Below are 115,343 nucleotides of genomic sequence, written 5' to 3' on the forward strand. Positions count from 1 at the left end.
CAGTTAGTGCTTGTGGCGCTGCGCTTAAATAGCGTAAAACACAAAAGCCGCCAAAACTTTGGCCTAAAATACTCCATGGCTGATTATTTGCTAATTGAGCTCTAATTACTTCAGCATCTCGAACAATGTTATCGGCTCTAAAGTGGCACACATAATCGGCTTGTTCTTGCGCGGTTAAATGCGCCAGTGTGGCGCTATTTAGTAAGCTTGAAAGACCGGTGCCGCGCTGATCAAGCAACAGCACTCGATATTCTTTTAGGGCGCGTTTTATCCAGCCACTATTCTCAACAGGGCGCACTGCACCAAAGCCCGGTCCACCTTGAAAATACACTAAATAGGGTAAGGATAAATCTTGGTTTTCTGTACTGACGATTTCCCGAACAAAAATTGATAATTGCTCACCTTCGGGCTGCTGATAATCTAATGGAACGCTAAAAAAGTGTTTTGTGGAAACGATCCCAGAAAGAATACTGTCAATTTGCATGGTGTGCCTGTGAAAATAGGATTCAGAAAGGTAGTATTGTATGAAGGTTAGTCCTTGGTCACAATGAAAATATGATGCTAATTAAATGAAGTGGTGATGTTAAATTATTCATTTGTTTGGGCAGCGATGCAAGCTCAGTAAAAATGCTTGTGTTCAAACCAACTAATTGGTTTTATTTTTTGATTCTTATAGATAGATCAAACATTTTATTAAGCTTTAACGCATAATAACTTGGTCGCGATAATTTTCTCAATTTGAGGATAGAAGTAATGAAGTACCAAATCATTCCAGTCACCCCGTTTCAACAAAATTGTAGTGTTATTTGGTGTGAAAAAACCAAACTGGCAGCCGTTGTCGATCCCGGTGGTGACATTGAACGTATTATTACTGAAGTTAATAAGTTAGGTCTGAGCTTAGAAAAAATCTTATTAACCCATGGTCATATTGATCATGTTGGCGGCGCGAAAACACTGGCTAATCAGCTTAATATTCCTATCATTGGCCCACATATCGCTGACCAATTTTGGCTACAAGGGCTAGCAAAGCAAAGCCAGAACTTTGGTTTTGCGCATGTTGACTCGTTTGAGCCTAGCCAATATTTAAATGAAGGCGATGAAGTGACCATTGGCGAAGAGCGTTTATCGGTGGTGCATTGTCCCGGTCATACTCCAGGACATGTGGTGTTTCACTCTAATAAATCAAACCTTGCATGGGTTGGTGATGTGCTATTTAGAAGCTCCATTGGCCGCACTGATTTTCCGCAATCGGACCATCAACAACTTATCCATTCTATTACTCAAAAATTATGGCCTCTAGGGGAAAAAGTCAGCTTCATTCCAGGTCATGGCCCTATGTCGACTTTTGAAGAAGAGCGTCAGCATAATCCATTTGTTGCTGATCAATTATTGGGCTAGGCTCAAGCGTATTCATTTAGCTGCTGGGAATATTGCCCGGTGGCTTACGCAGCAAGCTAGCAGTGTAAAGTAAAATACACTGCTAGCTAAATTGGCATAAACCGTTACATTTTATCTTGCACCAGCTTCACATCCCTTAAACCAGCGGCTAGCCTGACTTGCTGGTTCAAACATAGTTATTCCTGCCCTTAAATTAATACAGTTAATACTTTGTTAAGTGCCATAAGGCTTTGCATTGTTTAGCGGCTTTGCTAGCTTATAGTCACTTAAAGCACTTATGCTGCTTTGATTAATTACTGCTGAGCGGTGTTTTCATATCAATCAGCATGCTGGCAGGGACTCATGGCACATCATTTATTATCATTGTTAGACACTTGGGCTGAAAAACCGCAACAAGACTGGACTTTAGCAGTCATCACTTCTGTTGAAGGTTCTTCATACCGCAAACCTGGCGCCATTATGTTGTTTGACTCTTTGGGGAAAACCTTAGGCATGTTAAGTGGTGGCTGCTTGGAAGCAGACTTACGTCGTCACGCACAAAAGTCCATACAAACCCAGCAAGTTCAGCAATTAACCTATGACGCCACTGATGAAAATGACACCAGTTACCAACTAGGTTGTGGTGGTTTGGTCAACATTATGATGGTGCCGCTATTAGGTGATAATCATTACCTCGGCTTAGCCGAGTTACATCACCAGCTGACGCTAGGTAAAAAAGGCTCGTACCAATTATCGATAGTTGAGCATCATAGCCATGCTGGCCAAGTCGTAGGTAAGTTCGTTGCTGATGACATAGCTTACAAGCAAACTGCAGCAGACATTATTACTGGTATTGTTACTGACGTGAGTTCTGACAATAACCTCAACTTGTTACGTATCCCAGTCAGAAGCCCATTTCATTTAGGGGTGTTTGGTGGCGGGTTGGATGCACAGCCTTTGGTGGCTATGGCGCAGCAGCTTGACTGGCAAGTCAGCGTATTTGATAGTCGCTCTGCGTATGCAAGAGGCTATGATTTTCCAGATGCTAAGATTTGTAAAAAACCACTAACGCAGATAGATTTGTTAGAAATACAACACCTTGATGCGGCCGTAGTTATGAATCATAACTTGGATATGGACGCTGCAGCATTAAGCCTATTGCAAGGAACAAACCTCGCTTATATCGCGCTTTTAGGGCCAACTCATCGAAGAGATAAGGTGTTGCAAAAATGTCAGCTTTCAACTGATGATTTTAGTGGTTTTTTCTCAGCCCCTGCAGGGCTGGCATTAGGCGGAGAGCTACCAAGTTCTGTGGCCTTAAGTATCTTGTCTCAATGCCACGGGGTATTACATCACGGACTTAAGCGGCAAGGTGAGTTAAGTAATCTTGATAAGGTCATGCTTTGATGAATTTATTTTCTACTCCCCCTAATGTGGTCTCCGTGATGTTAGCCGCAGGGGGTAGTACTCGCTTTAATGGGGCAAAACTTGCCGCAACGTTAAGCGCTGATAATAACGCGCAAAGCCTAATTCAACAGAGTTATGCAATATTGAGTAAGGCGACAACCGAGTTAGATCTATCGCCACCAGTTTTGGTACTTGGCGGCCATAAAGACCTACTTAGTCCATTACTCGCCAATGACATTGAGATATTAACCAATCAAAACTGGCAATCAGGTTTGGCAAGTTCAGTGGCTATGGCGGCAAGTTATGCCCAATCACAACAGGCTGATGTATTACTACTGACATTAGCAGATCAAGTTGCCATCTCTCATTCAGATTATTTAAGCTTGTATGGGCTTTTTTGCCAATTTGGTAAAACCACTGCGGCTTATTACCAGCAAAGCCCCGGTGTACCAGCCATCTTTCTCGCCAGTGACTTTGAAGCATTACAGCAACTTGAAGGCGACAGTGGTGCGAAAAAAATATTAACACGACATTTAGAACAGCAACAATTGACTGTTTTGCCATTAGCGCAAGCGGCAATTGATATTGATACTCAAACCGATCTCAAGCAGTGGTTGGTCAACAAGGAGTAAGTTATGACACAACAAACACAAACGTTGCAGGTAAATGGCAAAAATTTTAGCCTTGATGCCGACCCGAATATGCCCATTTTATGGGCGCTGCGCGATATCTTAGGCTTAACTGGGACTAAGTTTGGTTGCGGCGCTGGCTTATGCGGCGCTTGCACTGTTCACCTTGATGGCAAACCGGTTAGAGGCTGCCTGACCAGTATTAAGCAAGCAGCAGGTAAGCAAATTACCACCATTGAAGGCCTTGAAGCTGACAAGTTAAAAGCGGCTTGGGTTGAACATAACGTACCGCAATGCGGTTATTGCCAAGCAGGGCAGTTAATGTCTGCAGCGGCATTATTAACCACGACAGCCAATCCAACAGAAGCACAAATTGATCAAGCGATGACCGGTAATATTTGTCGTTGCGGCACCTATCCACGTATTAAGGCAGCTATTTTTACTGCCGCTAACAGCAAAGCGGAGGCGTAATTATGACTACCTTTACCGCCGTAGAAAATATGAGTCGCCGTGGGGTGTTGAAGTTATTTGGCGCCGTAGGAGGTGGTTTAGCCCTTGGAGCATCTGGGCTTGCTTGGAGCCCAATGGCCATGGCAGAAGGCAAACAAGCGCAGCTAAACTTGTTTATTGCCATTAGTGAAGACAATAAAGTGTATTTGACCTGTCACCGCTCTGAAATGGGCCAAGGGATCAGAACGGGTATTCCTCAAGTATTAGCAGATGAGTTAGAAGCTGACTGGGAACAAATCGTCGTCGTGCAAGGCCTCGCTAACGAAGAGTTTGGCAGTCAAAATACCGATGGCAGTCGCAGTATTCGTAAGCATTATCAGCGAATGCGTCAAATGGGCGCTACTGCCCGAGTCATGCTTGAGCAAGCTGCTGCGAATGAGTGGAAAGTAGCGCCATCGCAAGTGTATGCCAAGGCGGGTAAAGTCCATGATAAGTCCTCCTCAAAGTCGTTAAGCTTTGGCGATTTAGCGCTAGCAGCAAGTGTATTAACTATGCCAGCACTTGATAGTGTGCCTTTAAAGCCTGCGTCAAAATTTACCCACATTGGTAAATCTCCCGCAATTGTTGATATGGACGACATGATCAGCGGTAAAGCGGTGTTTGGTTATGATATTAAGGTTGAAGGCATGGTTTACGCCTCAATCACTCGCCCGCCAGTTTTAGGCAGCGATGTTGCCTCAATTGATGACAGTGCAGCAAGGGCGGTTGCAGGAGTGCTAGATGTTATTCAAATTCCTATTGCTAAAGGCGCGCCGTTATTTCAAGCCCTTGGCGGGGTAGCTGTTATTGCGAGTAACACCTGGAGCGCAATTCAAGGTCGAAAAGCATTAAAAGTAACTTGGACCGAATCAGCTAATAGCCGTTATGACTCTGATGCAGATTTAGCTCAGCTAGTGACTCGGGTTGGCCAACCTGGACAAGTTATTCGCCAATTGGGTGACAGTGTTACTGATTGGAATAAAGATAATAGCTTATCAGCGGTGTACACAGTGCCGTATCTCACCCATGCGATGATGGAGCCACCTGTAGCGGTCGCTTCAGTTACCAAAGAAGGTTGCGAGCTGTGGGCATCAACTCAAACGCCCCAAAGCACTCAGAAAAATGTTGCCGGCACTTTAGGGCTTAAAGACGAGCAAGTTAAAGTCAATGTCACCCTACTTGGTGGTGGTTTTGGACGTAAATCTAAGCCCGACTTTAGTGTAGAAGCGGCGATATTATCTAAGCAACTGAATAAACCAGTAAAAGTCAGCTGGAGCCGTGAAGATGAAATTCAAAATGGCTATTACCATGCAATTAGCGCTCAGTATTATCAAGCTAAGTTAGATAGCAACAAAGTGCCGCAGGCGTTACTGGCTCGCAGTGGTTTCCCGTCTATTAGTTCAACCTTTGCTGAAGGCGTTGATATGCCATCGGCTGGCGAATTGGACCTGGGCTTTTCCGATATGCCGTTTAATTTACCTCAAATTCAATTAGAGTCAGTGAAAGCCACGGCTCACTCTCGTATCGGTTGGATGCGCTCTGTGTGTAATATTCAACACGGTTTTGGGATCGGTAGCTTTGTCGATGAACTGGCGGTCAATGCTGGTAAACCTTGCATTGCAATGTGGCGTGAGCTGCTCGGTACGCCACGCTATGAAAAGCTTGAGAACCAAATCGTCAAATACGGTAACTATGGTGAAACCTTAGATGATTTTCCCATCGATATTGGTCGTTTTCTTGGTGTTATCGACGCGGTAGAAAAAGCGATGGCGAAACACCCTAAAGTCAAAGACGGTCAAGGCTGGGGTTTTGCAGTGCATCGTAGTTTTGTCAGCTACGTGGCGGTTGCGACATTAGTTGAAGTTAACGGCGATAACCTCAAGGTCTTAAAGAGTATCGCCGCCATTGATGCGGGTACAGTGGTTAACCCTGATAGAGCGCACTCTCAAACAGAAGGTGCGGTTATATTTGGTTTAAGCCTCGCGATGATGGGCGAGATTAGCTACAAAGACGGTAAAGTGGAGCAATCAAACTTCCATAACTATCGGTTATTACGAATGGGGCAATCACCTGAAATTGAAACCATTGTCGTGGCATCAAGCGAAAAACCCGCTGGTGTGGGTGAGCCCGGTGTGCCGCCTGTGGCGCCAAGTTTAACCAATGCGATTTTTGCTGCTACCGGTAAGCGCTATCGTGATTTACCACTGAATAAAGTGTTAAAAATGTAACTTTAGCCAGCAAGTTTAAACGCCCAAATTGGTGATAGAATTTGGGCGTTTTTTTGTAAGTATTTTTAATAATAAAGTATAAATAACACTGAAATTTGCAAGACCAGCACAGGCTTTATTGAAGTGAGCACATATTCGATTTAGAAGGTCAACAGTGACGCTTTTTGTAAAAAGGGGCCATGCTAATGTTTTGGCTAAGAGTTAATTAAAACAAGTAAGGTAATTTTATTTAATATAAGCTAAAGCTAAATTATCGATTTTAAAAGTAAATCTCAACAGCACAGGACTGCGACACATGACAGCAACACATCCATTGGCCTTACCTCTCATCAATATTTATGCAAAAGGCGGTTACACAGTAAAGTTACATATTGGCAGTCAACAAACGGAAGTGAACTTAATTGTTGATTCTGGTAGTAGCACATTAGTTGTCGGTCAAGTCGCTTATCACCCCGAAGATGATACAGATTTAACGGCCACCAGTTTTGCTCAGGAAGTGACTTACGGTATCGGTGGTTGGGACGGACCTGTCATAAATACGAATGTCACCATAGGCAATGATACATTTTCATTTACTTTGAATCCGTGTCCTGTAGCAGTGGTGTCTTCGCTGGCACAACGCAAAACATTTGGCGAAGCCAATGGTATTTTAGGCCTAGCTTACTATCAACTGAATTCAAGCTATGACCTGCATGATTATTTAGTTGAACGTAATGTTTCCCCGCCAGTTACCTATCCTTGGCCATTTTCAGAAGAGGATTCGGTTTGCCCAAATGATACTCATCACCACACTGATGAACATCAGCACTTTAGTAGCAATGATTTAACCCGCTTTAAGGCTTTTTTAAAAACTCAGCCAGAGCAGGATATTTTGCCGTATTTTACCCAGTTAGAAACTCAAGGATTATGTGCAAACAAGTTCGCTTTTTACTCTCAGCGATCCAGTGTGCATGTGGCAAGTGCAACGCCATCAAAAGCATCACTTGCTGCAGATCCTTTAAATCAGGGCTGGTTAATTCTTGGTGGTGGCAAAGAGCAAACACACTTATATCAAGGTCAATTCAAGCACATAAAGGTTGAACATAACGTACACTACAATGTCACCTTAGTTGGGATTAAAGTGGGTGACTTTGCGCAAATTAATGCCGCCGATCTTAAACCTGAATTTGCCTACTACTTAACCAATGCAATTATCGATACCGGCACTAGCGGTATCATGTTAACCGATGTGTTATTCGAGGGGTTAAAGCAGAACTTACACACACTGACTCAAACTGTAGCGGCGTCCAAACCAAACAAACACACTGGCATTCCACAGGATTTTTTAAGCTTAATTGCGCCTTTTACTGACCTTGCAGCACAAGAAGTGGGGATCGATGCCGAATTACTGGATTTAACGCAGTGGCCAGATATTGAGTTTATTTTTGCGGGTCATTCTGAGTGTGATGGTCATGGCGGTGCGCCAGCTTCTCATACTCACTCTCAAACTCAAACTCATACTCAAACCAATAGTCACCAACCAGAACCCATCACATTAACTTGCAAGCCCCATGATTACTGGCAACTTAATAGTCCTTTACAAGGTAAAGCGTGTTTCAAAATTATTGGCAAGTTACCTCAGTGGGGTAATCAGTCATTAATTGGCTTACCGCTACTCAACAATTACTACGTTATTTTTGATCGGGAGGAGCATAAAACTGGAGTGATTCGTTTTGCAGAGCAAGTACCCTTTGAATCAAAACTGGTGCAAGGGGCAGCCAAACATCAGCTATCAGTATCAACGGGTGCGGTTAAATGAATTACAGCTTTAACACTCAACGTCTGTCGATGCGATTAATACAGCAAGGTGATTTTGACATATTTGTGCAGCTTTATTCCGACCCTAAGACAATGCGAAAAATATGCGCCCCTTTTGAGCCGAAGCAAATCAAACAATTTTTCGAAACTGCCATTCAAAATAACCTTACCCCAACAAAAAAATACTGGGTTTGGGTCATCGAACACAATAACCAAGCAATCGGTTTACAAAGTTTATTTGCACAACAAAATCAATCGAACCGCGCAGATATAGGCATTATGTTACTAAGACAATATAACGGTAAGTTACTTGCTGAAGAGGCGACTATCGGCTTAATTAGTTTTGGTTTTAGTCAGCTTAAATTCGAACGAATTTACGCTCAATATGACAGCACCAATTATGCAACCCATAGGATTACCCAAAAGTTGGGGTTTATTAACGAACAGCCAGAAGCTGATATCACTGGTAAAAAAAGCACTAAAGGTAAACCTGAACACATCAGTAGTTATGTCACCGGGGAAACTTGGCAAAAATCACTGCCAAATCATATTAATACCTGTTAAATTGTTACCATCAAGGTAACATTGAAGCAACATTAGCTGTAATTATTAAGGCGTGAGAATACACTCCAATGAATGGATCTTTAGTTTGCGTAGGGTTAGGAATGACGCTAGGGGCGCATATTTGTCCTATTAGCAAGAGCCATATTGATAAAGCCGACGTGGTATTTTCTGGTGTCTCTAACGGTATTGTCGAGTTATGGCTTAAAGAAATGCACCCCGATGTCCGAAGCCTGCAAGTCTTCTACGATAAAGGAAAGTCTCGCCACATTACCTATAAACAAATGGTTGATGCCATGCTCGAACAAGTCAGAGCGGGTAAAAAAGTCGTTGGCGCTTTTTACGGCCACCCAGGCGTATTCGCTCAAGCTCCCCATGTCGCTATCGAACAGGCAAAACAAGAGGGGTTTGCTGCCAAGATGATCCCCGGTATTTCTGCTGAAGACTGTTTATACGCTGATTTAGGCATCGACCCTGGTCGCGTTGGTTGCCAACATTTTGAAGCAAGTCAATTTATGTTCTATCAACGCAAAATTGATGCATCTGCTTACCTCGTATTATGGCAGGTGGGCGTTGCTGGGGATAAGTCATTAGAGCGACTTGAGACAGGGCAAGCCCATAAGCAACTGCTAGTTGAGCTGTTACTTGAAACATACCCTGCAGACCATTCGGTCATATTGTATGAAGCGGCAGTGTTACCGATTGATAAGGTTCGCCAACAGCATATCCCAGTTAACGAACTAGCCCAAGTTGCTATCCATCAACATACCACATTGGTGATCCCACCTTCAGAAAGTATGAAAGTTAATACCAAATTACAAACTCGACTGCTTGAGCTTGAAGCTCAATTAAGTCACCACCAAGCAAGTTAATTTGTAAATATAAGCTGGATTTACAAGACATCATTTTAAGGAGAAAACATGTCAAACATTATTCAATTACTCGAGCGTATGGGCCAAGATGCGGACTTACAAAATCCACTTTCATTAGCGGATGCGATTTCAACATCCAATTTAACTCCTGAGTTAAAACAGGCATTATCAAGTAATGACATCACTAGCTTAGAAAAGCAGCTTGATATTTGCCCTGATATTGTTTGCATGATGCTTCCTGCAGAAGGTGAAAAACCAGCAGAGGATGACAAACCTGCTGATGAAAGCCAGCCTGAAGATAAAGATAACGACCCCTCAAATACTTAACTATTTACATAGATAACTGGCGAAAATAAAAATGGATCTAAAGTTGATGAAAAAGTTTGTTTTTATTTTCGCACTATTTATTTCAACATCGCTAAACGCAAATTACATCGATGATTTGTTAGTTAAGGCTGATAATCTTCGTAGTAGCCACCCAGAAACGTTTCAGACAATATTATCAGAACTAGAACAAGCACAGCTGTCTCAGCAACAACAAGGGCATTACCACTACCTGCTGGCTTATCAAAAATCATTTAAAGGTGACTTTAAAGGCGCGATAGCGCTCTATACCGATATTGTTGATAACGATCAAACATCCACGTCGATTAGATTTCGGGCAACGATATCACTGGTTAACATCTATGCTATATCGAAAGATTGGAATCAAGGCCTAAAGCATCTGCTCATTAGCCAAAGCTTATTGCCCGATATTGTAGATAACGAAAATAAACAACGTGGATTACTCATCAATGCCATTTTTTATAATCAAATTGGTCAATATGAGCTAGGTGAAGAATATGCCAGTAAGCTATCTGATTACGTCACAAAAGGCCGTAATCACTGCATGGCGGCGCAGCTTTCATTAGAAGCCAAGTCTAAGCTCAATTTACTTGACTACGACAGTCCACTTTTTAATGATGCTATTGAGTCTTGCGAGCAGGCCCAAGAGCCTGTAGTGCTGAGTGGGATTTATACCTCTAAGGCTTCATTATTAATTAAGCAAAATTATCATCAGAAAGCGTTAGTGCTATTGCTAAAACACCAATCGATGATTGAGCAAACCCAATACACCCCAATATTATCCTATTACCATGGATTGCTTGCTCAAGCCTATTTCGACTTAGGTGAAAACCAGCAGGCTAAAGAAATGGCTTTAAAGACATTAACTTATACTGAAACTTTAGGCAGTTCAGAACCAGAAGTGATTGCTAATAAAATATTGTATAGCCTTGCTGAACAAGCGAATAACCCCATTGAGGCGCTTAAATATTATCAACAATTTGCCGAAGCGGATAAGGCTTACTTGAATGATATAAAAGCCAAACACTTAGCTTATCAACTCGCAAAACATCGAGCTGCTGAGCAACAAAATAATATTGAGTTTTTACGCCAACAAAACAATTTATTATTGCTAAAACAAAAGATTGATACCGTTGAATCAGAAAATAACCGTCTATTTATCGCACTGCTCATTTTGTGTGTCACCGTATTACTAGGGATGATTTTCAGAACCAAATCGACGCAAAAGAAACTGCGTCATCTAGCGCAAAATGATGCTCTAACCGGATTGTTTAATCGTCGCTATTTCACTCAACGTGCCACTATTGCGATTGCCAGATGTAATAACCTCAAGCAGTCAGGCAGCTGTATATTGTTTGACTTAGACAGGTTCAAAAACATCAATGACAGTTATGGCCATAAAACAGGGGACTGGGTATTAAAAATGGTCGCTTCAGAGTGCAAAGAAATAGTCCGTAATAAAGATATTTTTGCCCGTGTTGGCGGTGAAGAGTTTTGTTTGTTTTTGCCCAACTGCAGCATAAGCGATGCATTAGTCATAGCTGAAACCTACCGAGCCAAACTTAATGCAATCATCACTGATGAAACAGGGTTTAATTTTGAGATAAGTGGCAGCTTTGGGGTGAGTGACTTCAGCACTTCTGGTACATCATTAGATAAACTGATTGCTGATGCTGACCATGCCATGTATCAAGCTAAGAAATCTGGCCGAAACAAAGTTTGTGCATCAACTGAAACTTATGCCGATTAATCTAGGCATCAATAAAGCCACCTTGGTCATTTAAAGCGAGGCAGTTATCAAAAAGCCTAACTACTATATACTCAAGGTGTAGTTAGGCTTTTTAGGACAAGACATAGGAATGCCAACCTTAAGGTTTTACATTCGCATCAGAAAACTAGTCTGAAAAAGTACTCCAAATCGGGGCGTGATCTGATGGTTTTTCAATAGCGCGTAAATCGTAATCTACGTCTGATTCAGTCAGCCTTGGCAACATAGATTTGGTCACCATCACCACATCAATACGTAAACCGCGGTTATCCACAAAGCCCTTACTGCGATAATCAAACCAAGAATAACGCTCAGTGCGATCTGGGTGTAATTCACGGAAACTATCAACAAAGCCCCAGTCTTTTAATGTCGCTAACCATTCACGTTCTTCAGGTTGAAAACTGCACTTACCGCTTTTAAGCCAACGCTTGGCGTTCACTTCACCAATACCAATATCTAAATCAATCGGTGAAATATTAATATCACCAATAATCGCGATATCTTCATCTGGGGTGTGGTTATCGGCAAGGTGTTGCATTAAGTCTTGGTAGAATTTGCGTTTAGCAGGGTATTTAGTCTCATGGCTGATGTTCTCCCCTTGTGGGAAATAGCCATTTATCACAGTTAGAATACGGCCATTAGCTTGAGTAAACTTACCCATGATCATCCGGCGTTGGGCATCTTCTGCATCGCTACTAAAACCTTTAATGACTTCAACAGGTTCAGCTTTTGACAGCATAGCCACACCGTAATGGGCTTTACCACCGTGATAATGTACGTGATAACCCATTGCTTCAACGTCAGCGACTGGAAATGCTTCATCGTGGACTTTGGTTTCTTGCAGGCCAATAACATCAGGCTGGTGGCTGTCGATTAACGCTTGCAGCTGATGCAAACGTGCTCGAATACCATTAATGTTAAATGAGACTATTTTCATTAAACCAGTACTCTTTTAAATGGCTTAACGATAACTTTTTCATAAACGCCCGCTGCAATATACGGGTCTTCATCTGCCCAAGCTTGTGCAGCGACTAATGACTCAAAATCAGCAACTACTAACGAACCGGTAAAGCCTGCTTCACCAGGATTTTCGTTATCAATAGCAGGATGAGGGCCTGCAACAAGCAAACGACCTTCGCCAGCCAATGCTTCTAGGCGCGCTAAATGAGCAGGGCGGACAGCCATGCGCTTTTCTAAACTGTTTTCAACATCTTGTGACGAAATCATGTACCACATAAGTAAGTTTCCTTAAGTTTATTTTGCTTGTTCAGACTCATCATGTTCCATATGTTTATACAGATACACAACGGTAATAACAGTATTGACCAGTGTTAATGCACTTAAGCCAAAGACTTTAAAGTTGACCCAGGTTTCTAGCGGCAAACTGAAGGCAACATAGATATTAGCCAAACCACAGGCAACAAAGAAGGTAACCCAATACCAAGTGACGTTGGCCCAAATGTTATCAGCACACTTCATTTCTTTGCCAAGCATGCTTTTTAAAATTGGCTTGCCAATTAACTGGCTGACAAGTAATGCGATGGCGAAGAAGGCATAGACTATGGTGACTTTCCATTTAATGAATGCGTCATCATGGAACACTAAGGTTAAGGTGCCGAAAAAGGTCACCATGGCAAAGGTGATTAAATGCATTTTTTCGACTTGTTTATAGAGCAAATAAGTCACGATAAGCTGCACGGCTGTGGCAGCAATTAGCGCACCTGTTGCAGTATAAATATCATAAAATTTATAGACGGTAAAAAAGATAACCAATGGCAGAAAATCAAGCAGTTGTTTCATTAGATGCAATAACCTAAAAGTAAGTGTTAGCAGTCCGTTTGCTAAAGGAAAATAATGGCTCAAAGTGTAGCAGTTACCGCAGCTGATCTGAAGTTGATTCGCCGTCGTTCGGCTGAACTTGGGGAAATTTTGATAAGTTTTTATTGATCGTTGAGGATCGGTATTGGCGCTGTGTATGTTTGGCCCCATTAATATAAAAAAATGCCGCAATCCTATTGGATTACGGCATATTTAGTTTCAATGTTTTGCTTTAATTAACGTCAGCTTATGTCCGTTGACTTGTAAGCTTACTCAATTAGCCCTTATGCGTCGCCGCTTTCATATTACGGGTAAATTCAGCTAACTGTTGTAGCAATGCCGCTTCATCGTGCTGGTTTCGCTCAATGATTTTCACTACAGCAGAACCTGAAATTGCGCCAGCAGCGCCAGCGTTAATAGCTTCACTGACTTGGCTTGGCTCAGCAATACCAAAACCTAATAATGGTGGCGGTGCATTATATTCAGCCAGTTTAGCGAGTATTTGATCAATGGGCTGGCCAGCTTTTGACTCTGTTCCTGTTACCCCTGCACGAGATAACAAATAGGTATAGCCTTGACCTTCAACGCTGACCATTTTTAAGGTGTCGCTATCAGCATTAGGCGGGGCGATAAAAATTGGCGAGATCCCGTGTTTTTTAGCAGCTTCACTAAAGGGAGCTGACTCTTCAACGGGCACGTCCGCAATTAGCACAGAATCAACACCGGCTTGTTGCACTTTGCTATAAAACGCATCAATGCCATTAGTAAACACAAGGTTTGCGTATAACAATAAGCCAATAGGCATATCTGGGTATAACTCACGCACTTGGGTGAGCAGCGCAAAGCAATCAGCCACTGTGGTGCCAGAGTCTAGGGCACGTAAGTTTGCGCCTTGGATCACAGGGCCATCTGCTAATGGATCTGAAAACGGAAAGCCTAACTCTAATGCGTCAGCGCCGTTATCCACTAGGGTTTTAATGATGTTAAGTGATACTTCAACCGATGGATCGCCTAAGGTCACAAAAGGCACAAAAGCGCCTTGTTTTTTAGCGGCTAATTCAGCGAAAGCAGCTTGATAACGATTGGTATTATTTACAGACATGTTGATTTCCTTATTTCGCAGCATCAGCTGAAGCACGTTGTTCTAGAATGTCAGAGACGGTGAAAATATCTTTATCACCACGGCCCGAAAGGTTAACCACTAAAATGGTTTCTTTGGTTGCCTCTTTTGCTAATCGTACGGCATAAGCGATCGCGTGAGCTGACTCTAATGCTGGGATAATCCCTTCAGTGCGAGCCAATAACTGGAAACACTCTAAGGCTTCATCATCGGTTGCTGACTCATATCGAGCGCGGCCAATTGAATTTAAATAAGCATGCTGTGGACCAACAGATGGGAAATCAAGACCTGCTGACACTGAGTATGATTCTTCAATTTGGCCATCGCTATTTTGCATTAGCGGCGCTTTCATCCCAAAGAAAATACCAGTTTTACCGTGCTTTAACGGCGCGCCGTGCATTGGGGTATCAATGCCTTTACCTGCCGGCTCAACGCCAATAAGCTCAACGTCTTTTTCATCAATAAAGTCAGCGAACATGCCAATGGCGTTTGAACCTCCACCGACACAGGCAATCACGGCATCTGGTAAACGGCCTTCTTTTTTAAGAATTTGCTGTTTAGTTTCTTCACCAATCATGCGCTGAAATTCACGTACAATTGTCGGAAATGGATGCGGCCCAGCAGCTGTGCCTAATAAGTAATGTGCTTTGTCATAACTTGCAGACCAGTCACGCATGGCTTCATTACAAGCATCTTTAAGGGTACCTGAGCCTGAGGTGACAGGGATAACTTCTGCGCCCATTAACTTCATTCTAAATACGTTAGGTGATTGACGCTCAACGTCTTTAGCGCCCATGTAAACTTTACATTTAAGCCCTAATAACGCACAGGCTAATGCCGATGCAACGCCATGTTGGCCTGCTCCGGTTTCTGCAATAATTTCTTTTTTACCCATACGTTTTGCCAGTAATGCCTGACCTAATACTTGGTTAGTTTTATGGGCGCCGCCGTGGAGTAAGTCTTCACGCTTTAGGTAAATTTTTACCATTGGGTTAGGGCTTAAATTACGGGTTAATGTCAGCGCAGTTGGGCGGCCAGCATAGTTTTTCAGTAAATCAGTAAACTCTTTTTGAAACTCAGGATCTTCTTGAGCATCAACAAAGGCAGTTTCTAGTTGCTTAAGAGCAGGGACTAGAATTTGTGGCACATACATGCCGCCATATTCACCAAAATAAGGGTCTAACTTAAGCTTTGTCATGGGTATTCCTTAATGATTCTGTTTAATTTTGTTGTTTAGCAGGCGCTTTGCCATTCAGTCTTGCCTAATGGCACTAATTATTTCTAATGGCGTTAAAGGCTAAATTAATTTTGTGTGCATCTTTAATTCCGGGCGCAGATTCAACCCCTGAATTAACATCTAAGCCATAAAAGCCTTGCTGGTTGGCTTCAAATATATTTTCGGGTGTCAGCCCACCTGCAAGCATGGCGTTATCTCGTTCAGTCGCTGTTATAACTGATGAATCGAGTAACCCTTGCCAGTTAAATGTCTCGCCGGTGCCGCCAAATCCAGCACTATTTTTACTATCGAATAAGTATCGGCCACAGCCTTGTGCTTTATCGCCAACGGTATTGGTGCTGCTGTCTACGCTCACCGCTTTCCAAATTTGGCAATCAAGCTTGGCGCTTGCGAGTAATTGTTTTAGCTCGCTTATGTCGGCGCTGGTTTCATTACCGTGTAATTGCACTACCTTTAAACCAACAGCCTTGACGGTTGCAACGATTTCAGCATTGGCTTGATTGACAAATACGCCGACAAAATGAAGTCCAATGCCTGCTTGCTGGCTTTGGTTAACAAGGTCTGCCGCGTGTTCAACGCTGACATGACGTGGCGATTTTGAATGAAAGATTAATCCGCCAAATACCGCGCCCGCTTGAGCTACCACGCTAATGTCTTCAAAACGGGTTAAACCACACACCTTATTATTGCCAAAAATGAGCTGACGACAGGCTAAATCAATATCATCTTGGGCCATAATTGAACTGCCAACAAGGTAGCCATCAACCAGTGGATTTAATCGCTTAACTTGTTGGTTGGTGTAAATGCCAGACTCACTAATAATAACTCGGTCAGCTGGAATTTGCGGCGCTAAGGCTTCTGTCATGGCAAGGTCGGTACTTAAGTCACGCAAGTTACGGTTATTAATACCGATAATAGCGGCATTAAGTTCAATTGCTCGGTCTAACTCTTGTTGATTACTGACTTCAGTTAAGGCATCTAAATTGTATTTTGCGGCTTCAGCGGCTAAAAGCTTGTATTGCTCATCATCAAGTACTGACAACATTAATAGCACTGCATCGGCGCCTTGGTGAGCCGCAAGCTTGATTTGGTATGGGTCAACAAAGAAGTCTTTGCATAAAATAGGTTGGCTAACGCGAGCGCGTACTAACGGAATATAGTCTATATCGCCTTGGAAAAACTGCTCATCGGTTAATACTGAAATACCGGCGGCATATTTGACGTAAATGTCGGCAATGGCTTCAACATCAAACACAGGGCGAATGAGGCCTTTAGAAGGGCTGGCTTTTTTACATTCAAAAATATAACCGGCATTGGGTGCCTTAAGCGCATCAAACAAACTACGGTCTGAAATTTTTGGCTGTAAGCTGGCTTCAGGGTAGCGCAATTTTAATGAGGCAATATGCGCTACTTTGGTATCAACAATCTTGGTTAATACGTTTGATTCTTTATCCGCTGTATTAGCGCCAGAGTTAGTGGTAGTCATTATTTCGCATCCTCTTGTTGGCTTGCTGCAGCGAGTTGGGTTAATACTTCATAAGCTTTACCACTGTTGATGGTTTCAAGTGCTAACGCTGTGCCTTGCTGTACCGTGTCACACACACCGCTGACATAAAGCGCACAGCCGGCATTAATGGCGACAGCGTCACGATGAGCAGGTTGGCCTTCACCTTTTAAAATTGCTTGGGTGATAAGGGCATTGTCACTTGGCTCACCACCTTCTAGTGCTTTAATTTCTGCAGGCTCAACACCTAAGTCTTGTGGGGTTAATTTATAAAAACGAATTTTGCCATCATTAAGCTCAGCTACTTGGGTTTCGCCATGTAACGCAACTTCATCTAAACCGCTGCCATACACCACCATTGCACGTTTCACGCCTAAGGCATTAAGCACATTGACAATCGGCGCGATTAGTTTCGGTGAATACACCCCAAGTAACATGGCTTCAGGTTTTGCTGGATTAATCAGCGGGCCTAGAATATTAAAAATGGTGCGAGTTTTAAGGGCTTGCCTTACAGGCACAGCATGTCTTACACCGGCATGGTAATGGGGCGCAAACAAGAAACATAAACCAAAATCATCAACACATTTACTGGCAGATTCAGGGCTCATGGTTAAGGCTATGCCGCAGTGCGATAGCACATCAGATGCGCCCGATTTACTCGATACGCCGCGATTACCATGTTTAGTGACTTTTGCTCCTGCAGCTGCAGCAACAAAAGACGCGGTAGTAGAGATATTAATGGTGTTATGGCCATCGCCACCTGTGCCAACAATATCGACTACGCCTTGGCTTAACGACGATGCGCTTCGTGGGAAAGGTTTAGCCGCTCGACGCAGCGCATCTGCAGCACCTGTTATTTCATCAATGGTTTCGCCGCGCATTTTTAGCGCCACTAACATGCCCGCCATGGCGACGGGATCCATTTCGCCAGCAACAATAGCACTAAATAATTGCGCACTTTGGTCGCGAGTAAGGGCATTACCTTGGTATAGCGAGTCTAAAAGTGGTTGTAGCTCAGCCATTACAGGGCTCCTTTAACTGGTGAATCAACACTAGCTGACGTATCAACATCTGCAGATGTTTGAGTTAGGTAGGTAAGCGTTTGCGTTAATAAGGTGCTGCCTAAAGTGGTTAATATTGATTCTGGGTGAAATTGAAAACCCACCACTTTATCTTGAGGATGCAAAATTGCCATTGGCATATCATCTGTACTGGCAATGACCTCTAAACATGCCGGCACTTGAGTGGCGACTAAGCTGTGATAACGGGCAACGGGCAGAGGTGAAGGCAGGTTAGCAAATACACCTTCGCCATTATGAATGGTTGGACTGGCTTTACCATGAACGACAAAAGGAGCGCGTTCGACTTTACCGCCGTAATGCTCAACCATGGCTTGATGACCCAGACAAATTCCCAGCATAGGGACTTTACCCGCCACTTTTGCAATAAGCTCCATCATGCAGCCTGCTTCGTGAGGCGCACCGGGGCCGGGAGATAATACTAATGCGGCTTTACCGTTTTCGCTTATTAGCTTTTCTGCTAAATAATCAGCACTGACATCATTACGATAAATCATCACTTCAAAGCCTAAGCAGCGGAATTGATCCACTAAGTTGTAGGTAAATGAGTCGAAGTTATCGAGTAAATATAATTTCATATTATTGTCTTGCGTGGCAGTTGTGTTTAAAAGAGTGCTCATAGTCCGCCTCCCATTTTAATTGCTGAAATAACGGCTTGTGCTTTTTGACGGGTTTCGTTGGCTTCAGCTTGGGGATCGGAGTCAAACACCACACCCGCACCAGCTTGAATATGGGCAACATCATGTTTAACAAAGGCTGAGCGGATCACAATACAGGTATCCATATCACCTAAACCATTAAGGTAACCGACAGCGCCGCCATAACTGCCACGACGAGCTTGTTCAGCTTGTCTAACTAACTGTGAAGCACGAACTTTAGGCGCGCCAACTAAGGTGCCCATATTCATACTTGCTTGGTAGGCATGTAGCGCGTCTAAATCTTCGCGTAATTGACCTGTCACCCGACTCACCAAATGCATCACGTGAGAGTAGCGGTCAACTTTTAATAACTCGGCCACTTTACGACTGCCGCTTTGACTAATACGAGCAATATCGTTACGGGCCAAATCCACTAACATTAAGTGCTCAGAGAGCTCTTTTTTATCAAGGCGCAGTTCAAGTTCAATACGGCTATCTAAATCAAAATCAATCTGGCCATCGGCAGTTTTACCCCGTTGGCGGGTACCCGCAATAGGGTAGATTTCTACTTGATTGGTGGCGGCTTCATATTTAAGGGCGCTTTCAGGTGATGCGCCAAATAAAGTGAAATCAGGACCACGAAAGTAAAACATGTATGGACTTGGGTTAGTCAGTCTTAATGCGCGGTATGCACCTAGAGTATTAGGGCAAGGCAAGCTAAAGCTACGTGAGGGGACAACCTGGAAAATATCGCCAGCAACAATGTGCTCTTTTAAATCAACCACGGTTTGTTTAAAGGCGTCATCGCTGATATTGACTTGAGTCGGGGCATCAATACTGACCAATGGCGCTACTGCTGCCAATGTTTGGCAATTGGCTTTAAGCTGAGTAACTCGCTCAAGCAGTGACGAGGCTTGAGCTGCACTGTCGAAAAATTGATGAGTAATAATGTCGGCTTGCTGGGTTTGGTGGTCAACCAAGATTAAGGTTTCAGCTAAATAAAATAAGTAATCAGGGCAATCGTTGTCGGCATTAGGAACATCAGGTAGCGGCTCTACCGTATCAATCAAGTCATAGGCCAACACACCGCCTAAAAATAAGTCCTCAAAAGCATCACTTTGATCAGTTTGTATGTGCTGGACAAACATTCTTAAACCATCAAGGGGTGAGGTGGACTTTAAGCGGGCATCTTCATCTTGTAGCTCTTTGGCTTTAGCAAGATGAATGGTAATAACATTATCTTGGCGTTGTTGCTCACTGGATTGGAAAAAGTTACTGATTGGCGTAAGTAAGCTGGCGCCGTTATCAGTTAATGCAGTAAAGGTGAGCTGGTAACCATCACAGCGGACCATCATGGCTGCATGGGTCAATACAATACTTTTAAGATGATCTTTGCTTTCTATTTCTGCTGACTCTAACAACATAGTATGCGGCGCATTAGCAGTAATATGCTGATAAAGACTAAGCGGGTCAGCGTGATATGCTAAGGTCTGCTTTTGGGTTACCACATGGGCAAATTGATGTTCCATAATGCTTATTGCGCCTCGCTTATAGTGTGCTTTTTCATACTCTGTTCTCTTCATTTTAGCTTGGATTGCGTTAGTTTTATTGGAGAGTGCAAGCCGTAAATAGCAAAAAAGCCCACATCTCTGCGGGCTTTTTAGTAAAATCTTGTGTTATTTAAATAACCACAACGCTTCACACCACCCGTTAATTTGGGAAGTGCCACCACCAACTGATGTTTAACGCGTTAAAGTTTGTCATTTAAAAAGGTTCTCTTTATGTCATTTGCAGGTCATTTCACTGCGAAGTCATTTATAATGGGTTTTATATTCTGTAACTAGCTATAGAAGACCTTAGCTGGCTTATAAAGTCAATTGAATATTTCTCAAATTTATTATTTTTTTACAACTAGCGACTAAAGCAGTAGCAATTTGATGTATATGTAGCAAATAAACGCTAGATGGCTAAGCATTCTAACAAAGTTTAAAGTACAATAACCTAATGATAACAGACTCCCTATTGGCCGATCTTCACAGCCACACGACCGCATCTGACGGCGTACTCACTCCTGCTGAACTTGTTGAACGTGCCATTGATAAAGGCGTGCAAATGTTCGCTATTACTGATCATGACACCGTTGCTGGATTGGCTGAAGCGCATCAATACAATAACCAACATTCCACGCCATTAAAACTGATTAATGGCGTTGAAATTTCAACTCGTTGGAATAACTTTGATATTCATATTGTCGGTTTAAATTTGGATATTACCGATGCTGCGCTACATGCGTTTTTAACAAACCAACGTGAATTACGTGAGCAACGGGCTAAAGACATTGGTATTCGTTTAGCTAAGGCGGGTATTGAAGGTGCGTATGAAGGCGCACAAAAATTTGCAGCAGGCGCAGCTATCAGTCGAGGCCATTATGCGCGCTGGTTAGCTGAAAAAGGCTATGCCAAAGATATGCCGAGTGTTTTTAAACGGTATTTAGCCCGCAATAAAACCGGTTATGTTCCCAATAATTGGGGCGATATGGCCAGCGCGATTAATATTATTCACCGTAGTGGTGGCGTTGCGGTATTAGCTCACCCAAGCGGGTATAAGCTATCTGCTAAATGGCTTAAAAAATTAGTCCGTGAATATAAAGAAGCGGGCGGTGATGCGATGGAAGTCGTATTAGGACAACAAAGTATTGATGATAGAGCCAACTTGGTCGCATTAAGTCATTTGAATAACCTAATGGGGTCAATTGGCAGTGATTTTCATTTTCCAAGTAATTGGATTGAGTTGGGTAAAAATTTATTCCAACCTGCTGGAATACAGTGGGTGTGGCAAGCAGAATCTTGGACGGAGCGAACATGAGCCAATTTTTTTATATACATGATGAAAACCCGCAGGCGAGATTAATTAGCCAAGCGGTTAATATTTTAAAACAAGGTGGGGTGATTGTTTATCCTACCGATTCAGGTTATGCACTGGGCTGCATGATCGGTGAAAAAGATGCCATGACCCGTATGGCGCGCATTCGTAAGATTGATAACGACAATAATTTTTCGTTAATGTGTCGCGATTTATCAGAATTAGCCAATTTCGCTCGAGTGGATAATCAAGCTTACCGCTTATTGAAAAGCTGCACTCCTGGGCCTTATACCTTCATCTTTAAAGCCAGTAAAGAAGTGCCGCGTCGACTACAATGTGACAAGAAAAAGACCATTGGTATTCGTGTGCCAAACAATTTAATTGCACTGGCATTATTGGAAGCGTTAGAAGCGCCAATTATGTCTACCAGTTTAGTGATGCCAGATGCAGAATTTGCTGAGTCTGATCCTGAGCATATTCGAGATATTTTAGAGCACAATGTCGATGCTATTATTCATGGTGGTTACCTTGCTGAAAATCAAACCACGGTTATAGATATGTCTGAAGGCGATATCGATATAATTCGTCAAGGCGCCGGCGATACCAGTATTTTTGAATAACCCTTGCAACGGTTGAATGCACAAGTTTGATTGATAGTGGTTTCAACCACAGTCAATAGTGCGTATAATCGCGCGTTTGGTAATTTCTCGCTAAAATTAGATGCAGATATTTTCTGAATACTTAGTTGATATAAGTTTAATCTTTGTGAAATACAACAGATATAGCCAAACAGTAGTAATGTAGTTTAATAAGTTATTTAACTTAGAAAGCTGATTTTAATCATTAAATTAAGGGACGACAATGCAAGGTATCCAGAAAAGTTTACCTTTAGCGGTTGTTCGAGGCGAAGCGTTTGACGCAATGCCTAATGATTTATTCATTCCTCCTGAAGCCCTTGAGGTGTTTTTAGAAACATTCGAAGGCCCGCTAGATTTATTGTTGTACTTAATTCGTAAGCAAAAACTCGACGTTGTTGACTTACCAATAGAAAAAATCACCAGCCAATATTTAGCTTATATTGAAATTTTAACCGAAGCGCGAATAGAGCTTGCCGCTGATTATTTAGTCATGGCAGCCACATTAGCCGAGATAAAATCACGACTACTGTTGCCTAAAATGGCAACCGAAGAAGACGATGATGAAGATCCTCGGGTAGTGTTGATTCGTCAATTGAAAGCTTATGAAGTTATCAAACAGGCATCAGCTGATTTAGATGAACTTCCGAGGCTAGAGCGAGATGTATTTTTAGCGAAAGCGACACTCTCGCCCAATGTAAAACCAATGGTGATGCCACCTGAAGTGTCTTTAGTTGATATTGCTCAAGCATTTTCAGAGGTACTCAAAAGAATTGATGCCAACGAACATCACCATGTAAAACGCGAGCTATTATCGACCCGTGAACGCATGAGTCAGATATTAGCTTTACTATCGACCGAGCATTATGTGCCATTTACTGATTTATTTGACATTAGTGAAGGCCGAGCTGGCGTGGTAGTGAGCTTTTTAGCTTTAATGGAACTGGTTAAAGAGCTATTGGTTGATTTGGTTCAAAACGAGCCGTTAACCCCCATTTATGTCAAAGCGTTTTAAGCTGCATTGCACAAGATACGATAAAGGATGACCATGCAAGTAAACATGATTCAATTAAAACAATTAATCGAAGCCAGTTTATTTGTGTTGGGTAAACCACTAACCGTAAAAGCATTAAAAGACACAGTATTAGTGAAATTTGATGTCTCTCGAGCACGCATTAAAGAATGCCTCGATGAATTACAACAAGATTATCAAGAGCGTGGGGTACAACTGGTCGAAGTGGCTGGTGGTTATCGCTTTCAAACCCAAGAGCTGTTAAGTGAATTCTTACAACCATTGTGGCAAGAGAAATCCCCTAAATATTCACGTGCGACCTTAGAAACCTTAGCAGTAATTGCATACAGGCAACCAGTTACTCGCGGTGATATTGAATATGTAAGAGGTGTGGCCGTCAGCAGCCACATAATAAAGAGTTTAGCTGATAGACACTGGGTAAAAACAGTGGGTCATAAAGAAGTGCCTGGGCGACCGGCACTCTATGCCACCACCAGTGAATTTTTATCATATTTTGGCTTGAAAACCCTAGCAGACTTACCGTCGCTATCGGATGAAGAGTCATTGCAGGCGTTATTTGAGAAAGTCTCAATGGCGTCACAACAAACAGAAGAGTCGAACTAGATGAGCGAAAAATTGCAGAAAGTCTTGGCCCGTGCAGGCCATGGCTCCCGTCGTGAGATGGAGGCATGGATTGCTGCAGGCCGTGTTAGTGTAGACGGAGAAATTGCCAACTTAGGTGATCGCGTTGAAGCAGAAGCTAAAATCCGTATCGATGGCCGTGCTATAACCATCAAAACCGAAGATGACATTATTTGTCGTGTGTTGGCATACCATAAGCCAGAAGGTGAAATTTGTAGTCGTAAAGATCCTGAAGGCAGAACAACGGTTTTCGAACGTTTACCGACAATACGTGACTCACGTTGGGTAGCGGTAGGGCGTTTGGATATCAATACTTCAGGTTTACTGTTATTTACCTCTGATGGTGAACTAGCTAACCGTTTAATGCATCCATCAAATGAAGTTGACCGTGAATATGCGGTGCGCACATTTGGTGATGTACCTGAAGCGGCAGTTCAACGTCTTCGTAAAGGCGTGACATTAGAAGATGGTCCTGCCAACTTTGATACCATCAAAGCTGCTGGTGGTGAAGGCCTTAATAAATGGTGGCATGTGACCCTAAAAGAAGGGCGTAACCGCGAAGTTCGCCGCTTATGGGAATCACAAGAAGTGCAAGTTAGCCGTCTTATCCGTATTCGTTACGGCATGGTTGAGCTACCTAAGTCACTACCTCGTGGCGGTTGGGTTGAACTGGATATGGAGCAAGTAAACTACTTGCGCCAAGTTGCAGGTCTAGAGCCTGAAACTCGCACCATGTTAGGTACTGATAAACACAGTGTCGCTCGTGCTAAAGTGAAAGGCGCTAAGATCCGCCGAGCCGTGCGTAAGCACAAAACCACGGCTGCACGCCCTAAATCAAACCGTCAGCGTACTTAATAGGTTTAAAGCCCGCGCTTGTTTGATACTAAAAGGCCACATTACGTGGCCTTTTAAATACCTAAAAAACGACACTACTTCTGCCTGCTTATTAAAAAGCCCTTAAAACCCATTGTTAATTCATCCGTTTGTAGTGTTCTGCTATTAATCTCATCATTTCCTGTCACTTACTTGAAACTGTGTCATCTGCTAACTATATTTAACGTTGATGGTTTTTTCATCAATAACGTACGCTTACACTTAAGGGAGTATTAAATGAAAAAGTTAATCGGTGCCATCTTTGTGTGTCTTATCTATGGCTGTGCTTCATCGCCAGCAACCTGGAAAGGAATGTCAGAAAGAGATATTGCAGATTGGAAAGCGATAGGCTTTGATGCAGCTAAAGCTCAAAAATGGAGTAAGAGCGGCTTTAATGCTGAACAATCACAGCAATGGAGCGAAGCGAGCTTTAATGTTGAGTCAGCAGCTGAATGGTCAAAAGAGAAATTTAATCCAGAAGAAGCGGGTACATGGAAGCAGTCAGGGTTTGAATTAGAAGATGCCATAGAAGATCGAGCTAAAGGCCTAACCCCAGTAAAAATGGATAACTAGTATCAGATCGCAAATAGTGAGTACGAAATGGCAGCACAAACCACAAAATTGCTGCCGAAATAGTCAAACAGAAAGATAATGACAATTTATGCTTTACACCAGACAGTGAGATAGCTATTATCTCGCTCGTTCGGAGAGATGGCAGAGTGGTCGAATGCACCGGTCTTGAAAACCGGCATGGGTTTGTAGCCCATCTAGGGTTCAAATCCCTATCTCTCCGCCATATTCAAGACGAAAGGCTCATCAGAAATGATGAGCCTTTTTTCGTTTAACTTACTAAAAATATTGAAGATTAATACTATCAATTCAAAACTACTTTATTGTCTAGTGTTTGAAGTGCCTGTTTTATAGTCACTTATCTTCCTTGAGAGGATTGACTCAGTCAATATCCCTGCTTTTCGCATCAGCAGAGCTCCTATTAACGTGTACTTCACTCGTATCTGTTTAGCTGTAGTAGCTCAGACTTGATCTGACAGTTACCCATTTTTTATGGTGTCTGTCAGCTTAGATTTGAGCTAGATTTTTATCTGCCCAAATCTGTTTCCCATCCAATAATGTTTCAAGTGGCGTTCGACCACAGCACATTTTGCCTTGATGAGTTCGATCATTGTTGTAGTAATTTATCCATGCGTCTAGTTCTTTTTGCAACATTTCTAAATTATCGTATAGCTTTTTTCGGAAAGTAACCTGATAAAATTCATTCAAAATTGTCTTATGGAACCGTTCACAAATACCATTCGTTTGCGGTGACATTGCCTTAGTTTTTGTATGATCGATATCATTTATTGCTAGGTATAACTGGTAGTCATGCTGCTCAACTCGCCCGCAGTATTCTGTTCCCCTATCAGTCAATATTCGTAGCATAGGAAGCTCGTGTTGTTCGAAATAAGGCAGAACTTTATCGTTGAGCATATCTGCTGCGGTGATTGGTGTTTTTGTCGTATAGAGCTTGGCAAACGCTACCTTGCTATAAGTATCGACGAAAGTCTGTTGGTAGATCCTACCCACACCTTTTAGGTTACCGACATAGAACGTATCTTGTGAGCCGAGGTAGCCTGGATGATGAGTTTCTATCTCGCCACATGCTTCATCATCATGTTTTTTCTTTTCAAGAGCAGCAACTTGGGCATCGGTTAGTATAATTCCGTCATTGGCGACCTTGTCCTCTAATGCTTTAAGCCGTTTCTTAAAGTTTTCTAGGTTATGGCGAAGCCAAATAGAGCGAACACCACTACCTGACACAAATATCCCCAGCTTACGCAGTTCATTACTGGTTCTATGTTGGCCATGAGCCGGAAAGTCGATAGCATAGTTAATTACTGACTGTTCAGTCGCTTCGTCAACTCGATTCTTCAGATTAGGTGTTCTGCGTGTCTTTTCAATTAAGGCTTCAATACCACCATCTTCAACAAGTTCTTGATAGCGATAAAATGTATCTCTAGAGACACCCATTACTTTACATGCTCGAGATACGTTACCCAGCTCTTCAGCTAAATTGAGTAAACCTGCTTTGTGTTTAATGATTGGATTGTTAGTATGCAACATGAGAGTTACCTTTGGTTTTGATTAAAAGATTCGACACCTTTATCAAAACGGGTAACTCTCACTTTTTCAAGTTGAATGTCAGATCAAGTCGAAACTAATACAAATAGTGCGGTTTAACTCAATGTAATTACAGTTTTTAGTTTTGTAAATTCACTATGTGTCAATGCCTCGTGCATGTGTCCAAAATTAAATGTGATTGGCTCACTAATTTCAACATCACTTTTAGTAATTCGTTCAAGTAACGCTTCACCATTTTGCATTAATGCATGCCAATCTTGTTTATCACCAAAATCATGTAACGCGCCAAGGGCTATTTCGTGGTAAGAAATAGTGCGAGTAAATGGCGGGTCAATGGGTTTAGCAATACGATCTTGAATGCAGACAATATGTCCATTCGCTCTTAACAGTGGCACTAAATGGGCGGCATTTTCGCCACTCACGGCATCAAAAATGGCGAAGTATTTCATGTCGATTTGAGATTGCTCTCGATAAACTTGGCGAATACCTAGCTTTTGGGCTCGATCTTCGCTCAGACTCGCTGAGACAACATCAACGATATAACCCGCATCGAGAAGGAACTGGGATAATAAATTATTCACCGCGCCAAAACCAACGACAAGCACTTCTCTTTGTCGGGTTAATGGAATTTTTTCAAATGCTTGCCATGCGGTAAGCATCGGGCAAGGTAGCGCTGCTGCAAGTTCAAATGATAGGCTCTCAGGCAGCGTCATCACTCGCTCAGCATTCAAAACGGTATATTCAGCATAGCTACCATGGCGATTTAGTGAGCCATGATACGCCACTCGACGCCCAATGAGACTGGTGTCAACTTTAGAGCCTACGTGTACGATGACGCCTGCACCATCAACACCAGGAACATGACCATTCGGCCAATTTAGAGGATTGGCTTTAATAAATTTCCAATCGACAGGGTTTATACCAATCGCTTTGTTTTGTACTAAGATTTCATTGTCATCTAAAGCTGGTATTTCAGCCTTACCTAAAATAACACTGTGTGTCTCTGTTTGATATTGCCAAATTTGATAGGGTTCCATCGCATTCTCGTTTGCTTAAAGAAAGGAGAAGGCACCAAGGAGTGGTTAGTCCTTGATGCCTAGTTTTGCTATGCCTGATAAGTAGGATAATCGATGTAGCCTTCGGCTCCGCCACCATACAAGGTGAGTCTTGCGTCAGCATCAAACTCGGCCAGTGGGTTATCATTGGCCAAACGGGCGACTAAATCTGGGTTCGTTACAAAAGGGGTACCAAAGGCAACGAAATCAGCATACTGCTTGTCGAGTAACTGTTTCGCTGATTGCTTGGTCAGCTTTCCAGCAACCATGATTGGGTTTGAGTATATTCGGCGAACTTGTTGGCGAAACTCTTCAGGTACCTCTACATAGCGTGATATGTTTTCTGAAAAATGCACATACGCAAGGTTCATCGGTTGTAGTTTTTCCAGCAATGCTAACGTTAGCGGAACAATTTCAACATCATCCCCAGCAAAACCCTCTCCGATATGAGGAGACAGACGAACCGCAACTCTTTCCCCACCAATTTCGTCAGTAAGTGCTTGTAAGGTATCAACCAGAAAGCGCATACGATTCTCTTGGCTGCCACCATATTGATCACTTCTTTGGTTGCTTTCTAAGCGTAAAAAGGTATCAAACAAGTAACCATGCGCAGCATGAATTTCCACGCCATCAAAACCAGCTTCAATGGCGTTTTTGCCCGCTTGTACAAAATCCGCAATCGTGCTCTTAATGTCTTGCAGTGTCATCTCCCGTGGCGTTTCAGTTTCAATCATCCCAAAGCCACCTTCAGCTAGTGGGCCAAATACTTGATCTGGGATTTTAATCGCTGATGGGGCTAACGGCTTAGTACCTGAAATATCAGAATGACTGCGTCGCCCCACATGCCAAAGTTGAGTAAATATTTTCCCGCCTTCTTGATGCACAGCTTGGGTGGTTTTTTTCCAGCCTTCGGTGTGCTCTGGGGTATAAATGCCCGGAGTCATCGAATAACCTCGTGCAGCCGCTGAGATCGGGGTGCCCTCTGATACAATGAGTCCAGCACTGGCACGCTGACGGTAGTAGGTTGCCATCATCTCGTTTGGTACATCACCAGGTTGAGACGTGCGTGAACGAGTCATCGGCGCCATCGCGATACGGTTTCTAGTCTCAAGTCCGTGACCTTTAAATACCTTAAACATACTTACCCCCTTAAGCTTTATACGTTGGATAATCAATCAGACCTTTCTCACCACCACCAAACAAGGTGTTTGGATCATGCTCTGCCAATGGGTAGCCGTGAAGTAGACGTTCAGGAAGATCGGGATTCGCCACAAAAGGTCGACCAAAGCCGATCATATCTGCCAATCCATCATGAATAGCGTGCTCTGCTTTGTCTGCGTTATAGCGACCTGCGTAGATCAGCACGCCTTGAAAAGCATTGCGCATAGCACGTTTGAATGAGACGGGTGTATCTGGTGCATCATCCCAATCGACTTCAGCAATATGTAGGTACACGATATGATGTTTATTGAGTAACGCTGCGGCAGCGGTATAAGTCTCAATAGGGTTTGCATCAACAGTACCATTGAGGGTTGTTAAAGGTGCCAAGCGCACACCAACGCGATCAGCGCCAATGGCATCGACCATTGCAGTAACAACTTCATCAAGAAAACGAAGACGGTTTTCAAGACATCCACCGTACTCATCAGTGCGATCATTCGCCTCTGAATCAATAAATTGGTTAATTAAATAACCATTAGCGGCATGCAGTTCAATGCCATCAAAGCCTGCCTCAATGGCATTCAATGCGGCTTGACGGTAATCTTCGATCACTTGCTGAATATCGGCTGTTGTCATTGCTCTAGGCTGAACGACGTCAACAAAACCAGGTTCATCACTGCCATTATCAACGAATACTTTGACGTTTTCCGCTTTTAATGCGGAGGAAGAAATCGGTTGCTTACCACCGATGTTATCTGGGTGAGTGACTCTTCCCACATGCCAAAGCTGCGCGAAAATAGCGCCTTGTTTGGCATGCACAGCGTCTGTCACTTTACGCCAACCAGCAATCTGCTCAGGTGTGTAAATACCTGGGGTCCATGCATAGCCTTTTGCCGTCGCTGAAATTTGCGTACCTTCAGACACAATCAATCCTGCACTGGCACGCTGAGCGTAATAGGTTGCCATCATGTCATTTGCGACATCACCAGGCTGACTGGCTCTTGAACGCGTCATCGGTGGCATGACAATGCGGTTTTTGAGTGTGAGTCCACCCAATGTGAATGGTTTAAATAGTGATAGTGACATAGTTGAGCCCTCTTCATTTGATAGGGGCATACTAGCAAATGAGTCACCAATCATTTATAGCAATAAAGGCAAATGATATTTGTAGAAATTGCAATAATCAGCTTGTTTAAGCGGGTTACAGGGTTAGCTTTGGCTTAATAAAATCAATAAAAGCGGAGATCCGCTTGGCCACAGAAGAAGTCTTATAATACACAGCGTTGACTTGTTCTCTTCTTGGATGACTGATTTTTTCGCTCTCCAACAGCGAGATTAAACGTCCTTCGGCAATATCTTTATTCACCATAAACCCTGATAGACATGCAATGCCATTTCCTGCCAACACAATTTGTCGAATGGTTTCGCCATTACTTGATGACATCAAAGCGTCTAGTTGGGTAAAACCTTTTAAAGGCCAGTCATTCAAAATTTTGGGGGCGACAAATCCAATGAGATTATGCTGAGCAAGATCGCTGCTTTTAGTGGGGAGCCCGCGTTTTGAGATATATTCTGGTGAAGCCACAATATACAAGGGGCTTCGACCCAGCGACCGAGCATGTAGCGTTGAATCGCTCAAGGTACCAATCCGAATTGCTAAATCGGTTTTCTTTTCTAGTAAATCCACAATGCCTTCATTGGAGGTTATTTCTAGCTCAATATCGGGATAGGCTTGATTAAATGACTGCACCAATGGCACCAGTTGATGAAACACAAACGGACTAGCCGCGTCGACACGTAAACGGCCTTTGGGCAATTCCCCACGGGAAATAATATCTTCTTCCGCCTGCTGTAATTGCATTAACCCCACCCGCACAGAGTCAATGAACTGGCGTCCTTCATCGGTTAATTCAATACGTCTAGTGGTTCGGTTTAGAATAGTGACCCCAAGTTGACTCTCCACTTTACTGACCGCTCTGGATACTCGCGCGACTTGGATATCTAGGCTCTCTGCTGCCGCTGAAAAACCTCCGGTATCGACTACAGCGAGTAAAATGGCTAAATCATCAGATTTTGTTCGCATGCTATTTCCCTCAACTTTATCCAATCGCTCATCAGCTTTATTGCATTTATAACAAATATCATTTGTAAAAACCTCTGTTTTTCACAAAACATCTTTAATGCAAAATGCCCCCCATCAATTAACAACGCGACGGCATAGCGACCAATACATCGGCTATTGCTGGTCATTTTCAAACAACAGAGAGTAAATATTATGCCTTTAGCACTTCTTGCATTGACGCTCAGCGCCTTTGCTATTGGAACAACGGAGTTTGTGATCGTGGGGCTACTCCCGACCATGGCCTCCGACCTAAATATATCACTGCCTTCAGCAGGCTTGCTGGTTAGCCTTTATGCACTTGGTGTTGCCATTGGCGCCCCGGTTTTAACGGCTTTAACAGGAAAGTGGAATCGTAAACACGTATTGATTACCGTCATGTCACTGTTTGTTGTCGGTAACTTAGTTGCATGGCAAGCACCTGGATATAACACCCTGATTATCGCTCGTATTTTGACAGGTTTAGCCCATGGTGTATTTTTCTCCATTGGTTCAACCATTGCTACCGGTCTGGTACCAAAAGAAAAAGCCGCCAGCGCCATTGCGATTATGTTCACTGGTTTAACCGTGGCGTTAGTCACAGGCGTGCCGCTTGGGACATATATAGGTCAAACCTTTGGCTGGCAATCAACCTTCTTAGTTGTTGCGCTATTAGGTTTAATCGCATTAATTGGTAGTGCTTTCTTAGTACCAAATAACTTAAAACAACCTGCTGCAGCTAAGCTTTCATCGCAGCTTAAGGTATTAACTCAACCTAGATTATTACTGGTTTATGCGATTACTGCACTGGGTTATGGCGGCACTTTTACAGCATTCACTTTCCTTGCTCCTATTTTGCAGCAAGAAACTGGCTTTAGTGCGAATGCAATTAGTTTAATTATGTTGGTTTATGGAGTCTCAGTTGCGATTGGTAATATTTGGGGCGGAAAAATGGCCGATAAAATGGGCCCAATAAAAGCCCTTAGCATTATTTTTACTGGTCTTGCAGCTGTGCTTATCGTGTTCAATTTTACCGCCGTTAACCCTATTGCCGCGGTAGCCACGATTTTAGTTTGGGGGGCATTTGCATTCGGTAATGTTCCAGGTTTACAAGTATATGTAGTGAAACTTGCTGAAAAATATACACCAGATGCAGTGGATGTTGCTTCCGGTTTAAACATTGCCGCCTTTAACGTTGGTATTGCACTTGGTTCATGGGGCGGAGGGATGGTTGTCGCTGAAGCAGGCTTAATGCATACACCTTGGGTAGGTGCAGTAGTTGTACTGATAGCGCTTGCTTTGACCCGCTTTAGTGGCCGTCTTGATAAGCGTGCAGAAAGTTAATGGTAAAAATGTATTAATGAAATAAACACGACTCTTACCCTTAGAGCTGGTCAATGCAGCAGCATTGGCCAGCTTTTCGCAACTTATATTGATTGGTATTAGACAAGATTGAAACTGATAAGAGGCACTCAATGAAAACCGTTTTTATTACTGGAGCTAATCGTGGCTTAGGATTAGAGCTTGCAAAGCAATATGCACAGCGACATTACAAGGTCATCGCTTGCTGTCGCGATATTGATTCAGCGCATGAGTTAACCCTGTTAGCACAACAGTATTCAACCATTCGCCCTTATGCTCTAGATGTTAGTCATGAAACAGATATTCTCGCTTTAACTGAGGTGTTTAAAGAGCAACCTATTGATGTACTTATTCATAATGCTGGGGTGAGTGGTGAAGGATGTGACAACTTAGGCAATATGGATCAGCAAAGATGGCTAGAGGTGTTAAAGGTCAATACCATCGCACCCATGTTAATCACGCAGGCCTTGCTCAATAATATTCTAGCCGGCCAAGATAAAACCATAATCGGGATGACCTCAATACTGGCCAGTATTGATGATAACCGCTCAGGGGGACGATACAGCTATCGAGCATCAAAAGCGGCCCTCAACCAAATAATTAAATCTCTAGCCTGTGAATTATCCGAAGCGGGAGTGAAGACCATGGCAATTCATCCAGGTTGGGTAAAAACCGATATGGGTGGCAAGGAAGGCAAGGTAACAGTAGAAGAGAGTGTTAAAGGCATGCTTAATGTCATCGACAATTTAAAACTTAAACATTCAGGTTCATTTTTTGTCTACGATGGCACTCAATTGCCATGGTAAGCCCTGTAGTTACGTCACATGAAAGCTCTAAGGGGATGATATGCTTTTTACCTTTATAATCCTTTGTATTATCGCTTTGCTCGGATGGTATTTATACAAAGTCTCCCGTGATATTTCCCAAATTGACTGGGATTGGAATGGCGATGAGATCCTATAAATTGATATCGCCTGCATCTATGGCTGGTCACATTATATTCTAATGAAAAACTGTGAGCTTGCTCTGGTGCTGAGTAAATACTTTAACGCGAAATGGGGCGTGCGACGTGAAGTCGTATGAAGCGCTGTTCACCGCTTAATGTGTGAACCATCTGTATCACCAGATGAACCTATGAGCCTGAATAAAGTAGCGGCTCTGACAATGTAACGAAGAATGGTCATGGACTATTCGGGATCTAAATCGCGAGAGGACGATCCTCCTGATAACCACAAATCGGGTGAGTGCTAGGTAGTCAGTAAGATGAACATAAGTGAATCCGCGTAAGGTGCGTTATACGTTGAAGCAGCGGAAGTTGTAACCCTCCCTTATATCGATCATATTTTAAGAGAGTTTTCTTTATTTAACCGCTCATATAGCTTGGGCGGTAGCAAAGAATGTCGTAGCAAGAAAGGGGATTAGATTGGATGTATTCCACAAAGGGTTCACCGTTAAACACTTATAGGCCTTGAAAGGATTGACTCAGACAATGTACCTGCTTTGTACATGAGCAGAACCGCCCAAACGTGAAGTTCACACCTATTTGTTTAGCAAACTCCTTATGCAATAAAGGTTTTCATTTCTTATCTGTGGCTGAACAAATACCCGTGGATCAGTCTAAAATAATCGACAACAGCGTGATTTTGTACCTCAGAAATGTCTAAATTCAAATTAGCACCGCCAGTCTTTAGACTGGGCTGGCAGTGCTTTTTACGACTCAATATTTAATCAACTAACATTAATCAACTAACATTAATCAACTAACGCCACACCTGATCAAATACTCGGTACATATTACCACCCAAGAATTTGCCACAATCCTCTTGGCTATATCCATTTTGTAGCATTTTATCAATCAGTGCCGCTACAATTTGGTAAGGTGCTGGAGTAGGGAAGCCCTTTGCACCTGCTGCTGCACTATAGCCGCCATCAGGGAAAACAGCAGCGCCCATTGGGGTTTGCATGATTGAGGCAGTAAAATTAATATTGGGAATATAGTCTGAACCAAAACCCACGTGATCAATACCAACTAGGTTCACCATGTAATCGACATGACGGAATAGCGCGTCTGTGGTAACAATATCTGGGTTAGACGTGTCCATAAATGCGCCAACCATATTGATTGAGCATACACCACCACTCTCTGCGATGGCTTTGATTACTTCGTCAGATAAACTACGTTGATAATTGGCCATGGCTTTTGCACCTGAGTGCGAAGAAATAACAGGTTGACTACTGCGCTCTATAGCATCAAGCGAGGTACGTTCGCCTGTATGGCTAACATCTACCACCATGCCGTAACGGTTATAGCTATCAATCAGCTTTTTACCAAAGGCGGTCAAACCGCGATTTTCAGGTTCAAAGCAACCATCTCCTACTTCATTGCGATTGTTGTAAGCTAATAGACAGTAGCCATAACCTAACTCACGCCACAAAGCGACACGGTCCACATCGCCACCAAATATCTGGGTGCCTTGGTGAGTAAAAAATAGCCCAAGCTTGTCCTCTTTTACCGCATCATCAATGTCTTTTGTTGTACGGATAATTTTGTAGCTGTCTGGGCGTTCTCTCATTTTATTAAGATAAAAATCTGTGCCTTTCATGATGCCATCGACAGAGGCGTCTAACGAGTCCGCAGATGGACATGCTGCAAGTACTTTAAAACCAGCAGCCTTACAACGGTCCATTTCATCGTGAAATTCTGGCGCTTCAGGTGAAGACCACTGACTGGGATATAGTGCAGAAAATAGGGTATCAATGGTCATAGAATCACGGACAATATTGACAGCTTTTTCTGATGCGGGATAAAACTGTTTACGCTGTGGGATATTGGAATAATCTTTGATTTCAAATTCAGGTAGCTCAAGGGTTTTGTTATTAGTCATAATTCGATTCCTATAGTGTTTGCGCCTTTCAACATGTTCAATAAACGCTGAACTTGTTTAAGATTTAACTATAGTAGTCTCATTATCGTTGGAGTATTAATCGTTTATGTATGATCAAATCCTCAACTACTAGGATCCTGTTAACATCACCTTAAGGACTGACATGGTTTAGTCATACCACCAGACGCCGCATGGCTACCAATTTAACATGGCCACCCATTCTAATTGGCTAAATATCAAACACTCTACTAGGCTTTAGTTATTGCTTAATAGTCGGTGATTGATGATGGCCAGACCTAGAAAAACACTCGTAAGCTTAGAGGATACGCCTTACTACCACTGTTGTTCGCGTGTGGTACGTAAGGCATTTTTGTGTGGGTTTGATAAGTCGACAGGCGAAAACTTTGAACATCGCCGTGAGTGGGTAGATAGCCGAGTTATTGAATTAGCGACGATTTTTGCGATTGATATTTGTGCTTATGCGGTAATGAGTAATCATTTACATGTTGTGCTTAAAGTCGATGTGGATAGCGCTGAGCATTGGTCTGATATCGAGGTGCTTACCCAATGGCATAAAGGTTTTAAAGGCACCTTGCTGACGAATAAGTTTGTAAAAGGTGAAGCACTCAATGAATTTGAGTTAAAGACAGTTAATGACTGTATAACTCTATATCGCCAACGCTTGACTGATATTAGCTGGTTTATGCGTTCTTTAAGTGAACCCATTGCGCGAATGGCGAATAAAGAAGATAACTGCACGGGTCGTTTTTGGGAAGGGCGCTTTAAATCTCAAGCATTACTTGATGACGCAGCAGTTCTCGCCTGTATGGCCTATGTTGATTTAAATCCAATTCGCGCGCAAATGGCTGCAACACCTGAAACTTCAGATTACACCAGTATTCAACGACGCATAAATTCAGCTATGAAAGGTGAGCAACCGAAAGCGTTACTGGCATTTGTAGGAAATGAACGTTTAGATATGCCTAATGGACTGATGTTTAGCGTTAAAGATTACATCGTGCTGGTTGAAGATACTGGGCGGATTATTCGTGATGATAAGCGCGGCGCCATTAGCTCAAGTAGCCAAGCTATTCTCAACAGACTGAACATTCCTGCTGAAAACTGGTTAAAAATCACCACAGAATTTGGCGCGTTATTCAAAGGTGCAGTAGGGGCTTTACCTGCATTAACTGACTATTGTGAGCATCTAGAGCGGAAACGGCGACAAGGTGCTTCAAACTGTCAACGCTGGTTAAGTGTATGAGTGAAATACTAATATTTTATGTTTAAGGTTAATAAATAAAATCAAATTATAATGTAGTATAACGACAGATTTACTTGACATATATTTGCTCGAGAAATATAGTCAATCTTAGTTGTCAATTGCTTAGCTTATCTACCTATTTAAATGCAAGCAATTGAAACTAAACGACTTATTTTTTATTTAATACGGAAGCCTTGGGTTCAAATCCCTATCTCTCCGCCATATTCAAGACGAAAGGCTCATCAGAAATGATGAGCCTTTTTTCGTATAAGGGGAGTTTGAACCCAAGGGTTCCTATTTCAGCAATACGCTATCTCTCCGCCATATTTAGAAAAGCCCGTTACGAAAGTAACGGGCTTTTTGCTTTCTAGAATTTACTGATGTGAACAACAGGTTTATAGCACCACAATGTAGGGTTCCTATTTCAGAAGTAGGCTATCTCTCCGCCATATTTAGAAAAGCCCGTTACTGAAAAGTAGCGGGCTTTTTGCTTTCTAGAATTTACTGATGTGAACAACAGGTTTAAAGCACCTCAATGTTGGGTTTAAAATCATCCCAGCTGCTGTGTTGCAGTTTTTTAGTGGTGAAAGCTAATGAACTACAGCAGTCACGTTTTTTTTAAACGTACATTAGAATAGAAGCCAATAGTTAAGCTTGATCAAGTCAAAATGTAGCATCTCAATCTAGCGTTCTAATCACCATAATTTCGCCATTTTTAAGACGAAAGGCTCATCAGCAATGATGAGCCTTTCGTTTATCAGTTTTGTTAAAAAGGTCATATCTGAGTCATACTTAAATACCTATCTCATACTTAATTAACTATGTCAGACTCGAGCCTTTCAATAAGTCATTGCTTTATATATTTAATTTAATTGTGTTTATTGTAATATCTTAAAAGTATGAATTAAGCACACTGCAAGTATGAATGATTAATAACAAACTCATTCTTAAATTCATATTTTGTAAATTAACTTTATTGCTATCATCAATGTATTGATTTCATATACACCTGTTTTGGCAAAGCGTGTTTGGGCAATCTATAGGGACATTGATATGAGAGTTAACGGAAAAGGGCTTTATGCAGTGAAAAATACTGCGGCATTCTTCGTATTACATTGTTGCTTCGGGCTTACAGTTAGTCATGCCAACGAATCACTCACTTTGGCACTCTCAGGTGTTATCGAAGATAAATGTGAAATCACTATTCCAAGTAGTTCGCCTTTTGATTTTAGCCAACAGCTAATACACAGTACAACGCTGTCTATTGATTGTAACCAAACGATGTTGGTCGCACTTCGCTCTGAGTACGGTGGGCTTAAATTAAATCAAACTCAGGATGAAAATAGAATTATTGCAGCCTACGACATAGATTTAAAAATTGAATCTATTCAATTTAATATGAGTGCGAATAGTTTTGATATTCAACAAGAGCAACGATTTAATGCTGGCGAAAAAATTCCATTTGCGACGTCGGGTAGTTTAGAGATTAGCCTTCCTGAAGCATTGGTATATGCCGGGAAATACACCGATATTCTGCATGTTGAGGTTTATCCTAATTTTACCATGCAGGGTATTTAATGAAGTTTTCTCCAGATGGAGAAAGTTGCCGACCGATAGGCAAATATCGGTCGGCATAGTAAAAAACCAATCTGAAATTTTAAAAGGAGTTTTACAATGAGAAAGATTACTTTAATTGCGGCATCTTTAACAGCACTATTCGCCAGTACAGCTAACGCTGGTGACGTTCAATTAGTTGGTTTTGTTCCTGCGGTATGTGAGGTGACAGGTCTAAATACTCAATTAAATGATTTTGGTAACTTACAAGGCGCTAATACCGCTTCTAATATTGTTTTTGGTGTTGAATGTAATGATGTCGATGGTGCAAACATTGAAATGATTAGTGCAGAAGGTGGCCTAGAATCAGATGATGCTGAAGATCAATCTATGCCTTATACGGCTACTTTAGCCATAGTTGGTTATAGTTCTGACCTAGTGCTTAATGCGCCTGGTGGTATGGGCACTAATGGTGCAAATGTTAATAAAGATTATTCTGCAGGAGGCTTGCTAGGTGGCGCATCTGCAACATTGTCATTTAGTACACCTGGTGGTGCAAGCTGGTCTGGTGGTTATTCTGATACGTTAACCGTTCAAATTAATGCGGCTAATTAATTTAGCTTAGTCAGTGAAAATATGAGGGGGATATCACTCCCTCATATTTAATTATATTAATATGGAGTGTTTTATGATTAAAAATATGACTACATCATGTCTAGTGGCAATGGTCAGTCTTATAACAGTTTTTAGTTTACCGAATGCTTTTGCTTATAAAGTGCAGCCTATGGTGGCAGAAATGTCACCTGTAGGTAAAAAAGCACAGTTAAATCTGCGTATAGAAAATAATGACAGTGAATCCCTCACTGTTGAGATGATACCACTGCAGTTGGTTATTAATAATTCTGGTAAAATTGAATATATTCCAGCTGAAGATGATTTATTAATTATTCCTGTGACGGCTATTTTAAAACCTGGCCATTCTCAAGCTGTTATGGTGCGCTATTTAGGTGAACCTGATATCGCTGAGTCAAAAGCTTATAGTGTTGGTTTTCGTCAAATACCGATTACCATGGAAAACGGTGATAGTTCACAAGTGAATATGGCGGTTAATTTTAATACCTTGATTAACGTAGTGCCGACCAATACTAAAGCAAATTTGCTAGTTGAAGATTTAAAATTAATAGATGGAGAGTGGAAAATAACGATTAACAATTCTGGTAACCGCTATGTACGTTTAAGTGAAACTCAATGGCAAGTTAGTGATGGTGCAAACTCACTGCAGTTAAATAAAGAGCAACTTTCTGAGTTACTGAATGGCAGTTTATTTTTACCCAACTCTTCTCGAACGTTAACGATGAAGCCTATTGAATCATTCAGTATGGATAAAATTGAGATTAAAATTGAAATTATGAAATAGTGAGTTAGACTTTTTATCAGGCACCTGCTGTGTCAAATTTGTAGTTTCTTTTAGATAACGAACCTTTGAGATAAAAAGGAGGCTTATGTACATCAATTCGATAAACTTACAAACAGTGCTTGGATGGTGCGGTATTTCTTTAATGTCTCTGTTCTTAGGAAAACCAGTGTATGGAATAGAGATCTCTCCCATGGTGACCGCACTCTCTATTGATAGTCGTGCTAATTATCAGCAATTTTTAATTACAAATAATTCTAATTTAACTTTACCTGTAGAAATTGATGTTAATGAAATAGAGTTTAACCCCCTAGCAAGTGGTGCGAGCTATAAGGTTATATCTGAGACTTCCACCGATTTATTAGTATTTCCTCCAGCAACCGTTTTAGCTCCAGGTGCAGTTCACTCCGTTCGTGTTCAATGGCTGGGGCAAGATACCTTAGCCAATTCCCAAAGTTATTTTATTCGTTTTAGCCAGCCTCAATTAGTCGATGATAGTGCAAGTAAAAGTGGGGTTAAAATATTTGTACATTTTAATGCGGCAGTTCACGTATCGTCCAGCAAGCAGCAACCTCAGTTGGTGATTAATACATCCTCTATTCAACATCAGATTATTAATATAGATACTGATTATTCATTACAAAAGAAACAACAAAATACCTCGTCATTGTTAAAGTTTACGGTTGATAATATAGGTAATAAATACGCTACGCTTAATGATTATTATTTGAATATAACAGAAGCCGACGGTAATACATTTACTATCGAAGAGGAGGCGCTTGTAACAGATCAAATTAACACCTTTTTTCCTCCACATTCAAAACGTGAGGTGTCCATTAATCTTGGTCGCGTATTGTCTGAAGGATTTAGTTTAACCATTACCCCTGTGGTGCGGTAAATTTTATGAGCAAATTAATTCAACGATTGCTCCTAATGTGCTTATTACTCTCTTTTTCACTCATGGCTGAGGACGTAATATTAAACACCACTGGACGGGATATTAATCTACAAAGTTTATTTCGATTACAAGACAGTCCAATTGGTGATGTTGAATTAACTATAACAGCAGATCAAAAAATTGAACTGCCAGCCACATCCACTTTGGCGTTATTGGCTGACACCCTTGTACCGGAAACGCTTGAGCTATTATCGACATTTCAGCATGATGATGTATTAAACCAAGCTGATTTTTCTAAGGCTGGGCTTAGTTTGACATTCGACATGTCAACTTTTGAGCTAATAATGCAAGCACCGATTGAGGCGCTTAAAATTAGCGGCCTATCGTTTTCTCCCAGCAAAAATACCCGTCGATATATAGAAGCGTCATCATTGAATGGTTATGTAAATCTCCACTTGTCTGCTACCAATACTTCGAATATTAGTGATGATAGCCAAAATTTTCTCGATTATAACCACCTTCTTGAAACTGGGCTTAATTACCGAAATGCCGTTTTGGAGTATGAGGCGGTTTACAATCATTTAGATGGTCAATCTGGAGAGTACTCTCGCCAAGGTACGCGTCTTAATATTGACTTTCCTAGCCAGGGTACTCGTATGGTTTTGGGGGATTTTTATAGTCGCCCCAGTGGTTTTCAGTCTGGTATTGATTTTCTTGGGTTAGGGATTTCTCGTGACTTTTCACTTATTCCAACCAGAAATGTTAGGCCAACGGCTGCACGTCAATTCACTTTAGAACGAACTTCTGAAGTTGATGTTTTAATCGATGGGGTGGTAGTAAAAAGGCTCAGCCTTGGTGCGGGTTCTTATAATCTTGAGGATATTCCTTTAGCCGAAGGCGTTAGTGATGTTGAGTTATTGATAACCGATCGTAATGGACGTCAAGAACGAATAAATTTTAGTATTGCCACGGGTATGGATCTGCTAAAACCTGGAGAATTTGAATATGCATTTAGTTCAGGAGTGACGAGTGATTTAGTTGAAGACAAGCTTAAATACGACCGCGATGCATTTGTTGTCGATGGTATGTTGGAGTACGGTCTCACGCCATCACTAACATTAGGCGTAAATATGCAGGCGGCACCTAAAATCTACCAACTGGGGCAACGGAGTTTGTTTGCTACAGGATTAGGTGTGTTTGATTTAAACCTTGCTTATAGTAACCAAGATTTAGTTGGCGAAGGAGCGGCTGCCAGTTTAGGGCTTGATGTCAGTTTCGAAGATGGCCCTGATAATTCTCAACTCAGTTTTTTTTATGAATATTTTTCTCAGTCATTTACTCGAGTCGATGATTTGTTTCAAAGATCTGATGATTCGGTTTTTAACCCTATAGATTTACTTTCTTCTTTAAATATTAACAAACATTTTTTCACCAGCCGTTATAGCCGATCAATCACTCAGGCTTTGCGAGTTAGCCTAACCCTTAACTATATTGATGTATATCAAAAGGAAGGTGATTATTGGACTATTAGCCCAGCACTTTCTGGTGATCTATTTGATACCCCAGCCACTTGGAGTGTTCGGTTAACACACAAAGATAATCAGGATGAAAGTAACGAATTTAATGCATTACTTACTCTAAGTTGGCCGTTTGGTTCATCTCGCGTGGTGAGTAGTTATAGCAGTGACTTAGAAGATTTAAAAACGGAATATAGTTATCTTAACGGCATCGGAAAAACAGGTGGGGTCAATATGTTTATCGGTGCACAGCGAACCAGTGATACAGATGCTAACCTAGAAGCGGGTATTGATTACTCTGCTAATCGGTATCAAGCCAACCTTCAACATACTAGCCGGTTTACCGACTTTACGAATAAGCAAAGTAGTCATTTTAGCCGAGCAGAACTTTCATCAGCATTAGTGTTTTCGGGTTCTCAATTTGCTTTAGGTAGACCTGTCGGAGATAGTTTTGCCATTATTCAACCGCACGCTAATTTAGCAAATAATCGTATTGATGTGGATATGTCAGATGAAGGGGCGAGAGTGCATAGTGACGGTGTAGGTGCAATGGTCGTTCCAGATCTTGTCGCATATAATGAGCAATTAATTTCCTATGATGTAACAGATTTACCTCCTGGTTACGATTTAGGTGAAGGGGTGTTCGCGCTCAATCCTGGATATAGACAAGGTTACTCACTAAAGGTGGGCTCTGATGCAATTATCACGGCTATGGGGTCAATTTTTGATAACAAAACGGGTGAACCTGTTAGTTTATTAGCGGGTAAAGCGATATCTCAAACAGATGAAAACTTTGAAGCTTTAGACTTTTTTACTAATCGCAGCGGTCGATTTGCGATTAGCGGCCTAAAACCTGGCACCTATTTACTCAAGCTAAATAGCGAATCAGTAGGTACATACGAGCTTATTATTAGCGATGAAAGTGGTGCATTACTTCGCTTAGGTAAGATTTATGTTGATTAACACGAGATGTATAACACACTCATCTCCTAGGAGGACATATGACTCAGACTAACTCTATCAAGTTGATTAAGACAAAACTTAAGAAGGTTTTCTGTCTGATCGCTATAATTATCGGTTCTAGTTTATTTACTATTAGCGCTTTTGCTGCTTGTGACGCTCGAGTGCAAAGTGTCAATTTAATGAGTTCAGGAGTTCAAAATCAATATGATGTGTTTGCGACAAGTACTTTTGGTTTAGTGCAGTCTTATGAGGTGAAAGTAAATTTTAGTGACCTCAATGAAGATTGCTCCTTGAGTTTAATGATTTCAACTGTCCAGCAAGGGTATGAACTTACAGGTCAAGGTGGCAATTTATTATCATTTACGCCATACCTTCAAACTTCCGGCAGTTTTATTCAAAATAGACACTGGTTTGCAGAGGTATCACCTAACCAATCTACTTTTCGTTTTCAATTACGATTCCCGTCACAACAATTTGGAGCTGCTGGGGATTATTCAAATCAATTAATCGTTCAACTCATCCCAAGCCCAGAACAATCATCGATAGTTCTAGATGAACGTAACCAATTAATTTCATCTCGTATTCCACCTGTTGCAAGCATTAGCTTTTACGGCTTATCTCAAAGGCTTTACCCATTAGACCTTGGGCGATTAACAACAGGTAAAAAGGTAAACATCGATCCTAACTTGTATATTCGTAGTACTACAGGCTATGAAATTAGTTTCCGTTCAGATAATCAAGGTAAGTTAAGACACCAAAGTAAGCATGTACGCTGGGATGTTGACTACGAATTCAGTGTTGCTGGCAGTGTGATTGATTTTTCGGAAGCAGGTAATCAACTAATTGTTAATGCACCGCAAAACCCTAACGGTCAAAGAATTCCTATGACGATTCAAATAGGTGAAACAGAAAATAGGCCTGGTGGTGTGTATGAAGATGAGATTCATATCGATATCAGTGCATTAGGCCTCGGAGGTTTTTAATCTAAAGCTGCTTATTAAATAACATCGCTCTTTGGCGGAGGGGATCAGTAAGTCACTATTTTTTAAATCTGTTTTATCAGCAGCTAAAACAGATTTCAGCTATAGAAAAGAAGATGACTCAATTGAAACAAATAACGCTAAAATTACTCTCTACAATTTTATTTCATTGGAGGATTTTTTATATTGTATGTAGATGAACCTTTGCCCAATTCACCGCTTGGATACGGTTTTTAACCTCAGTTTTCTTGAATACCTTATAAAGATGAGATTTAACCGTGTGTTCACTCACAAATAGTGCGTTAGCAATATCAATGTTGGAGTTGCAGGTGGTGAGTAATTTCAGTACATCACGCTCACGGCGAGTGAGAGAGACGGGTTGTTGTTCTGGAGGGAGTTCATCCTTTCGGTAGTGTTGCAGTAACTCGCTCATCATTGTTCTTGGTAACCAACATTCACCCGCGAGAATTTTTCGCATTCCACGCTCCAATAAATCCAGTGAGCATGATTTGGGGAAAACACCGCAACAATTTGGCCAATCGAGTAAATCTCGCTTTTTGAAGTTTTGAGCAGTATTCAGTAAAACGGTATGCACTTGGTTAATATCTTCATTAAATAAACTATCCCAACAACTTTCATCAATATTCGGTAAGTCAGCGACATCAACAAGTAATAATGGATTTGATGTGTTTTCGAGGTGAGATAGCTCTCTTTCACTGCTAATGAATAGGGTCTCACAACCTAAATTTGTTTTTAGAAAATCAGAAATAGCTCGACTCTGAATAGACAACTTCATGACTAAAAATAGAGTTTGTTTAAACATAATGAATCATTTCCTTTTCATAACCGTGGTGTATTAGAGGATCATATCTAACTCCGAATCTACCATTTAAATTAGCACACATGGTCTATTTCTGCCATATTTTGAAAAATGATGACCTGATATAGATAGGTTGTTAATTTCTACTCTTAAAAACTTTATCAAGTTAAATAATTGTCAATGCTAGTGTATCATTATGATTTTATTGCTTATTATTGAATAATGTTTTGAGAAATTATCGTGTCTTAATTGATAGTGAATGTGTAACTGTTCATTTAGCGTTACAATAAATCACACTTTATTAGTAAGGATATTAATCTTGTTGGTTCGCAGCTTAAAAATAATGATGCTTTTGCTTCTGTCTATGAGTGCATACTCAGTGACGGCGGATGAGCATGAGCAGTCGGTTATTTTTAGTGATTAAACGTTAGCTGATTGTTTTATCATTAAGTTTAATGTTGCTTGGTGCCCAAAGCTGTCAATCATGAGCGCAAGATGTACTCAGCGAGGTGATAGTTTGATAATGTGGAAGTTGTTTATGTTAATTTTGATAGCCATTACACCACAAGAGTCTATTAGTGGATAAAACCTAGAAGGTATATTGAGTTAGATGTTACCGCTATGACCCCAATTGGTATCCTGCGGCACTATGGCTGTAGTGCACGCAGTTAAGTTTTTTGGAGAATAAATAACTTGTATAAATATGCCCACTTAACAATGGGCTTATTTTGAGTATCGAAGAGTTAAACTAGATTAATCAATAAGCTTTAGCTATTGATAATAACTGCGGTAAAAATTCATTATCTAATGTGGCAATCTCGGCTTGCTCACTTAACACATCATGTAAAATTTCATGGGTAGTAAGCGGGTTTGCTAATACCACTCTAAATACCGTGACGATTTCACGGTGGTATTTAGCCGGTTTTATTCTCGTACGTGAGACAAATGATTTACCTTGTTCACGTTGGTGCTTTTGAATAAAGCGGGTTAAGCGGTCAAGCAGGTAATTACAGCGCTCTACAGTATTTATATCATCATTAGCTAATGCTTTATCAATTGTTAGTTGAACAGTCTTAGGCACGTAACGGTAGGTCAAAATACATAATTCAGGCTCTGTGATGAGCTCAAAATTTTCATCTGCAGCAATGTGCGATGCGAAATAACGGGCCATTTCTAGACCGTTGTTGATTAAAATCTCATAACCGTCACCACCGATGATCTGTAAACAAGCATGCACTAGCATTGCCATGCCAGGTCGTGAGCCTTCGAGGGTTTGACTACCTAAATCTTTAGAGCCTACTCGCAAAATATACTCGGCATGATGAGCAATGGCATGTGCAAGCTCTGGGTCTTTAAATAACACCATGCCCGCACCCATAGGCACGTACATTTGTTTATGGGCATCAATAGTGACCGAGTCGGCTAATTCAATGCCATCGAGTAAATAGCGGTATTTGTTCGACAGTAAACTGGCCCCGCCCCAAGCTGCATCAACATGAAAGTGGCATTGGAGTTCAGTGGCGAGTTTTGACAGTTCAACTAGTGGGTCGATATTACCGGTTTCGGTGGTGCCAGCAACACCGACAATGGCCATTACCTTAATATTGTCATCGGCGAGCTTTAATGCGGTTTGACGCATGGCCGCTACATCGACTTTATTGTCCGCAGTGGTGGGGATACTGATGATGTTGTCTCGACCAATACCCAGTAAGTCAGCGGTTTTACCAATTGAGTAATGGCCGCGCTCAGACACTAAGATGGCTAAATCGTCATATCCATAGTGTTTCAGTGCTTTAGGTAATCCTTCACGGTTAATGCCTTTAAAATTATCATCAGCTTTTAGTAACTGGTTTCGTGCTATCCATAATGCGGTGATATTGGCCACCGTGCCACCAGAGCAAAATGCGCCAAGGGAGTAGTTAGCGCTGTGCATCCATTGCTCATAAAAGTCAGTGTCTTGGCTGTAAATTAAGTGGTGCATCATCCCCAGCACTTGGCGCTCTAATGGAGTGAATGCTTTAGATGTTTCGATTTTGACTAAGTTCTGATTCAAGCCCACCATCATTTTAGATAAGGGTAAAACAAAGTAGGGCAGCGCTGATGTCATATGACCGATGAAGCTCGGCGCCGAGGTATGCACCGAGTGTGCTACCAGATTTTGCATTATTTCGTCAGTATAATCAGATACGAAACGAGGCGAATCAGGAATTTGAAACGCTTTAAAGTCAGTTTCAATAAGTGATAATGGCTTTTCTAATGCAGCAATACTCTTACCTAAAAAGCCCGCTAAGTCTTCAGAAAGTTTCTGCTCGATAATGCTTAAGGTTGAGTCGGCGTCTTCAGGTACGGTAAAAATACGCAGAAGACTTGCCTCTGATGCTTGTGCTATGCGGTCGTGTTTGGTCATTAACTGGTGCCATCATTTTTATTCTTGGGCCAATAATGTGCTAAATATATTGATATAAGCGCTTTCATGGCCATTATGAGGGCTAACTTTACTGCAAGGATTATTTCGCAGCAAGTTTTTAACTCAAACTGACTATTTACTCAGCGACAACTGATAAATTGCGGCGATATTCTGCGCAGTATTCGCCAGGTTGTCATGGGCGTTAGCCAGAATATCATCCAGTGGTGCTAATGACGGAATAATAGGAAATATCGCTGTCATGCCTTGAGCTAAAATTAGCTCGGCGCCATCACCAAAGCAGCCAGCAATGCCAATGACAGGTACGTCTTGATGTATACCTTGTTGCAGCACACCCATTGGGGTTTTACCGCCTAATGTCTGGCTGTCCATGCGTCCTTCACCTGTGATGACGAGATCGGCGTCAGCGATAGCATCTGCAAGCTTCACCGTGTCAATGACGATATCGACCCCCGGCTTTAGCTTGGCATTGAGTAGTGTCATCACCCCATAGCCCATACCGCCGGCCGCGCCTGCGCCAGGAAACTCAGCGAGCTCAGTTGTCGTTGTAAGTGAATGAGTTGCACAAACCACCTTGGCAAAGTGAGCTAATGCAGCATCAAGTTCTGTAACCATCTGCTCATCTGCGCCTTTTTGAGGACCAAAAACAGCGGATGCGCCATTAGGGCCGCATAGCGGATTATCTACATCACAGGCCACCTCAATTTTACATCGCGCCAGTAACGGGTGAGCTGATGTGTTATCAATTTTTGCAAGCTCGGTTAACCCCAAGGCGCCATAACAAATAGGCTTATTTTGTGCTGTAAGTAAGGTAAAACCTAACGCCTGGGCCATACCTGCACCGGCATCGTTTGTCGCACTGCCACCTAAACCTAAAATAATATGTTTTATACCTCGGTCTAAAGCGTCTTTTATTAGTTCACCCGTGCCATAACTTGTCATTAGCATAGGGTTACGGTTAGCACGTTCCACGTAATCTAGGCCAGATGCTGCGGCCATCTCAATCACAGCGGTCGCAGTTTGAGCATCTTGATTAATGATGCCGTAATGAGCGTTTACAGGAGTGCCTTCGGGGCCTGTGACTTGCAAGCTGATAATTTCCCCTTGGGTTGCATCAACCATAGCCTGCACCGTACCTTCGCCACCATCGGCCATAGGCACCTTACAATACTGAGCATCAGGAAATACTCGCTTAAAGCCTGCTTCAATGGCATTAGCAACACCTAAGGCGCTGAGGCTTTCTTTGAAGGAGTCTGGCGCAATGACAATTTTCATAGGTGTCCTACCTGTAGTAACTTAGTGATTGGCGTTTAAACCTGAGCTTATGAATAAATTAGCAGTAAATGCATGTTTGATAAATGCTTAAAACGAAGCAGCTATTGAAAAATTTTATTATTGCTTTTGAATAAGTGGTTATCAGCCATAAAGCTGGGTTTGATAGGGGCTGAATTTGGGGGAGGAGTAAAAATGAAAATGGGCATTCATCGAATAATGAATGCCCATAAATAGGTAATTCAGCTGAAAACCACCAAAGCGTAGGTGAAGGTTAGGCTAGGGTGATTTTGTTAAATATTTGAAATAACCAATAGGCGAATAAACCGTAACTGGTTAATAGCGTCAAAATGATAGATAGCTTCGCAATAGGTGCTACGGCTGTTTGTTTTAGGGCTAAATGACACAACACAATAGAAAATAAGCTAATTGGCGCAATAATAATACTCAAAGGCAAAATAATAATAGCCCCTGTTAGTAGTATTAACGCTGATTGCATGCATGGTACTTTTTTATTGGTTAACAACAGTGGCACTAACGCCGCACCAAAGGCCAATAACACAGCGCCCAAATATAGAATAAATTGTGCCAAGGATTGATACTCGGCAATAAAGCCAATTAACGCAATAAGCGGAAACACTAAGCTCAGTGTGACATGCTTTTGGCTAACACTTTTTTGCACGTATAAGCCTGCAAAATAGCAGCTAGCTTGCGCGATAGCATTAACGCAAGTAAAGGCCATTAAAGCAATGAAGATAAGAATGCTGTTATTGGTCATAACGGTCGAACTGGCGGCAAATGCCGGAAATGCAACCATTGAGCTAAGCAGAACAATTGATGTTTTTTGCATAATAATTTGGCTATTTCTACTGTATGAAATCAAAGATAGTGGCACTAGCAGTAAATTTTAATCGACTATTAGTGTAATAGCTTTTGTTAATTTAGTAATTGCAGGTTATTTGTAGTTTATTGATAGCTACTGCACAAAACGTTAAATTTCTGGCAAAAAAAAGCCTGCTATATTGCGATAGCAGGCTGGTATTTTTTACTTAGTTTTATAATTTGTAATTTACACTTAACATAATCATATGTGCTGTGTAGTCATGGCTATTACTGCCAAAACTCATTACATTCCAAATGGTATCTGGTTGGATATCATTGGCTGCATCATTATCTAAGTACTTTTCAATTTTGTAGTCTAAACGGACAGCCATTTTGTCAGTGGCTTGGTATTGACCATATAAATTAACGTTATGTACTTTAGCAAAGTAGTCACCGTAGTTGCCAGTAACACCTTGACGAACTTGAGTCGTACTGTCTGATTCAGAATAAGTGTAATCCAAACCTAAACGTAAACGGCTATCCATTAAGTTGTTGTAACTTAAGTTTGCACCGACTACATCGATAGTATCTTCGATATCAGCTTCCCAAGTTGGACCTGAGAATGTGCTACTACCAGCTTGTTGTGACTCAATGATTTGATAATTATAAAATGCATTTAGCATTACATCTTTATTAAACATGTAGTTGAAATTGATATCGTAACTGGTGTCTTTCGACTCAGTTAGGCCAATTTCAGTGTCTGTATAATCATCAAGTGCGTAACGCGCGCCAAAATCGATGGCTAATGCTTCGAGAGGGCTATAGCTCACTCGCGCTTCAACCATACTACGGTCACGATCAGCAATGTAGTACTTGCGTAATAAGTCGTTATTTTCTGAAGAGGTCCATTCAGACGCTTGGTAATCAGAACCATCACGGCTGCCAAAGCTACCTTTAACCCACATGTCCCATTTATCAAAACTGTTTAAACGGTAACGGGCCCAAACTGTGCTTTCTTCAGTAACTTCACGCTCTGAATAACTACGCTCATCACGATTATAATCAACACCTGCATCAAGTTTCATACCACGGCTAATTCGGTAATCTGCAGCAATCTTAGCTCTATGAGTCGTTTGATCGTATGGCGTGTTATAAGCCACTTGACCGTTGACATCATTGATGCTGATTTGAGTCCACTCTTCGATGTTGGTGTTGTTGTCGCGATCTGAGTAGTCGTAGCTACCAGTAACACGAACTTCACGGTTGATACGCTTAGCTGCTTTTAACGTTAAGCCGGTGATATCAACTTTGGCATCAATTGATTCCGTTGGTACGCTGTAACCATAGCCTGAGGTGACTAAATCTTGATCTTGAGTCATTTGACCAAACATCAAACGGCCACTAAGCGCTGCGCCATTTTCATTGTATTGACCTAATAACGACACAATATGTGATTCGTTGTCAGGGTCTAATGACATATAACCACGGGTTTGAGCACCAAACGTTGGGTTAAAGGCATTGTCATAGCTTAACTGGGCATTATCATTTTTAAAGATAGAACCGTCATAGTTAAGGCTAGTGAACCAGTTAGCGCCTCTAAATTTAATACCCGCATTGATGGTATCAGTGGTGTAATCAACAGGCTCTGCAATCATCATAGATTGATTGAAAAAGCTACCCGATGCCGTTTTGGTGCCGGTTTTTTCTTCACGTTGATAATTCACATAAGTAGTGAATAGTGACTCAGTTTGATATTCAAACCCTAAACCTGCACGTTCACGTTTAAGTGATAATTCAAACGGGTTTAAGCTGTTACCAAGCTCAGTCATACCGTCAGTCGTACCTGCTGTCACCCAGCCGTCAGGCAAGGTTAAATCGTTACCACCAATACCACTGTATGGAGACATCACGGTATTAGAGCTATAAGTAGCAATTGAGCGATAATTAAGGTTGAAGTTATATTGGCCTAATTTGCCAACATTCACATCTAAACGGCCATTGTCTAACCCTAAATCGGTGGCTTCAACTTTAGCGCGGTAGCCCGATTTACCAATATAGTTAATATCAGCATCAACTTTGGGAGCAAACTCGTTGCTGCTGCCAAATGCATTGGCAGAGTGAATATCATCTTCGCTGTTATACGCAACGCCTACACCCACATTACCGGTTACGCCAGTTTCTACAGCACAACCTTTACAAACCCACTTGTCATATTTGACTTTGTCTGTGTTGGCATTACCGACACCGTAACCATCAGCGGCCATTGCAAAGCCTGCATTGGCTACTAGCGCTAAGGTGATTAAGTTCAGTTTAAATTTCATAGTCGTACATCCTTAACGCTGAAGTAATTTGCCAGAAGGGTGGTTTGAACCATGTACTTGGCTATGACAATTTAAACAACTGCGGCCACCAGTAAAGGCATTATCACCAACATTAGAACCCATTCCTGTGTTGCCTAAGTAAGCATTGCTAGCATGCCCATCGCTGGCATGACATTGCTGACATAGCTGAGGAGCACGAGTTTTTAGCATTCCTTCGTTGACTGAACCATGTGGGTTATGACAACTTACACAGTTTTCTGTCACTGGTGCGTGTTCCCAAAGTTTTGGACCACGTTTTTCAGCATGACATGAGTAACATGTTTCATTGACACTTGGTTTAACAAGATCTGAATCAGCCATGCTGCCATGTGGGTTGTGACAATCACTACAGGTCATTTGGTCAAACTTCATTGGATGACTTGAGCGTTTGTTCATGTCGGTTTTAACTTTAACATGACAAGTAGTACAGACTTCCATTTCAGTCTTTTTAGACAAAATAGGGTCATTTGCAGTATGAACATTATGACAAGATGCACAAGCAACATCAGCATTATCATGATGGCTAGTGTTCCAAGACATACGCTTGTCGTCTAAGTGACAGCCCATACAGACACTGTTTTGTTTTTCTGGTGCCAAAGTTGAATCTGGTCCAAAAGCGATTACAGGTTCATTACCACCACGGTTATGTTTACCCATAGGGCCATGACACGCTTCACATTGAAGGCCAGCCATTGGGCTTTTTGATGAGTCAATTGCGCCATGAACACCTTTAAAGATATCCATTACTTTTTCTGAACGCTTATGACACATTAAGCATGAGTCAGCGCCTTTAGGTGAATAACTACCTTCTTCGAACTTTTTATCAAGTACGGCTTCAACTTCGTCAGGTGTCATTTTTGCATCCCACTTCGACGCATAAGCCGAGTGAGACATCCCAAGAGATAGCAAAACAACTGCCATCAATGTCGGGATTAAAGTGTTTAATTTCATTTTGATTTTCATAGTGAGGCTTCCCAATCTATCCATGATGTTGATGTGATTTATGTAATCTAAGGGAGAAGCAAGCTTCTCCCTTAAGGGTAAATTACATCTTCACCGCGGTGTGATCGAAAATAGTAGGTGCGTGACAGAATAAACAGGTTTCTGACTGCGCAGCTTGATTCGCTTCAACATAATCACCTTCAATGATAGAACCTGAGTTCTCTAAAAACTCGATGCTATGTTTCTTCAGGATGCTAATATCGTCATCAGAATCTAAGCTGTGGCATGAAATACATGTTGCAGCTATAGGTGTAGTGTACTCTTCACTAGGTGCATTACTTGATGCAATGGCACCTTTTAACTTGAATGCATCAAGATTAAAGTCGTTATGGCACTGAGCACAATCTTTGATGATACCTTCATCATTATGGCGAGCATGTAGTTTTAACTCAAATGCGCCCACTGGACTCCAACTAGTTCCATCTGGCGTATGACAAGCCACACATGCATCAACACCTACGATAACTTCACCGTCAGCATTCTCTCGACCTAACTGTTCGGTCATTACGAAACCTGCATGATTGCCTTTATGAATCTCGAAAGTTTCACCGTGACAGTTTTCGCAAGTATTAAATGCTACAGAGTCAGTGTGACGCATGCTAGGTGCTTCGCCTGAGAAAGTACCAAAAGTCATGTCTGCTTTCATGCTAGTAGTCATGACATCATCACCACACGCAACAGCAGCAGTACCATCGTTACACATTTCTAAACCAATAAAACTGAATGCTGTATCTGTATCTTGAATGCCAGCAGGTGAAGCAACACCAAATGGTAAAGAAGGGATTGTGTATTCAAAGTTGCCATCGACAATTGTTACACCATCTTTTAACTCACCAATGCTCACTAAATCCTCAGCAACTTTAGCTAAGTCTGTACCTGGACTATTTGTATAACCCATTACAGGGAAGTTAGGGCCTACATTGGTAATAGTTTCAAGACGTTGGATTTTACTGACTAAATCCGTTACATCCATTGCTACGCCTGACGCATCAGTAATAGAAACAGAAATCGTCGCTGATTTATCTTCATTAACAGTCAGGGTTGAATTCATGCCATACATATCGATAAAGGCTTTCTTCTCTACAAAACCACCAGTATGAATTTCTTCAGTCCAGCTGGCATTGTGACAAGCGATACAGTTTGAATTATCCGACTGTTGTGAGTGACCTTCGCCAGCAACAAAGTCGATGCCAGTGTGACAACTTGTACAAGTTTCCATTGTTGGAATACGAGTCCAGTTGCCCCATTCGGTTAACTCTTCAGACTCAACGTGACATGATTGGCAATTATCTTGAACAATGGCATGAGCCGTTTCGGCTGTATAATCATTACGACCCCAAACTTTGTTTGAGTTGTGAACGTTATGCACTAAGTGAGCAAAGGCAACTTCAGGTTTATCACGACCGTCAGCCCATTCTTGGGTATGACAAGTAATACACGTTTCTGCCGTTGTTGCTTTATGGTAAATCGTTTCACCTTCAGCATGACAAGCTGTACATACTTCATGTGAGACAATATTTTTAGTGTATTGTGCTTCATAGCCTTCGCCATCAAAATCAGCAACGATTTCACTTACTGGAACGGGCGTTACGCCGTCAAGTAGGGTAGAGGCTTTTGATACAACGTTGAAACGTTGGGTCAAATCGGCATTAAATGTGTCTGTGTCAAAGCTGTCGAAGGTAAATTCGTAACTACCATTTTTGTTATCAACAAAAGTAGATGTTGATCCTAGCTTCTGCCAATTAGCACTATTACCCGCGCCAGTGGCCCCGGCTGGGATTAACTGTGCCGAGTTTTCAATTGAAATATCTTTTAAACCAACAACAACTAAATCTTCTTCGTTGGTTGCGAATACTTCAACGATAGGCATACCATCTTCATAAGTCACCTTAGTGACATCAAGATTGAGTTGTGCAATCGTTTCAGCTGGTTCACCGCCAGGAAGGCCAGGGATACCAGGCTTGCCATCATCTCCGTCACTGCCACAGCCGCTTAAGGCTACGCTTACTGCACTTGCTACAAGCATTAGTGCTAATTTGGAATTTTTCTTGTTCATCATTTGTCCCTGCATCAATAAGACATTGCTAATTTTGACTTAGCTTTTGCGCTACATAGATACTTAGTCTATTGAGTCAATTTAGCTTTTTTTGGATTTTAAATTCATCAATATAAGATTAATCCACAATTAGAGAAAAATCTTTATATGTCGACTGAGACTGTGAAGCGGATCAGTCTATTTATAAATAGGTACATATTTTGTGAAAAATCAATTTTAATATTTTTTAAATAAAAAGAGCCGCACAGGTGCGACTCTTTTTTATTTTAGCAAATATTAATTACCACCCCAGTTAGAGTGAGCTTCTAAGATTGCGTTATCGGTATGACATGTGGAACAAGCTTCTGACACATTAAGTGCATCATAATCTGCTTCTGGAACACCTAAACTATCGATAGTACCAATAACACCACCGTTAGTTTCCATGTGTTTGATAGTTGATTCGTTTAGAGCATATGGCGGTAAGTGACAACTAACACAAGCGGCAGTTTGTGGTGACACCACTAGGTTACCGACGTCATCTTTACCAAACGCAACAGGCGCAGCATCTGTTTTGATAGCTTGGATAGAGAAGCCATCATCACCGTGACAGGCCTGACATTCAGCTTTTTTGAAGAATAGATCGTTACTTGAATCACGCACATAATGCTTAGAGTGAACTTTATAGGCTAAGTTAGATGACTCACCACCAGAAGTAGCACGCGTACCGTTATGACAAGAAGCACAACCATCAAGGTCGTTTGAATAACGATGTGTTATTTCTGCAGTATGACATTGCTGACAATCAGTCATTTCAGCATGTTGAATACGTGGAGACTCTTCAACAACAGTACCATCTTGGTTAAAATAGAAAGTATCAGATGTCACGTAAGGAGCATCTTGGTCGCCTGCATCGAGTTCTTCTGCGTCACAATATTCAATAACACCTTTACCTGAACAAACGTGTAATTGACTGCTTAATGCGATAGTAGAACCAGCATCAATTAAGGTAGTGATTTCAAAGTCGGCAGCACTGATGATCGAAGTGATTGAACCATCAGCTTCTTCAGTGAAGGTGTCGTAACCGACTTTTTGATAATTGACTAAGAAGTCATCAGCAACCACACCGTTAACGACGATAGCACTATTGTAACCGCCATATTTATATGGACGTGGGTCAATTTGATTAATGGCGACTAACTCATCACCATTTTTAACAGTGAAATTAACTTTGATTTCAGTTGCGTCATCAGCGACTACCATAGAGTTAAACTCTACTTTTAGGGTTGTTGCTAAGAAATTGCTGTTTAGAGCATAATGAGCATCTTCAGCACCGCGACCTCGACCTTCACCACCGTGACAACCGAAACAATTAGCACCTTGTTGATGAGATGCTGGAACACCAGCGGCTTCCGCTGCTGGGCCTGGGGTGTGACAGCTCCAACATGCAGTCGTATCAATGTCAGCTTTCCAGCTATCAGTTAAGTTGAAGTCTTCATTTGGATTATGACAAGTCAAACAGTTTGACGTCATTTGAGGATAAACACCCTCATCCGAAAAGTTAGCCGTAGTATGAATACTATGAACCATACCTTTAATAGAACCATCAAACTCGTACGCTTCACCAATTACATTACCGTCAGCATCTTTGTCTTCTTTAATGTAACTGTTGTAATCGGTATGACAGAAAGAACAAGCTTCTTCCGTCACGTGCTTACTGCCATGCATAGCAAGCTCACCATCTTGGCCGGCTCTATGACATGTTTGACAATCAGAGTTTGCCAAAATTTGTAACGGTTTTTCAGCAGCAACATCAGTTGCTGGAACCCAATAAAAGAAGCTGTTATTGACGAGAGTCATTGACTGGTTGTTACTTGTCTTAATAGACATGTAAACACCATTAGTTGTATCAGCAACATAATCATATTTATCTAGGGTATCGATGGCTTTATCGAGAGTGACAGAATAGCTACCATCTTTGTTATCGATAAAACAGTTAGTACAATCAACGTTTCCAGAATAAGAACTAGAACCTGTGAAGTAACCGTCGCCTTTGTCTTTATTGAAGTAGCTTAACCAAATTTGTCTATCTGGGCTTGGATTAACAATTTCATCCTCACCAATTTCATCAGCTGTTCCCACACGACCAAAAGTGATGGTTGCTACGTCAGCTATTGTCAAACCAGTTACGGCAACACCATTCGGATCTGATAATTTGAAGTCTACAGATAAGAAGTTGTTTTCATCAACACTAGCTGAAGTAATAGTGCTTGTTAGCGATGAAACAGAACCAATCGGTTTGCCGACCAAGCCATCTTCACCATCTTCACCGTCTTTGCCATCACTGCCACAGCCAGTCAATGCAAAAGCTAATAGCCCTGCACTGAATACCGCTTTAGCAGTCGTATTTAAATTAAATTTATTCATCATTATTCCCTGCAAGAGATTTATTTTCACTTGATCCTTCATCATAAAATCAAGCGTATGGATACTATCCAAACTTATTCGAAATAAGCTGTACTATTTTAACCACTTGTAAACTCTACCGCCGTGATTAAGATCTTACTATTCCGAAAGGAGTACTTCTAAATACTGCAATTTACAACTCGTTGTTTTTAAGTTGTTAAACTGCCGATAATCAGTAGTTGCTCTCTGTGGGTGTTTTTTGTTGATTGACGCCAAAAACCCAGTTTGGTATCCAATTTCAGTAAGCCCTAATATCTGCAATGATTTTGGTAATGTATTATTCACTACTAAATAGATTGCTAAAATTGCCATTACTAATAATAAGTGATTTATGTGAAAGATGGGTTAAAACCTGAGCAAATTGTGTGTTTTTTGATGATTAAAGACTGATTTTGGTTAAAAGTGTGATCGTGATCTTATTGTGGTTGATGTGCATTATCACTTGGTCAAATAATTTTGCTGAGTGCGAGGTTTTGGCAGTTAATTTTAGCTGACAAGTTGCTGTATATTGTGTTGTGTATTGGTAAGCTCGAATTGAATTGGCACTTTGCAGGTGCTGTATACTTAAATCAGTTAAATAATGAGCTAATTTAACCGGGATCGAGTAAAGCTTGTGCAGTCGAGCGCTTTGTTGATAAAAGTAAGCGAATTTAGCTTGAACATGACAAGTGCTTAGTGGATAATCCTGTTGTTCTCATTAAGCAGGGTTCGTTTAGATGTTTAAGAATATTAAATATTTTAATTATTTGCTTAATTAGAAATCTATGGTGACCTTAGGGTCCCCTCGCAATGATAACTTGTGAACTCGGCCAGGCCTGGAAGGGAGCAACCGCAGCAAGTGACTCGTGTGCCGAGGTGTGGCTCTAGGGGAACCTCCAATACTCCTAGTATTTCATTCAAAAACTCTCTAAACACCTTACTTTACTTAAAATAACGTTTTTTATCAGCGTTTATGTTGAGTGTTTCTTTAGTAAACCAACCTAGCCATTTAAAATTTTTGCGCATTAGATGTTTGGCATTTTCTTGATAGCAGGCTCTTTAGCTGCGCTTTCTGCATCTTCCACTAACTTTTTATGAAGGTTGGCTTTTAAAAACTGTCGTGACTTTTCAAGTGCGCTATGGATCTCGTTTTTCATCTGTTGCAGTTCTGCATAATCTTCAAAAAAATAAGTATCAACGAGGTGTCTTATGTAGCGAACTGGAAGTTGATTTAAGGTAACGCAGCATAAATCAGCTAAATACTCCTCTGGTAGCTCTTCGAGTAAGCCTTCGTCTCTTAATATTTCCATTAAAAGCACTTCATAGTAATTACGAATATCAACTTGCATCCTTGACTCCCTATAGAATGAAATTTAACTTGTTTATCTGATTATCATTAGTGTGCTACCAGATTGCCTTGGCTGCAATAAAAAGTTGGCTATGTCTTTGAGTTAGTGCTTGCTCGTTGCGGCTGTAACCGCCTCCGATCACCGCTGCAATCGGGATTTCTGCCTGCTTAGCTTGCTGTAAAATAAATGTATCTCGGGCCAATATGCCTTTGGTTGATATGTCTAAATAGCCTAAATCATCATCTTGGTGAATATCAACGCCGGCATCGTAAAGGATAAGATCTGGCTGATGGATGCTTATGAGGTATGGGATCACTTGTTTGATAACCGATAAGTATTCATCGTCGAGAGTGTGTTTATCAAATTCTATATCGTGATGGGAGCGTTGCTTTCTAAATGGGAAGTTTTTTTGGCAATGAAGCGAGCAAGTTATTATGTTGTCTTGGGTTTGAGACAATGCCGCAGTGCCATCGCCTTGATGTACGTCACAATCGATAATAAGCACTTTCGTGGCTTTTTGCTTAATAAGCATTTGCTTGGCTGCAATCATTAAATCGTTAAAGACACAGAAACCACTGCCAAAGTCATAATGAGCATGATGATAGCCACCACTTAAATGTAGGGCAATACCATGGTCAATTGCCAAATTAGCGCTTAGCACTGTGCCATTGACCGCGTGAAGGGTGCGGTTAACTAGTGATTCGCTCCAAGGAAAACCGATACGGCGCAGCACTTTATTAGTAAGGGTGTTATTGATAAAGCCATCAACATAGTCACTTTGATGGGTTTGTTTTAACACTTTAATATCGATGGGGCTTGGCTGATGAAAATCTTGCGGGATAGCGAGACCTTGTTCAAGTAAATATTGCTGTAAACGTTGATATTTACTGGTAGGAAACCGATGCTTTTTAGGTAACGCCAGCTTGGAGTAGCTGGCGTGATAAACGAGTGGAATAGTCATTAAAGCTGTTTAATAGCCCAACTCATGAACTCTTTGCGTGTTTGCTCATCAGCTTGTAACCACCAATATTGCAGCATTTGCTCAGGATGAGTTGCCGCTTTATCTGTTACAGCCGATGTCGTTGTGGAAGCTGTCGCAGTTTGAGTCACAGGTGTGCTAGCAACTACTGCGGTCGAGGTCACGGCCGCTGTTGTGGCAGTTGCAGTGTTTACTGCGGCTGGAGCGACATTGCTACTGGTTGCAGAAGCTGCTAATGCGTCAATATCATCACCTTTATTACTGCCAAATAACCCGCCTAAAAATGAACCTTCTTCAAAATCGGTTTGGGTAATTGTGTAATCGACTTTGCCATTATCTTGGCGTGAGATAATCACTTGGGGATCTTTAGCAAAGCTTTTAGGGCGTTTTACAAATTCTCCGTCTGCGGGCTTAAGAAAATACTCATGATCGCCATCGACTATAATAGTGACAATAAAAGGCGCTGATTTTATAAAGCTTTGGCTATCGCTGAAGTCATCTTCAATCATATCGTGGTAACGGATGGCTATTTTATGGGAGCCATTACTAAGGTCTAGATCTGATTTATGGGTAAACTTATTGGTATCAATTTCTTTGCCATCCAATGCTAAATACTCAAACGACATTGGAATGGTTAAATTTGCCGCTAAAGCTGATGTTGATGTAGCTAAAGCAAGTAAAGTGGCACTTAGCGTTCGGGTAAAATTCATTGTTGCTCCTTAACGATTTAAATTTCTATTAGGTCGTTCAAACATCTGGATTCTTTCCTCTATATAACTAATTGCTTGACGACATTTTCCTAAGCGTCGATGTAGAGAGAGAATTTCATTTTGTAATCTGATTTTGTCAGTACTATGACAGTTTGCAAGTGCAGATTCCATTTCTGCTATTTTTTGTTCAAAGGTTGTAGCCCAATTCAAATGTTTGTTCAGCTCTTGATAAATTTGGTGGCTGTTTTTCATTACATTACTGGCTATCCAGCCAAAGCCACTGTCTGAATGTTGTTGCTGTTGTTTTTTTGCATAGCGTGCACGGCTATTGTCACGTTTTTGCTTTTCAGTATTCACATTCAGGTTGGTGGTCACTAAGGCTCGTCTTAATGCGGTAAAGCGATCTTGAATGCGCTGGCAGCTAAGCTCAATGATTCTGACATCAAGTTTGAAAGAAAGTTGCTTTTCTAATTGCTGAATGTCTTTTTTTAATTGGGCAATACAAGGGCTTAATTGGGCACCTTGTTGAATAAATAATTGTGAATTAAATCGTTCAATATCTTGCAGCATTTTCTTTTGTTGCGCAGGTAATTGCTGATCGTGATGTAAGGCATCTTGTTCTAATGAACTGAGCTGCTGTTTTAATTGGTAAATGAGTTGGTTGGTGTTTCTCATAGCCAAGCCGTCCAAGCTAAATGTGCTGCAATGGATAATACAGTAATGATAAATAGCGGTTTGATAAAGGGAATACCAAATCTTATAGCAGATTTAGCCCCAATAAATGATCCCGCCATCATACAAACACCGATCCACAAACCTAATATCCAATCCACTTCGCCTAATAAGGCAAAAATGACTAATGCGGTAACATTACTCACTGAGGTCATTAGCCTTGCTAAGGCGCAGCTGTTTAATAATGGCAGCTTATGCAGCCTGATGCTGGATACTGTCCAAAATGCGCCAATACCGGGGCCTGCAAAACCATCATAAGCACCTAAGGACATTCCTTGCACTATTTGTTTGTTTTGAGATGGCAACCCGGTGGGTTGATTGATGATAGTTTCGCCCATCGCTTTGGGACTTATAAGGGTGTAGATTGCAATCCCGATAATGATCAGCGGTAAGATTTTTTCGAGCCAAGCAGCATCAATAAAATAAACTAAAAAACTGCCGATGATGGCACCTATAAAGGTCGTCAAAAATGCAGCCCACCAGAAGGAAGGTTTAATGAGTTGTTGTTTGTAGTAGGTATAACCTGCAGTAATAGAGCCGAAACAGGCTGCGAGCTTATTGGTACCCAATGCTAAATGGGGTGGAACGCCCATCGTTAGCAGTGCAGGTATAGAAAGCAAACCGCCACCGCCAACAACGGCATCTATAAAACCTGCAACAACACCAATTATCGCCAGAATGACCCAATGACTAGGGTCTAACAAAAATTCCAAAAAAATACCTATTCAATAACTTTACGAAATGGCGGTAGGGCATCGAGTAACGATTTACCGTAACGCTTGGTAATTAGGCGGCGGTCTAAAATAGTCACTCGGCCATAATCGTCTTCTTTGCGCAGTAATCTACCACAACTTTGGATTAATTTACGTGACGCATCTGGAATGGTTAATTGTAGGAAAGGGTTGCCACCTTTGCTTTTTATATATTCCGCATGTGCTTGTTCAACTGGTGATGTCGGCACTGCAAAGGGCAGTTTGGTGACAATCAGGTTGGTAAGGTAATCCCCAGGTAAATCTAATCCTTCTGAAAAACTGCCTGTGCCAAAGATAATACTGGCTTTTCCGGCATCACAACGGGCTTTATGTTGAGTTAGCACCTGTTGTCTTGGCATAGTTCCTTGAACAAATAACTGCTCTTTAGGCATTTTACCAATAATTTGATCTGTCACCTTTTCCATTTGCCAATAAGAGGCAAACAGCACCAATGTTGCCATTTCATCTTCAACTAATGCCAATATCTGCTCTGCAAGCTCATCGGTAAAGGCTTCATCTGTAGGCTCATTCTTCATTTGAGGAATAAATAATGTGGCATTATTTTGATAATCAAATGGCGATAGTAACGCCAAAAAGCGGCTGCCATCATTTAATGATAACCCGACTTGATGGGCAAAATGATTAAAATTATTCAGCGCCCGCAGTGTTGCGCTGCACAATACAACACCTGCGGCTTTTTGCCACAGCATAGATTCGAGCATGAAACCCACTTCAATAGGAGACGCACAAAATAAATAATCCTGTTGTTTACCTGTGATCAGTTCAGCCCAGCGCGCCATGGGCGCACCTTTTTTTGAGTCTTCTTTAGCGAGCATTTTCCATAATTTATGCAAGTTTTCTAAACGCTGGGAAATAAAGCCTGCTTCTGAAAGCACTGTTTCTGATTGATGTTTAGGTAACTCACCATCTTTTATCGCTTCACTTAAAACGGTTTGAATTTTATTAAATTGCTTTAATGCAGAATTCGATGCTGAAGCTAAGTTTTCGGCCTGTATGAGTAATGACTCTGGTAATTTGCCATTTTCAAATCTTAAACGGGTTTCTGGGTTGGCAAAGAGCTGCGGCTGGGTATCACAAAAATGTGCCACTTGATTAAGCTGGCTAACCAGCTCATTAATGTGATCTAGCATCGCTTGCACTGGTGCAATAATATGAGTGGTTTTTAATTGGTTTTGTAATTTAGAGCAGGTTTTACCTGCCTTTTCTAGCCAATCAGCTGTGCCGCGAAGACTTGCTTGGGCGCTGGAGAAATCTCTGGCAACTGTTGGCAGATGATGCGCCTCATCGATGACATAAAACATCTCTTCAGGCTCTGGTAAAATAACGCCGCCGCCCAGTTCTAAGTCGGCAAATAACAAACTGTGGTTAACAATGAGTACGTCCCAGGTTTCGACATCTTCACGGGCTTTATGAAAAGGGCAGTTATGATGATTGGATAACTGACGATGGCAGCTGTGTTTATCACAGCATATTTGCTGCCATAAAAAGTCAGGAACAGGTTGCTCTAAAGTGTCGATTTCACCGTTCCACTTTTTATCTTGGTAATCTTTATGGATTTTTTTGAGTTGGTCAATCTGGCTTTGATCAGGCTTTGTCTGCCACATCGCCATTTGTGAGGTGTCTTCGGGGCCGATCATGGCTTCAAGCTTTGCTAAGCAAACATAACGCTGACGGCCTTTGACTAAACCAAATTTAAAGTCTACCCCAGACTGTTGCAAAAAGAAGGGTAAATCTTTATGCAGTAATTGCTCTTGTAATGCTACGGTTGCCGTTGCTATACAGACTTTTTTCTTGCTGGCAATGGCTAACGGAATCGTGCCAAGAATATAGGATAAGGATTTACCAATACCGGTGCCGGCTTCACAAACCATAATGCGACGGTGTTTGTCATATTCACCGGCCAGTGTTTTAGATATTTCAGCCACCATATAGTTTTGCTCACGGCGAGAGCGAAAATTTGGCATTGCCGCCGCGATATCTTTATAGATAGTGCGGATCTGACTTTTGACTTTATCCGTTAACATGAGTGACCTATTCGCATTCTTTGCTTACTGTTTATGTGTTCGCTGTTATATGCTGTACATAATAACAGTGAATTGAACTGCACGAAATATTTAATCGAGCCAAAAACTATGACAGTAAGCGTAAATAAGGTGACTTCTATCAAAGGGCGAGTGTTGACGCGGCATTCAGCTTTTCGTGATGGTCGACTTATATTGCAATATTATTTAAAAACGAGATCTGGCCCTGTGCTGATAGAAGTGGACGGGGCTGAAGTAGTGTGTTTTTGCCGTCAAATAGATATACCAAAACTCGCAGGACATATTCATCAAGGTTGCAGAATCGAAACTATCGCGCTTAAAAACTTTAATCACCAAGCTATCGCCTGTATTTATTTAAAGTCAGCCAGTGTACAAAGGCAGTTATTGCGGATTGCCAATGATATGGGGATTGAGATTTATGAGGCAGATATTAGGGCAGAGCAGCGATATTTGATAGAACGCTTTATTGCCTTTGATGTTGAGTTTATCGGGCAATCTAGTTTAGAGGCTGATTTATGTAACAGTCAGAATACCAGCTTAAGTCAATTGCCGGTGTACCAAGCTGTAAAAGCAAGAAAAAGCGATAATGACATCTCGCTTTCTATGATTTCGTTGGATTTCGAATGTAGCCCTAGCGGCGAGTTATATTCAGTTGGCTTATATGGGCAAGATTATCAATTAGTCATTATGGTGGGACAGCCTCAAGAGTCAGAGCACTATATTCAGTGGGTGGTTACCGAAGTTGAGCTTATTAAGCGATTAATTGTTTGGTTTGCCGAATATGATCCTGATGTCATTATTGGCTGGGCGGTCGTCACTTTTGATTTGTCACTATTGTTTAAACGTTGTCAGTTACATTCGATACCGTTAACCATTGGTCGTGGGGCGACGGTATTAAGCTGGAAGGTTGAAGATAAGCATCGCCCTGAAACCTTATCCTTGCCTGGCCGAGTGGTATTAGATGGCATCGATTGGATTAAAGCGGCTTTTTATCATTTTGAACGCTATTCATTAGAGCATGTGTCGCAACAATTACTAAATGAAGGCAAGGCTATTGATCATGTAGATAATCGTGGCCAAGAAATTTGTCATTTGTTTGCCCATGATAAACCCGCGTTGGCGTTTTATAATATTACCGATTGCCGCCTAGTATGGGATATTTTTGATAAAACCCAGTTGCTGGCTTTTGCCATTGAACGGGCCAAACTAACCGGCTTAGAATTTGGCCGCGTTGGCGCATCTGTTGCTGCTTTTAATAATTTATACCTACCGCACTTACATCGAAGCGGTTTTGTTGCCCCTGCTCACCCAGCTAGTGATGGACTTGAATCTCCTGGTGGCTATGTGATGGATTCTATCCCGGGTTTTTACAAAGATGTTTTAGTGTTGGACTTTAAAAGCCTTTATCCATCAATTATTAGAACGTTTTTGATTGATCCCAAAGGCTTGGTGGTGGGCGAACAGCAGCCTGACGAAGTGACTGTGCCGGGTTTTCTCAATGCAAGATTTAGCAGAGACAACCCCATATTGCCAGAGCTAATAACAACACTCGCGCAGCAGCGTGAGCAAGCCAAACAACTTAACAACCAACCTCTGTCCCAAGCCATTAAAATAATCATGAACTCTTTATATGGCGTATTGGGCTCTAGAGGCTGTGTGTTCCATGATGCCAAGCTTGCAAGCTCGATTACCATGCGTGGCCATCAAATCATGAAGCAAACCAAAGCTTGGATTGAAGAGTTGGGTTATAAGGTGATTTATGGTGATACCGACTCTACCTTTGTGTGGTTAGGAGAAAAGCATCAAATAGACGATATTAGTGAGTTAGGTCATATGCTGGCACAGGAAATTACCCAAAAATGGGCCGATTTTTGTGCTACCAAGTTTCAGTTAAAAAGTTATTTGGAACTTGAATTTGAAAGTCACTTTAATCAATTTGTCATGCCGACATTAAGAGGCTCAGATGCTGGCAGTAAAAAACGCTATGTAGGGGCAACCACTGACAAGGAGGGACAATTAGCACTGACCTTTAAAGGCATGGAGCAAGTCAGAAGTGATTGGAGCCCTTTAGCCAGAAGAATGCAATATCATTTATACTTGTTATTATTTAGCCAAGGGGACGTTAGAGGCTACTTGTTAAAGCAAATTAAGGAGCTTCAAAATGGCTCATTTGATGATGAACTAATTTTTAGAAAACGCCTAAAGCGTAACATTGAAGATTATACGGCTAAATCTTCACCACATGTGAAAGCCGCAACGCGTCTATGTCAAATAACAGGTAATTCGGAGCTTGGTAAAAGAGGCACCATGATCGCTTACAGGATGACTCTGAATGGTGCGCAACCTATAGAAGCAACCAATGAATCAATTGATTACCAATATTACCTTGATAAACAAATCGAGCCCATTGCAGAACCAGTATTAGGGCTCAAAGGTGACAGTTTTGATAGTCTTGTGAGCAATCAGATGTTGTTACTTTAATGTTGCTGGCTGTGTAATTTATGGTGATACGTTATCATTTTTATGTCTTTTGGTAGTGGTTTGTGCTTTGCAATGTGCTTATTTAGTTTATTATGATATTTAATCGATTTATCTCTTTGTTTCATGCTAATTCATCATGCTAGCCTTCAGTTAATGGAAAAATTCTATGCAAATAGATTATTTAAAATAATTAATGATGAAAATGAAATGGGAAGGTTTAGCTCGATGAAAAAGACTTTAATCGCATCAACACTTGCAGCAGTTATGTTTGTACCAACAGCTTCTGCTATCGAAATCTATAAAGATGAGAAAAACTCTGTTGCTATTGGTGGTTTCATCGATGCACGTATTTATAGTGGCCAAGGTGAAACTGAAATCGTCAATGGCGCATCACGTATTAACTTCGCCTTTGATCGTCAAATGAATGATGGTTGGGCAACCTTTGCTAAATTCGAGTGGGGTGTTAACCCATTCGGTAACAGTGAAATCGTTTATAGTGCTGGTAGTCAATTTGAATCACAAAGCGATGACTTTCTAAATAACCGTTTAGGTTACGTTGGCGTATCAAATGATACTTACGGCTCAATCAGCCTAGGTAAGCAATGGGGTGTTTGGTACGACGTTGTTGCCGGAACAAACTACCCTATCGTATGGGATGGTAATGCTGCAGGTGTATACACATACAATAAAGCTGATGGCGCTATTAACGGTGTAGGCCGTGGTGATAAAACCATTCAATACCGTAACTCGTTTGATAAATTCAGTTTTGGTGCGCAAGTACAGTTAAAGCAAAATGAATTCGTTATTTACGAAGATGAGAACGTAGATGGTTTTTCTGATGCACCAAGTATTAGTGATGAAGAGTCACTAGGTACTGTAGAATACGGTAATACCTTCGGTTTATCGGCTATGTATCAATTCACTGATGAATTATCTGTTGGTATTGGTTACAACACGGGTAAATTTGAAGGTGAATTAGAGAACGGCACCCGCATTGAAGAGCGTGATGAAATTTACGGCTTAAGCGTAACTTATGGTAACTGGGATGCAGAAGGTATTTATTTCTCTGCTAACTACAATGAAAATAAATTTCATGACACAGATAACATTGGCCGTATGATCGAAAGTTCTAAAGGTGTTGAGTCATTAGTATCATATCGTTTTGACAACAACATCCGTGTTTTCTTAGCATACAACATGCTAGATGCTGATAACGTATTAGGCGCTGATGAAGGCGAAGTATTTAAGCGTCAATTCACTACAGCAGGTATTCATTATATCTGGGATACAAACACCATCCTTTATTTTGAAGGTCGTATCGACAGCAGTGATTTCCGCGGAACAAACGAAGACAAAATGAAGATCAGTGAAGATGATGGCATTGGCTTCGGTATTCGTTACATTTTATAAAATTAAAATTTAACAACTACCCATTAAAACACTCCGAAAGGGGTGTTTTTTTTGCTTTAAAATTCATAGCGACCGTCTGCTTGTTAATTAATTGTAAGTCTCGAAGGTCATTTGACCACATATCTATTTATTGTTGTGGGTATAAAATAGCCGATCGGAACAATTCTGCAACATTTTAAATTGTTATTTGTTATTTTTAAATGCTATTAAATACAGAGGCTTAAGGTGGCTGTGTAGTTTAATTCTCTATTTTTGTATGTTTTTGTGGACGAAATAACCATTCTAAACATGTTAACTGACCCGATATTAATGAAACATATGTTGAATTAATGTTTTATTTGTGATTTTATTGCATACGAAATGTGGTTGAGCGATGTTCAACTTCGTTAACCAACCTAAATTAATAAGGTTGGAACAATAAGAAAGACACAAGTCCAGGGAGATTGACAATGCATAAGAATTTATTAGCTAAATCAGTGCGTCTAGCAATGATTAGCGGTGCCGCTGCGGCAGCACTTAGTTCACCAGTAGCATTCGCTGCTGAAGAAGGCGAAAAAGTAGAACGTATTCAAGTAACAGGTTCTGCAATTAAACGCACAGACATGGAAGGTTCATTGCCCGTTACAGTGCTGACAGCAGAGGATATTGCACGCACAGGTGTAGACAATGTTGCTGATTTAATGCAGCAATTACCTGCAATGCAAGGCTTTACGACTACATCTGATTCAGTTGGTGGTAGTGGTGGCGGTACTAGTACTGCTTCGATACATGATCTTGGTGAAGCATATACGCTAGTGTTATTAAATGGACGCCGTATGGCGCCACGTGGTTCAGGAAGTACTATCGACTTGAACTCAATACCATTAAGTGCAATCGCACGCGTAGATGTGTTAACTGATGGTGCATCAGCATTATATGGTTCAGATGCTATTGCTGGCGTTGTAAATTTCGTATTAAAAGATAATGTAAACGAAACCACAATCACAGGTCGTTACTCACTACCTGAAGAAGACGGTGGTTCGGGCTGGAATGGTAGTATCACGACTGGTTTTGGTGATATTGACACTGATGGCTTTAACGTAATGTTATCGTATAGCCATGATAGCAAAGAGCAACTAAAAGCTACAGACCGTGACTTCGCAAAAACTGGCATGATTGAGTTTGAGAGCAAAGGTAAAGATTTATTTTTCTTTAACGGCTCACCAAATGCAATACCAGGAAATGGTCGTTTTTACTTTGCTGATGGTACAACTCAAGATTTTAACCCAAATCGCAATGAAACTGGTGTTTGTGCAGAAAATACATCATCTATTGGTGATTGGTGCTGGTTCGATTATACAACGACTATTGAAATTCAACCTGAGTCAGAGCGTGATAGTTTCTTATTAAAAGCTGATTTTGCAATTACCGATAATTTAACTGGTTTTGTAGAAGGTACTTATTCAGATTATTCAATGACAACTCGTATCGCACCATATCCATCTGGTGGCGTACTGATTTCAACAGACAGCCCGTTATTTGATCAATATTTTACTCCTAATTTACCTGCGGGTTACAATCCAGAGGATGTTGATTTTGGATTAGGTGTTTGGCGTGCATTGCCAGCAGGAAATCGTACAACTGAGTGGAACACTAAATCTACTCATCTTGTTGCTGGCTTAGAAGGCACTATTGGTGACAATATTGATTTTGACGCAGCTTATACATACTCAGTGAATGATACGGATCAAAACTACCCAACAGGTTGGTTAATTGAGTCTAAATTTGTTGATGCTGTAGAAAGTGGCGCAATTGATATCTTTGCTCCTGCAGGTACAGTAACTCAAGAAGAAGTAGATGCTGCAGGTATTGTTTACAGTGGTGATTGGTCTAATTCTAAGACAGTCATGAATGCTCTTGATTTTAAACTATCAATGCCAGTATTTGAAGTTAATGGTAATGATGCGTACTTTGCTGCAGGTGCAGATTATAGAACCTATGATTATGATTATTCGCTATCTGATGCAAACCAAGAATCTATCTTACTATTCTTAAGTGCTGATCAACCTTACTCTATGTCTAGAGAAGTATATGGTGCTTTTGCTGAATTAAATGTTCCATTAACAGATACATTCGATATCACCGGTTCTTTACGTTATGACAACATTGGTGCAGTAGATGATAATCTAAATGGCGGAACCATAAATGATAGCGATGATGATGTTACTTATAAGTTAAGCGGCCGCTGGCAAGCAACTGAAGACTTACTAATACGCGCATCTTATGGCACTGGCTTTAAAGCGCCATCAATGTTAGCAATCGGTCAACCACGTGCAGAAGCAGGTGTAACTGGTGGTAATTACCAATGTCCATTTGAAGGTACTGGAGATGCAAAAGAAGCTTGGTGTAAGCCTGGTTCTCAGCAATATAATGTATTTTCACAAGGCAACCCAGGTCTAAAATCTGAAACATCTTCTCAGTACTCTGCAGGCTTTGTATATGCTCCATCTAACCAATTTAGTTTTGGACTTGATTACTGGGCAGTTGAAATGGAAGATGTTGTTACTTCTTTAACTGAAGCACAGATTTTTGCTGAACCTGAAAAGTATTATGATTTATTTACTTATAAAACAAATACCGCAACAGGCATAGATGAGTTAGCTATTTTGCAAGCTAACGTGAACGTAGGTAAATCTAAAAACTCAGGTCTTGATTGGCATTTTAATAGTGCTACAGATCTTTCTTACGGTACAGTTCACTTTGGCTTGACCGGAACTTACACCATTGAAAGTGAGTATACTCGTCCAGGTACTACCGATGATTATATTTCAAGTTTAGGTAAGTTTGGTGATAATAATGCAGTAACATTCCGCGTCGTTAGTCAGTTACAAGCGGGATATGAGCATGATGATTTTTATCATAACTTTACCTTTAACTATCGTTCAGGCTATTTAGATCAATTTCAATCTAAAGAAGTCTGTAGCGTAACAGAAAATGATGCCTTTGGTGACTGTCAAGATGTACAACTATCAGTGGGCTCTTATACCAAACTTGATTATCAATCACGTTGGAATATCACCGATCACGCAAGCGTAGTATTTGGTATTAATAATTTATTAGATAAACAGCCATCACTGAGCTTACGTTCAGGCGGTGCAGGACATCAGGTAGGTTATGATCCACGTTATACTGACTCTTACGGTCGTACTTACTACTTATCTGGTTCATATGCATTTTAATTAATAGTTTTGGACACAAAATGCCTGTTACGTAAGTAACGGGCATTTTTTTATGCAATTGTTTAAGATTTACTCATTAAACTAAAATCAAATGTTCAATTAATACTCTTTCAAACAGATTCGCCTTGTTAACTCTCCTTTTCACTAGTTTTTGATGTCCTCAATTGTTGACACAGGTCAACATTTTGTGAAATGATGCGAGCGGGTCTATGCCTTAGCGGGTATAGAATAGGGAAGAAAAAACTAACAATCACAAGAGAAAGATACACTTAGTGAGTGCAACATCGGTTAACAATAAAATCGCAGTTGTTACTTTCGAGTTAAAGCTTTCTAATTCACTATAAATTGGTTGGGAACTATGTCCAAGGTAAGCAATAGAACAAAAATCGCTACTGCACTTGTTGGCGCGCTTGCATTAGCTAGCAGCAACTTCGTGATTGCAGATCCTCTAAGTGACGTACAAAAAGCAGACGGCAAAATTCATGCTGATGCTGCTGCGTCGCAAAACAAAGTTGATAAGTATTTTGATCAAGCACAAGACATGCTTTTTGAGTATGGCTCAGTTGCTGACGAACGCGAATCTTTAAAATCATACAATGACTATGTTGCCGGATTGGTTGCAGACCAACAGGCGACAATGAAACTTATCCAAGACGATATCGACGGTGTTGATGCTCTTAGACAAGGTGTTGTTCCTTTAATGTTTAAAATGGTAGACGCTTTAGAGCAATTTATCGCTTTAGACTTACCATTTAACAAAGACGCTCGTGAAGCTCGTGTTCAACGCTTAAAAGATACATTAAATAGCGCTGAAGTAACACTTGCTGAAAAGTACCGCTTGATCTTAGATGCGTATAACATTGAACGTGAATATGGTTCTAAGTTAATTGCAGAAACTGGTCAATTACAAATTGATGGTAAAGAAATTCTAGTTGATTTCTTAAACTTCGGTCGTGTAAGCCTATACGCTCAAAGCCAAGACCAAAAGTCAGCTTGGATGTATAACGCAGAAACTAAAGGTTGGGATGTGTTAGAAGATAGCTATCTTCGTAACTTAAGCAAAGCTATTAAACAGGCTCGTGGTCAAGGTGCTCCTGATCTATTCGCCTTACCAATCCCTGCTGCGGAGGCTGCACAATAATGAAAAAGTTTATTACTACAGCAATCGTTGCTGCAACTCTGTCACTAACATCAGGTATGGTTAGCGCTGCAGATGCACCAAAAACGATTGAACAACTATTAAAGCAAGTTCAAACAGACCGTGCTAATGCGACTAAAACCAATAAGAAGCGTGAAGCAGAGTTCTTAAATGAGCGTGGCGATAAAGCTGCTCTTCTTAAACGTGAAAAATCAGCGCTTGCAGCTGAAAGACAACGTGGTAAAGATCTAGCGCAAGCATTTACTGATAACGAACGTAAAATCGCACAATTAGAAGAAGATCGTAAGATTGCTTCTGGTGACTTAGGCGAAATGTTCGGTGTTGTTAAAGGTGAAGCAGGTGACTTTGCTGGTAAGTTAGTTGGTTCTAACATTACTGCACAGTTCCCTGGCCGTGATGCATTTATTGCAGAACTTGGTGCTCGTAAAGAACTTCCAAAAATTAATGAGCTAGAACAATTCTGGGAAGCTCAACTTTTTGAAATGGTCGAATCTGGTAAAGTTGTTACTTTCGATGCTGATGTAACAGGTTTAGATGGCGGTGTTACTAATACTACAGTTACTCGTGTTGGTGCATATAACTTACTTGCTGATGGCAAATACGTTGTTTACAACGCTGACCTTGGTCTAATCCAAGAGCTTTCACAGCAACCAGGTAGTGCACAAGTATCAAGTGTTAAGTCATTTACAAGTGCGACTTCTGGCTATGAAAAGCTGTTTGTTGACCCTGCACGTGGTGTGTTACTAAGTGTATTCACTCAAAAAGCGACAATCGAAGAGCGTATTGAAGCGGGTGGACCAATTGGTTACATCATCATCGGTTTACTTGTTCTTGGTGCGCTAATTTCAATTGAGCGTTTAGTTACTCTTTATATTGTTGGTGCTAAAGTTAAAGCTCAACGTAAAGATACTGCAAACCCAGGTAATAACGCATTAGGTCGTGTACTTAAAGTTTATCAAGAAAACAAAGACGTTGATGTTGAAACGCTTGAACTTAAACTTGATGAAGCTATTTTGAAAGAAACGCCAGCTCTAGAAGCACGTATTTCAATCATTAAAGTTCTAGCAGCTATCGCGCCTATGATGGGTCTACTTGGTACAGTAACCGGTATGATTGCAACCTTCCAAACAATTCAATTGTTCGGTACTGGTGATCCACGTCTAATGGCAGGTGGTATCTCTATGGCATTGATGACAACGGTACAAGGTCTTGTTGCTGCACTTCCTCTAATGCTTATGCACGCAGTTGTTATCGCTCGTAGCAAGTCAGTAGTTCAAGTTCTTGAAGAACAAAGCGCTGGTATCATTGCAGAGCACGCTGAGAAGAGGGCTGACTAATGATGCTAATCCTGATGGATGTTTGGGACTCTGTCAGGGGCTTCATGGCCACCGGAGGAGATATCCTCTGGTTGGTAGCGGCAGTGCTATTTCTAATGTGGGTGTTAATGCTTGAGCGTTTTTGGTATATCAATTTAACTGCACCAAAAGAGCATAAAGCGATTATCAACGCATGGAATAATAGAGAGGATTCAACCTCTTGGTATGCACACCGTATCCGTGAAGCTTGGGTGTCCCAAGCTAAGCAAGATATGAATGCTCGTATGCTGCTTATCAAAACATTAGTAGCCATTTGTCCAATGATTGGTCTACTAGGTACCGTAACCGGAATGATAGCAGTGTTCGATGTGATGGCAGTTCATGGTACGAGTAACGCTCGTATGATGGCGGCTGGTATTTCAATGGCAACCATGCCGACAATGGCAGGAATGGTAGCAGCACTATCAGGTGTATTTTTTAGCACTCGATTAGATGCAAAATTGAAAATTAGTCTCGAAAAGCTAAAAGATAGCTTGCCACACCACTAGAGAGAGTATTGAAAATGGCACGTAAAAAGCATTTTAGTGTAGAAGAAGAAGCACAAGTAGATATGACTCCGATGCTCGACATCGTGTTTATCATGTTGATCTTCTTTATTGTGACGACTTCGTTCATTAAGCCATCAGGTCTTGATTATAAGAAACCTGAAGCTTCTACAGCGACACAACAAAAATCTGCAAACATCTTTATTGGTGTGAGTAAGACAGGCGTAATTAAGATGGAAAACCGTCAGGTTGACATCGAGCGTGTAACAGCGAACGTAGAGCGTATGTTAGCTGAAGCACCAGAAGCGGCTGTATTAATCGAAGCAGACCAAGAAGCAGAACATGGCCTTGTAGTTAAGGTTATGGACAACGTAAAGAAAGCGGGTATCGACAAAATCTCGATTTCAGCGGGGAAAGACTAATATGCTGAGAGCAATAGTATCACTCATAGTTGGTGCTGCTGTTACTTTCGCCCTGTTTGTCTTCATGGCCTTCTTGGTCGGTGGCGGCGCTAAACGCGCCGACACTTCAACTGATTCTCCTATTATTGAGATCAGTATGGATAAGCAGGATACGAAAGTGCAGGATAAGCCTAGGGTTAAACCTAAGCCACCAGCACCACCTGAGCAACCACCGAAACCGGATACTACTCCGCCAGATACGTCATCAGATATTGATACGAATATGGCATTTAACATGAGTGGTGTTGTCGCTGGCGGTGCTAGCACAGGTTTTAAACTTGGTAACATGATGACACGTGACGGTGATGCAACACCAATTGTACGTATTGATCCTCAATACCCAATTGCTGCAGCACGTGATGGTAAAGAAGGTTATGTACAACTTTCATTTACCATCAACGAATTAGGTGGCATCGAAGACGTTAAAGTTATTAAAGCAGAACCTAAACGTATTTTTGACCGCGAAGCAGTTCGTGCGTTAAAGAAATGGAAATACAAGCCTAAAATCATTGATGGTAAGGCTATGAAGGTTCCTGGTATGACTGTACAACTTGATTTCACATTGGATAAAGGAGGTAGATAATGCGTAAAGTAAATAAAATCGCTAGTGCGTTGCTACTAACTTTGTGTGGTAGTTCGCTACTCACAGTTTCAACTGCTCAAGCAGCTGAAAAATGTCCAATTGATGAACGTCAATCTCGTGCAGTTGGTGCTAGTGCTGGTAAGAAAGTTCAAAAAGCTTTCGAAGAATACACAGAAGGACGTTTGGACCAAGCAATTGAAATTTTGCTTGAAGTGAATACCAAAAATGATTTTGATGCAGCGTATATAGGACGAATGATCGGTTCTTTCTATGCTGAAAAAGGTCAAATGGCAACGTCAATCAAGTATTTAAAAACAGCAGTAGATGCTGACATTCTTGGTGGTACAGATCACGCAGCAACATTACGTTTGTATGCTGACTTATTACTACAAGAAAAGAAGTTTAAAGACGCTATTCCTTACTACTACAAGTGGATGGACTTTACTTGTAAAGTCGACCCTGTTGTATACCGTCGTATCGGTATTGCATACAGCGAACTTAAGCAGTGGGATAAAGTACTTGAAGTTGCCGATAAAGGACTTTCTCTAGTAGCGAAGCCTGATAAAGGCCTTTATCAAATGAAATTAACTGCATACTTCAATCAAAAGAAGTATAAAGAAGCGGTAAAGGTACTCGAAATTATGGTACCGCTGTTCCAAGACGATAAACGTTTATGGGTACAGTTAGCGCAATTTTATTTGATGACTGAAGATTATACCAAGTCATTAGCCACTTATGATTTAGCTTATAAAAATGGTTTTCTAGAGTCTGATGGTAACATTACTCGTCTAGCACAACTTATGTCGCAAAATGGTGCGCCGTATAACGCTGCTAAGCTTTATGAAAAACATATGAAATCTGGTTTGATTAAAGAGACTGAAAAGTCGATTAAAATCTTAGCTGGTTTCTACCATAATGCTAAAAACTTCAAGCAAGCAGCCAAATTATATGGTCAAGCTGCTGAGTTATCTGGTGATGCTGAGTTATACCTTAAACAAGGTAAAATTCTTGCTATCGCTGAAGAGCCTAAAGCTGCAATTCCTGTGTTTGAAAAAGCACTTGCAGCAGGTTTGGATGAGCCAGGTGAAGCTGAACTTGAGTTAACTTTAGCCCATTTAAGTTTGAAGCAATATAAGTCTGCTTATAAGCGCGCAAATCGTGCTGCTAAACACAGCAAAACGAAGCGCAGCGCTAACAGCTATATTTCTTATATCAAAGAAAAAGCGCGAATTAACAATATTACTTTGTAATCTGGTTAATTTGAAAAAAGCCCCTTTCAAGGGGCTTTTTTTTTGAGTCGTATTTTTAGGTATAAAGAGAATAGATTGTTATTCTCAGTTACAATTATTTGCTAACTAATAACAACTAATTGCGATACATTGTAAATAATAACTAAAAAGATAAATCATATTTTAAGGCCGCTAAATTTGTGGCTCTGACAGGGATCTGATGATGAAAAAAACATTACTGACCGTTGCTATTGCTTCTTTATTATCGCTTCAAGCATGCAGCGAGCAAACAAGTCCAAACAACTCAAGCACCGCAAGTCTACAAAGCGCGCAACAAAGTAGCCAGACAGCAGCACAAGCATATAATGCTTTAGCAGATGATTACTTTAAAGCACTGTTAGCATTAGAACCTATCTATGCAACCTATGTAGGGGTTAATGATTACAACGCTGAGTTTGGTGGTTCATTAACTGAGGCTTACCTAAAACAACGACATGAACTAAATAGTCAGTTTCTAAAACGAGCAAAATCAATTAATGCAAATGAACTTCCTGCAGATTTACAATTAAGCTTTGATATGTTCATGTATGACCGTCATATGGATCTTGTTGCCGAGTCGTATCCTGAGCATTTTATGCCAATGAATCAGTTTTACAGTACGGTTATCAGCATGATCCAATTGGGCAGTGGTGAAAGTGCCCAGCCTTTTAACACCGTTGAAGATTATAACAACTGGTTAGGTCGTCTTACAGGTTTTATCAATTGGATAGGCCTGGCTCAAGCAAGAATGGATGAGGGGATCGCCAGTAAAGTTGTGTTACCTAAAGTCTTGGTTGAACGTATTATCCCGCAGTTAGATGCTCAATTGGTTAAAGAGGCTAAGCAAAGCTTATTTTATGCACCAATTAATATCATGCCTGAAGACTTTAGTGAGCAAGATAAGACTCAATTAACAGCAGAGTACAGTAAGCTTATTCAATCTCAGTTAATTCCAGCTTTAACAGATTTAAGAAATTATTTTAAAGATAGTTATCTTTCCTACGCAAGAGCTTCTGATGGTTGGTGGGGATTACCTAATGGTAAAGAGTGGTATCAAACGCTAGCAAATAGTCATACCACCACTAAAATGCCGGTTGATGAAATTCATCAAATTGGTCTTTCAGAAGTAAAACGCATTTTAACTGAAATGGATACAGTACGTGAACAAGTTGGCTTTGAAGGTGATTTAAGCGCTTTCTTCGCATCACTTTCAAGTGATCCAGAATATTTCTTTAGTGAGCGCCAAGGCTTAATTGATGGCTATATGGCACTAAAAGATGACATCAATAAAGAGTTACCTAAATACTTTAACGTGATGCCAAAAGCTGATTATGTTGTTAAACCTGTTGAAAGCTTTAGAGAAAAATCAGCAGCAGGGGCTTCTTATCAATCTCCTGCGGTAGATGGCTCACGTCCTGGTGTGTTTTATATTAATACCTTTAATTTAAAAGCACAGCCTAAGTGGGGCATGACAACGCTTTCTTTACATGAAGCCGCGCCTGGGCATCACTTTCAAATTGCCATTAAACAAGAGTTAACCGGTATTCCTGAGTTCCAACGTTTCCAAGGTTATACTGCATTTGAAGAAGGCTGGGCATTATATGCTGAGTACTTAGGCATCGAAATGGGCTTATTCAGCGATCCTTATCAGTACTTTGGTAAGCTATCTGATGAAATGCTCCGTGCAATGCGGTTGGTGGTTGATACTGGCTTACATGCTAAAGGCTGGAGCCGTGAGCAAGCTATTCAGTATATGAAGGACAACTCGCCAATGGCAGAGTCTGACATTATTGCGGAAGTAGAACGTTATATGGCTATCCCTGGTCAGGCGTTATCTTACAAAATTGGTCAGCTGACTATTTTAAGATTACGTGCTGATGCTGAAGCCCAGCTTAGTGATAAATTTGATCTTAAGGGCTTTCATGATCAAATTTTAACAACCGGTTCGTTACCTATGGCAGTCATGGAGAAAAAAATTGCCCGCTGGATTGAATCCGAATTGGCAAAATAACCAATAACTGATAGTTTAGTAAATGTAATCTGAGTAACAAGGGAGCAATTTATGCTCCCTTTTATTTTTTATAAAAAAATGACTAATTAATGGCATCAACTGCCAAAGGAGCTATAAATGGTACAGGCAACAGCTAGGCATCTTCTTGTGAGTTCTGAAGAACAATGTGAAACGCTTAAGCAGCAAATCATAGCAGGTGCAGACTTCGCTGAAATTGCTAAAGCCCATTCATCATGTCCATCAGGTGCACAAGGTGGAGAACTTGGCTCTTTCGGTCCAGGTATGATGGTTCGTGAGTTTGATGAAGTCGTATTTAGCGCGCCTTTAAATGAAGTACAAGGCCCAGTTAAAACTCAATTTGGTTACCATTTATTAGAAGTAACCAGCAGAGGCTAAACGCCTTATGTTGATTAAGGCAGCTTAGGCTGCCTTTTTTATTGGAGGTCACCACTTAATGATTGCGTTATATACTGACAGATTAAAAATTAGAACCTTAATCAAGGAGGATTGGGACAGTTTTAACCGCCTGCATCAAAATCCTGATGTCATCCAATATATCTGTGAGCCAATGACTGAGTTAGCCATTAAACAGAAATTTAATTCAAGACTTGCACCGTGGGAGTTTGATTTAGGAGAGTGGTTAACGTTAGTGATTGAAGATATTCACACCGGTGCTTTTATTGGTTTTACAGGTTTTCATTGTGATGATGCCTTGCTAAGGCGCGCTGAGGTAGGTTATATCATAGCACCTGAGATGTCCGGTCAAGGTTACGCTACTGAAAGCTTAAACGCAGTTATTGATTGGGGGATCCATCAATTTGGGGTCCACAAGTATATTGGTATCTGTTCAACTAACAATCTCGCTTCAGCCAAGGTAATGACGGCTTGTGGTTTTATTAATGAAGGCTGCTTAAGACAAAATTATAAAATAGGCCCCGATTGGCATGATGAATTTACTTTTGGCCTACTTACTCAAGACACTCGTTAACATTTAAGTAAACAAACACCTCATATAAGCAGCCAATTTAGCCGTTATCAAAATATAATACTCAAAGCACTATTTTCTTTTGGGCTTTTATCACATAATTGACAATACAATTGAAAACCATTCTCGTTTGCACTCGTAAAACATGATCTAGGTAAAGGTTTTGCTTAGTTAGCTCATATAAAATTAGTGTAATTCATATTTATAATCCCAAGGTAACTGCTTTATGAAGCTTAGTGAACTCAATCCCGGCGATAGCGCTAAGATTGCAGAGGTTGGCCAACTCTCTTTACCTCAAACAGTAAAGCGTAAATTACTCTCTATGGGCATCACTCCTCATACGTCATTTAAAATGTTACGCAGAGCGCCGATGGGTTCAGGAGTTGAATTAGATTTACGTGGTAGCCGTTTATGTATGCGCCGTGATTTAGCGGATGTTATTGAGGTAGTAAAAACAAATGACTAAAGAATTTCATTGCGTCACCGTAGGCAACCCAAATGCAGGCAAGTCAACGCTGTTTAATGCATTAACGGGCTCTAATCAGCAGGTGGGTAATTGGTCTGGCGTAACGGTAGAAAAGAAAACCGGTTATTTCACTCTCGATAACACTGATATTCATTTAACTGATTTGCCGGGTATTTACGATCTATTACCTGCTGGTAATAGTTGTGATTGTTCTTTAGATGAACAAATCGCCCAACAATATTTAGCCGATCAAAGAATTGATGGCATTATCAACCTTGTAGACGCAACCAATATCGAACGCCATTTGTACCTGACTGTTCAATTAAGAGAACTCGGTATTCCAATGGTTGTGGTGTTGAATAAAATAGACGCGGCAAAAAAATTAGGTATTGCAGTCAATCTTGAAAAGATGGCTGCAGAGCTAGGTTGTCCTGTGATTGCCGTTTGTTCAAGAGAGTCAAATGATGTTAAGCAGGTGCAAGGCCAAGTCTTAAAGTTACTCAAAGGCGAAATTTCAGAGTCTGCTTTAATTCTTAATTATGATGAAAGTATTGAAGCGGGCGTACAAACCCTGCAACAACATGCAAGTGATTTAAGTCGCGGACGCGCACTAGCCATGTTAGGTAACGGCAATGGTTGCGGGCAGTGTAATAACACCAGTTTAAAAGACGTAGTTAATGATTGCACTAAAATTGCTGAACAATCAGGTACAGACGTTGAAGTACTTGTTGCGACTACGCGTTTTGACTTTGTTGAAAAAGTATTTAGCCATTCTGTCGAAGTGGGTGAGTTTGAAAGCACCAGTGACAAGCTCGATAAATTGATTTTACATCCAGCACTCGGTGTTCCGGTGTTTTTGTTAGTGATGTATTTAATGTTCATGTTCAGTATCAATGTTGGTAGCTCGTTTATTGACTTTTTTGATATTACAGCTGGGGCTATTTTTGTCGATCATTTAGGTGCATTGTTAACCACAATTGGTGCTCCAGTATGGTTAGTGACAATTATTGCTGGCGGTATAGGTCAGGGCATTCAAACCGTGGCCACCTTTATACCGGTTATTGCAGCACTATTTCTTGCTTTATCTGTACTTGAAGCATCGGGTTACATGTCTCGTGCTGCATTTGTCGTTGATGGATTAATGAGACGCATTGGTTTACCGGGCAAAGCGTTTGTACCAATGATTGTCGGTTTTGGTTGTTCTGTACCTGCCATTATGGCAACAAGGACACTGGGTAGTGAGCGTGAAAGAATCGTTACCGGCATGATGGCGCCCTTTATGTCATGTGGTGCACGTCTTCCCGTTTATGCTTTATTTGCCGCGGCGTTCTTTCCTGATTCAGGTCAAAACTTAGTATTTTTACTGTATATCATTGGTATTTTTGCTGCTATTGGTACCGGTTTATTACTTCGCAGCACAGTATTGCCAGGTTCAAGCAGCGCGGTAGTGATGGAACTGCCTAGTTATGAAATGCCAAAAGCGAAAGCGGTTTTCTCTCGCACAGTTAAACGTACTAAAAGTTTTATTTTAGGTGCCGGTAAAACCATTGTTATCGTGGTGACGCTACTGAATTTTGTCAATGCAATTGGTACCGATGGTAGTTTCGGCCATGAAGACAGTAACGAGTCAGTACTAAGTGTATTAAGCCAAAAAGTAACACCATTTTTCTCACCAATGGGTGTAGAGCAAGATAACTGGCCTGCAACAGTAGGTATTATCACTGGTATTTTTGCAAAAGAGGCGGTTGTTGGCACATTAAACAGCTTATATGCCACGCCAGCAGGCGAAGATGAAGAGTTAGCGAGTCTGTCTGAAAGTTTTTCTGAGGCATTAAGTACTATCCCTGAAAACTTATTGGGTATTGCCCCTGAAGATCCTTTATCAATTGATGTTGGAAATGTCGAAAATTTAGAAGAAGCCGCTGCAGAGCTTGAAGTTGATAGTTCAACATTCAGTGCACTGCAAGCTGGTTTCACAACCCAAATTGCAGCATTCTCATATTTGCTCTTCATCTTGCTATACACGCCTTGTGTTGCGGCAATGGGCGCATTAGTGAATGAGTTTGGTGCTAAGTGGGCTCGATTTGCTGCGCTATGGACCTTTGCATTAGCTTATGGCAGTGCAACGGTAGTATATCAAGGTGCCAACATTGCTAAGCATCCAGTGCAATCTATCGGGTGGATTTCATTCTTTTCTATTGCGCTAGTGGGCTTTTATTTCTGGCTTAAAAAGCAAGGTAAAAAGAGTCAACAGATTATCCCAGGAATTAAAATCATCACTGAATAAGAGATTTTGTGTTCAAATTAAAACCAGCATTTTACGAAATGCTGGTTTTTTGTTTTTTGAGGGTTATTTTTAGCAAACAGGCATTGTAACTCGCGTAAATCTGTAGGATCATCAAAGGTCATAAATTTCACCATCGTGCACCAAGAGGAACTCCATGAGCCAAGTGGACAACGAAGTACGTCCAAGTAACTTCATTCGTAATATTATTGATGAAGACTTAAAAAGTGGTAAACACACCAGTGTGCAAACCCGTTTTCCGCCAGAGCCAAATGGTTTTTTACACATTGGCCATGCAAAGTCTATTTGTTTAAATTTTGGCATAGCACAAGATTATCAAGGTCAATGTAACTTACGTTTTGATGATACTAACCCTGAAAAGGAAGACATCGATTATGTTCATTCTATTCAGGATGATGTACGTTGGTTAGGCTTTAAATGGTCAGGTGAAGTTCGTTATTCTTCGAATTACTTCGATCAATTACATCAATATGCGGTTGAGCTAATCTCAAAAGGTTTAGCTTATGTGTGCTTCTTAAATGCTGAAGAAACACGCGAGTACCGTGGCACATTAAAAGCACCTGGTAAAAATAGCCCTTACCGTGATACCTCAGTTGAAGAAAACTTGAACCTATTTGAAAAAATGCGTGCAGGTGAATTCAAAGAGGGTGAGTGTGCACTGCGGGCTAAAATCGATATGGCTTCACCATTCATGTGTATGCGTGATCCGGTTATTTACCGTATTCGTTTTGCTCACCATCATCAAACAGGCGATAAGTGGTGCATTTACCCAATGTACGACTTTACTCACTGTATTTCAGATGCGATTGAAAACATCACTCATTCGTTATGTACTTTAGAGTTCCAAGACAACCGTCGTTTGTATGATTGGGTCTTAGATCATTTAGATGATTTTAATCAACCAAACCGTACACGTCAGTATGAATTTTCAAGACTTAACCTTGAATACACCATGATGTCGAAACGTAAATTGAACGATTTAGTAACGCGTGAAATCGTGTCTGGTTGGGATGATCCTCGTATGCCAACTATCGCAGGTTTACGCCGTCGCGGTTATACTCCGGCGTCTATTCGTGAATTCTGCCAACGTATCGGTGTTACAAAGCAAGAAAACCTTATTGAAGGTGGCGTGCTTGATGCGTGTATTCGTGAAGAGCTCAACGAAAATGCACCTCGTGCCATGGCTGTGTTAAGACCGATTAAAGTGGTAATTGAAAACTACCCGTCGGATACACCTGAAATAATTAATGCCCCAATGCATCCGAATAAACCTGAAATGGGTACCCGCGAAATTGCATTTGGTAAAGAGTTATTCATCGATGCCGAAGACTTTAAAGAGTCTGCTAATAAGCATTTTAAGCGTTTAGTACTTGGTAAAGAAGTTCGTTTACGTAATGCTTATGTGATTAAAGCTGAACGTTTTGATCAAGATGAAGACGGTAATGTCACCACGGTTTATTGTACTTACGACAATGAAACATTGGGTAAGAACCCAAGTGATGGCCGCAAAGTTAAAGGTGTTATTCATTGGGTTGAAGCGACAACGGCCAAACCGGCTGAATTTCGTTTATACCACCGTTTATTTACTGAAGCGTCTCCAGCAGCTTTTGAAACCTTAGACGAAGTGTTAAGCGATGACTCTTTAACTGTGCTTAAGGGTGTCGCTGAAGCAAGCTTAGCCAATGCAGTGGCAGAAAAAGCGTACCAGTTTGAACGTGAAGGTTACTTCTGCGCTGATAACAAGGATTCATCAAAAGAGGCTTTAGTGTTTAACTTAACTGTGGCACTACGTGATTCTTTTGCTTAAAGTTTACCTGTAGCTTTTACTGGGGGTAGTTTATCCCTAAGTCAGTTAATAAAAATGCCAGAACAATATTGTTCTGGCATTTTTTTGGTTAATCATCAGTAGAACTGGCTTGGTTATTTGCGGAAATTAAGTGTATTGGCGCACCATCACTTAAATAGGCGGCGTCCACTTGATCAAGTTTGTTGTAACGGATCATCTGCTGGATACTATCAATATAGGCTTGGCCACGTTCGGAATATTTATCTAAAGTGGTGACTAATTTAAGGCCTGTTATCGGTTCTTTCTCATAACGTAATTGCTGTCTCATTTGTCTCAGTTTAAGGTAGGCTGCATGGGTATTGATATTTAGCATATAGCCCTCAACGGATGCTTGCGGAGTATTAAATCGTGCTAAACCGTAATTGCCTAACTCTGTTCTTTGCTTTTTAGGAGCCATGCCGTTGCCACTGAAATCCCACTGGCCAAAAAAGGCGTTACCTTCAACGGTAAATCGCGATGTCGCCCAGCCGCTTTCTTCAGCCGCTTGGGCTAGCACTAATGACGGCGGCATGATGTCTACGCGCTTAAGCAGTTGTTTTCGCAAATCTTGAGTTAATGGTGTTTGCTTATCGGGGATGACCTTGTATTTTGTTGCGATATCAATAAGCTTGTTATCGGTTAGCTCAGCCTGTTTCACCCATTTTCGCTCTAAAATAATATTTTCATTACTGAGTAATATTAATGGCGCCATTAATCTGAAAAAAACCATTTTCTTAACCTGTACAGGGATCTCATTTGAGGTTTTTTGCCAATTCTCACTCACGCTATCAAAGGTTAATCGAGGTACTTCCCTTACACCGGCATCCCAGCTTTGTTTGTTGTAATTTAACGAGTCGAATAATTCAATTAATTGATCGAGCGAGTTTAAAATAATCTCTGTTGAGGCCTTGGTTTGCGGTTTTTTAGTTGTGAGTTTGTTGTTTGCGGCATCTATATATTGATGATTAACATCTGGCTCAATTGTTGCTGTTGGAGATTTAGTCGCGTTTGTACCAGTAGTATCAGTCTCATTTTCTGTAGTGGATGACTTAACCCAGTAGTTGATGGCAAATAAACCCGCTAGAAGCAGCAATACAAAAAGGATTTTTTGATAGGTATTTTGGGTCATATATCACCTTAGTTCAAACTCACTTTATGGGCCGAGCCATAACAAAAAAGGCGCGAAAGCGCCTTTTAAATATAGTACAAAAACAGTTACTGCATCATAGGTCCTAAGCCTAAGCTCCATAATATAACGCTAGTGCCCATTAATCCGACCAATAGCACTAAACCTGCAGTAACGACTGAACTTGCGTAAATAAAGCCTTTTTCTTCAGGGATATTCATAATGATGGGGACACCAGCATAAAGTAGATATACTGAGTAGGCTAAGCCTGCAAGGCCCACTAACATCATAAACCATAACACAGGGTATAGCGCTGATATGCCAACCATAAATAATGGTGTAGCGGTATAGGCGGCTAACTCAAGTGCTTGAGTGAAGGTTGGTGCGGCATCAAAGGTTTTTGCCATCCAATAAGATAAATATGCCAGTGCAAATACGCCAGCAATGAGGCCAAAGTACATACCCACTGACATGAACATGGCGCTTTGTGGAGTGAGAAATAGTAGCTCGCCGTTAGCAGGATGCCAGCCTATATAAGCGGTTGCTACAAAACTGCACACAGCAGGAATTAAGGCGATAAGTAAGATATGACTAAGGCTGCTTTTAACTGCCTCGTGATTACGTTCAATTGTTTGCCACTCTTGTTTCGGATGAGTGTATAGCCCCATTAGGTGATTCAATATCATTGTTATTATCCTTGTTTAGCATTTCATACATAGCTCGCCAAACTTCAGACGAACTGATCATAGCCCCATATATCAATCGCCTTAATCAGTCCTACACATACTTAATGCACTCGTTACTAGTGAGCCGTTTAAGTAATAACTTCATCCCTATCGAAGCTTATCCATTAAAGGTGATTGAAATACAACTTAAGCAACTATTGTTACGCAGATGTATAGACTATTTATTGAACATTAGCGGCCATTCGTCAAGTGCTATTGTTGTTTTATCAGTATAAAAAGCTAATAAGCTCATCAGAAGTTGGCTCATGCAGTATTTTTCTCTTTAGATTGTCGATTTATATGTAAATATTCGACGTTAATGTAACTTAGTTGATGATTGTTAAATATCTATTTGCTGCTTAATGCAATCTTAGAATATGCAGATGGGTTGTCGTATCTGTTTCATTTTTTTAATACAATGGCGCCACATAAAATATTTAGTGGTACTTCAATGATGTATGAGCAGGGTTTACTTGAGCCGATTTACTCTTTTTTGAATTGTGAAACACCTGATAAGTGGATTGAAATGGCCAGCAAGCCTGAAAACTTATCCATCATTCTTCGTGATCATATGATTTGTGAGTTAAAAGCCGCCCAAAGCGCGATGTTTTTAATTAGGAAATACGCGGTGGATAAACCCAGTGCTGAGCAGTTATCCCAATGGATAAAGCCATACGAAGAGTTTGCCTATAAAAAGGTCGGCGATTTAGCCTCTCTTAAAGGAAAAAGTAACGTCAGCAAACAAATCACAGTGCGTGAAGGCTGTGTTTATGGTCAAGAGTTAGTTGATAAAATGGTATTGCTGATCAAAGAAGAATTACATCATTTCTATCAAGTAATGGAGTTGATGGAAAAAAAACAGGTACAGTATGAGCTAATAGAGGCCGGACGTTATGCCAAAGGCTTACTGAAACATGTTAAAACCTTCGAGCCAGATGCATTAGTCGATAAGTTAATTATAGGTGCACTAATTGAGGCCAGATCTTGTGAACGTTTTGCCAAACTTGCCCCGCATCTGGATGAAGAATTAAGTAAATTCTACGTATCGCTACTTCGCTCTGAAGCTCGTCACTACCAAGATTACCTGACGTTGGCCGAGTTAGTATCGGATAAAGATATTAGTGACAGAGTAAGGTTTTTGACCGAGGTTGAAGCTGAGCTTATTTTAACCCCAGATTCCGATTTTAAATTCCACAGTGGTTTACCCAATTAACACTATATCCTTGCGGTATTTGAAGTCCTCAAGTTAGCAAGGGCAGTTGTTTAAGATTGGCAGTGTATTGGTCGACAATCAGTATGCTGCCTTGCTCGTACCAGTCACCAACCACAATGCGCTGCTTGTTATCGGCTAATTGATGTATTGCCGGACGGTGGGTATGGCCATGGATCATTCTTTGGCAGTTGGTTTTTAGCAGTAGGCTGTCAACGGCTGATTGCTCAACATCCATAATGGTATAGCTTTTTTGTTGATTGCTTTTTTGACTTTTTTTGCGAATATCAGCAGCGATGTTCTGTCGCGTTGATTTAGGCAAGTTACGGTAAATCCATTTCACGAATGATGAATTTCTGAAGCTTCTAAATCTTTGATAAGCCTTATCGAGCGTGCAAAGGCTATCACCATGCAAGACTACTGTTTTTATCCCATACAAATCTAACTCGACAACTTCTGGAAGTATGATCATTCCAGCTTTACGAGCAAATGATTTGCCAATCATAAAATCTCGATTACCGTGGATAAAATAAATAGGGATGCTTGTGGCGACACGTTTTAGATGGGTGGCTATTTCGTCAGTAAAGGGCTCGGCAATATCATCACTGGTCCAGACTTCAAACAAGTCACCGATGATATAAATCGCTTCAACATCAGCAAGATCTGAGTTGAGGTAGCGAATAAAAGCTTGGCTAATATCTGGGCGGTCTGCACTTAAGTGCAAATCGCCCATAAAAACAGTCTGCATTAATGATTATTCAGCAATGCTTGCACTGTTAATGATAACAGCTTCTAGTGGTACGTCTTGATGCATGCCACGGTTACCTGTGCTAACAGTTTTGATTTTCTCTACAATATCAAAACCTTCAACAACTTCAGCGAATACACAATAGCCCCAGCCTTGAGATGTTTCGGCTTTAAAGTCTAAGAAAGTGTTGTCATTCACATTGATAAAAAACTGTGATGTTGCTGAATGCGGATCAGATGTACGCGCCATCGCTAAGGTACCGACTTTGTTTGATAAGCCGTTGTTCGCTTCATTTTTAACTGCAGCATGAGGGGTTTTCTGAACCATATCTTCAGTAAAGCCACCACCTTGTACCATGAAACCATCAATCACACGGTGAAAAATAGTACCGTCGTAGAAACCTTCTTTTACGTACTTAATGAAGCTTTCAACAGTTAAAGGTGCTTTTTCAGCATTTAAAGCGATTTTGATGTCGCCCATATTTGTGTGCAAAGTGATCATATTTAATTACCTAGATAAAAATTGTTGCGCGATTCTAACTTATCTTACGTGAGGCTTAAAGTGCAGTGTTCAAAACAGTGTTGCTCATGGTAGACTTTGTGGCAATTAAATTGAGTTTTATTAAGAGTAAAAGAGAACCATCGATGTTGAAAATTTACAATAGTATGAGTCGTGAAAAGCAAGAGTTTAAACCGATTAACCCTGGCAAGATTGACATGTATGTATGTGGGATCACCATATATGATTTATGTCACATTGGTCATGGTCGTACTTTTGTGTCTTTCGATATGATAGTTCGCTACTTACGTTATAGTGGCTATGCGGTGAACTACTTACGTAACATCACCGATGTCGACGATAAAATCATTAAACGCGCCGCTGAAAATAACGAAAGTTGTGACTCACTCACTGAGCGTTTGATTGGTGAGATGCACAATGATTTTGATTCATTAAATATGCTACGCCCAGATTTCGAACCAAGAGCGACCCTGCATATTGATGAGATCATCGACATGGTGCAGACACTCATCGCTAAAGAGCATGCTTATGTTGCTGACAATGGCGATGTGCTCTTTAGTGTGGCTTCATTTGCGGAATATGGCCGCTTATCAGGACAAAACCTTGAACAGCTTCAAGCTGGCGCGCGCGTTGAAGTGGAAGCTGCTAAACGTAATCCTATGGATTTTGTGTTGTGGAAAATGTCAAAACCTGGCGAACCAACGTGGGAGTCTCCATGGGGGCCTGGCCGTCCTGGCTGGCACATTGAATGTTCTGCAATGAATGGCAAACACTTAGGTGAAAACTTTGATATTCATGGCGGCGGTAGCGATTTACAGTTCCCACATCATGAAAACGAAATTGCGCAGTCTTGCTGTGCTCATGGCTCAAAGTATGTCAACTACTGGATGCATACTGGCATGGTGATGGTTGATAAAGAAAAAATGTCTAAATCACTGGGCAACTTCTTCACAATCAGAGATGTGTTAGAACATTACGATCCAGAAACAGTACGTTACTTCTTATTATCAGGTCACTATCGTAGCCAGCTAAATTATTCTGAAGATAATTTAAAGCAAGCTAAGTCGGCTTTAGAACGTATTTATACTTCGTTAAAAGGCTTAGATTTATCAGTTGCTCCAGCAGCTGCACCTGAGTATGTCGGTAAATTTAAACTGGCGATGGATGATGATTTTAATACACCAGAAGCCTACTCGGTTATCTTTGATATGGTACGTGAGATTAACCGTCTTAAATCAGTTGATATGGCGCAAGCCAGCGCCTTAGGTGTTAGCCTTAAGCAATTAACAGACGTGCTAGGCATTATCAGCAACGATGTTGATGTTTATTTCCAAGGCGAGGGCAGTGATGATGAAGTCGCTGAAATTGAGGCCTTGATCGTTGAACGTAATCGCGCCCGCGCTGAAAAAGATTGGCCTGCTGCAGATATCGCTAGAGATAGACTAAATGCCCTTGGGGTTATTCTGGAAGATGGCGAAAATGGTGTAACAACTTGGCGTAAAAAGTAACGTCTAAGTTTAATCCGCCATAAAAAAGCCTGCATTAGCAGGCTTTTTTAGTTAATACAATTATTAACTCTGATTAAACAAAGGTTTAGTCGTGGTAAGTCTCAGCAGCATATAAGGTATTTTCTAGTAAGCTGGCAATTGTCATCGGACCTACACCACCGGGTACTGGGGTAATGAATGCCGCTTTCTCAGCAGCAAGGTCAAATTCTACATCACCCACTAAGCGGCCATTGTCTAAGCGGTTAATGCCCACATCGATAACAATCGCACCAGGTTTAATCCAATCACCAGCAATAAAACCAGGTTTACCTACTGCAACAATCAACAAGTCAGCTTGGCGTACCTTTTGTTCAAGGTTTTTAGTAAAGCGATGACAGGTGGTCGTAGTACAGCCTGCAAGTAGTAGCTCCAATGTCATTGGTCTACCGACAATATTAGACGCGCCAACAATCGTTGCATCAAGACCATATGTATCTACACCCGTTGAATTGATCAAGGTCATAATGCCTTTTGGCGTACATGAACGCAGCACTGGGATGCGCTGAGCAAGTCGGCCGACATTATAAGGGTGGAAACCATCAACATCTTTATCAGGGCGAATTTGCTCAATGACTTTAGATTCTTCAATGTGTGCAGGTAATGGCAGTTGCACTAAAATGCCATCAATTTTAGGGTCATCATTGCATTGATCAATTAAGGCTAACAATTCTGCTTCAGTGGCCGTGGTCTCTAAATCATATGAATAAGATTGAAAGCCGACTTCTTCACACGCGCGGCGCTTACTTCCTACATAGACTTGTGACGCAGCATCTGCACCAACTAAGATGACCGCTAAGCCAGGAATTCTTTTACCTGCTTCTTTACGGGCAAGTACTTTTTCTTTTAAAGTGGTTCGAATAGATTGAGCGATCGCTTTGCCATCAATATTTTGGGCAGTCATGGGGGTATAGTTTCCTTTATGGCGCGATAATAAGACGAAATTAACGAAGCGTATTCTATCAGTCAGCTAAAGTCATGTCATGAATATTGCCTTAGTGATTTTTTAAAAACAGAATTTTTTGTTTGTTAAAACAGCAGCTGAACAAGTTTGTCAAAAAAATCGTTGACGATAGGAAAGTGACTCGTTAATATGCGCTCCGTTCTCACAGCGAAGGTGTTTAAAGAAAATAAACATTGTAGCATTGAACATCTCGGTGATTAGCGCAGCCCGGTAGCGCATCTCGTTTGGGACGAGAGGGTCAGAGGTTCGAATCCTCTATCACCGACCAAATTTATTTATTTGTAAAGCTTCGGTTTTATGAATAAGCTGTAAAAAGATAAGTTGTTAACCAAAGCAACTTATCACGCTAGTAGGATATACAGATTTATCTGTAAACCATGCGCCCGTAGCTCAGTTGGATAGAGCACCCGCCTTCTAAGCGGGTGGTCGCAGGTTCGAATCCTGCCGGGCGTACCAAATTATGGTGATTGTAGCTCAGTTGGTAGAGCCCCGGATTGTGATTCCGGTTGTCGTGGGTTCGAGCCCCATCAGTCACCCCAAATTTTGCATTGATAATGCACAGTTGTAGAAAAAGCGACCTAAGGTCGCTTTTTTTATGTCTAAAATCCCCATTTAACCGCGTTTTCAGACTCGACTCGGCAGTAAACGGTCGCTATAATGTCGCGTCTTGATAAATATCTAATACGGATTACTACGGGTAACAGCGCTTAAACGCTGCTGTATCACTACTTTTATTAGTAAACATTAATCATCAAGAAATGAATATTTAATAGTTGAGTTTTCGACTATTACAAAGGACGTCAGACATATTTCGAGGTAAAACAATGCAAGTTTCTGTTGAAACAACTCAAGGCCTAGAACGTCGCCTAACAATTTCTGTACCTGCTGAGCAAATTGAGAAATTAGTTAAAGACAATTTATTACGTGAAGCGAAGCGTGCAAAGATCTCTGGTTTCCGTCCAGGTAAAGTACCAGTATCAGTAATCAACCAACGTTACGGTAAAGCTATCCGTCAAGATGTGACCGGTGAAGTTATGCAACGCAACTTCATTGAAGCTATCATGGCTGAAAAACTAAACCCAGCTGGCGCACCAGTATTTGCTCCTAGTAAAGCAGAAGGCGAGAACTTCGAGTTCGTTGCTACTTTTGAAATCTACCCAGAAGTTGAATTAACTGGTTTAGATGCAATCGCTGTTGAACAACCACAAGCTGAAGTTAATGACGCTGACGTTGACACCATGATTGAAACGCTTCGCAAGCAACACGCTACTTTCGCTGTAGTTGAAACTGCTGCTGAAGAAGGCAACAAAGTTAAAATGAACTTTGTTGGTTCAGTTGAAGGTGAAGAATTTGAAGGTGGCAAAGCTGACGATTTCGAACTTGAGCTTGGTAGCAACCGTATGATCCCAGGTTTTGAAACTGGCATCATTGGTCATAAAGCCGGTGAAGAATTTGAAGTTGAAGTCACTTTCCCTGAAGATTACCACGCTGAAAACTTAAAAGGTAAAGCGGCTAATTTCGTTATTACTCTTACCGAAGTTCAAGCTGCAGAATTACCAGAAGTAAATGACGAGTTCGCTTCATTATTCGGTATTGCTGAAGGTGGCCTAGAAGCCCTTAAAGCTGAAATCCGTAAAAACATGACTCGTGAACTTGATCAAGCGCTTAAAGCGAATGTTAAAGAGCAAGTTATCGAAGGCTTATTAGCTGCTAACGACATCACTATCCCTAAAGCACTTGTAGACGGTGAAGTGAATGTTCTTCGTCAACAAGCTATGCAACGTTTTGGTGGTCAAGCTGAAAACATGCCTGAGCTTCCAGCTGATCTATTCACTGAGCAAGCTGAGCGTCGCGTTAAAGTTGGTCTATTATTAGGCGAAGTAATCAAAACGAATGAACTTCAAGCTGAAGATGAGCGCGTTCAAGGTTTAATCGCTTCAATGGCTTCTGCTTACGAAGATCCAACTGAAGTTGTTGAATACTACAATGGCAACAAAGAGCTTATGCAGAACATGCGTAACGTAGCTCTTGAAGAGCAAGCTGTTGAAGTGCTATTAAAATCAGCAAAAGTAACTCTAAAAGAAGTTGCTTTTGAAGAATTTATGAACAAGGCAACAGGTAAAGCGTAACCTTCGCTTGACTTGATTGGCGGTTCGCCATTTATAATGGCTCGTATGAGGTTCTCATACGAGCCATTTTTATTTTAGGGAAAGTATAAAATGCATAAAGCGCCAGAATCTGTACTCAATGCTCTCGTACCTATGGTTGTTGAACAAACAGCAAAAGGTGAGCGTTCATATGATATTTACTCTCGTTTATTAAAAGAGCGTGTAATTTTCTTGGTTGGCCAGGTTGAAGAACACATGGCTAATTTGATCGTGGCGCAATTATTGTTCCTAGAATCAGAAAGCCCAGACAAAGATATTTCAATTTACATTAACTCGCCAGGAGGCTCAGTAACAGCCGGCATGGCGATTTATGACACCATGCAGTTTATCAAGCCAAATGTCAGTACAGTATGTATTGGTCAAGCAGCAAGCATGGGCGCTTTTTTACTTGCTGGTGGCGCAAAAGGCAAACGTCATTGTTTACCTAATTCTCGCGTGATGATCCACCAACCATTAGGCGGTTTCCAAGGTCAGGCTTCAGATATTGCAATTCATGCTCAAGAAATTCTTGGCATTAAGAACAAATTGAACCAAATGTTGGCGGAACATACCGGTCAACCAATGGAAATCATTGAACGTGATACTGACCGTGATAACTTCATGAGTGCTCAAGAAGCAGCCGATTATGGTTTAGTTGATTCAGTTTTTGAAAAGCGTAGCTGATCTTTACGCCTGAGTGCGCTATTCTTTGAAGAATAGAGTATTAAAATATAAGACTGTGTTTGTGCATTTAAACAGTACAGATGGTTTTCTACAGACAGTGTCTAGGCTGTAACAGAGGTAGAGTTAATGGGCGATAACAAAAATTCCGGTGACAGCGGTAAGCTGCTGTACTGCTCTTTTTGCGGGAAAAGCCAACATGAAGTTAGAAAGCTAATTGCTGGACCTTCAGTATATGTTTGTGACGAATGTGTCGAGTTATGTAATGACATAATTCGTGAAGAGATAAAAGAAATTTCGCCTAAACGCGATCAAGACCAATTACCAACGCCACACGAATTACGTAATCACCTCGATGATTACGTCATTGGTCAGAATCAGGCAAAAAAGGTGCTATCGGTAGCGGTTTATAATCACTATAAGCGCTTACGTAATGGTACGCCGATTGAAGGTGTTGAGCTTGGTAAAAGTAATATCTTACTTATTGGGCCTACAGGTAGTGGTAAAACATTACTGGCTGAAACCTTAGCGCGTTCACTTGATGTGCCGTTTACTATGGCTGATGCAACCACATTAACTGAAGCAGGTTATGTGGGTGAAGACGTTGAAAACATTATTCAGAAACTTCTGCAAAAATGTGATTACGACGTTGAAAAAGCGGAACGTGGTATTGTTTACATCGATGAAATCGACAAGATTAGTCGTAAATCTGACAATCCTTCTATAACTCGTGATGTATCGGGTGAAGGTGTTCAGCAGGCGTTACTAAAACTAATTGAAGGTACTGTTGCTTCTGTGCCACCTCAAGGTGGTCGTAAGCATCCACAACAAGAGTTTTTGCAAGTTGATACTTCAAAGATCTTATTTATTTGTGGTGGTGCGTTTGCTGGGCTTGAAAAAGTTATTGAGCAACGTGGCTTAACAGGTACTGGTATCGGTTTTGGCGCTGAAGTTAAAGGTGATGCAGATAAAGCGACTATCTCGCAAACATTAGGTAAGGTTGAACCAGAAGATTTAATTAAATTTGGTTTGATCCCTGAGTTTATCGGTCGTTTACCTGTTGTTGCGACGCTAACTGAATTAGATGAATCTGCATTGGTTCAAATCTTATCTCAACCTAAAAATGCACTTACTAAGCAATATGGTGCCTTATTTGAGATGGAAGATGTTGAGTTAGAGTTCCGCGAAGATGCGCTTAAAGCCATTGCTCATAAAGCAATGACCCGTAAAACCGGTGCTCGTGGACTTCGTTCAATTATCGAAGATATTTTACTCGATACCATGTATGACATCCCTTCAGTGGAAGGCGTGATTAAGGCCGTTGTTGATGAGTCTGTAGTAAAAGGCGAATCCGCACCAATCCTAATTTACGAAAATGCCGAAAGCCAAGTTGCTGGTGGTGAACAATAAATAGACGATTTAGTCTTTTATTAAAAATAAGGAGTCCATTGGGCTCCTTTTTTCGTATTAACCATTGAAAGTTTGAGAAACATCCCAATATACTGACTTATAAAATCCATTCATCAAACGGAATCGAACTATGACCCAAGAGCGTGAAGCGCATATCGAACTCCCCGTGCTGCCACTGCGAGATGTAGTGGTTTATCCCCATATGGTAATTCCGTTGTTCGTCGGACGAGAGAAATCTATTCGTTGTCTCGAATCGGCAATGGAACAAGACAAGCAAATTTTATTGGTCGCACAGCGAGAAGCTGATTTAGACGAGCCAACAAAAGAAGATATTTTCGACGTCGGTACCGTAGCCTCAATTTTGCAGTTATTAAAACTACCTGACGGGACCGTTAAAGTCTTAGTTGAAGGTGGTCAGCGTGCAAAAGTAACCGCTTACACCCAAGAAGATGAATTCTTTGTCGCGACAGCTGAATACTTAGCTTCTGAAGACTTAGCTGACAAAGAAGAAGAAGTCTTAGTCCGCAGTGCAATCAGTCAATTTGAAGGTTACATCAAGCTTAACAAGAAAATACCGCCTGAAGTGCTCACTTCATTAACCGGTATTGAAGAAGCAGCGCGCCTTGCTGACACCATGGCGGCGCATATGCCACTTAAGCTAGAAGACAAACAGTCTGTGCTTGAGATGATTAATGTTGGTGAGCGCCTTGAATACTTAATGGCGATGATGGAAGGCGAGATTGACTTATTACAAGTTGAAAAACGCATCCGTGGCCGCGTTAAGAAACAAATGGAAAAGAGTCAACGCGAATACTATTTGAATGAGCAAATGAAAGCCATTCAAAAAGAATTAGGCGATCTTGATGAAGGCCAAGATGAGTTTGAAGTATTAGCTCGGAAGATCACTGAGGCTAAAATGCCAGCAGAAGCCAAAGAAAAAGCCGAAGCTGAGTTAAACAAACTGAAGATGATGTCTCCAATGTCTGCAGAAGCGACTGTTGTCAGAAGCTATGTCGATTGGATGACCTCGGTACCTTGGAGTCAGCGTTCTAAAATTAAGCGTGATTTATCAAAAGCTGAAGCCATTCTTGATACCGATCACCATGGGCTTGAGAAGGTTAAAGAGCGCATTTTAGAGTATCTTGCGGTACAAAGCCGTGTTAAACAGCTTAAAGGGCCAATTCTTTGTCTAGTGGGCCCACCAGGTGTCGGTAAAACGTCACTCGGTCAGTCAATTGCAAAGGCGACAGGTCGTAAGTATGTGCGTGTTGCATTAGGTGGTGTGCGTGATGAAGCCGAGATCCGTGGTCATCGTCGTACTTATATTGGTTCTATGCCAGGTAAAGTCATTCAAAAAATGGCTAAAGTGGGCGTTAAAAACCCATTATTCCTATTAGATGAAATTGATAAAATGAGTTCTGATATGCGCGGCGATCCATCGTCAGCATTATTAGAAGTATTAGATCCTGAACAAAACTCAGCATTTAACGATCATTACCTTGAAGTGGATTACGACTTATCAGACGTAATGTTTGTCGCTACCTCAAACTCAATGGATATCCCTGGACCATTACTTGACCGTATGGAAGTGATCCGTTTATCGGGTTACACCGAAGATGAAAAGCTTAATATTGCTAAGAAGCATTTATTAACCAAACAGATTGAGCGTAATGGCTTAAAAGCGAGTGAGATAACCATAGAAGACAGTGCCATTATTGGCATGATCCGTTATTACACCCGTGAAGCTGGCGTGCGTTCATTAGAGCGTGAGCTGTCTAAAGTTTGTCGTAAAGTCGTAAAAATGATTTTGCTTGATAAGTCAGTGAAAACCGTTGTTGTGGATCAAGATAACCTGAAGTCTTTCTTAGGTGTGCAGCGCTTTGATTACGGTAAAGCTGAATCTAACAATCAAATTGGTCAAGTTACTGGCCTTGCATGGACTCAAGTTGGTGGTGATTTACTGACCATTGAAGCCACTTCGGTGCCAGGTAAAGGCAAACTTGCTTATACCGGTTCGCTAGGTGACGTGATGCAAGAGTCAATTCAAGCTGCAATGACCGTTGTTAGAGGCCGCGCAGAGCAGTTGGGGATCAATAACGACTTTTATGAAAAGCGTGATATCCATGTTCATGTACCAGAAGGTGCAACGCCAAAAGATGGTCCTTCAGCAGGTGCGGCAATGTGTACTGCTTTAGTATCAAGTTTAACCGGCAACCCGGTTAAAAGTGACGTAGCGATGACGGGTGAAATTACCCTTCGTGGTGAAGTGTTACCAATTGGTGGCCTGAAAGAGAAACTGCTTGCGGCGCATCGCGGTGGGATAAAAGTTGTGCTTATTCCTAAAGAAAATGAGCGTGATTTAGAAGAAATTCCAGCAAATGTGATTGCTGATTTAAAGATCCACCCTGTAAGGTGGGTCGAGGAAGTCCTTGAATTGGCCTTAGAAAGACCTGTTAAAGGCTTCGAAGTGGTCAAAAAATAACTAATCAGTAAGAAAACTTGCTAGTAACCCAAAAAAAATGAAAAAAGGGGCTTAACAAACACGAAAGCTGTGGTAGCCTAGATAAGTGGAGAGTCAGTTAGCACCAAACCCTTGGCGCATCTGACTTTGAGCTGTATCCAAGTACATTTTTTTTGGTTTTCCAACTAAGTTTGGTGTGGTATCAAACTTACGATAAAAAGCCTCCGTAGACCGTTCCAAAGACGGATTTGGTTGCGGCGCAAAAATAACATTCAAGGGGATGACATGAACAAATCTGAACTAATCGAGAAAATCGCTTCTGGTGCTGACATTTCTAAAGCAGGCGCTGGCCGTGCACTAGATTCTTTTATTGCTGCTGTTACTGAAGCGCTTAAAGAAGGCGATAAGATTTCTCTAGTTGGTTTTGGTACTTTTGAAGTACGTCAACGTGCAGAACGTACTGGCCGTAACCCACAAACGGGTGCAGAAATCAAAATTGCAGCAGCAAACATTCCTGCCTTCAAAGCTGGTAAAGCACTAAAAGACGCTGTTAACTAAATAGTTGGTATCGTTGCCTTTTGTAAGGCATTTGTAGAAAGCACTGTTTTAACAGTGCTTTTTGCGAAATAAAGTATCAGAATTAACTTTGTTTTTTTGATATTAGGAGAGATAAGGCATACCTCGGTAGCGTCTGAATACTCCGTCTAAATTACAAGAAGGCGCATCCGCAAAAGGTGCGCCTTTTTATTTTATTATGTCGCAACAAGCGAGAATTCAGATGTTAGAAAAAATTCGCGAAGGTTCACAGGGCGTTATAGCTAAAAGTATTTTAGTACTGGTGATCCTTTCGTTCGCATTTGCTGGTGTCAGTAGTTACCTAGGAACCTCGACAGATGTTCCAGCCGCAGTAGTTAATGGTGACGAAATCACAGCCAATGAATTAGAACAAGCATTCCAAAATGAACGTGGCCGTTTAGAACAACAACTAGGCGAAATGTTTGATGCCTTAGCTGCTGATGATAACTATATGAATGGTATCAAGCAGAATGTATTAGATCGTTTGATTTCAGATAAGCTAATTAGCCAAGCGGCTGAAGATTTGGGACTACGTGTTTCAGATGAGCAAATTAAACAAGCGATTCTGAATGAGCAAGCATTCCAAACCGATGGTGTATTTGATAATGACCGCTACTTAGCTGTACTACGTCAATTAGGTTATCAAACCACTAGCTTTAGAAATATGATGCGTGTTGATATGACTCGTCGTCAACTTTTAACCGCGCTAGTGGGAAGTGAGTTTGTTCTTGATGGTGAAGCAAAGCAATTAGCTGAAGTTCAAGGTCAAACCCGTGATATTCGTTATTTAGTTGTGGACTCTACACCTTTCTTAGCTTCTTCAACAGTTTCTGCTGAAGAGATTAAAGCCTATTACGAAAGTAACTTAATTCAGTTCATGAGCCAAGAAAAAGTTAGCTTAGAATATGTCGAGTTGGACGTTGCAGATCTGGCTAAAGGTATCGAAACGTCAGTTGATGATGCGCGTGCTTTTTATGAAGACAACCAACAACAATATCAAACGCCAGAAAAACGTTTAGCTGCACATATTTTATTTGCATCTGGCGATGATAGCGCCGATGAAGCCAAGGCCGAAGCTGCTTTAGCTAAATTACAAGCTGGTGAAGACTTTGCTGCCGTTGCTAAATCAGATTCAGATGACCAATTTAGCGCAGAGCAGGGCGGTCAACTCGATTGGTTCGAACAAGGTGTAATGGATCCTGCATTTGACTCAGCTTTATTTGCACTTTCAACTGGTGAGTACTCACAAATTGTGAAGAGTGAATTTGGTTATCACATTATCAAGTTACTCGATGTGGAATCTGGTGCTGCAGCGCCGTTTGATGACGTGCAAGATAAAATCATCGCTGATCTTCAAAACAAAAAAGCGGTTGATGAATTTTATAGCTTACAAAGTGTTTTAGCCGATACCAGCTACGAAATACCTGACACTTTAGATGAAACAGCTAAAGCATTAGGCGTTGAGGTTCAATCAACAGCGTTATTTTCTCGTGATAATGCGCCTGTTAATTTAAATACTCCAGCTTTAATCAAAGCTGCATTTTCTGATGACGTTATTGGTAGCGGCATGAACAGTGAAGTGATTGAGTTAGCACCTAACCATGTGGTTGTGATTCGTTTACTGCAACATAAAGATGCTGGTACATTGCCATTAACTGAAGTATCTAGCAGCATTGAAGCACGTTTATTGCAAGATAAAGCGAACTTTGCCGCAAGTGAAAAAGCCAATGAATATTTAGCGCAATTAAAAGCAGGCACTGAAATCACTGAAGTTGCAGTAGCAACGAAAGAGAAGCTAGCACGATTTAATCAAGATATTGATCAAGCTATCTCGACTAAGGCATTTAAAATGGCAGCTCCAGATGCTGGTGCAAGCTCATTTGATACCGCTGCATTAGCTAATGGCTATGCGGTTATTGCTTTGGATAAAGTTAATGATGCAGAAGGTATTGATGCAAATATTGTTGAAAGTATTAAGCAACGTTTAGTACCTCAATACAGCGAAGCTGATTACCGTTCAGTTGTCGCAGCTTTAAAAGCAAAAGCAATAGTTGAATACCCAGTAGCTGAATAAGCTGATTGGAATTCACAAAAGCCAAGGTTCGCCTTGGCTTTTTTATGTCAAAATTTTGAGGTTCTTATAAGGATATTTATGAACTTAGCATTGTTTGATTTTGATGGAACTATTACAAGTAAAGATACTTACACGCCATTTATTTACTCAAGTGTACCTAAGTGGCGTTTAATCGTTTGTTATCCGATATTAATCCCTGTGATAGCCGCTTATAAATGGCAGCTCATTGGTGGGTCAAGAACGCGTAGCATCATTTCTAAGTTTGCTTTTTGGCAACAAGATGAGCAACACATTAAGGCCATCGGCGAAGATTATGCTACAAGTTTTGATCTACAAATCAAACCTCAAGCGCTAGCGCGTCTGCAATGGCATCAGATGCAAGGTGACACCATTGTTGTGGTTTCGGCATCACTTAATGTTTATTTAGCGCCATGGTGTCGCCAGCATGGATTTAAACTGATATGTGCAGAGCTAGAAAGTAAAAAGGGTAAACTGACCGGACGGTATATTAATGGTGACTGTAGCGGCGCTGCAAAATCAAATCGAGTTTTAGCTCAGTTTGACCTACAAGATTTTGATAAAGTGTATGCCTATGGTGATACAGAAGAAGATAAACCCATGCTAGAACTTGCTGATGTCAGTTATTACCGATGGCAAAAACTGACAGGCTAACGCCGTTATATAGTAAAAAACTAAGGTATGGCTTTACTGTTTACTAGTAAATCTAGCGGTTTATAAGCCAAACAACTTGTTGCAGTCATGGGACTAAAAATCGGACTTGTAAGTTGTGTTTATATGAAAGATAAGTCAGTTTTAAACTAAGAGGTCTAGTCAAAAATTGAAAGATTTACATGCTCAATTTGAAGTGCTGTTAAGCTATATCGATAATAATCTATCTGTAATCTCTGCCTATGATGACAATCTCAACAGCCGCTTAGCGGCGGTGGCAGGGGTTGCTGAAGTGCATTTTGGTGCGTTATTTTACAGTCTGTTTCATACCAAAGTGCAGGATTATATTCGTTTGCTCAAAAACCTTGAAGCGGCGCAGTTACTGGGTTTTGATAAAACTATTAGCTTAGATACTGTCGCGTTAAAAATGGGCTATCCGTCAACAGCGGCATTTATTACCGCGTTTACCGACAGCATTGGTCAAAGTCCGCAAAGCTTTCAAGCCTCACCTGATTGGGGTAACTTTTTTGCCAAGCAGCAACCACTGAGTACCCTAGCCGAAGGGCATGAGCAGTTTTCTGCTGCTGAGGTTAATATTCAGGTATCGGATTTAACGACCATAGAGTTAGTGGTTATAGAGCATCGTGGACCCGCTTGTTATTTATCTCAATCGATAAATGCCTTAAGCGCATTTAGGCAAAAATATCACTTATCGCCAAGTACTAGTCGCACCTTTAATTTCGTTTATGATATGCCTTATCCGCAAATTAATGCCTTATCTGATGAGCAATCCATGTTATCGCTGGATATTGGTGTGAGTGTTAATCAAGCGCAGCTTACTGAATTAGCACCCGTTATCGCTGAGTCTGGTTATTTTTCGAATAAGTCTGTGGCTAAGGGGCGTTATGCTCAGTTTTATCATTTGGGTTCTGAAAAAGAGCTCAATAGCAAAATAAAATATCTTTATAGTCATTGGCTTGCTGCCAGTGATTGGACTTTAACGACCCAGCCGCTGATAATTGAACGCTTGGATGTGATTAAGAGTGAGGCTGTTGAAGCTGCTATTGCCGATGACAACCAAGAGCTTGTAGAGGTTAGAGTCTATTTAAAATTACAGTAACAGGTATCCGTATATGTTCACTGTAAGAAATTAACTCATCGTTTTATTGCGATACGAGCCGCATCATCTCGGCGCATAGCCAAGCCATGTAAGTTGCCCAAGCATAACCAAATACTGAGAACATGATCGCGATAGGTACCAGTGAGCGGTGAAATGCAATTGCCACCACAGGGGATGATGCCGCGCCGCCAATACAGCATTGACTTGCTAATGCCATATAAGCCACAGGTGCTTTCATCACTAGCCCAGCAATAATCACGAACAGGCTATGAATTGCTAACCATACAAAGCCGATGGCAAAGTAGATTGGAAAGTCATCAATCATGGTCAAGTCCATTCTAAGGCCCATACTAGCAATCAAAATATACAGCATGACAGTGGAGACCTTTGATGCACCTAATTGCTCAAGTTCACGCACTTTGGTATTTGAAAGTGCAATACTGATAGTGGTCACTATGATGACAATCCAAAAGAAATTTGAAGTCAGACTAAACTTTTCTGTTGCAGGGTAGTGGGCGGCAAAATATGGCGCCAGAATATCAGCCCCCATATGTGCTAATCCCGTCACGCCAAATGCCACACTGAATATTAATATGTAATCAGTTATGGTGATATTCTTGACCGTGTGAGCTTGCTGATATTCGCTTGTAGCGATTAACCGCTGATAATTGCTTGAGTCGGCACCCGTTTTTTTATCTATCGCAGCAGCATTATTGGCGCAGATTAATAAAAATGACATCCAAATCGCTGAGTAGACTACATTGACCGAAATCATAATCGCAAATAAGTTTTCTTTTACCTGATAGATTTCTTTCATGGCAAGTTGATTCGCTGTGCCACCAACCCAATTCCCTGCTAAGGTCGCCATTCCGCGCCAGGCAGCATCTTCACCTAGCCAATTAATAGATTCAGGCGCTATTTTCGCAAAAAGTATCAGAGTTAACGGGCCGCCAATAATAATGCCTAAGCTGGCAATTAAAAACAGCATGACAATTTTAGGGCCCAATAATAGAATGGATTTTATGTCTACACTGATAATTAGTAATGTTAAACAAGCGGGCATTAAATACTTTGAGGATATGTGGGGTAATTGACTTTGGGAAGCATCGACAATGTTTAAGGTATTTAAAAATGATGGCAACACATAAATCATGACCATAATGGGCACAAAACGGTAAAGTTGTTTCCAAAAGCTTTGTTTTAGCTTGCTAGTATAAAATACCAAACCAATAATCGCGGCCAACAAGCCAAAAATGACCGGATCTGCAGTAATCATAATTTATATTGGCAACCTTATTAGTTTATCGCTTTGTTATTGATTGCAGAATTGGATGAACTCTTCAAGTAACGGACTTAATGCTTCTTCATTACGCCAAATAGACCAGTAGTTTCGCTCGAAATCCCACTCTGGTAAATCTATTTCAATAAGTTGACCGCTGGCTATTTCTTCTTTTACAGCAAGGTAGGGCAGTACACTAACGCCAATGCCAGTACCAATAGCACGTTTTATCGCGCCCATAGTATTCATTGATAATTCTTGATGAATATTGATACTGGCACTTTTTAATAGCTGGGTATTACGTAGCCTCGACACCGAAATGGTTTCATCCATAACCCATAATTGTTGCGACAGCAATTCAGGGGTAATGGTTTCGCTTGCTATTGGATTGTTACTGCCGATGACGATACACAATCTATCTTTAAGCCACTGCTGATACTGTAAATTATTTAACCCAGGCTTGGCATCGACAAAACCTAAATCCAGTTCTTTTTCAGACACCATTTTCTCGATGGCTAAACTGTTGTTAATCACTAGTTTAATATCAACACAGGGGTGTTGTTGTTTAAATAATGGGATGATTCTTGAAAGAATATAGTTACCCGCAGTTTTACTACTGCCAACTTTGATGGTGCCACCGATGGCTGTTCGCTCAGTAAACATCTGCTCTAATTGATTACTTTTAGAAAGCATCTCATTGGCGTAAGGCAAAATAACTTCACCATTATCATTAATGGTTAAGCCGTTACTGCTTCTCTCAAACAGACGGGTGCCTAATGAACCTTCTAAATCCTTTAACGCCATACTGACAGCGGGGACTGACATATGTAATGTTTTGGCTGCTTTAGAGATCTGACCATTAATATGGATGGCTTTAAATATTGACAGTTGCTTGAGTGTGATTTTCATGGGCAAATTATTCTATGAATTCATCAATAGTATAACGAGTTGACAATATTACTCTGTAAATGCTAACGAGTTCAAGTTATTTGAAAAAGTCTTACCTTGTTAGCATAAACCCATCATTTATGATGGGTTTATCATATTTTATCAGCGAGACCTACATCGATATAAGTGCAGATATTAACGCGAAATAAAAATTGGACTTAGAAATCGTAGCGCACGCCTAGGGTAAATACATTATCATCTTCTAATTCAATCGTCGGGCCTGTGTTAGCAACCCGATATTCACCTTCATAGGTGGCGTAGTGACCAAACACCATCGTTGATTTTGATAGACGGTAATCGGCACCGACTGTGAATGAGCTAATATCGACATCGGTCGCTTCCTTGTATTGTGCTGAAGAGACGTCATTATTTTTAAAATACTTACCAAAACCGGCCTTGTCCTTGCCGTATTCAGCTTTAAAGTTGATGCCACTCCAGTTATATATTGCGCTAATAAAGTAAGAATTACCTTCTTTATCACTGTAAGTTTGGCTTTGGGTATTTTGTAATAAACCGCCTAGTTTAAGACTACCTATTTTGATTTGACCAACCCCGCGGTATGCGTCGACACCACCAATGGTGTTATATGCTGCTGCAACATAATAACGTTGTTTTTTGAGCTTTTTATCACCAGCGGTGACGCTTAATGCGTACTGACTTTCGCCAGAGTCATAATTGTTATCCACTAAATAGGTCGCATTTACACTGACTAAATCGGCAATTTGAGGAGAATAGTATGTGATTCCATCGGCTTTCCTGTCTTGCCCAGCAATCATTCTATTGTAGGCGGCATTGGTTAATGCAAATGCTTCAGCAGTACCTTTTGAGGTTTTCATTACCGTATCATTACGACCGACAATGACGGTACCAAAGTCACTTTTTAGCCCTAAGTAGGTGTTTCTTGGTTTAAATAAATCATCATCAGCTTCGTTGGTGGCAGCGTTAACCTGTACTTCAACATTGTAAATGATTTCAATATTTTCAGATATTTTCTCACTGCCTTTTACCCCTAAGCGAGAAAAGTTATTTTCCAGCACAGTACCCGATTTTTGATTTTGTGTTGTTAAACCGTTATCAGACTCTGTTAGTGCCATTTCTAAGCGGCCATAGAACTGCGGTGACTCAGCGAATGCGGCAAAAGAGCTCGCTGATAGGATTGATACAACAGTGAGTGAAACTAGTGATTTTTTCATCTTCTTAATCATCTCTATTTTAAAGTAATATTATCAATTGGTTATATTGCTTTAGCTAATGAATAGATTCATTAATAAACCTCAATATCATCAATTTTGAGGAGGTTGCAGCGTATGTAAACCTGATATACATAATAGGATTGAATCATGGAGATAAATTCTAACTGGGTCACAAATGTTGTGGCTTTGTAGCGATTTAAGTTAATTTTAATTTGGTTTCATTAAAACTTAACCAAGTGCCAATGTTGACCAATGTCTAAGTTTTACTATCTCTTTATGAGTATTCTATCGTCCAACAAAGCAAGTTGTGAAAATGATAATTAGAGGTATGAACCAATGAAACTTAAATATTTAGCTTCGGCAGTGGCAGTGATGATGCTTACTTCTGGCAGCGTAATGGCAAAAAATGACTTAGCGTCTTTCCATACTGAAATGGGTGACTGTCAAAGCTGTCACGTTGCAGAAAAAATGAAAGACATCAAGAAAAGCATGACTGATAGCCAAACTCATGAGAACGCCCAGTGTCAGGACTGTCATGGTGGTTATGCTGATTTAGTTAACGATGAACTTGCGTTTGACCCTCATGCATCTCATTTAGGAGATATCAACTGTACTTCTTGTCATACCGCCCATGCTAAACCTGAGTTGACTTGTAATAACTGTCATAACTTTGAAATGGAAATGCCATTTGCTGATTCAAAAGCGAAGAAGAAGTGGGATGGTGATTGGAATCAAGATAAAATCCAACAAGCGATTGATAAAGGCCCTGTAGAAACCGTTGATGTGATTGTTGTTGGTGGCGGTAGTGCTGGTTTCAACGCGGCGATTTCTGCAAAAATGGCTGGTGCTAACGTCGTTTTATTTGAAAAAGCACCTTACACTGGCGGTAACTCAATGCTGGCTGCAGGCGGTATGAACGCTGTCGGCACACCACAACAAAAAGCCAAAGGCATTGAAGACACTGTTGATTGGTATGCTGAAGATGCCATGAAAGGCGGTCGTTATCAAAATGACCCTAAACTTGTGCAAACTATGGCCGAAGAGTCTGCTGGCGCTGTAGCATGGCTTGAGTCTTTAGGTGCTGATATGTCAGAGCTTAAACGTTCAGGTGGCGCCAGAGCAGAGCGTACTCACGCCCCATCAGGTGGACGCTCTGTAGGTCCACACTTAATTGATACCTTGCGTAAAGCGGCAGTAGAACGTGATATTCCAGTTCGCGTTAACTCAAGAGTTGAAAAAATCGTCTTAAATGATGACCAATCAGTTGCTGGTGTGGTGGTTCATGGCCGTCATTCAGGCTACAACATGGTCGCTGCAGATTCTATTGTTTTAGCCACAGGTGGTTATGGTATGAATAAGCAAATGGTTGCTTACTACCGCCCAACAATGAAAGACATGACCAGCTCTAACAACGTCACTGCAACGGGTGATGGTGTGCTACTGGCTAAAGAAATTGGCGCTTCAATGACAGATATTGATTGGGTTCAAGCGCATCCTACAGTGGGTAAAGATAGCCGTATTTTGATTTCTGAAACCGTTCGTGGTGTTGGTGCAATTATGGTTAATACTGATGGTAACCGTTTCATTAATGAACTAACGACTCGTGACCGTGCATCAGATGCAATCTTAAAGCAAAAAGATCAATATGCTTGGTTAGTGTTTGATGCCCAATTGGTTGAGAAAAAGAAAATGGTACGTGGTTACGAACATTTAGGTATGTTAAGTAAAGCCAACACCATTGAAGAACTGGCAAAAATCACCGGAATGGCTGATTTACCGAAAACTGCAGCGGATTACAACAAGTATAAAGCAGCAGGTAAAGATGATGCATTCGGCCGCGCCAATATGCCATTAAGCTTAAGCACGCCGCCATACTACGCTGTAAAAGTAGCACCTGGTATTCACCATACTATGGGCGGGATCGCAATTGATACCGATACGAATATCTTGAACCTACAAAGCTGGAAAATGCCTGGTTTGTTTGCGGCTGGTGAGGTCACTGGTGGTGTTCATGGTTATAACCGTCTAGGCGGTAACGCAATCGCTGATACGGTAGTATTTGGTCGTAAAGCTGGTGAAAACGCCGCTAAGCATGCGCTAAAAACTAAATAACTCTTAGTTAAATTTCATCATTCCCTTATAAAGGCCAAGTCTCATCAACTTGGCCTTTTTTTATTAATAAAGCCGCATTAATAAAATAAAGAGTCACTGTGCAGTTAACCAGATATAAAAAAGCCAAGTTATAATAACTTGGCTTTTCTTATTACCTTAGGGGATTAAAGGCTGATAACATCAAAAGTCACGTTTGGATTAACGTCAGCTTCATAGTCGATGCCAGCAATACCAAAACCAAACAGTTTTAAAAACTCTTCTTTGTATTCATTGTAATCAGTCAGTTCAGCAAGGTTTTCAGTGGTGACATCCGGCCATAAGTCACGGCAATGTTTTTGAATTTCTTCGCGTAACTCCCAATCATCTAAACGAAGACGATTTTCATCATCTGTTGGTGCCGCTTGACCATCAGCGCGATATAAACGCTCGCTGAACATACGGTAAATTTGGTCCATACAGCCTTCATGAACGCCTTCTTCACGCATTTTCTTAAATACCATCGCGATGTATAAAGGCATTACCGGGATAGCAGAGCTTGCTTGAGTGACAACACTCTTAAGCACAGCCACATTGGCAGAACCGCCTGTTTTGGCTAACTTTTCATTAAGGCTATGAGCCGCACGGTCTAAATCCATTTTGGCTTTACCTAATGCGCCATGCCAGTAGATAGGCCAAGTGATCTCGGTGCCAATATAGCTGTAGGCCACGGTTTTACAATTATCCGCTAATATACCCGCATCACTTAAGGCGCTCATCCATAATTCCCAATCTTGACCGCCCATCACTGTCACGGTATCAGCAATTTCTTGCTCTGTTGCTGGCTCTACCGAGGTTTCGATGATGGTGTTTTTGTTGGTGTCTACCGCAGTTGCGGTATAAGTTTCACCGATAGGCTTAAGACTTGAGCGGATCACTTCACCGGTATCAGGCAATTTACGCACTGGAGAAGCTAAAGAGTAAACCACCATATCAATTTGACCTAAGTCTTGTTTGATAAGCTCAATGACTTTTTGTTTAGCTTCATGGCTAAATGCATCACAGTTAATGCTTTTTGAATATAAACCTTCAGCTTTAGCGAATTTATCAAAGTAGGCAGAGTTGTACCAACCGGCCGTACCTGGTTTGGTTTCTGTGCTTGGTTTTTCAAAGAAAACACCAATGGTGGCCGCATCACTACCGAACGCTGATGCAATACGAGAAGATAAGCCGTAGCCACTTGAAGAGCCAACCACTAAGACTTTTTTAGGGCCATTGGCAATTTTGCCTTTTGCTTTGGTTAATTCGATTTGTTCTTTGACGTTAGCTTCACAACCGATAGGATGAGTGGTTGTACAAATAAAGCCACGTGTTTTAGGTTTAATAATCATAATTTGGTTTCTTCCTTTAACAATCGCACTAGGATAAATAGTTAGGCGACGAATTGGCACTAGTTTTTATGTTTTTTGGCTAAATTACTCAGTGGTTGGAGCAGTTTAGCGTTTGGCTGTGAGTTGTGTTTGCTGCGATATTAAGCGGCGAGAGTACTCTTGTTGTGGGTGATTGAATAATTCTTCTGTGCTCGCTAGTTCAACTACGCTGCCATTTTTGAGCACCAGTACCTTGTCACTAAAATGACGTACAATGTTCAAATTGTGGGTCACAAAAATATACGATAGCCCCATTTCTTTTTGTAATTTTATCAGCAGATTAAGTATTTGAGAACGCACTGATAAATCTAATGAGGCAAGTGCTTCATCAGCGATAATGATTTTAGGGTTTAACATTAAAGCTCTAGCAACGGCTACACGTTGTTTTTGACCTTCAGAGACCATATGAGGATAGAAATTGGCATGTTCAGGTAGTAAGCCCACTTTTCTGAGTCTATCTGCCACCCGCACTTTTCGTTCCGCTGAATTCAATGTGGTGTTAAATCGTAATGGTTCTTCTAGTAGGCTACCAATGGTTAACCTCGGGTTTAATGAGGTGTTAGGGTCTTGAAAAATCATTCTAATTAAGCGGCTGCGCTGTTTGAGATTTCGCGCCTCCAATGCTTCCCCTTCAAACAATATTTCTCCACCGCTGCGAGGCTCTGCGCCAACCAGTATTCGCGCTAAGGTACTTTTACCTGAGCTTACTTCACCGACAATAGCCAAGGTTTGTCCACGCTCAAGTTCAAATGATAGTGGTGACAGGGCTTGATTATATTGCGCTTTGAACCTTTTATAACCCGTAAAATAGCGTTTGCTTAGCTGGTTTACTTTAAGTAATGGAGTTGTCATCTTCTATCTCACTGTTATACGGGAAATGGCAGGCAAAATAGCGATCTTTTTCGTGGGCCAAACTGGGTTGGATAACACATGCTCTTTGGGCGTCAGGGCAGCGAGGACCCAGCCTGCACCCTGCAGGCAAATGCTGCAATGACGGCGAGGAACCTTGCAATGTTGGTAAATAGGCTTTGTGGCGTATTTGGCCTGCAAAGTCTGGCAGATTTTTGAATAATGCTTTGGTATAGGGGTGATAGGGTTGTTTGATTAATTCGTTAACGGGCCCCGACTCCATGATTTGTCCGCTGTATAAAATACTGATGCGATCGCACCATTTTGCTAAAGTTTCTAGTTCATGGCTGACTAGCAGTATAGAGACATTTTGAAGTTGGTTTAATTGAGCTAACAAACGAAATATTTGCGCTTGAGTACTTAATTCCATCGCATTCGTTGGTTCGTCGGCGATTAATAACTTAGGGTGGTTAGCTACTGCCATAGCAATCATTACCTTTTGGCAGGCACCTTCAGAAAGTTCCCAAGGGTAGCGCTTCATAATGGCTTTGGGCTTTTTAATTCCAACTTTATGAAGCCATTTTTGCGCGGTTAAATGAGTGTCTTTTGCTCTGCGCCAAAAAGGCACGGCTTTGTTTGGCGTGAGCGATTCAATTAACTGACTGCCGATAGTTTTTACCGGATCTAAACTGCCAGAAGGGTCTTGGAAAATCATGGTCATATCACTGCCCATTAAGCTGCGACGTTGCTTTTTAGTCATTTCCAATAAATTTTTGCCATCCCACATCATGCGATCGGCAATGATGCGCCAGTTTGGGCCTAAAACGCCTAGTACCGCTTTGGCTAATAAGCTACGCCCAGAACCTGATTCACCAACTAAGCCATGAATTTCACCCGGATTAATGGTTAAACTGACTTTCTCAAGTACCTTCACTGTGCCTTGTGGGGTATCGAGTTCGATAGTGAGATTTCTGACATCAAGTAATGGCATGGGCTAGTTTCTTATCGGCGCGAGCGCCGAGCGTAATCCGTCACCCACCAAATTAATGGATAACACAGTAAATAGGATCGCCAAACCTGGAATGGTAATCGACCAAGGCGCAATTAATTGGCTGTTTAACCCTTGAAAAATCATCGCTCCCCACTCTGAGCTAGGGGCTTGTGCTCCAAGATTGAGAAAGCCTAAGGCGGCAATGTCTAATATCGCCACCGATATGGCAATGGTCGTTTGAATAATAACCACTTCCCAGACGTTTGGCATGATGACATACCAAAAGATTTGTATTTGACTCGCGCCATCAAGTTTAGCGGCAATAACGTATTCTTTTTGTAGCTCTTCATGTACTGCTTGGTGAATTGCCCGCACAAATTGCGGCGTTAAGGCTAAGCCTACTGCCCAAAATACATTTATTAACCCCGGACCGGTCACTGCGACAACCAAAATGGCGAGCAATAATGACGGAATTGATAATAAGGCATCGAGCAAATGACCTAAAATACTTGATTTTAACCCACGCATCATTCCTGAAAGGGAGCCAATAATAAAGCCGACGATTAAGGCGCAAAGCACCACAATTAATGACATGCCGAACGTTAATCTAACCCCATGCAATAAGCGGCTGAATAAGTCTCGGCCTAAATCATCGGTACCTAAAAAATGCGAAACATGTCCAAGGGCGTCCCATGATGGCGGTAATAATATGGCATCAGGATTTTGCATTTCTGGTGGGTAAGGAGCGAGTAGCGGCCCCAATACAACCAGTAGTAATAAAAATATTACCGCCCAAAGGCCTGCGACAGCAAATGGGTTACTAGCAAATGCTTTCCACAATTGCATCATAGGTGAAGCTATGTGTTCATCCTGATATATTTTAATTGCTGGCATACAGTTCTTTCCTATTAATAGGGTTAATAGTGGTATGCACTAAATCAATCATAATGCTTAAAAAGATAATCAGCAAAGAGACTGAAAGGATCCCTGCTTGAATCACGGTGTAATCTCGCTGATATATTCCTGCAATAAGCCATGATCCCACCCCTGGCCATGCAAAAATTACCTCGACAATAATGCCGTAACTGGCAAACGAGCCAAGCATTAAGCCAAAGGCTTTAAGAACTGGGATAAGCGCGTTAGGTAAGGCGTGTTTCATTAAAATACTATAGGTATTAAGGCCACGGGCTTCAGCAGCGCGAATATAGGTTTGGGTCATAACCGTCATCATTGCTTGACGTGTGATACGTATAACGACAGTAAAAGGTAATACCGCTAAGGTTACCGCAGGTAAAATGATGTGTAATAAGGCATCTTTAAATGCTGAGATCCGATAGGCTTCATGTGATAGCAAAGTATCGATCAGCATAAAACCTGTGACGGGTTCAATTTCATATAATAAATTGATTTGTCCAGAGATCGGCAACCACTCTAGCTTTACCCCAAACCATAATGACAAGGTTAATCCGAGCCAGAATACAGGTATAGAGTAACCGGTTAAGGTTAGGGCTAAAATACTGCGCTGGACTGACTTGCTTTCACTTAATGAGGACAATACGCCAAGTGGCACTCCAAAAAATATTGCTATCGTCCCAGCAAATAATGACAATTCAAAAGAGGCGGGTAACACGTTACTGAGCTCTGTGGCGACACTTTGTTGTGAGTTAACCGAAATCCCTAAATTGCCTGATAATCGCTCGGTTAAATAAGCGATAAATTGACTAAGCTGGTTACTATCAAGCTTAAAGTCTGCAACGGTTTGTGCTTGTTGCTCACTGCTAGGGAACTGTATCCCAGTTAAGGCGTAGCTTTTTTCAACTGGAAACATACCTGTGGCAAAAAACAGTACCGCAATCATAACCAATGAAGTGGCAAAAAATAAATTAATTCGTCTTAGAAAATAACGCCACATTAAGGTTTTTTCTCCGCAGTTTTTAGTTCGATATTAGAGAAAGCCATTCCACCATAGGGGTTAACATCTTTAGTTGATACTGAAATGTTTTTTAGGATCAATTTTTGTCCATGGGCAATATTAACCAAGGGAACTTGCTGATGAATGAGCTGTTCAGCTTGCTGATATAGCGCCTTTCTTGTGGTTTTTATTGGCGTAGCTTTAGCTTGTGCAAGTATTGCGTCCAATTCAGCTGAACACCATTTAGAACGGTTATTATTTGATTCTAGGGCTGAGCAACTGAGTAGTGGGGTAAAGAAATTATCAGGATCGGTATTGTCAGCATTCCAACCAATTAATACTGAATCATAATCTTGGCTAATTAATTTTTGCGTAAACACGCTCCAGTCATAACTGACAATATTCACTTTAACCCCAATGTTGGCTAAGTCGGCCTGAATCAGCTCTGCGGTCTTGAGGGCGTTTGGATTATAAATTCGCACCACTGGCATCGCCCAAATATCAAAGGTTAAGTTATTAACCCCTGATTCTTCTAACAGCCTTTTAGCTTTCTCAGGATCAAAATCATTAGGGTCGGATGAGTCTGAATAAGCCCATGATCCTGGCGGCAGCATTCCGGTCGCTTCTACAGCGGTGTCATGGTAAACCACATTAAGGATATTTTTCTTATCAATGGCATGGGCAAGGGCAAGTCGAACTCGCACATCGTCTAGAGGAGGCTTTTGAGTGTTAAATGCCCAAAAACCGACGTTTAACCCCGGTTTAGTGTTAACTTTTAAGTGTTTATGCTGTTTAATTACTGCAAGTTCATTTGCCTTTGGCAGGGCAGACACATGGCAATCTTTAGTGATGATTTTAGCCAGTCTAGACTCACTTTTAGGTGTGATATCAAAAACTAACAGGTCAATTTTAGCCGCTTTACCCCAATATGCGGTATTGCGTTTATAGCGAATAAAATCATTTTTGACATAATCTGCGAGGTAAAAAGGCCCTGTGCCGATGGCGAAGTAATCGATATTTTCAGGGGTACCTGCCTGCCATTGTTGCTCGCCATATTCGGCAGAAAGAATAACGGAAAAATCAGTGGCCAAATTAGCTAAAAATGATGCATCAGGTTGGGTTAAGTGGAATACCACTTCATAATCGTTTACTTTTTCGACTCGACTCACTAAGTTGGAAAAATCAATACTTTGGAAAAATGGATAGCCAGTTCTGCTCACTGAGTGAAAAGGATGCGCGGGATTAATGATGCGATTAAATGAGAATAGTACATCATCGGCATTAAAATTTCTTGAAGGTTTGAACAAATTATTGTGCTGGAACTGTACGCCTTTACGCAACACAAAGTGATAACGTAAGCCATCATCGGATATGCGCCACTGGGTTGCCAGCGCAGCCATAAAATCAGATGAGTCATTGTTATAGTCAATTAGGCGGTTGTATAACTGATTAGAACTGGCATCAATAGTGGTACCAGAAGTGACCAATTGCGGATTAAAGGTTTCAGGATTGCCCTCAGAGCAATACACAATACCTGATGGGACATTGAGTTCACCACAACCTGTTACTAAAAAACTTAGCAAGCAGAGTAATGCAGCAGGTTTAAAGCGTTTTAATGTCTCACGCATTTTTTCATCATATTATTTAGGTACTGAATAAGTATTTTAGCAGTGTTAATAACTTAGGAGCAAATATCCTATTAAGACTTTTCAAGTAAATTATACTTTTTCAAAATGCCCCGCAGTTGGTGGTAGCTTAAACCTAATATTTCAGCGGTTTTCTTTTGATTATATTGGCTTTGGGCTAAGGCACTTTTTAGCAGGTTAATCTCATAGTTTTCAGTATGCTCTTTAAAGTCTAATGGGAAGCGAATATCTCTGTCTGTTGCACTGGTGCTAACTGATGATGCTTCATTTTCAGTGGAGTCATCGGTTACTGGAACCGCGACTGAAGTATCGGGAGCTTGATGCTCTGTTTGCTGCCTTTCACGAGTTTTGATTCTTGATGTTGGTCGATAAGGAGAGGCAAAAGGATCGACAATAATGTGGTCAATTTCTTCACCTTCAGATCCTCGACGATAGACGCTGCGTTCGACCACGTTTTTAAGTTCGCGGATATTACCTGGCCAGCGATATGACATGAGTTGCTCTATAGCTACTGGACTAAAACCGCCAAAATAATCTAAATTCAGTTGCCTTGCCATGCTCACGGCAAAATGCTCTGCTAAAGGCATAATGTCTTCTGTGCGGCTACGAAGGGGCGGTAGGGTGATAACATCAAAGGCTAACCTATCCAGTAAATCAGCCCTAAATTCACCATTTTCAGCTAATGAAGGTAAGTCCTCATTGGCAGCACAAATTAACCTTACATTGGTATTAACTGTTTTACTGCCACCCACTCGTTCGAATTCACCGTATTCGATGACACGTAACAGTTTCTCTTGAATTAATCCTGAGGTATTGGCCAGCTCATCTAAAAATAAGGTGCCTTCATCGGCGCGTTCGAAGCGACCTTCATGTTTGCCTTTCGCGCCCGTAAACGCACCAGACTCGTGGCCAAACAGTTCGCTTTCAAGTAATGATTCACTTAATGAAGAGCAGTTTAATTTAATAAACTCTTTATCCCAACGGCCTGATAAATAGTGTAACCGCTCGGCGATTAATTCTTTACCTGTGCCGCGTTCACCAATAATTAATACCG

At 41.2% G+C, this 115,343-nt stretch carries 96 protein-coding genes, 4 tRNA genes and 1 other RNA gene (2 of these 101 cut by a window edge); 56 read left to right on the forward strand and 45 right to left on the reverse strand.

What is annotated here, in order from left to right:
- Window positions 1-484 carry the 5' portion of an alpha/beta fold hydrolase gene (locus Q4533_RS01730; protein WP_102437441.1) on the reverse strand. Its footprint begins 815 nt before the window's first position, so the window shows 484 of its 1,299 coding nt (coding positions 1-484); it begins with the start codon at window positions 482-484; its stop codon lies beyond the left edge, outside the window.
- Window positions 485-753: 269 nt separating this feature from the next.
- Between Q4533_RS01730 and Q4533_RS01735 the strand changes: the two genes are divergently transcribed.
- The 10 genes from Q4533_RS01735 (at window position 754) to Q4533_RS01780 (ending at window position 11,455) form a co-directional block, all read left to right on the forward strand.
- Complete coding sequence (locus Q4533_RS01735; RefSeq protein WP_102437439.1) at window positions 754-1,398, forward strand: MBL fold metallo-hydrolase; 645 nt, start codon at window positions 754-756, stop codon at window positions 1,396-1,398.
- Between the two features lie 342 nt (window positions 1,399-1,740).
- Entirely contained in the window at window positions 1,741-2,784 is a 1,044-nt protein-coding gene (locus tag Q4533_RS01740; RefSeq protein WP_303501584.1) for an XdhC family protein, read from the forward strand.
- The gene (locus Q4533_RS01745) at window positions 2,784-3,416 is read left to right on the forward strand and encodes a nucleotidyltransferase family protein (protein ID WP_303410781.1); all 633 of its coding nucleotides are present in this window, start codon (window positions 2,784-2,786) and stop codon (window positions 3,414-3,416) included. Before Q4533_RS01740 ends, Q4533_RS01745 begins: the two co-directional genes overlap by 1 nt.
- A gap of 3 nt (window positions 3,417-3,419) precedes the next feature.
- Entirely contained in the window at window positions 3,420-3,884 is a 465-nt protein-coding gene (locus Q4533_RS01750) for a (2Fe-2S)-binding protein (protein ID WP_303462147.1), read from the forward strand.
- Between the two features lie 2 nt (window positions 3,885-3,886).
- The gene (locus Q4533_RS01755; RefSeq protein ID WP_303501587.1) at window positions 3,887-6,130 is read left to right on the forward strand and encodes a molybdopterin cofactor-binding domain-containing protein; all 2,244 of its coding nucleotides are present in this window, start codon (window positions 3,887-3,889) and stop codon (window positions 6,128-6,130) included.
- Window positions 6,131-6,425: 295 nt separating this feature from the next.
- On the forward strand, window positions 6,426-7,928 hold the full coding sequence (locus tag Q4533_RS01760) for a pepsin-like aspartic protease (RefSeq protein ID WP_303410775.1): 1,503 nt from the start codon (window positions 6,426-6,428) through the stop codon (window positions 7,926-7,928).
- A complete protein-coding gene (locus Q4533_RS01765) occupies window positions 7,925-8,491 on the forward strand; it encodes a GNAT family N-acetyltransferase (RefSeq protein ID WP_303501590.1) in 567 nt (188 codons plus the stop codon). The genes Q4533_RS01760 and Q4533_RS01765 overlap by 4 nt, the downstream gene beginning before the upstream one ends.
- A 68-nt stretch (window positions 8,492-8,559) precedes the next feature.
- On the forward strand, window positions 8,560-9,360 hold the full coding sequence (locus Q4533_RS01770) for an SAM-dependent methyltransferase (protein ID WP_303410771.1): 801 nt from the start codon (window positions 8,560-8,562) through the stop codon (window positions 9,358-9,360).
- A 48-nt stretch (window positions 9,361-9,408) separates the two neighbouring features.
- Window positions 9,409-9,687, forward strand: a complete 279-nt coding sequence (locus tag Q4533_RS01775) for a hypothetical protein (protein WP_303501592.1) — start codon at window positions 9,409-9,411, stop codon at window positions 9,685-9,687.
- Between the two features lie 46 nt (window positions 9,688-9,733).
- Complete coding sequence (locus tag Q4533_RS01780; RefSeq protein WP_303501593.1) at window positions 9,734-11,455, forward strand: GGDEF domain-containing protein; 1,722 nt, start codon at window positions 9,734-9,736, stop codon at window positions 11,453-11,455.
- 145 nt (window positions 11,456-11,600) lie between these two features.
- On the opposite strand, the gene xthA is transcribed toward Q4533_RS01780, so the two are convergent.
- The 9 genes from xthA to Q4533_RS01825 all read right to left on the reverse strand — a co-directional run bounded on the left by xthA (window position 11,601) and on the right by Q4533_RS01825 (window position 20,398).
- Window positions 11,601-12,410 (reverse strand): exodeoxyribonuclease III, encoded by an 810-nt coding sequence (gene xthA / locus Q4533_RS01785; RefSeq protein ID WP_102476971.1) that lies wholly within the window; start codon window positions 12,408-12,410, stop codon window positions 11,601-11,603.
- Entirely contained in the window at window positions 12,410-12,709 is a 300-nt protein-coding gene (locus tag Q4533_RS01790; protein WP_102437429.1) for a YciI family protein, read from the reverse strand. The genes xthA and Q4533_RS01790 overlap by 1 nt, the downstream gene beginning before the upstream one ends.
- Window positions 12,710-12,727: 18 nt before the next feature.
- Window positions 12,728-13,273: a septation protein A gene (locus Q4533_RS01795; RefSeq protein ID WP_076537104.1), complete on the reverse strand. Its 546-nt coding sequence runs from the start codon at window positions 13,271-13,273 to the stop codon at window positions 12,728-12,730.
- A gap of 295 nt (window positions 13,274-13,568) precedes the next feature.
- Window positions 13,569-14,399: a tryptophan synthase subunit alpha gene (gene trpA, locus Q4533_RS01800; protein ID WP_198590468.1), complete on the reverse strand. Its 831-nt coding sequence runs from the start codon at window positions 14,397-14,399 to the stop codon at window positions 13,569-13,571.
- A gap of 4 nt (window positions 14,400-14,403) precedes the next feature.
- Window positions 14,404-15,609 (reverse strand): tryptophan synthase subunit beta, encoded by a 1,206-nt coding sequence (gene trpB, locus Q4533_RS01805; RefSeq protein WP_102437427.1) that lies wholly within the window; start codon window positions 15,607-15,609, stop codon window positions 14,404-14,406.
- Window positions 15,610-15,682: 73 nt separating this feature from the next.
- Entirely contained in the window at window positions 15,683-17,134 is a 1,452-nt protein-coding gene (gene trpCF, locus Q4533_RS01810; protein ID WP_303501596.1) for a bifunctional indole-3-glycerol-phosphate synthase TrpC/phosphoribosylanthranilate isomerase TrpF, read from the reverse strand.
- On the reverse strand, window positions 17,134-18,174 hold the full coding sequence (gene trpD, locus Q4533_RS01815) for an anthranilate phosphoribosyltransferase (RefSeq protein WP_102519774.1): 1,041 nt from the start codon (window positions 18,172-18,174) through the stop codon (window positions 17,134-17,136). The genes trpCF and trpD overlap by 1 nt, the downstream gene beginning before the upstream one ends.
- Window positions 18,174-18,809 (reverse strand): aminodeoxychorismate/anthranilate synthase component II, encoded by a 636-nt coding sequence (locus Q4533_RS01820; protein WP_102437589.1) that lies wholly within the window; start codon window positions 18,807-18,809, stop codon window positions 18,174-18,176. Before Q4533_RS01820 ends, trpD begins: the two co-directional genes overlap by 1 nt.
- 38 nt (window positions 18,810-18,847) lie before the next feature.
- A complete protein-coding gene (locus Q4533_RS01825; RefSeq protein ID WP_102437424.1) occupies window positions 18,848-20,398 on the reverse strand; it encodes an anthranilate synthase component 1 in 1,551 nt (516 codons plus the stop codon).
- 475 nt (window positions 20,399-20,873) lie between these two features.
- Between Q4533_RS01825 and Q4533_RS01830 the strand changes: the two genes are divergently transcribed.
- The 7 genes from Q4533_RS01830 to Q4533_RS01860 all read left to right on the forward strand — a co-directional run bounded on the left by Q4533_RS01830 (window position 20,874) and on the right by Q4533_RS01860 (window position 25,689).
- On the forward strand, window positions 20,874-21,734 hold the full coding sequence (locus Q4533_RS01830) for a PHP domain-containing protein (protein WP_303501604.1): 861 nt from the start codon (window positions 20,874-20,876) through the stop codon (window positions 21,732-21,734).
- Window positions 21,731-22,351, forward strand: coding sequence for an L-threonylcarbamoyladenylate synthase (locus tag Q4533_RS01835; protein WP_076537094.1), 621 nt, complete (start codon window positions 21,731-21,733; stop codon window positions 22,349-22,351). Before Q4533_RS01830 ends, Q4533_RS01835 begins: the two co-directional genes overlap by 4 nt.
- A 241-nt stretch (window positions 22,352-22,592) precedes the next feature.
- Complete coding sequence (locus Q4533_RS01840) at window positions 22,593-23,381, forward strand: ScpA family protein (RefSeq protein ID WP_076537092.1); 789 nt, start codon at window positions 22,593-22,595, stop codon at window positions 23,379-23,381.
- A gap of 33 nt (window positions 23,382-23,414) precedes the next feature.
- Entirely contained in the window at window positions 23,415-24,002 is a 588-nt protein-coding gene (gene scpB / locus Q4533_RS01845; protein WP_303501607.1) for an SMC-Scp complex subunit ScpB, read from the forward strand.
- Complete coding sequence (gene rluB, locus Q4533_RS01850; protein ID WP_303501609.1) at window positions 24,003-24,875, forward strand: 23S rRNA pseudouridine(2605) synthase RluB; 873 nt, start codon at window positions 24,003-24,005, stop codon at window positions 24,873-24,875.
- Window positions 24,876-25,130: 255 nt separating this feature from the next.
- Window positions 25,131-25,466 (forward strand): hypothetical protein, encoded by a 336-nt coding sequence (locus tag Q4533_RS01855; RefSeq protein WP_102437417.1) that lies wholly within the window; start codon window positions 25,131-25,133, stop codon window positions 25,464-25,466.
- A gap of 132 nt (window positions 25,467-25,598) precedes the next feature.
- A tRNA-Ser gene (locus tag Q4533_RS01860) sits at window positions 25,599-25,689 on the forward strand.
- Window positions 25,690-25,970: 281 nt separating this feature from the next.
- Here the strand turns inward: Q4533_RS01860 and Q4533_RS01865 are convergent.
- The 5 genes from Q4533_RS01865 to Q4533_RS01885 form a co-directional block, all read right to left on the reverse strand.
- Window positions 25,971-27,011, reverse strand: a complete 1,041-nt coding sequence (locus Q4533_RS01865) for an IS481 family transposase (protein ID WP_102519775.1) — start codon at window positions 27,009-27,011, stop codon at window positions 25,971-25,973.
- Between the two features lie 113 nt (window positions 27,012-27,124).
- Complete coding sequence (locus tag Q4533_RS01870; RefSeq protein ID WP_102519776.1) at window positions 27,125-28,066, reverse strand: zinc-binding dehydrogenase; 942 nt, start codon at window positions 28,064-28,066, stop codon at window positions 27,125-27,127.
- A gap of 68 nt (window positions 28,067-28,134) precedes the next feature.
- Entirely contained in the window at window positions 28,135-29,223 is a 1,089-nt protein-coding gene (locus Q4533_RS01875) for an alkene reductase (RefSeq protein WP_303501612.1), read from the reverse strand.
- A gap of 10 nt (window positions 29,224-29,233) precedes the next feature.
- On the reverse strand, window positions 29,234-30,331 hold the full coding sequence (locus tag Q4533_RS01880) for an alkene reductase (protein ID WP_303501614.1): 1,098 nt from the start codon (window positions 30,329-30,331) through the stop codon (window positions 29,234-29,236).
- 115 nt (window positions 30,332-30,446) lie between these two features.
- The gene (locus Q4533_RS01885; RefSeq protein WP_017062691.1) at window positions 30,447-31,328 is read right to left on the reverse strand and encodes a LysR substrate-binding domain-containing protein; all 882 of its coding nucleotides are present in this window, start codon (window positions 31,326-31,328) and stop codon (window positions 30,447-30,449) included.
- Window positions 31,329-31,520: 192 nt separating this feature from the next.
- Between Q4533_RS01885 and Q4533_RS01890 the strand changes: the two genes are divergently transcribed.
- Window positions 31,521-32,687, forward strand: a complete 1,167-nt coding sequence (locus Q4533_RS01890; RefSeq protein WP_029235440.1) for an MFS transporter — start codon at window positions 31,521-31,523, stop codon at window positions 32,685-32,687.
- A 131-nt stretch (window positions 32,688-32,818) separates the two neighbouring features.
- Window positions 32,819-33,511, forward strand: a complete 693-nt coding sequence (locus Q4533_RS01895) for an SDR family oxidoreductase (RefSeq protein WP_102519779.1) — start codon at window positions 32,819-32,821, stop codon at window positions 33,509-33,511.
- A gap of 954 nt (window positions 33,512-34,465) precedes the next feature.
- On the opposite strand, the gene Q4533_RS01900 is transcribed toward Q4533_RS01895, so the two are convergent.
- Window positions 34,466-35,590: a dipeptidase gene (locus tag Q4533_RS01900; protein ID WP_102436120.1), complete on the reverse strand. Its 1,125-nt coding sequence runs from the start codon at window positions 35,588-35,590 to the stop codon at window positions 34,466-34,468.
- A 286-nt stretch (window positions 35,591-35,876) separates the two neighbouring features.
- Here Q4533_RS01900 and Q4533_RS01905 point away from each other — a divergent pair, with 286 nt between their 5' ends.
- The 7 genes from Q4533_RS01905 to Q4533_RS01935 all read left to right on the forward strand — a co-directional run bounded on the left by Q4533_RS01905 (window position 35,877) and on the right by Q4533_RS01935 (window position 44,183).
- Entirely contained in the window at window positions 35,877-36,854 is a 978-nt protein-coding gene (locus tag Q4533_RS01905; RefSeq protein ID WP_303501700.1) for a transposase, read from the forward strand.
- A gap of 1,053 nt (window positions 36,855-37,907) precedes the next feature.
- Window positions 37,908-38,432 (forward strand): hypothetical protein, encoded by a 525-nt coding sequence (locus tag Q4533_RS01910; RefSeq protein ID WP_303501618.1) that lies wholly within the window; start codon window positions 37,908-37,910, stop codon window positions 38,430-38,432.
- Window positions 38,433-38,528: 96 nt separating this feature from the next.
- Window positions 38,529-39,023 (forward strand): hypothetical protein, encoded by a 495-nt coding sequence (locus Q4533_RS01915; protein ID WP_303501620.1) that lies wholly within the window; start codon window positions 38,529-38,531, stop codon window positions 39,021-39,023.
- A gap of 73 nt (window positions 39,024-39,096) precedes the next feature.
- Entirely contained in the window at window positions 39,097-39,825 is a 729-nt protein-coding gene (locus Q4533_RS01920; RefSeq protein ID WP_303501623.1) for a molecular chaperone, read from the forward strand.
- A gap of 85 nt (window positions 39,826-39,910) precedes the next feature.
- Entirely contained in the window at window positions 39,911-40,720 is an 810-nt protein-coding gene (locus tag Q4533_RS01925) for a hypothetical protein (RefSeq protein ID WP_303501625.1), read from the forward strand.
- A gap of 5 nt (window positions 40,721-40,725) precedes the next feature.
- Window positions 40,726-43,200, forward strand: coding sequence for a fimbria/pilus outer membrane usher protein (locus Q4533_RS01930; protein ID WP_303501627.1), 2,475 nt, complete (start codon window positions 40,726-40,728; stop codon window positions 43,198-43,200).
- A 38-nt stretch (window positions 43,201-43,238) separates the two neighbouring features.
- Entirely contained in the window at window positions 43,239-44,183 is a 945-nt protein-coding gene (locus tag Q4533_RS01935; protein WP_303501628.1) for a hypothetical protein, read from the forward strand.
- 178 nt (window positions 44,184-44,361) lie between these two features.
- On the opposite strand, the gene Q4533_RS01940 is transcribed toward Q4533_RS01935, so the two are convergent.
- The 8 genes from Q4533_RS01940 to Q4533_RS01975 form a co-directional block, all read right to left on the reverse strand.
- Window positions 44,362-45,003, reverse strand: coding sequence for a LuxR C-terminal-related transcriptional regulator (locus Q4533_RS01940; protein ID WP_303501630.1), 642 nt, complete (start codon window positions 45,001-45,003; stop codon window positions 44,362-44,364).
- Between the two features lie 754 nt (window positions 45,004-45,757).
- On the reverse strand, window positions 45,758-47,407 hold the full coding sequence (gene panP / locus Q4533_RS01945; RefSeq protein WP_303501632.1) for a pyridoxal-dependent aspartate 1-decarboxylase PanP: 1,650 nt from the start codon (window positions 47,405-47,407) through the stop codon (window positions 45,758-45,760).
- A 132-nt stretch (window positions 47,408-47,539) separates the two neighbouring features.
- A complete protein-coding gene (locus Q4533_RS01950; RefSeq protein WP_102436106.1) occupies window positions 47,540-48,700 on the reverse strand; it encodes a glycerate kinase in 1,161 nt (386 codons plus the stop codon).
- A gap of 271 nt (window positions 48,701-48,971) precedes the next feature.
- Window positions 48,972-49,547, reverse strand: a complete 576-nt coding sequence (locus tag Q4533_RS01955) for a hypothetical protein (RefSeq protein ID WP_303501634.1) — start codon at window positions 49,545-49,547, stop codon at window positions 48,972-48,974.
- Between the two features lie 205 nt (window positions 49,548-49,752).
- On the reverse strand, window positions 49,753-51,840 hold the full coding sequence (locus Q4533_RS01960; RefSeq protein ID WP_303501636.1) for an MtrB/PioB family decaheme-associated outer membrane protein: 2,088 nt from the start codon (window positions 51,838-51,840) through the stop codon (window positions 49,753-49,755).
- A 12-nt stretch (window positions 51,841-51,852) separates the two neighbouring features.
- On the reverse strand, window positions 51,853-52,842 hold the full coding sequence (locus Q4533_RS01965) for a DmsE family decaheme c-type cytochrome (protein WP_303501638.1): 990 nt from the start codon (window positions 52,840-52,842) through the stop codon (window positions 51,853-51,855).
- 82 nt (window positions 52,843-52,924) lie between these two features.
- Complete coding sequence (locus Q4533_RS01970; protein ID WP_303501640.1) at window positions 52,925-54,940, reverse strand: OmcA/MtrC family decaheme c-type cytochrome; 2,016 nt, start codon at window positions 54,938-54,940, stop codon at window positions 52,925-52,927.
- 273 nt (window positions 54,941-55,213) lie between these two features.
- Entirely contained in the window at window positions 55,214-57,343 is a 2,130-nt protein-coding gene (locus Q4533_RS01975) for an OmcA/MtrC family decaheme c-type cytochrome (RefSeq protein WP_303501642.1), read from the reverse strand.
- 812 nt (window positions 57,344-58,155) lie between these two features.
- On the opposite strand from Q4533_RS01975, the gene ffs reads away from it, so the two are divergent.
- Window positions 58,156-58,252, forward strand: an RNA gene (ffs, locus tag Q4533_RS01980) — signal recognition particle sRNA small type.
- Window positions 58,253-58,386: 134 nt separating this feature from the next.
- Here the strand turns inward: ffs and Q4533_RS01985 are convergent.
- From Q4533_RS01985 to dinG, 6 genes are read right to left on the reverse strand one after another with little or no spacing between them, the layout of a single operon-like run.
- Window positions 58,387-58,710 carry a late competence development ComFB family protein gene (locus Q4533_RS01985; RefSeq protein WP_102436094.1) on the reverse strand — a complete coding sequence of 108 codons (324 nt, stop codon included), beginning with the start codon at window positions 58,708-58,710 and terminating at the stop codon, window positions 58,387-58,389.
- A 55-nt stretch (window positions 58,711-58,765) separates the two neighbouring features.
- Window positions 58,766-59,671, reverse strand: coding sequence for a histone deacetylase (locus Q4533_RS01990; protein ID WP_102436092.1), 906 nt, complete (start codon window positions 59,669-59,671; stop codon window positions 58,766-58,768).
- Complete coding sequence (locus tag Q4533_RS01995; protein WP_303501644.1) at window positions 59,671-60,399, reverse strand: DUF2057 domain-containing protein; 729 nt, start codon at window positions 60,397-60,399, stop codon at window positions 59,671-59,673. Before Q4533_RS01995 ends, Q4533_RS01990 begins: the two co-directional genes overlap by 1 nt.
- 9 nt (window positions 60,400-60,408) lie before the next feature.
- Window positions 60,409-61,074 (reverse strand): primosomal replication protein, encoded by a 666-nt coding sequence (locus Q4533_RS02000; RefSeq protein WP_102436088.1) that lies wholly within the window; start codon window positions 61,072-61,074, stop codon window positions 60,409-60,411.
- Window positions 61,071-61,844, reverse strand: a complete 774-nt coding sequence (locus Q4533_RS02005) for a TSUP family transporter (protein ID WP_303501646.1) — start codon at window positions 61,842-61,844, stop codon at window positions 61,071-61,073. The genes Q4533_RS02000 and Q4533_RS02005 overlap by 4 nt, the downstream gene beginning before the upstream one ends.
- An 8-nt stretch (window positions 61,845-61,852) precedes the next feature.
- Entirely contained in the window at window positions 61,853-63,928 is a 2,076-nt protein-coding gene (gene dinG / locus Q4533_RS02010; protein WP_102436084.1) for an ATP-dependent DNA helicase DinG, read from the reverse strand.
- Window positions 63,929-64,036: 108 nt separating this feature from the next.
- Between dinG and Q4533_RS02015 the strand changes: the two genes are divergently transcribed.
- The 15 genes from Q4533_RS02015 (at window position 64,037) to glnS (ending at window position 83,961) form a co-directional block, all read left to right on the forward strand.
- Window positions 64,037-66,427, forward strand: a complete 2,391-nt coding sequence (locus tag Q4533_RS02015) for a DNA polymerase II (protein WP_303501648.1) — start codon at window positions 64,037-64,039, stop codon at window positions 66,425-66,427.
- 225 nt (window positions 66,428-66,652) lie between these two features.
- On the forward strand, window positions 66,653-67,837 hold the full coding sequence (locus tag Q4533_RS02020; protein WP_303501649.1) for a porin: 1,185 nt from the start codon (window positions 66,653-66,655) through the stop codon (window positions 67,835-67,837).
- A 449-nt stretch (window positions 67,838-68,286) separates the two neighbouring features.
- Complete coding sequence (locus Q4533_RS02025) at window positions 68,287-71,055, forward strand: TonB-dependent receptor (RefSeq protein WP_303459900.1); 2,769 nt, start codon at window positions 68,287-68,289, stop codon at window positions 71,053-71,055.
- A gap of 358 nt (window positions 71,056-71,413) precedes the next feature.
- The gene (locus Q4533_RS02030; RefSeq protein ID WP_102436074.1) at window positions 71,414-72,196 is read left to right on the forward strand and encodes a DUF3450 domain-containing protein; all 783 of its coding nucleotides are present in this window, start codon (window positions 71,414-71,416) and stop codon (window positions 72,194-72,196) included.
- Entirely contained in the window at window positions 72,196-73,551 is a 1,356-nt protein-coding gene (locus Q4533_RS02035) for a MotA/TolQ/ExbB proton channel family protein (RefSeq protein WP_102476363.1), read from the forward strand. Before Q4533_RS02030 ends, Q4533_RS02035 begins: the two co-directional genes overlap by 1 nt.
- Window positions 73,551-74,078 carry a MotA/TolQ/ExbB proton channel family protein gene (locus tag Q4533_RS02040; protein WP_076537019.1) on the forward strand — a complete coding sequence of 176 codons (528 nt, stop codon included), beginning with the start codon at window positions 73,551-73,553 and terminating at the stop codon, window positions 74,076-74,078. Before Q4533_RS02035 ends, Q4533_RS02040 begins: the two co-directional genes overlap by 1 nt.
- Window positions 74,079-74,092: 14 nt before the next feature.
- Window positions 74,093-74,497 (forward strand): biopolymer transporter ExbD, encoded by a 405-nt coding sequence (locus tag Q4533_RS02045; RefSeq protein ID WP_076537018.1) that lies wholly within the window; start codon window positions 74,093-74,095, stop codon window positions 74,495-74,497.
- A 1-nt stretch (window position 74,498) separates the two neighbouring features.
- Window positions 74,499-75,119: an energy transducer TonB gene (locus Q4533_RS02050; RefSeq protein ID WP_076537016.1), complete on the forward strand. Its 621-nt coding sequence runs from the start codon at window positions 74,499-74,501 to the stop codon at window positions 75,117-75,119.
- Complete coding sequence (locus Q4533_RS02055; RefSeq protein ID WP_303501650.1) at window positions 75,119-76,369, forward strand: tetratricopeptide repeat protein; 1,251 nt, start codon at window positions 75,119-75,121, stop codon at window positions 76,367-76,369. Before Q4533_RS02050 ends, Q4533_RS02055 begins: the two co-directional genes overlap by 1 nt.
- 202 nt (window positions 76,370-76,571) lie before the next feature.
- Window positions 76,572-78,398 (forward strand): DUF885 family protein, encoded by a 1,827-nt coding sequence (locus tag Q4533_RS02060; protein ID WP_303501702.1) that lies wholly within the window; start codon window positions 76,572-76,574, stop codon window positions 78,396-78,398.
- Between the two features lie 117 nt (window positions 78,399-78,515).
- Window positions 78,516-78,794, forward strand: coding sequence for a peptidylprolyl isomerase (locus tag Q4533_RS02065; RefSeq protein WP_076537011.1), 279 nt, complete (start codon window positions 78,516-78,518; stop codon window positions 78,792-78,794).
- A gap of 58 nt (window positions 78,795-78,852) precedes the next feature.
- Window positions 78,853-79,386 (forward strand): GNAT family N-acetyltransferase, encoded by a 534-nt coding sequence (locus Q4533_RS02070; protein WP_102476361.1) that lies wholly within the window; start codon window positions 78,853-78,855, stop codon window positions 79,384-79,386.
- 223 nt (window positions 79,387-79,609) lie between these two features.
- Entirely contained in the window at window positions 79,610-79,849 is a 240-nt protein-coding gene (locus Q4533_RS02075; RefSeq protein ID WP_076537007.1) for a FeoA family protein, read from the forward strand.
- On the forward strand, window positions 79,842-82,136 hold the full coding sequence (feoB, locus tag Q4533_RS02080) for a Fe(2+) transporter permease subunit FeoB (protein ID WP_303501652.1): 2,295 nt from the start codon (window positions 79,842-79,844) through the stop codon (window positions 82,134-82,136). Before Q4533_RS02075 ends, feoB begins: the two co-directional genes overlap by 8 nt.
- A gap of 154 nt (window positions 82,137-82,290) precedes the next feature.
- Window positions 82,291-83,961 (forward strand): glutamine--tRNA ligase, encoded by a 1,671-nt coding sequence (glnS, locus tag Q4533_RS02085; protein ID WP_102440510.1) that lies wholly within the window; start codon window positions 82,291-82,293, stop codon window positions 83,959-83,961.
- An 88-nt stretch (window positions 83,962-84,049) separates the two neighbouring features.
- On the opposite strand, the gene Q4533_RS02090 is transcribed toward glnS, so the two are convergent.
- Together Q4533_RS02090 and Q4533_RS02095 are read right to left on the reverse strand one after the other, a co-directional pair.
- Window positions 84,050-85,108: a glucosaminidase domain-containing protein gene (locus Q4533_RS02090; RefSeq protein WP_303501655.1), complete on the reverse strand. Its 1,059-nt coding sequence runs from the start codon at window positions 85,106-85,108 to the stop codon at window positions 84,050-84,052.
- Between the two features lie 86 nt (window positions 85,109-85,194).
- Entirely contained in the window at window positions 85,195-85,791 is a 597-nt protein-coding gene (locus Q4533_RS02095) for a Yip1 family protein (RefSeq protein WP_102440512.1), read from the reverse strand.
- A 490-nt stretch (window positions 85,792-86,281) separates the two neighbouring features.
- Between Q4533_RS02095 and miaE the strand changes: the two genes are divergently transcribed.
- Complete coding sequence (gene miaE / locus Q4533_RS02100; protein WP_303501657.1) at window positions 86,282-87,043, forward strand: tRNA-(ms[2]io[6]A)-hydroxylase; 762 nt, start codon at window positions 86,282-86,284, stop codon at window positions 87,041-87,043.
- A 28-nt stretch (window positions 87,044-87,071) separates the two neighbouring features.
- Here the strand turns inward: miaE and Q4533_RS02105 are convergent, their stop codons facing one another.
- Both Q4533_RS02105 and Q4533_RS02110 read right to left on the reverse strand, forming a co-directional pair.
- Window positions 87,072-87,788 carry a UDP-2,3-diacylglucosamine diphosphatase gene (locus Q4533_RS02105; RefSeq protein WP_102476356.1) on the reverse strand — a complete coding sequence of 239 codons (717 nt, stop codon included), beginning with the start codon at window positions 87,786-87,788 and terminating at the stop codon, window positions 87,072-87,074.
- Window positions 87,789-87,794: 6 nt separating this feature from the next.
- The gene (locus Q4533_RS02110; RefSeq protein ID WP_102440514.1) at window positions 87,795-88,289 is read right to left on the reverse strand and encodes a peptidylprolyl isomerase; all 495 of its coding nucleotides are present in this window, start codon (window positions 88,287-88,289) and stop codon (window positions 87,795-87,797) included.
- Between the two features lie 143 nt (window positions 88,290-88,432).
- Here Q4533_RS02110 and cysS point away from each other — a divergent pair, with 143 nt between their 5' ends.
- The gene (gene cysS / locus Q4533_RS02115; protein ID WP_303411051.1) at window positions 88,433-89,815 is read left to right on the forward strand and encodes a cysteine--tRNA ligase; all 1,383 of its coding nucleotides are present in this window, start codon (window positions 88,433-88,435) and stop codon (window positions 89,813-89,815) included.
- An 85-nt stretch (window positions 89,816-89,900) separates the two neighbouring features.
- Here the strand turns inward: cysS and folD are convergent, their stop codons facing one another.
- A complete protein-coding gene (folD, locus tag Q4533_RS02120) occupies window positions 89,901-90,755 on the reverse strand; it encodes a bifunctional methylenetetrahydrofolate dehydrogenase/methenyltetrahydrofolate cyclohydrolase FolD (RefSeq protein WP_102476354.1) in 855 nt (284 codons plus the stop codon).
- Between the two features lie 251 nt (window positions 90,756-91,006).
- Between folD and Q4533_RS02125 the strand changes: the two genes are divergently transcribed.
- The 11 genes from Q4533_RS02125 to Q4533_RS02175 all read left to right on the forward strand — a co-directional run bounded on the left by Q4533_RS02125 (window position 91,007) and on the right by Q4533_RS02175 (window position 101,953).
- Window positions 91,007-91,083, forward strand: a tRNA-Pro gene (locus Q4533_RS02125).
- A gap of 111 nt (window positions 91,084-91,194) precedes the next feature.
- A tRNA-Arg gene (locus tag Q4533_RS02130) sits at window positions 91,195-91,271 on the forward strand.
- A gap of 7 nt (window positions 91,272-91,278) precedes the next feature.
- Window positions 91,279-91,354, forward strand: a tRNA-His gene (locus tag Q4533_RS02135).
- A 285-nt stretch (window positions 91,355-91,639) separates the two neighbouring features.
- A complete protein-coding gene (tig, locus tag Q4533_RS02140) occupies window positions 91,640-92,944 on the forward strand; it encodes a trigger factor (protein ID WP_102440517.1) in 1,305 nt (434 codons plus the stop codon).
- 90 nt (window positions 92,945-93,034) lie between these two features.
- Complete coding sequence (gene clpP, locus Q4533_RS02145) at window positions 93,035-93,646, forward strand: ATP-dependent Clp endopeptidase proteolytic subunit ClpP (protein WP_076536986.1); 612 nt, start codon at window positions 93,035-93,037, stop codon at window positions 93,644-93,646.
- Between the two features lie 126 nt (window positions 93,647-93,772).
- Window positions 93,773-95,053 carry an ATP-dependent protease ATP-binding subunit ClpX gene (gene clpX / locus Q4533_RS02150; RefSeq protein WP_076536985.1) on the forward strand — a complete coding sequence of 427 codons (1,281 nt, stop codon included), beginning with the start codon at window positions 93,773-93,775 and terminating at the stop codon, window positions 95,051-95,053.
- A 130-nt stretch (window positions 95,054-95,183) separates the two neighbouring features.
- Window positions 95,184-97,535 (forward strand): endopeptidase La, encoded by a 2,352-nt coding sequence (gene lon, locus Q4533_RS02155; RefSeq protein ID WP_102440518.1) that lies wholly within the window; start codon window positions 95,184-95,186, stop codon window positions 97,533-97,535.
- Window positions 97,536-97,799: 264 nt separating this feature from the next.
- Window positions 97,800-98,072, forward strand: a complete 273-nt coding sequence (locus tag Q4533_RS02160) for an HU family DNA-binding protein (protein ID WP_076536981.1) — start codon at window positions 97,800-97,802, stop codon at window positions 98,070-98,072.
- Window positions 98,073-98,292: 220 nt separating this feature from the next.
- Window positions 98,293-100,164 carry a SurA N-terminal domain-containing protein gene (locus tag Q4533_RS02165; RefSeq protein ID WP_303501661.1) on the forward strand — a complete coding sequence of 624 codons (1,872 nt, stop codon included), beginning with the start codon at window positions 98,293-98,295 and terminating at the stop codon, window positions 100,162-100,164.
- A gap of 78 nt (window positions 100,165-100,242) precedes the next feature.
- Window positions 100,243-100,836 (forward strand): HAD-IB family hydrolase, encoded by a 594-nt coding sequence (locus Q4533_RS02170; protein ID WP_102440519.1) that lies wholly within the window; start codon window positions 100,243-100,245, stop codon window positions 100,834-100,836.
- A gap of 166 nt (window positions 100,837-101,002) precedes the next feature.
- Window positions 101,003-101,953: a GyrI-like domain-containing protein gene (locus Q4533_RS02175; protein ID WP_303501664.1), complete on the forward strand. Its 951-nt coding sequence runs from the start codon at window positions 101,003-101,005 to the stop codon at window positions 101,951-101,953.
- 43 nt (window positions 101,954-101,996) lie between these two features.
- Here Q4533_RS02175 and Q4533_RS02180 read toward each other — a convergent pair whose 3' ends face one another.
- The 3 genes from Q4533_RS02180 to Q4533_RS02190 all read right to left on the reverse strand — a co-directional run bounded on the left by Q4533_RS02180 (window position 101,997) and on the right by Q4533_RS02190 (window position 105,373).
- Window positions 101,997-103,229 (reverse strand): DUF819 domain-containing protein, encoded by a 1,233-nt coding sequence (locus Q4533_RS02180; protein WP_102440521.1) that lies wholly within the window; start codon window positions 103,227-103,229, stop codon window positions 101,997-101,999.
- Between the two features lie 36 nt (window positions 103,230-103,265).
- A complete protein-coding gene (locus Q4533_RS02185; protein WP_102440522.1) occupies window positions 103,266-104,141 on the reverse strand; it encodes a LysR family transcriptional regulator in 876 nt (291 codons plus the stop codon).
- Window positions 104,142-104,338: 197 nt separating this feature from the next.
- Window positions 104,339-105,373, reverse strand: coding sequence for a porin (locus Q4533_RS02190; protein WP_102476352.1), 1,035 nt, complete (start codon window positions 105,371-105,373; stop codon window positions 104,339-104,341).
- Between the two features lie 336 nt (window positions 105,374-105,709).
- Here Q4533_RS02190 and Q4533_RS02195 point away from each other — a divergent pair, with 336 nt between their 5' ends.
- Window positions 105,710-107,485 (forward strand): flavocytochrome c, encoded by a 1,776-nt coding sequence (locus Q4533_RS02195; RefSeq protein ID WP_303501667.1) that lies wholly within the window; start codon window positions 105,710-105,712, stop codon window positions 107,483-107,485.
- Between the two features lie 164 nt (window positions 107,486-107,649).
- Here Q4533_RS02195 and fabV read toward each other — a convergent pair whose 3' ends face one another.
- From fabV to pspF, 7 genes are all read right to left on the reverse strand, one after another.
- Window positions 107,650-108,852, reverse strand: coding sequence for an enoyl-ACP reductase FabV (gene fabV, locus Q4533_RS02200; protein WP_303501670.1), 1,203 nt, complete (start codon window positions 108,850-108,852; stop codon window positions 107,650-107,652).
- Window positions 108,853-108,957: 105 nt separating this feature from the next.
- A complete protein-coding gene (locus tag Q4533_RS02205) occupies window positions 108,958-109,743 on the reverse strand; it encodes an ATP-binding cassette domain-containing protein (protein WP_076536964.1) in 786 nt (261 codons plus the stop codon).
- Entirely contained in the window at window positions 109,724-110,731 is a 1,008-nt protein-coding gene (locus tag Q4533_RS02210) for an oligopeptide/dipeptide ABC transporter ATP-binding protein (protein WP_102440527.1), read from the reverse strand. Before Q4533_RS02210 ends, Q4533_RS02205 begins: the two co-directional genes overlap by 20 nt.
- A 3-nt stretch (window positions 110,732-110,734) precedes the next feature.
- Entirely contained in the window at window positions 110,735-111,625 is an 891-nt protein-coding gene (locus Q4533_RS02215) for an ABC transporter permease subunit (protein ID WP_102440528.1), read from the reverse strand.
- Window positions 111,612-112,643, reverse strand: coding sequence for an ABC transporter permease subunit (locus Q4533_RS02220; RefSeq protein ID WP_102476349.1), 1,032 nt, complete (start codon window positions 112,641-112,643; stop codon window positions 111,612-111,614). The genes Q4533_RS02215 and Q4533_RS02220 overlap by 14 nt, the downstream gene beginning before the upstream one ends.
- Window positions 112,643-114,271, reverse strand: coding sequence for an ABC transporter substrate-binding protein (locus Q4533_RS02225; RefSeq protein WP_303501672.1), 1,629 nt, complete (start codon window positions 114,269-114,271; stop codon window positions 112,643-112,645). Before Q4533_RS02225 ends, Q4533_RS02220 begins: the two co-directional genes overlap by 1 nt.
- A gap of 71 nt (window positions 114,272-114,342) precedes the next feature.
- A protein-coding gene (pspF, locus tag Q4533_RS02230) for a phage shock protein operon transcriptional activator (protein WP_102440531.1) crosses the window boundary here: on the reverse strand, window positions 114,343-115,343 show its 3' portion. The gene runs 97 nt beyond the window's last position; only the last 1,001 of its 1,098 coding nucleotides appear in the window; its start codon lies beyond the right edge, outside the window — the gene reads right to left on this strand; it ends in the stop codon at window positions 114,343-114,345.

It is taken from the genome of Shewanella sp. 6_MG-2023 (assembly GCF_030547195.1).
Classification (GTDB): Bacteria; Pseudomonadota; Gammaproteobacteria; order Enterobacterales; family Shewanellaceae; genus Shewanella.

Bases quoted from the DNA above. Each gene is read 5' to 3' on its own strand.
- Q4533_RS01735 (WP_102437439.1), top strand. From the start codon at position 754: ATGAAGTACCAAATCATTCCAGTCACCCCGTTTCAACAAAATTGTAGT.
- Q4533_RS01740 (WP_303501584.1), top strand. From the start codon at position 1,741: ATGGCACATCATTTATTATCATTGTTAGACACTTGGGCTGAAAAACCG.
- Q4533_RS01745 (WP_303410781.1), top strand. From the start codon at position 2,784: ATGAATTTATTTTCTACTCCCCCTAATGTGGTCTCCGTGATGTTAGCC.
- Q4533_RS01750 (WP_303462147.1), top strand. From the start codon at position 3,420: ATGACACAACAAACACAAACGTTGCAGGTAAATGGCAAAAATTTTAGC.
- Q4533_RS01755 (WP_303501587.1), top strand. From the start codon at position 3,887: ATGACTACCTTTACCGCCGTAGAAAATATGAGTCGCCGTGGGGTGTTG.
- Q4533_RS01760 (WP_303410775.1), top strand. From the start codon at position 6,426: ATGACAGCAACACATCCATTGGCCTTACCTCTCATCAATATTTATGCA.
- Q4533_RS01765 (WP_303501590.1), top strand. From the start codon at position 7,925: ATGAATTACAGCTTTAACACTCAACGTCTGTCGATGCGATTAATACAG.
- Q4533_RS01770 (WP_303410771.1), top strand. From the start codon at position 8,560: ATGAATGGATCTTTAGTTTGCGTAGGGTTAGGAATGACGCTAGGGGCG.
- Q4533_RS01775 (WP_303501592.1), top strand. From the start codon at position 9,409: ATGTCAAACATTATTCAATTACTCGAGCGTATGGGCCAAGATGCGGAC.
- Q4533_RS01780 (WP_303501593.1), top strand. From the start codon at position 9,734: ATGAAAAAGTTTGTTTTTATTTTCGCACTATTTATTTCAACATCGCTA.
- xthA (WP_102476971.1), bottom strand. From the start codon at position 12,410: ATGAAAATAGTCTCATTTAACATTAATGGTATTCGAGCACGTTTGCAT.
- Q4533_RS01790 (WP_102437429.1), bottom strand. From the start codon at position 12,709: ATGTGGTACATGATTTCGTCACAAGATGTTGAAAACAGTTTAGAAAAG.
- Q4533_RS01795 (WP_076537104.1), bottom strand. From the start codon at position 13,273: ATGAAACAACTGCTTGATTTTCTGCCATTGGTTATCTTTTTTACCGTC.
- trpB (WP_102437427.1), bottom strand. From the start codon at position 15,609: ATGACAAAGCTTAAGTTAGACCCTTATTTTGGTGAATATGGCGGCATG.
- trpCF (WP_303501596.1), bottom strand. From the start codon at position 17,134: ATGACTACCACTAACTCTGGCGCTAATACAGCGGATAAAGAATCAAAC.
- trpD (WP_102519774.1), bottom strand. From the start codon at position 18,174: ATGGCTGAGCTACAACCACTTTTAGACTCGCTATACCAAGGTAATGCC.
- Q4533_RS01820 (WP_102437589.1), bottom strand. From the start codon at position 18,809: ATGAAATTATATTTACTCGATAACTTCGACTCATTTACCTACAACTTA.
- Q4533_RS01825 (WP_102437424.1), bottom strand. From the start codon at position 20,398: ATGGAACATCAATTTGCCCATGTGGTAACCCAAAAGCAGACCTTAGCA.
- Q4533_RS01830 (WP_303501604.1), top strand. From the start codon at position 20,874: ATGATAACAGACTCCCTATTGGCCGATCTTCACAGCCACACGACCGCA.
- Q4533_RS01835 (WP_076537094.1), top strand. From the start codon at position 21,731: ATGAGCCAATTTTTTTATATACATGATGAAAACCCGCAGGCGAGATTA.
- Q4533_RS01840 (WP_076537092.1), top strand. From the start codon at position 22,593: ATGCAAGGTATCCAGAAAAGTTTACCTTTAGCGGTTGTTCGAGGCGAA.
- scpB (WP_303501607.1), top strand. From the start codon at position 23,415: ATGCAAGTAAACATGATTCAATTAAAACAATTAATCGAAGCCAGTTTA.
- rluB (WP_303501609.1), top strand. From the start codon at position 24,003: ATGAGCGAAAAATTGCAGAAAGTCTTGGCCCGTGCAGGCCATGGCTCC.
- Q4533_RS01855 (WP_102437417.1), top strand. From the start codon at position 25,131: ATGAAAAAGTTAATCGGTGCCATCTTTGTGTGTCTTATCTATGGCTGT.
- Q4533_RS01865 (WP_102519775.1), bottom strand. From the start codon at position 27,011: ATGTTGCATACTAACAATCCAATCATTAAACACAAAGCAGGTTTACTC.
- Q4533_RS01870 (WP_102519776.1), bottom strand. From the start codon at position 28,066: ATGGAACCCTATCAAATTTGGCAATATCAAACAGAGACACACAGTGTT.
- Q4533_RS01875 (WP_303501612.1), bottom strand. From the start codon at position 29,223: ATGTTTAAGGTATTTAAAGGTCACGGACTTGAGACTAGAAACCGTATC.
- Q4533_RS01880 (WP_303501614.1), bottom strand. From the start codon at position 30,331: ATGTCACTATCACTATTTAAACCATTCACATTGGGTGGACTCACACTC.
- Q4533_RS01885 (WP_017062691.1), bottom strand. From the start codon at position 31,328: ATGCGAACAAAATCTGATGATTTAGCCATTTTACTCGCTGTAGTCGAT.
- Q4533_RS01890 (WP_029235440.1), top strand. From the start codon at position 31,521: ATGCCTTTAGCACTTCTTGCATTGACGCTCAGCGCCTTTGCTATTGGA.
- Q4533_RS01895 (WP_102519779.1), top strand. From the start codon at position 32,819: ATGAAAACCGTTTTTATTACTGGAGCTAATCGTGGCTTAGGATTAGAG.
- Q4533_RS01900 (WP_102436120.1), bottom strand. From the start codon at position 35,590: ATGACTAATAACAAAACCCTTGAGCTACCTGAATTTGAAATCAAAGAT.
- Q4533_RS01905 (WP_303501700.1), top strand. From the start codon at position 35,877: ATGGCCAGACCTAGAAAAACACTCGTAAGCTTAGAGGATACGCCTTAC.
- Q4533_RS01910 (WP_303501618.1), top strand. From the start codon at position 37,908: ATGAGAGTTAACGGAAAAGGGCTTTATGCAGTGAAAAATACTGCGGCA.
- Q4533_RS01915 (WP_303501620.1), top strand. From the start codon at position 38,529: ATGAGAAAGATTACTTTAATTGCGGCATCTTTAACAGCACTATTCGCC.
- Q4533_RS01920 (WP_303501623.1), top strand. From the start codon at position 39,097: ATGATTAAAAATATGACTACATCATGTCTAGTGGCAATGGTCAGTCTT.
- Q4533_RS01925 (WP_303501625.1), top strand. From the start codon at position 39,911: ATGTACATCAATTCGATAAACTTACAAACAGTGCTTGGATGGTGCGGT.
- Q4533_RS01930 (WP_303501627.1), top strand. From the start codon at position 40,726: ATGAGCAAATTAATTCAACGATTGCTCCTAATGTGCTTATTACTCTCT.
- Q4533_RS01935 (WP_303501628.1), top strand. From the start codon at position 43,239: ATGACTCAGACTAACTCTATCAAGTTGATTAAGACAAAACTTAAGAAG.
- Q4533_RS01940 (WP_303501630.1), bottom strand. From the start codon at position 45,003: ATGTTTAAACAAACTCTATTTTTAGTCATGAAGTTGTCTATTCAGAGT.
- panP (WP_303501632.1), bottom strand. From the start codon at position 47,407: ATGACCAAACACGACCGCATAGCACAAGCATCAGAGGCAAGTCTTCTG.
- Q4533_RS01950 (WP_102436106.1), bottom strand. From the start codon at position 48,700: ATGAAAATTGTCATTGCGCCAGACTCCTTCAAAGAAAGCCTCAGCGCC.
- Q4533_RS01955 (WP_303501634.1), bottom strand. From the start codon at position 49,547: ATGCAAAAAACATCAATTGTTCTGCTTAGCTCAATGGTTGCATTTCCG.
- Q4533_RS01960 (WP_303501636.1), bottom strand. From the start codon at position 51,840: ATGAAATTTAAACTGAACTTAATCACCTTAGCGCTAGTAGCCAATGCA.
- Q4533_RS01965 (WP_303501638.1), bottom strand. From the start codon at position 52,842: ATGAAAATCAAAATGAAATTAAACACTTTAATCCCGACATTGATGGCA.
- Q4533_RS01970 (WP_303501640.1), bottom strand. From the start codon at position 54,940: ATGATGAACAAGAAAAATTCCAAATTAGCACTAATGCTTGTAGCAAGT.
- Q4533_RS01975 (WP_303501642.1), bottom strand. From the start codon at position 57,343: ATGAATAAATTTAATTTAAATACGACTGCTAAAGCGGTATTCAGTGCA.
- Q4533_RS01985 (WP_102436094.1), bottom strand. From the start codon at position 58,710: ATGCAAGTTGATATTCGTAATTACTATGAAGTGCTTTTAATGGAAATA.
- Q4533_RS01990 (WP_102436092.1), bottom strand. From the start codon at position 59,671: ATGACTATTCCACTCGTTTATCACGCCAGCTACTCCAAGCTGGCGTTA.
- Q4533_RS01995 (WP_303501644.1), bottom strand. From the start codon at position 60,399: ATGAATTTTACCCGAACGCTAAGTGCCACTTTACTTGCTTTAGCTACA.
- Q4533_RS02000 (WP_102436088.1), bottom strand. From the start codon at position 61,074: ATGAGAAACACCAACCAACTCATTTACCAATTAAAACAGCAGCTCAGT.
- dinG (WP_102436084.1), bottom strand. From the start codon at position 63,928: ATGTTAACGGATAAAGTCAAAAGTCAGATCCGCACTATCTATAAAGAT.
- Q4533_RS02015 (WP_303501648.1), top strand. From the start codon at position 64,037: ATGACAGTAAGCGTAAATAAGGTGACTTCTATCAAAGGGCGAGTGTTG.
- Q4533_RS02020 (WP_303501649.1), top strand. From the start codon at position 66,653: ATGAAAAAGACTTTAATCGCATCAACACTTGCAGCAGTTATGTTTGTA.
- Q4533_RS02025 (WP_303459900.1), top strand. From the start codon at position 68,287: ATGCATAAGAATTTATTAGCTAAATCAGTGCGTCTAGCAATGATTAGC.
- Q4533_RS02030 (WP_102436074.1), top strand. From the start codon at position 71,414: ATGTCCAAGGTAAGCAATAGAACAAAAATCGCTACTGCACTTGTTGGC.
- Q4533_RS02035 (WP_102476363.1), top strand. From the start codon at position 72,196: ATGAAAAAGTTTATTACTACAGCAATCGTTGCTGCAACTCTGTCACTA.
- Q4533_RS02040 (WP_076537019.1), top strand. From the start codon at position 73,551: ATGATGCTAATCCTGATGGATGTTTGGGACTCTGTCAGGGGCTTCATG.
- Q4533_RS02045 (WP_076537018.1), top strand. From the start codon at position 74,093: ATGGCACGTAAAAAGCATTTTAGTGTAGAAGAAGAAGCACAAGTAGAT.
- Q4533_RS02050 (WP_076537016.1), top strand. From the start codon at position 74,499: ATGCTGAGAGCAATAGTATCACTCATAGTTGGTGCTGCTGTTACTTTC.
- Q4533_RS02055 (WP_303501650.1), top strand. From the start codon at position 75,119: ATGCGTAAAGTAAATAAAATCGCTAGTGCGTTGCTACTAACTTTGTGT.
- Q4533_RS02060 (WP_303501702.1), top strand. From the start codon at position 76,572: ATGAAAAAAACATTACTGACCGTTGCTATTGCTTCTTTATTATCGCTT.
- Q4533_RS02065 (WP_076537011.1), top strand. From the start codon at position 78,516: ATGGTACAGGCAACAGCTAGGCATCTTCTTGTGAGTTCTGAAGAACAA.
- Q4533_RS02070 (WP_102476361.1), top strand. From the start codon at position 78,853: ATGATTGCGTTATATACTGACAGATTAAAAATTAGAACCTTAATCAAG.
- Q4533_RS02075 (WP_076537007.1), top strand. From the start codon at position 79,610: ATGAAGCTTAGTGAACTCAATCCCGGCGATAGCGCTAAGATTGCAGAG.
- feoB (WP_303501652.1), top strand. From the start codon at position 79,842: ATGACTAAAGAATTTCATTGCGTCACCGTAGGCAACCCAAATGCAGGC.
- glnS (WP_102440510.1), top strand. From the start codon at position 82,291: ATGAGCCAAGTGGACAACGAAGTACGTCCAAGTAACTTCATTCGTAAT.
- Q4533_RS02090 (WP_303501655.1), bottom strand. From the start codon at position 85,108: ATGACCCAAAATACCTATCAAAAAATCCTTTTTGTATTGCTGCTTCTA.
- Q4533_RS02095 (WP_102440512.1), bottom strand. From the start codon at position 85,791: ATGATATTGAATCACCTAATGGGGCTATACACTCATCCGAAACAAGAG.
- miaE (WP_303501657.1), top strand. From the start codon at position 86,282: ATGATGTATGAGCAGGGTTTACTTGAGCCGATTTACTCTTTTTTGAAT.
- Q4533_RS02105 (WP_102476356.1), bottom strand. From the start codon at position 87,788: ATGCAGACTGTTTTTATGGGCGATTTGCACTTAAGTGCAGACCGCCCA.
- Q4533_RS02110 (WP_102440514.1), bottom strand. From the start codon at position 88,289: ATGATCACTTTGCACACAAATATGGGCGACATCAAAATCGCTTTAAAT.
- cysS (WP_303411051.1), top strand. From the start codon at position 88,433: ATGTTGAAAATTTACAATAGTATGAGTCGTGAAAAGCAAGAGTTTAAA.
- folD (WP_102476354.1), bottom strand. From the start codon at position 90,755: ATGACTGCCCAAAATATTGATGGCAAAGCGATCGCTCAATCTATTCGA.
- tig (WP_102440517.1), top strand. From the start codon at position 91,640: ATGCAAGTTTCTGTTGAAACAACTCAAGGCCTAGAACGTCGCCTAACA.
- clpP (WP_076536986.1), top strand. From the start codon at position 93,035: ATGCATAAAGCGCCAGAATCTGTACTCAATGCTCTCGTACCTATGGTT.
- clpX (WP_076536985.1), top strand. From the start codon at position 93,773: ATGGGCGATAACAAAAATTCCGGTGACAGCGGTAAGCTGCTGTACTGC.
- lon (WP_102440518.1), top strand. From the start codon at position 95,184: ATGACCCAAGAGCGTGAAGCGCATATCGAACTCCCCGTGCTGCCACTG.
- Q4533_RS02160 (WP_076536981.1), top strand. From the start codon at position 97,800: ATGAACAAATCTGAACTAATCGAGAAAATCGCTTCTGGTGCTGACATT.
- Q4533_RS02165 (WP_303501661.1), top strand. From the start codon at position 98,293: ATGTTAGAAAAAATTCGCGAAGGTTCACAGGGCGTTATAGCTAAAAGT.
- Q4533_RS02170 (WP_102440519.1), top strand. From the start codon at position 100,243: ATGAACTTAGCATTGTTTGATTTTGATGGAACTATTACAAGTAAAGAT.
- Q4533_RS02180 (WP_102440521.1), bottom strand. From the start codon at position 103,229: ATGATTACTGCAGATCCGGTCATTTTTGGCTTGTTGGCCGCGATTATT.
- Q4533_RS02185 (WP_102440522.1), bottom strand. From the start codon at position 104,141: ATGAAAATCACACTCAAGCAACTGTCAATATTTAAAGCCATCCATATT.
- Q4533_RS02190 (WP_102476352.1), bottom strand. From the start codon at position 105,373: ATGAAAAAATCACTAGTTTCACTCACTGTTGTATCAATCCTATCAGCG.
- Q4533_RS02195 (WP_303501667.1), top strand. From the start codon at position 105,710: ATGAAACTTAAATATTTAGCTTCGGCAGTGGCAGTGATGATGCTTACT.
- fabV (WP_303501670.1), bottom strand. From the start codon at position 108,852: ATGATTATTAAACCTAAAACACGTGGCTTTATTTGTACAACCACTCAT.
- Q4533_RS02205 (WP_076536964.1), bottom strand. From the start codon at position 109,743: ATGACAACTCCATTACTTAAAGTAAACCAGCTAAGCAAACGCTATTTT.
- Q4533_RS02210 (WP_102440527.1), bottom strand. From the start codon at position 110,731: ATGCCATTACTTGATGTCAGAAATCTCACTATCGAACTCGATACCCCA.
- Q4533_RS02215 (WP_102440528.1), bottom strand. From the start codon at position 111,625: ATGCCAGCAATTAAAATATATCAGGATGAACACATAGCTTCACCTATG.
- Q4533_RS02220 (WP_102476349.1), bottom strand. From the start codon at position 112,643: ATGTGGCGTTATTTTCTAAGACGAATTAATTTATTTTTTGCCACTTCA.
- Q4533_RS02225 (WP_303501672.1), bottom strand. From the start codon at position 114,271: ATGCGTGAGACATTAAAACGCTTTAAACCTGCTGCATTACTCTGCTTG.